The sequence below is a fragment of the Niabella beijingensis genome, from assembly GCF_020034665.1.
Lineage (GTDB): Bacteria > Bacteroidota > Bacteroidia > Chitinophagales > Chitinophagaceae > Niabella > Niabella beijingensis.
In genome coordinates this window covers 743,264-858,606 of sequence record NZ_JAIQDI010000001.1, presented here as the reverse complement: position 1 = coordinate 858,606, position 115,343 = coordinate 743,264, and the positions used below count along the sequence as shown (strand labels likewise).

The following is a 115,343-nucleotide window of genomic DNA, read 5'->3' as shown; positions in this document are numbered from 1 at the left end:
AACTCAATAGTATCAACTGGCTGCTGATCACGCGGGGAATACAGGGCTTTCTGCTGGCGATCATCATGGTGGCAAAACGTTCTTTCTTTATCGATGTGTATGAAGGGGAAAAACAGAAACACTATACCAGTCTGCTTTCCATTGTATGGTCGGCTGCCCCCATACTGGCGCCTTTTTTAGGCGGTTACCTGGAGCATTTTTTCGGATGGCGGTCCAATTTTTATTTCCTGGGGATCTATGCATTGATACTGCTGATCCTGGAAGGGATCTTTAGCGGGGAGACATTGAAGGAACGGCGTCCGTTCCGGCTGAATGCGATCCTCGGTGCCTACAGGCAATTGCTGTCGGCACGGGATTTTAGCTATGGTATCCTGATACTGGGATTGTGTTATTCAATGGTCATCGTATTCAATATGGCGGCTCCATTCATTATCGAAAATGTATTTCATTATACCGCTGTACAAACGGGATACAGTGCGCTGGTATCCGGTCTGGCATTGCTCGCCGGCGGATTGTTTGGCAAATGGCTGATACAAAAACCCTTTTTCCGGAAGCTGAGGAACGGACTGCTGGTGCAGCTGGGGATCGCCGTCATTATGTACCTGGCTGCATCGTATTATCACCACATCCTTTTTATGATGGTATTTGTGGCCTTATTGCATTTTCAGATGGGGTATATCTACAATTGTTATTTTACTTATTGCCTGACACGGTTTCCGGGAATGGCGGGTATGTCTGGTGGGGTTACCAGCGGCGGCAGTTATATTGTTACATCGATCGCCAGTTATGCGATCGTAAGTGTTTTGAATGTTTATGATATCGGCGGGCTGTCGGTTAGTTATGTTACGCTTTCGCTGCTGATCGGCGTGATGTTGCTGCTGCTTTATCCGGTCGTTGCCAATCGTATGAGAGAGTCGCTAACTGTCTGAAGTATACTGGTCAGAGAGCTCCATCATTTCTTTCCAGGTATAACGGAAGACGCCGGTACGCGGTACCCGCACGGCTTCGATCATTGCCCGGGCCACATCGCCGGCATCGATGGCCTTGTATTTCGACCAGGAGCCGGAAAGCAGTGCCGATGCAGGTTTCATAATGCGCTGACTGATGGCTTCCATCCGCCGTTTCTCGTTGCGGTCGCCCAGCAACAAGCTGGGTTGCATAAGGTGCAGGACAGGTATTCCGGTGGCAATAAGATCTTCTTCCGTTTTCCCCTTCAGCTGCAAATAAAAATTGCTGCTGTTGCTGTTGGCCCCGATCGCAGATACCATTGCCATTTCCCGGCAGCCTGCCTCCAGCGCCATTCTGCACACACGCAGCGGAATATCATGATCGATCTGCCAGTACCGTTTCTTATCACCGCCTACTTTTTTCAGTGTGGTGCCGATGGCACAAAATACGACATCCACATCTGTGAGGGCCAGCAGTATGGACTCAGCATCGTTGAAGTCAACCAGCTTTTCCTCCTGCCTGGGATGCGTGGGCGCTGCAGGCCACCGCATTAATGTTCTTATGGTACCATATTCCCTGTCATCCAACAGGTGCCGTAGTAAATGCGATCCGATGAGACCGCCGGAACCAACTATTGCCGCGGTTTTTTTTCCCATAGAAAGAATAATGTTACTTTGCAATACTTTAAAGCTATGGAAATTCTGGATAATTTTTCTTTAAAACCCTATAACAGTTTTGGCATTGAGGCCCGGGCCGGGCATTTTGCCGCTGTTACCTCTGTGGCTGAATTAAAAGAGGCACTGGAGTGGGCAAAAAAAAGGGAATTGCCTTCCCTCGTGATCGGTGGGGGAAGTAACCTGTTACTGACGGAGCACTATAGGGGGCTTGTTATCAAAAATGAATTGCAGGGATACGAGGTATTGGATGCGGACGATGATTTTGTTTTTGTAAAAGTAAGCGCGGGAGAAGTATGGCACCGGTTTGTACTGCATTGCCTCGAGCAGGAATATGCCGGCGTGGAGAACCTTGCGCTGATCCCGGGTTGCGTAGGTGCATCGCCGATGCAGAATATCGGGGCTTACGGGGTAGAGATCAGGGATGTATTCCAGGAGCTTACCGCGGTACATCGTCACGAGGGCTATACCCGTACCTTTACCCATGAAGCCTGTGCATTTGGTTACCGGGAAAGTGTATTTAAGAATCTGTATAAAGACCAGTTTGTAATTACCGATGTGACCTACCGGTTGCGAAAAAAACCGGTATTCCATATCGAATACGGTGCCATTCGCCAGGAGCTGGAGCGCCTGCATGTTTCAACGCTTTCCATACAGGCCATTGCACAGGCGGTGATCAACATCCGTTCTTCAAAACTTCCGGATCCTGCTGTGATCGGTAATGCCGGCAGTTTCTTTAAAAATCCTTCTGTAGATAAAAGTAAATATGTATCGCTGAAAGCGGCCTATCCCGACCTGGTGGCCTATGAAAATGAAGATGGTACTATGAAGCTGGCTGCGGGCTGGCTTATTGAGCATGCAGGATTGAAAGGTTACCGGAAAGGTGATGCCGGGGTTCATGAAAAACAGGCACTGGTGCTTGTGAATTATGGCAAGGCCACAGGCGCTGAGATCCTTGAAGTCTGCGATCTCGTCGTGCGGACCGTATCGGAACGGTACGGCGTGGAACTGCATCCGGAGGTGAATATTCTTTGAGGCCAACGGTATTGCCGGCGCCGGATATGGCGATCGGGCGATTTGCTCCTTTACACCGCAAGGCCTACTTTTGGACAAATTTTAAAAAATGAAGAACGCTTTATTGCTGACGATATGTTGCAGCCTGTTTGGTACGGGGCTGTTTGCACAGGAGGGGATTTACGGCCGGAAGGTAAGACTGGGTTTTAAAGTAGACCCCGTTTTTGTAAACGCGCTTCGCCCGTTGGAAAACGGAATTGAAAAAGACGGTTCCGGATTTGGTGTCAATTACGGGCTGATGGCGGATATACAATTTGCGGACAATCGCGGGGCCTTTGCAACCGGTCTGGAAGTGCAACATGCTGTTTCTTCCTTGCTGTACAATGATGCCGGTAAAGGATTGTACCGGGATGAGGCCGCCGGAGCAGCTCAGCGCTATAAGCTGAAACTGAAATACGTCCAGATCCCATTGAGTATAAAACTGAAAACAAATGAGAACAACGGCTTCCGCTGGTGGGGCCAGTTTGGCACTTATGTGGGCGCATTGATCGGCTCCCGGCTGAATTATTCTTTTGGCAATACCTCCGATAATAATATTAACGTGATGAGCAAGACCAATAAAGTAAATATGGGATTGCTGGTAGGAGCAGGTGGTGAATACCGTCTTGCTGAAAAAACAGACCTGTTTTTCGGACTGGGGCTGGAGAACGGGTTTACCGATATTACGACCAACAAAGACTGGAAGGATGACAAAGTCGTACTGAACCGCTGGGCCTTGCGGCTGGGTGTTTTCTTTTAAAAAATATTTTATGATAGCAGGAGCGTAACGGGGATTACGCCTTTTTTATATAGCAGCCGTGTAAAATAAAAAGGCGACAGATCCTGTCGCCCGGCGCTTTTGGAGGGTTAGCCCAATATTTTCGGTCTGGGTTAATTAAAATGGGTCAAGCTTTGGAAATGCCGGTGCGTCTGCGTTGGTTTTCTGCTCATCAGTATCAACGGGCTTACTGTCCCTCGTGTTCTTCTGCACAGCGATGGCGGCAAAAATGCTGAGTGTAAAAGACATGGCATAAAATCCCTTTTCGCTTTTTGTAAGCGTGGCGTTCCACAATCCGACTGTAAGAAGAACGATGGAGAGGATCGTGGTGAACCAGGCGATCCCATAGTAGAGATTGGTGACCGGAATACCTTCCAGCTGGTCGCGAACGGCCTTCTGCACCGATATGGCGGAGAAGAGACCAAACATTAATACAGTAAAATAGTAGCCCTTTTCATTCAGCTCCATTTCGGCATTCCACAGCCCGATGATGTAAGCAGTAATACCGATCAGCAGTGCCAGCCAGGATGCAGCGATAAAGGCGTTGGATGGTTGTAGTGATTGTCTCATACTTTTTGTTTTATGAGCACAAATCTAGCAGCGGTGCGGAACGATTTTTTTGACAAATGTCAAAAACCGGTTGCGGGTTTGTTAAAGCGGCTCCGGATCCTGCTGAGTGTTTCCGGGCTGATACCCAGGTACGAAGAAATATGACCAAGAGGAACACGCTCGAGGACATGCGGTGCCTCCTGTATCAGGCTTTCGTAACGTTCGGTAGCCGTTCGCAGCTGGGCATTTACATAACGTTCTTCCAGACGGATGTAGTAGTTCTCATAAATGATCCGTACGAGACGCTCTATTTCCGGGAAAGCGTCAAACAACTTTGTAAGCCGTTCACGGGTGATGGCCCACAGGATACAACCCTCCATCAGTTGGATATTTTCAACACTTGGCTGCCTTGTAATAAAGCTGTAAAAGGAAGTGACAAAATGTTCTTCGAATCCGAACCAGTTGGTCATTTCTTTCCCGTCAACATTGATATAACCTCTTAAAGCACCTTGCTGGAGGAAGTACAGTTGGTTACAGACCCTGCCTTCCGTGATCAGGAACTTGTTTTTAGCCAGCACCTGTTCCTCAAAATTTTCTGCAAGGGCTTCCCTGGCCGCGGCACTCAGCGGATAGTACTGGTCGATGTGGTTAAAAAGAAGTTTCATTTACTGCTGCCGGGTAAATATAGTAAAGAATCCGGTGATCCGCGAAAAGCACCGGGACCCTTTCGTATGACGGAGATTGACTACATTTGATCCAAATTTTATTTTATATGCCCGAGATCCGTTCGGTGAACGTCACAAGATATGTAACGCCTCTGAGGGAGGGCGGATCGCTTCCTGCGATTGCAGAAGCGGACGACGGTTTTTTATATGCATTGAAATTCCGGGGGGCGGGACAGGGCGTAAAGGCGCTGGTAGCGGAGCTGATCGGCGGCGAAGTAGCGCGTGCGCTGCAGCTGAAAGTACCCGAACTGGTATTGGCGCATCTGGACGAAGCTTTCGGACGTACGGAAGGGGATGAGGAGATACAGGACCTGCTGAAGGCCAGCCAGGGCTGGAACCTGGCCCTGCATTACCTGAGTGGTTCGGTCACTTTTGATCCTGCAGTAACTGATGTGGATCCCCTGCTGGCTTCAAAGATCGTATGGATGGATGCCTTCCTTACTAATATGGACCGTACGGTACGTAATACCAATATGTTATTATGGAACCGGGAGCTCTGGCTGATCGATCATGGGGCCTGTCTTTATTTTCATCATAACTGGGAAAGCTGGTCCGTGCAGATGAAGAGTGCTTTTCCGTTGATAAAGGATCATGTGCTGCTCAAAAAAGCTTCGGAGCTGGAAGCAGCGGATGTGTTTTGCACCGGCATCCTGAGCGAACAGCGGTTGCATGAGATCGTAAACCTGATCCCTATGGAATGGCTGGTATACGACGAAGCCCTTGGAGACCCCGAAGCTGCACGTGAAGTATACCTGCAATTCCTTACCTGGCGTTTAAAACATTCTTCCACCTTTTTAAAAACGGCACTGGATGCAAGAGCTGCTGGTATATGAGTATGCGGTGATCCGCGTGGTGCCTCGTGTGGAACGTGAGGAGTTTGTCAATGTAGGCGTGATCGTATTCTGCAAAAAAACAAAGTTCCTGGAAGCCATGGTTTCATTGAACAGGGAAAAATTATGCTGCCTGCACCCTGAAACCGATATCGATTGCCTTGAAGACAACCTGCGGGCCTTTTGCGCGATTGCGGCGGGGGATAAGGATGCCGCTTCGGGAATCGCACGACTGGATGTAGCTTCCCGGTTTCGCTGGCTGGCTGCTACAAGGAGCACGGTGATCCAGTGCTCGAAAGTGCATCCCGGTATGGCGGCAACGATGGAAGGAGTAGTACAGTTACTGCTTGAAAAATTGGTCCGGTAATATTTTCTGAACCGGTTAGTACGGCAGGCTATAGTCGTTTTTTTGTTTTACGGTATATTACTTATTTTAGCCGGCGCATGCAAAAGGCGGATCTGCCATATCTTATAAAACTGATCTCCGGAGAAGGGAATGAAAATGCATTCAATGAATTGATGCGTTATTATTATCCGGGCCTATTATCATTCGCAAATTCCATACTCAACGATCGGTTGCTTGGCGAAGAACTCATCCAGGATATCTTTGTTCAGCTCTGGGAAAATAAAAAAACACTTCCGGCGATCAACAATCTGTCCAATTACCTCTACCGGGCGGTTAAATATTCCTGTTTTGCAGAGCTGGGGAGAAAGAAACGCATTCATTGTGATGAGCTGGGAGACTCATTGATTATGGCATACACCGGGTCCGATTCGAAGCTCCTCAGTGAAGAGAATTTAAAACAGATAGCGGAAGCGGTCAATAAACTGCCACCGCGATGCCGGCTGATCTTCCGCCTTATAAAGGATGAGGGATTAAAATACAGCGAAGTGGCAAGTATCCTGGATATTTCTGTAAAAACAGTAGAAGCCCAGATGACTATAGCCTTAAGGACACTTTCCCTGACGCTTAAAAATGCTTTCCCGGAATACCGGAGCAACTTTTTTGAAAAAAAATCGAGATCTTCTTAAAAAAATACCACAATCTTTTAGGGGTTCCCCTGCAAAAAACACACTATATACAGGTGAAGGCTTTTATGGATAATGACCGGTTATTGGAATTGTTGGGTAAAAAGAGTGCGGGGGAACTCACCTTGCAGGAGCAGATTGAGTTGAGCCGGCTTCTCAAAGAAAACCCTGATGACCAGTCTTTTGCTCTGGCTTTAGAGGAGCTTATGACCACTTTAACCACCTATGAGGGAGCAGTTCCTGAAAAAGAGGTGGATGATTTTATCCGGAATGTACAGAACAAAATTGACCGGAAAAAAAGGGGACGCCGGAATGTTCCGGTTGTCCGGTGGGTACTGGGTGCGGCGGCGGCGGTGCTGATCATCGTACTGACTGGAGTCGTATATTACCGGAACGGGAATGCCGGTCAGGTATTGCCCAATGTGGTGGCCACAAAAAAAGGAAACAAAACCAATATCGTACTTCCCGATGGCACGAAGGTTTGGGTGAATGCAGATAGCCGGTTAACATACGATCCGTCTTTTGGAAAGGATATGAGGGAGGTGGAACTGACCGGGGAAGCTTATTTTGAAGTGGTGCATGATCCGAAACGTCCTTTTATCGTACATACCAAGAATATCGATGTACGGGTTTTCGGAACAGTATTTAATGTACGGAGTTACGCAGATGAACCCAGCACACAAACCACATTGATAAGCGGCTCGGTGCAGGTAAGTCTGAAACATGCATCAAATAAGAAGATCATGCTGTCACCAAACGAGAAACTGGTGATCCGGAATACCTATCCGGAGCCGTTATCGAAGGAAGAGACCACAGACCTGCCTCAGCTGGAGTTGCTGGCAGTAAAATCGAACCCTCTGGATTCTTCCGTGTCTGAAACGGAATGGGTCAACAATAAACTGGTTTTTGACAAAGACCGTCTTGAACAGATCATTCCTGTATTGGAGCGCTGGTATGATATAAAAATCGTGTGCAGGAACAGGCCTGTTACCCGGACTTTCAGTGGAACATTTGAAAACGATAAGCTTGAAGACGTGTTGCAGTCATTGCAATTGTCTGCGGGTATAAAATATAAAATCGAAAAAGATATAGTGACCATCTATTAGTATTTCGGAATCGAACGGTTTTGACAGCCGGCCATTAAAGACCATTCCGTTGCTGGTCAGAAACCAGTGTGCAGTTGTATAGCAGACCTGATTATTAAGTCTGTTATAAACGCATTGGTGCCTGCTGATGAAACTATAGGGGAAGTGACTGAAACGCTATATTAAATAATTTTTAAGCAGGCTTCCGGATGATGTGAAGTCGGGTATTCCACATTACCTTCGCCCGCATACCCCGACAAGTCGATCCCGTTCCTGAAAACAGGACCTCCTGATAGGAGGAAGCTTTTTATAAACTAAAATCAACAAAAAATTCTATGAAGCGAAACGCATAAATTTTTAAAAACAAAAATGGGAAATGCTGGAACATTCCCCATAGTAAGACAGTACATAATTGCAACGTGTGCAATCATTTTCTATCTCATTCTAAAAAACAAAAATATGAAAAAAAATGATTGCCCTGGGACTGCTATGCCAGGGCATTTGATTATCAAATATCTATTGTTGATGAAGCTTAGTATCGTTATTCTGTTCGCTACATCGTTTCAGGCATTTTCAATAAACAGCAACTCCCAGAGCAGGATAACCCTGGAGGTGAAAAATACTTCCATTTCCGCTATTTTGAACAAGATACAGTCCCGGTATGAGTACCGGTTCTTTTATACCGATGAACTGGGGCTGAACAACAAAAAGATCGATCTGTTGGCCAAAAATGCAACCATCGATTATGTGATGGAACAACTGTTAAGTGTTACCGGTTATTCCTATAAAAAAATGAGTAACGGACTGGTGGTGATCATTGGTCAGCCAACCGGTATTGCGGCGTTACAGGTAAAGGGAACAGTGGTGGATGAAAACGGCAACCCGCTGGCAGGGGTCAGTGTCATTGAAAAAAGCACCGCCAACGGTACCTCCACTGCTGAAGACGGAAGTTTCTCACTGAATGTCAGCGATGAAAACGCTGTGCTGATCGCATCCACCGTCGGATACCTGCCACAGGAAGTAACCGTAAAAGATCAGAAGGACATCCGGATCGTTCTTAAAAAAGATGACAATAAACTGGACGAGGTGATCGTAGTGGGCTATGGCACACAGAAAAAAGTAAACCTTACCGGGGCTGTAAGCCAGGTAGGGGCAGAAGCGCTGGAGAACCGGCCGGTGGCCAATATCTCGCAGGCCTTACAGGGGGCCATTCCGAATGTCAATATCAATTTTAATACGGGACGACCAGGTGCAGAGGGAAGTTTTAATATAAGAGGGAATACGTCCATCAATGGGGGCGGCGCTCCGCTGATACTGATCGACGGCGTTCCCGGCAACCTCAACAGTATCAACCCCAGGGATGTGGAGAATATCAGCGTGTTAAAAGACGCGGCATCCGCGGCAATTTATGGTGCCCGGGGATCTTTTGGAGTGATCCTCGTTACCACAAAGAAAGCAAAGCGGGGTAAGATGACCGTTAATTATTCCAATAATTTCGGGTGGGCCGGACTAACCACCCGGACCGATTTTATAACGGATGGGTACACATCGGCAAAACTGAATGACGAGGCTTTCCTGCGGGCAACCGGCAATACCTATACCCGTTATACGGAAGAGGATTATGAGGAATTGAAAAAGCGGCAGACCGATAAGTCGCTGCCCAGTGTTGTGATCACCAACCGCAGCGGAAAGGATCAGTACATGTATTATGGAAATACGGACTGGTGGCACACAATGTTCCGCGACTGGCAACCTTCAAGAGAACATTCTCTGAGCATCACCGGAGGGTCGGAGAAGATCGACTTTCTGATTTCCGGAAGGATATACGGCAAGGACGGAATGATGCAGATCAACCAGGATAATTATACCTCTTATAATTTCCGTGCAAAGATCACTGCACGCTTATCCGACAAGCTGGAGCTGTTCACCAATACCTATTTTAATACGGGTAAGTACACCTATCCCGGATGGGGATGGAACAGCAATTTTGTGTCCATTACGGTACATGCATTGCCTTCTTATGTTCCCGTAAACCCGGATGGTACCGCCACTTACAGTTCCGGTCTGAACAGCTATTCGATCGGGGATGGGATCTTTGCCGACCTGCTGCACGGAAAATCCAAGGGGGATGAAAAACGGCTGGAGCTGATCAACCTGGTGGGGGCTACCTTTAAACCCATTAAAGGAATGGAGATCACGGGGAATTATTCTTATACGTTCAATCCGTATTCCACCATGCAGCGCAGAACAAAGGCGCCCTGGTCCATCAACCCCGGAGTGATCAGCTATGTAGGCAATGATTACCTGGCAGAGGAGGTGAACCTGATACAATACCAGGCCGTGAATGTTTTCGGTAGTTATGCAAAAAAGGCAGGACTGCATAATTTTAAGATTATGGCCGGCTATAACCAGGAGCTGCGCACCTTCAAACAGATCAAAGCAAGAAATACGGACCTGCTTTCTGAAGACCTGAATGATTTCAGGCTGGCTACCGGGCAGGCAACGCTGGACGGGCAGGCGGAAGAATGGGCATTGCAGGGGTATTTTTCCAGGCTGAATTACGACTTCAATGGAAAATATTTACTGGAATTCAACGGGCGGTATGACGGATCATCGCGTTTTCCCAAGGGCCAGCGTTTTGGTTTTTTCCCTTCCGTATCGGGAGGCTGGCGGGTGAGCGAGGAACCGTTCTGGAGCTCACTGAAGGGTGCGATCAGCGAATTTAAATTAAGAAGCTCTTACGGATCGCTGGGCAACCAGCAGGAAGCCGCAGTTTATGGCTATATTCCAACGCTGCGCCGTGGAACAATGGATTATATTTTTAACGGAACACGGGGACAATCCCTTGCGGTTCCCGTGCCCATTTTGCAAAGTCTTACCTGGGAACGTTCCAAGTCGGTTGATGTAGGTGTGGATATCGGCATATTAAAAAACCGGTTGAATATTACTTATGACTGGTACGTACGGAATACACTGGATATGCTGATCCCCGGAAAGACCCTGCCGGCTGTTTACGGCGAAGCCTCGCCCAAGACCAATGCCGGCGATATGCAGACAAGAGGCTGGGAACTGCTGTTGGCCTGGAGCGATCATGCATCCGTTGCAGGCAAGCCCTTTAATTATAATGTAAGTGTAGGCGTGGGTGATTATAAAGCAAAGATCACCCGGTTCGACAATCCTCAAAACCTGCTGAGCAATTACTATGTAGGGCAGGAGCTGGGCGAGATCTGGGGGTATAAGATCGGGGGATTCTTTAAAACAGATGAGGAGGCCACCGAATACCAGAAAACCGTAAACCAGGATTTTGTAAACAAACAACGGCTGGGTGCGCCGGGCAACTGGTCGAAACTGATGGCCGGCGATATGAAGTTCATTGATGTGAACGGCGATGGTGTTGTGAACAACGGGAAGAATACATTGGAAGATCATGGGGACCTGGTAAAAATAGGAAATAAGCAGCCCCGCTATACATTCGGGATCAACCTGGGTGCCGACTGGAATGGCTTTGACCTGTCGGTATTCCTGCAGGGGATCGGAAAGCAGCAATGGTATCCGGGAGCGAATGCGGACAAGTTCTGGGGACCGTATTCCCGGCCCTATTATTCATTTCTGCCGGTTGATTTCGAGGAAAAGATCTGGAACGAGGAGAACCCCAATGCTTATTTCCCGAAACTGCGTGGCTATGAAGCACTGAATGCAGGCGGATCACTGAACGCGCCCAATGACCGTTATTTGCAGGACCTTGCTTATATCCGGCTGAAGAACCTGAGCATCGGGTATTCGTTGCCGGAAAGCTGGCTGTCAAAAGTCAAAATTTCCCGTTGCCGGATCTACTTAAGCGGCGACAATATTTTTACAGCTACCAAACTCAAAACAAAATACATCGATCCGGAAATGGCGGCAGCGGAAGCAAACGGGCGGATCTACCCGATCAGCAAAATCTATTCTTTTGGTCTGGATCTTTCTTTTTAAACACAAATGATATGAAGCAATATAAAGTAATCGTTCTGTTCATTTTTTTATCGGGATTCCTGGTTCAGTGTAAAAAGGGATTCCTGGACAGGACCCCGCAAAGCGAAATCATTCCCGAGATCTTTTTTAACACAGAAAAAGACCTGGAACTTTATACCAATTCCTTTTATGGAAACACGGCGGTGATTCCCAACGCAGAAGGCGTTTATAATGAAGATGACGATAACGTAATCAAGAACAGTCTGAATGATTTCTTAACAGGGAAACGGGTGGTGCCGGTTTCCGGTGGAAGCTGGAACTGGTATCACCTGAGGAATATCAACTATTTTTTGATGAACTATACAAAGGCGCAGGTTCCTGCGGCAAGGCATTATGGAGGCGTGGCACATCTTTTCAGAGCGCTTTTTTATTTTGATAAGGTGGCTACATTCGGAGACGTACCCTGGTATGGAGCAGTCATTGATATCCAGGACTCTTCACTGTTGAACCGGCCCAGGGATAGGCGGACCCTGGTAATGGACAGCGTACTGGCGGACCTTGATACTGCGATCAGCTGGATGAATGATAGCAAATCCGTTGAAAAAGTCACCAGATGGGCGGCGCTTGCTTATAAATCAAGGATCTGTCTGTTTGAAGGGACTTTCCGGAAATATCATCCTGAATTCAACCTGCCGGATGCGGATAAATTTTTGACAGCAGCCGCAACCGCTGCAGAAGAACTGATCGACAGCGACACGTATCAGTTGTATACGAGCACACCGGATAAAGCCTATCAGGAATTGTTTTCTTCAAAAGCTGCCATCGATAAAGAAGTGATCCTGACCCGGAGGTACAGCAACGATCTGCAGATATGGCATAACGTAAACTATTATACACTGACGGCTTCTTACGGCCGGCCGGGCCTGGAGAAAAAACTGGTAAACAGCTACCTGATGAAGGATGGAAGCCGGTTTACAGATAAAGCAGGCTATAACACACAGCCGTTTTTTAATGAAGTGCAGGATCGTGATCCGCGCCTGTCGCAAACCATAAGAACGCCCGGGTATACGCGGACCGGAAATACCAAGACACTGCCTCCTGATTTTACCGGAACCGTTACGGGATACCAGCTGATAAAATTTGTAACAACGGAAGCCGAAGATTTTTATAACCGCTCTACAAATGATATGCCGCTGATCCGGTATGCAGAAGTGTTGCTGAACTTTGCAGAGGCCAAGGCGGAGTTGGGAACGCTGACCCAGGCGGACATCGACAAATCGATCAAATTACTGCGCGACCGTGTTGGCATGCCGGATATGAACATGGGGGCTGCCAACGGAAATCCGGACAGCTATCTCGCCGGCCAGTATACACATGTTTCTGGAACGAATAAGGGTGTGATACTTGAGATCCGCCGTGAGCGAAGGATCGAGCTGGTAATGGAGAGCTTCCGCCGCAGGGATCTGTTGCGTTGGAAGGAAGGGCACCTGTTTGCCGAACAGTTCAAGGGAATGTATTTTCCGGGTGTGGGCCCTTATGACCTGGATGGAGATGGTAAGGTGGATGTCTATATCTATACAGGAACCCGGCCTCCGGAAAGCGGTCCGCAATACCTGAAACTGGGGAGCGAGATCATTCTTGAAAACAATACAAATGGAGGCCCCATCCTGGTAAATCCGCAGGTAACAAAAGTATTTGATGAAACAAGGGATTACCTGGAACCGATTCCTGTTCAGGAAATACAGTTAAACCCCAATCTCGTGCAAAACCCTAACTGGAAATAAATGTCGCGAAGGAACAGAACTTAAACAAGGGCGGTACCGGTGCAATACGGACCGGTACCACCTGCTGTTCCGGTAATGATTAATCATAAACAAAAAAAATGACCGCAATGAACAAGCATATTTTTTTAGCCCTCATCTTCCTGCTGGCCGGTATATATGTCAACAGGAGCAACGCTCAGACAGTAAAGGTACTTACCTATAATATCTATCATGGCGAGGAGCATTATAACAACGGGAAAAGCAATCTGGAAAAAATCGCTGCGGTGATCAGAAAGTACCAGCCGGATTTTGTGGCCATGCAGGAGGTAGACAGCATGACGAAAAGAACGGCCACCTTTAACAATGGTGTTAAAAAAGACCTGGTGGCCGAGTTGGCAAAGATGACCGGAATGCATGGTTATTTTGGAAAGGCCATGGATTACAATGAAGGAGGTTATGGTGAGGGCTTATTGTCGAAATACGCCGCCGTTCCCGTGGTGCATCAGCTGCCTGTTCCGGCAGGGGGTGAAGGCAGGGCACTGATCACCATCGAACATCAGTTTGCCAACGGGAAGAAAATGGTATTTGCCGGCACCCACCTATGCCACGAGTTTGAAACGAACCGGGAAGCCCAGGCAAAGGCTGTTGCTGATATCCTGTTACAGATGAAGCTGCCTGTGGCCGTTGGAGGCGATTTTAATATTACACCCGATACAAAGGCCTATGCGATCATTAGCGGGAGAATGGAGGACGCTGCAGTACGGTTTGGCAATCCGCAGCTGACCTTCCCTTATACCAAACCCCGGATCCGCCTGGATTATATTTTTCTGAACAAGGGCGCAGCCTGGAAAGTGAAGAAGGTGGAAGTGATCGATAAAGAGGATGCTTCGGATCATAAGCCCGTATTGGTTACATTAGAACTGATGTAATAAGGAGGCAGCCGGTTCACTGCCAAAGTGATTACGGTATTTTTGACAAAACAAAAAATGTTTATGAAAATTGCACGACTCCGGGAATGGACCTTCCCGGTAAAAACGGGGCTTTGCCTGCTTTTTCTTGCTGTTTCGCTCTGTACGGGGGCACAGGAGAAAATAATGATCACACACGGGCCTTATTTGCAGGCGATGACCGACTCCAGCGTAACCATTGTATGGACAACGAACAAACCTGCTATCGCCTGGGTGGAGCTGGCCCCGGATGACAGCAGCCATTTTTATCAGAAGGAGCGGCCAAAGTATTTCAGCGCCTCTGACGGACTGAAGAATGTAAGCACGGTACACCGGGTCACACTGGGAGGCCTGGGCCCGGATACGCGCTATCGTTACAGAGTATACAGCCAGGAAGTGTTGAAGCACGAATGGGTAAAAGTACAATACGGCGATGTTGCGGCCACTGCAGTCTATCAGAAAAAGCCGCTTGGCTTTCGTACCAATGGAAAGCCCGGCCCCTTTGAGTTTGCCGTGGTCAATGACATCCACGAACGGAACAATGTACTGAAACAATTGCTGGGGCAGATCGATCTTTCATCCGTTGCTTTTGTGGTGTTTAACGGCGATATGGTCAGCAGCTCCCTGAGTGAAGAGCAGGTATTTCGCGGGTTTATGGACACAGCGACACTTTTATTTGCCAGCGAAACGCCGATGTACTATGCCCGTGGCAATCATGAAACCCGCGGACCGTTCGCGGCGCGCTTTCCCGAATACTTCCCCGGTAACAATGGTCATCTTTATTATATGTTTACGCGCGGTGATGCCTGCTTTATTGTACTGGATGGAGGAGAGGATAAGCCGGATTCCGATATTGAATACAGTGGCATTACGGATATGGATGCATACCGTACAGAGCAGGCAAAATGGCTAAGTACAGTCGTACAAACCGACGCTTTCCGAAAAGCAAAATATAAGATTGCCATTTGTCATATACCACCGGCCACCGGCTGGCACGGCAACCAGGAGATCACAAAAAAATGGGTGCCTCTCCTCAATGAGGCGGGCATTCAGGTAATGCTGAGTGCACATGAACACCGCCACCGCATTCAGCAGGCATCGGAAGCTACCCGGTTTCCCATCATTGTGAATTCCAACAACAATATTATTAAAGCAAGTATCACCGGCAGCGAGGCCCGTTTCCGCATTTTTGATCCGGGAGGTAAGCTGGTGGATGAACTGAGTATTGCGCCGTTAAAATAAGAAGCTAATTGCTGCAATAGCAGACAGCTGTAACAGGATAAAAAAGAGTGCATCAAAAGTCCGTAGCCGTCATTTCGTGGAGCGAAGCGACCCATGGGGATCACATGCGCGTCGAGATGATTTTATACGAAAGTAAGTGGTAATTTAGATGGATTCTCTACCGTATAATGATAGCTGTTTAGGCCGATGGAATTGGTCTGTTACGGGTACCCTATCGGTATTGGTACATTAAAAAGCTGCGGCGCAGCATTGATCTTTCAAGTCAATAGAATGACATAGGAATGAAGGTGCAGCGCACCGGCAACAGCGCAAGACTTCTACCGGTCGTCGCAAAAGTTATCGCCGTGCTGCGCCTGCAGCCGTTAACGATTGCCCGTTTTTAGTTGATGAATTTCAACTCCAAATACAGGCGCACGGGTATCTTATCCCAGTGAAGTCCTTTTTATTTTGACGCATCTACGCTGGATCGGAAGGAGAAGCCTCTATATAAGATATTTATACAGTTGAGCGCCCCCAGCAGCTGCCGGGAGCGCTCAATGATAATTTTTGATATACCCTTTTTAATATTATTTGCGGATCCGGTTCTAAATCATCTTTACACTTCTTTCCACAAAGGAGGTGAGATCCGCGCCGGTCAGCATCCCCTGCGCCAGTAATGCAAGATCAACTGCCTGGCGGGCGATAGCCTGTCTGGCATCGGCATTGCTTTCCGCCAGTATTTTTGTGGCCAGCGGGTGGTTGGCATTAATGGCTACTTTGTATTTATCCGGCATCGCTCCGTAAAAGCTCATGCCGCCGCCCATGGCCGCCATATCTTTCATGCGGCGCATGAATTCATCCATGGTCACGGTAACGGGCATCGCTTCCGCCGAAAGGGTTTCCACACTCACTTCCATGCCGGGTTTGGTGATCGCTTTTTCAAAGACCTCTTTGATCTCTTTGGTCTGTTCTTCAGATAAATTGCTGGAAATGGTTTCTCCTTTATCAATCAGCCGTTCTACTACATCTGCGTCTACACGTTTGATCTGCGTCTTTTCCAGGTCGCGTTCCAGGTGACTGATAAAGTGGTTATCCAGCGGACTGTCCATCAGCAGTACATCATACCCCTTTTTATTGGCGGCCTGTATATAGCCATCCTGTTTTTCGGCGTTGGGCGTATACAGGTAAACCAGGTTGTCGTCTTTATCTTTCTGGGCAGGTGCTACTTTATCCCTGTATTCATTCAGTGTATAATATTCTTTCTTCGTATTGACCAGCAGCACAAAATCTTTTGCCCGCTCCCAGAATTTCGGTTCACTGATCGCGCCGTATTTTACAAATACGCCGATGTCATTCCACTTGGCTTCATAGCCGGGGCGGTCATTTTTAAACAACTCTGCCAGCTTATCCGCTACTTTTTTCGTGATATAGGTGTTAATCTTTTTTACATTGGCGTCCGATTGCAGGAAGGAACGCGATACGTTCAGCGGGATATCCGGGGAGTCGATCACCCCATGCAGCAACATCAGGAACTCCGGAACAATGTCCTTTACCTCATCGGTGATAAATACCTGGCGGCTGTACAATTTGATCTTATTGCGCTGTAGCTCGATATCGTTCTTGATCTTGGGAAAATACAGTACACCGGTCAGATGGAACGGGTAGTCCACATTCAGGTGGATCCAGAACAACGGATCTTCACTCATCGGGTACAGCTCCCGGTAAAAGTTCAGGTAGTCCTCATCTTTCAGTTCACTCGGAGGTTTTGTCCAGATAGGCACACCGGTATTAATGATATTGGGTACTTCAACACTTCTGTATTTGGGTTTGCCTTCTTCATCCTCACCATCCGGCTCACTTTCTGTTTTGGTGCCAAACTGAACCGGGACCGGCAGGAATTTGGCATATTTGTTCAGTATGTTCTCGATACGGTAATCATCAAGGAAGTCCTTGTTCTCGTCATTTACATAAAGGATCACATCCGTACCCCGTGTGGTGCGGCTGCCTTCGCTGATCTCGAACTCGGTGCTGCCATCACAGGACCATTTTGCAGGTTCTGCCCCCGGCTGAAAACTCAGGGTCTGGATCTCTACCCGGTCGGCTACCATAAAGGCAGAATAAAATCCAAGTCCGAAACGGCCGATGATCTCAGAAGCATCTTTTGCCTCCTTGAATTTTTCCATGAATTCCTCCGCACCGGAGAAGGCGATCTGGTTGATGTATTTTTTTATCTCGTCAGCGGTCATCCCGATGCCATTGTCAGAAATGGTAATGGTCTTCGCTTCTTTATCCAGCTTCACTTCCACCAGCGGTTCGCCGATCTCACCATTAAACTGACCGAGTGCCGCCAGTCGTTTTGCTTTCTGGATCGCGTCTACTGCGTTGGAAACCAGCTCCCGGAGGAAGATTTCGTGGTCGGAATAGAGGAATTTCTTAATAATGGGGAAAATATTCTCCGTATGAATGGAAATGGAGCCTTTTTCTTGTATCATAGTTTGTAGAAATTTTTTGCTTATACATCAAATGCAATACCACCGGGGCACGCAAGGTCATTTTGTCAGGTGAGGGCAGGCCGGGAAAGGAGATAAGAGACCTGAGATGCTCGACTCTCGACTCTCAATTCTGCCATCGTGTTATCTTTTCTTTACTTATGCAGCTCCCTTGCAGCCCTTGTCGGCAAAAACGGTTATTTTGTAATATGAATCCAGTCTGTCGCGTTGCAGCTATAATCATGCTGGCTGCCACGGTTGTTCCCGGTTTTTCGCAGCCCCGGGTTGAAGATAATAAAATCCTGTTACCTAACGGCTGGTCACTGACCCCGGCCGGAACCCAGGTGCCCCTGGGGGACCTTCCCCTGAACCTGGTTATCAGCAATAGCCGGCGCCTGGCGGCGGTGACCAATAATGGTCAGAGTACACAAACGATCGATCTGATCGACCTGGCTGCAAGGAAAAGAGTGGACAGTATCGTGATCGCCAAATCCTGGTACGGATTGGCCTTCAGCAGCAACGACCGCTACCTGTACGCTTCCGGTGGCCATGATAACGTGGTAAAGCGGTATGAAGTGCAAAACAACCGGATGGCATTAAAAGATTCTTTTGTACTGGGTGAAAAATGGCCGAACCGTATTGGCACCGCAGGACTGGATATAGATGATAAGACGGCTAACCAGCTTTATGTGGTTACAAGGGAAGATAGCAGCCTCTATGTATTTGATCTGGCCACAAAAAAAATAAAAAGCAAAACAGGACTGGGATCGGAAGCATATACCTGCAAGCTCTCGCCCGACCGCAAAAAACTTTATATAAGCATTTGGGGAGGCGGTAAATTGCTGGTATGGGATGTGGCTGCGCAAAAGATCACGGCAGCCATCCCCACCGGTAATCATCCCAATGAGATCTGCATCAGTAAGAGTGGCAAACTGCTGTATGTGGCCAATGCCAATGACAATTCTGTAACGGTTATCAATACGGTTACCAATAAAGTAATTGAAACCCTGAATGCTGCGCTTTACCCGAATGCGCCCGGTGGCTCTACCAGCAACGGTGTGGCGCTTTCAGCAGATGAAAAAACACTGTATGTGGCCAATGCCGATAATAATTGCCTGGCAGTTTTTGATGTGGCGGTTCCCTCAAAATCCGTCTCCAGGGGATTTATCCCGGTAGGCTGGTATCCCACCAATGTAAAAGTAGTCGGGAAACAGGTATTGGTTACCAATGGCAAGGGCATGTCGTCCATAGCCAATCCCTATGGCCCCAATCCCGTGGATAAAAAGGAGGCGGTGCTGCGGCATGCAGGCGACAGCAGCCGCCCGGCGAAAGTGCAGTATATCGCCGGTCTGTTTCATGGTACATTGAGCTTTATCAATACACCAACACCACAGCAGCTGGCAGCATTTTCACATGCGGTATACCAGAATACGCCTTACTCAAAAGATAAAGAGCTGACCGTACAGGGAGAGGAGGGAAACCCGGTCCCGATGAAGGTAGGCGCGCCATCACCCATCAAATATGTTTTTTATGTGATCAAGGAAAACCGCACTTATGACCAGGTGCTGGGAGATGTTGTACAGGGAAACGGCGATACCAGTCTCTGCCTGTTTGGCAAAAAGATAACACCGAATCAGCACAAGATCGTGAATGATTTTGTATTGCTCGATAATTTTTATGTGGATGCAGAAGTGAGTGCCGACGGGCATAACTGGAGCATGGGCGCTTACGCTACCGACTATCTCGAAAAGACCTGGCCTTCAAGTTATGGTGGCCGCGGAGGCACATACGGAGGAGAAGGGGAACGTAAAATTGCTAATAACCGGGACGGTTTTATATGGGATCATGCCGCGCGGAACAACGTCTCTTTCCGTACCTACGGAGAGTTTGTGGACGACGGCAGGGAAAAGCTGGAAGTGCTCAGAGGCCGTTTTGCACCGGGGTATGCCGGCTACGACCTGAGTATTGCGGATACCACCCGTTTCCGGCAATGGAAACAGGATTTTGATTCCCTGCTGGCTGCAAAGGCACTGCCGCAGCTGACAACATTGCGTTTTGGGAATGACCATACCGAGGGGATGCGTGCCGGTCGCAAAACGCCGTTTGCACATGTAGCCGACAACGACCTGGCGGTAGGCATGTTTATCGATTATATCAGCAAGAGCCCGATCTGGAAAGAGTGTGCCATCTTTATCCTGGAGGATGATGCACAAAACGGACCGGATCATGTGGATGCGCACCGGAGTACAGCATATGTGATCAGTCCTTATGTAAAACGGCGCTCGGTGGATCACACCATGTATTCCACTACCGGTATGCTGCGCACGATTGAACTGATCCTGGGAATGCCACCAATGACGCAATACGATGCCGCTGCAACGCCCCTGTGGCGCTGCTTTACAGCTACACCGGATCTTGCAGCATTTGATCACCTGCCTGCGAATGTGGACCTGCTGGAACGCAATCCGTCAAAAGGAAAACTGGCTGCCTGGAGCGAACAGTTCGACTGGTCGAAGGAAGATGCCGTTCCTGACCTGGTATTCAACGATATCCTCTGGATGGGCATCAAAGGAACTCCGGCACCTTCGCCGGTACGAGCAGCCTTTTTAAAGCTCCCGGAAAAGAAAAAGAAAGGAGATGACGATGATGATGACTGACGGCCAGTAAATCTGCTTTATTCCGCAGCGACGCAATGAGACAGCGGCGGCGCAGTGCCTGAAACAATAGCAAGTGATCCAGGATGGGTAGGAAGTGGTGGTGCCTGGCTATACTACTTCTTGGTGCTTTTTTGTGACTTTGGGCCTTTGTGGCGCTATCTCCAACACGCTATACAACCATACGCTCCCTCGCTTTTTTCAGAAACCGGAATGTTAAGAACAACGCCGAGACAGTAAGTCCGACGATCAGCCCCAGCCAGATGCCCACACCACCCATATTAAAATGAAAGGCCAGCAGGCAGCCCACCGGAATACCCAGCGCCCAATAGGCGATGGCAATAAAAATAGTGGGAACATTTACATCTTTAATGCCCCGCAACAACCCGGCACTGATGGCCTGGATGGAATCGGAGATCTGGAACACAGCTGCCAGCAACAGGAAGGTGGCGGCCAGTGAAAGCACTTCGGTATTTTTGTTAAAAAGATGGGGAAGTTGGTTCCGCAGCAAAATAAACAGCAGGCAGCAAAATGACCCGTAGATCAGTGCAAGCACAATGGTGCTTTTGCCGATGACGGAGATCCGTTTCATATCCCTGGCGCCAAAAGCCGTGCTGACGCGGATGGAGCCGGCTTGTGAAAGGCCCATGGATACCATGAATGTAAAGGAGGCGCAGCTGAGAGCGATCTGGTGCGCTGCCTGCGTAGTAGCATGAATGGTGCCCATCAATATACCCGAAACAGCAAATGCACCGGCTTCCATCCCGATCTGAAGACTGCTGGGGATCCCTATTTTCAGCAATTGCCGGAACGTGGCCCTGCTGAGTTTCCACTGGTTTTTCGCTACGGCTATATAAGGACGGAATACGCGGTGATTCAGTACAACCAGCGCCAGTGCAACAAAAATAAGAACACGCGTGATCAGCGTGGCATAGCCCGCACCGATCAACCCGAATTCCGGCACCCCCCAGTGCCCGTAGATAAACACCCAGTTCAGGAAGGCATTCAGCGGTATCGCCGTCAATGACAATACCATGGCGGTTTTGGTGTATTGCAGGCCATCTGCAAATTGCTTCAGCGTCATAAACAGGATCATCGGTATAATGGAGATCCCCATAATCCGCATCAATGGTGCCGCATAGGCAACCACTTCCGGATCCTGGTCGAGGTGATATAATATTTCGGTTCCGGCAACAATGGCGGCCGCTATAATAATGGCTGCAATGGTGCAAAGTATAAACCCGTTGTAAAGATAATGGGAGATCAGCTGGCGATCGAATCTCCCATGCGCCAGGGAAACCATTTGTGCCACAGAGATCGTAACGCCAATGCCCAGTACAAACGGAATATTGATAACGTTCAATACCAACGCAGCAGCAGCCAGCTCCTTATAACCCAGTGCTCCGATCATCGCGGTGTCTACCAGGTGCAAGGAAATCTGCGCAATTTCGCCCAGTATGATGGGAAATGCGAGCAGTAATGTATTTCTGGCCTCCTTCTTGTAATTCATAGACGGGCAAAATTAGCATTCATAAACGAGGATAAGATTTTTAATCGGCATAATTTTTTATACTTTTAGTGACAGGAGTGGTGAGATAGGAGCATTGAGACCGGCGGTCTGCAGACCAGGGAATCGGAAAACGGAGCTTTGTATGTTGCAGGTCATCTCCGGCTTTTCACTCAAATCTCAATTCTTGTATCTCCATCCTCAAAACAGATCAATCGATGAAAATGAGCAATGCAATTAATTCCACGGATGCAATAAAAGCTGCGCAGTTACGGAAACATAAAACACTGGCAACGGGATTGTTTTTACTGATGATGGCCGTGTTTCTGGTTTGCGTATACCTGTTAAAAACGAAGACCGATGTTTGGATCGGTTATGTCAAAGCCTTTGCGGAGGCAGCAATGGTGGGTGCACTGGCCGATTGGTTTGCCGTAACAGCCCTGTTCCATCATCCCCTGGGACTGCCCATTCCGCATACCAATCTTATTGAAAACAGTAAGAAAAGCATTGGCGATAACCTGGGCGATTTTGTTGTTTCCAATTTTTTAACTGCAAAAACATTGCGTCCTTATATCGACCGGCTCGAATTAAGCACTGTTACCGCTGCATGGCTGGCGAAGGCTCAGAACGTGGAGCTGCTGGTAGGCGAAGCCTCCAGGTTGCTCAAGCGGATGGTGGAAACCTCGGATGCTGCGATGATCACCGGTTTTATCGCCCGCAAAGCGGGATCGCTGCTGGAAGAGGTCCGGCTGAATGAAGTGGTGGCAAACGGACTGAACCTGATCATCGACCGGGGCGATCATGAGCGGGTGCTGAATTTTGTGCTGGTAAAAGTGCGGAACTATGTGATCGAAAACGAAGCCTTGGTGAAACAGCGGGTGAAGGAACAGAGTCATTTCCTGATCCCGGGATTTGTAAACAATTATATCGCCGCCAAACTTACCAGTGGCATTGCAACCTATCTGCAGGAAATAGAAAAAGATCCGCAACACAGGATCCGGAAGGATTTTAACAAACAACTGCGGGCATTTACAGAAACGCTGAAGACAAGTCCCGAGTGGCAGCGCGATCTGGACGCTTTAAAACAAGAACTGCTTACCCGGAATAAGCTGGAGCAATATGCCGGGGCGATCTGGAAGCGGCTGCAGGCACAGGTACTTCAGGACCTTTCGGCTGAAGATTCCGCATTGCGTAAGTATTTTAAGAAATCTGTTGAGGAACTGGCTGCCAGCCTGCAGCACGATCCGCAAATGCGTGTAAAGATCGATAGCTGGATCCGCTATAATGCCTATAATTATATCCTGCGCAATACAAAACAGGCCGGCATACTCATCAGCAGCACGGTGGGCAACTGGGAAGGGAAGGAGCTGAGCAATAAGCTGGAGCTGGAAGTAGGAAAGGACCTGCAATTCATCCGGATCAACGGCACCCTGGTCGGCGGTATTGTAGGCCTGCTCATCTATACCCTCAGCCGTTTATTGTAACCCGTCATTCCCGTTTCAGGTGATATGCTTTTGGTTTTGTAAATGCACGGAGTCCTGCATGGGAGAGCGTAGCCCCAAAGCCTGAATGCTGCCGCCCGCTCCAGGGAAGTGCTGCACTCACCCGGTCGCAGCAATTCCAATAGCCCGTTCCGGCATTGACCTGTTGCAGGATCCGCTCCGCCCTCGATTGTTCCGTGCAGTACACGGCTGCGGTAAGCCCGTATTCCGTGTCTTTCATTTGAACAATGGCTTCCTCGTCGTCCTTTACCTTCATGATGCCGATGAGCGGACCGAAAGATTCGTCTTTCATAACGAGCATGCCGGCAGTTACATCCGTAAGTACTGTCGGCTCAAAATAGTAGCCCTTTCCCGCCGCTCTTTTACCTCCCGTAAGCAAGCGTGCTCCTTTCTGAAGGGCATCCTCAATCTGAGCCTCGAGCACTGTGAGCTGTTCTTTACGCGTAAGCGGACCAAAATACACGCCGCTCTCCGTAGGAGCACCTGTTTTCCACGACTGTACTTCTTTTACAAATGCCGCAAGATAGGCCTCGTAGTTTTTTTCATGCACATAGATCCGTTCTACCGAACAGCAGCTTTGTCCATTGTTGTAAAACGCGCCGTCAGCTGTGGCCGCTGCCACTGCGGCAATGTCGGTTACCGCATCAGTTACATACAACGGATCTTTACCTCCCAGCTCGCACTGGCAGGGCACCATTTTTTCCGCCAGCTTTTTATAGATGGCACTGCCTGTTCTGTAACTGCCGGTAAAGAAGTATCCGTCAAAAGACAGGTCCAGGAGAAGCGCACCAACAGCGCCGGTTCCGACGGCTGTTAAAAAAAGATCAGCTTCTAGGCCGGCTTCTTTCCACAGCCGCTCTATTTCAAGCCCGGTAAGGGAAGCATATTCGGAAGGCTTGTATAAAACCGCGTTGCCCGCAAGCAGGGCCGGTACAAATACATTGACCCCTACCAGGTAAGGATAATTCCATGCAGAGATATTGGCAATAACACCTAGGGGCTCGTATACGATACGTTCTTCCATCTGGGGGCCCTGCTGCATGACCTCGTCTTTAAGATAGGTGACAGCGTTTGCGGTAAGCCAGTTGATCCTGCCAATGGCGCCGTTGATCTCGTTTACGGATTGTGCGAGCGGCTTGCCTACTTCGCTGGTGAGTACCTGTGAAAGGGTTGTTTTATTGGCTTCCAGCAATGTACTGAATTGTTTTACAATGGCGATGCGGGCTTCAAGCGAACGGGCCTGCCAGGCAGGCTGGGCGGCTTTCAAGCGTTGCCATTTATCCTGGAGGGTTTGCTGATCGTCTTCTGTAAGTGTTGCGATCGGCTCTTCTGTAGCGGGGTTGATCACGTTCATAGATCAGATGGTTTTTATGGTGTCTAAAAATTTCTTTCGTATTCCCCGGGATGCGGGCGTGTTTTCCAGTCCGAAATGATACATCCGTTCCGGGTGCCACTGTACACAAAGGAGGAACGGAGCCCCGGCCGCTTGTACGCGTTCCATCGCTTCTGCAACGCCATCGGGGGAGCTGGCGGTGATCCGCAAGCTACTACCAATGCGGCCAATGGCCTGGTGGTGCGCGCTGTTCACGGCACAATGAACGCTGCCCAATGCCTCATGGAGGATCGTGCCTGCGGTAATGGTGATACCGTGTACCTTATCAAGACCGTTGGCCACGCGATGCACTTCATTTTTTGCTCCGAGGTCCTGGATGAGGGTGCCCCCGTAAAGACAGTTGATGAGCTGCATGCCACGACAGATGCCCAGTACGGGCAGGCGTAGCTCCTGTGTCATATGAAAAACAGCTGCTTCAAAATCGTCCCGTTGTTTATTGAAGACGTCCGGGGCATTGGCGTATGTGGTATCCCCGGAATAGTATTCCGGAGATACATCCACACCTCCTGAAAGCACAATGCCCTCACAGGAGGTTACTTCCTCCAGGTTGTTGAGTGCAGCCGAAAGCGTGACCACTTCAATGGCATCGGAACCTTCGATCCATTTTGCATAATTGGAATGCTTCGGTTCCGAACCGGTATAGGTTAATCCGATCTTCATTTTTTCTTATAATGCCTCCTGGTACAGTTGTCTGAAAGCCTCTTTAGATACGGGTTTCGGGTTGTTGGGATGTGCGAAATCGGCGATGGCGAGTCCGGAAAGCGGCTCAATATGTGCTTCCGTTACGCCAATGGCACTGAGCCGATGGGGGATGTTGATGGCGGTATTCAATTCAAATAAATAATTGACGACGGCGTTCCCGCTGGTATCGTTCAATTCGAGCGCCTCCGCGATCTTTTTAAATTTCTGTTCCTGCCCTTCGATATTAAAACGCATCCCGTAAGGCAGGTTCACGGCGTTGGCCAGTCCGTGGTGGGTATCCAGCAGGGCCGAAAGCGGATGCGCCAGGGAGTGCACTACACCCAGGCCCTTTTGAAAGGCCACGGCTCCCATCAGGGAAGCGATCAGCATTTTGCTCTTTGATTCCACATCCGGATGGTGAACGGCTTTTTCTATGGAGTTGCGGATGAGTGCTATCGCCTGCAATGCGATGCCGTCGCACATCGGATGCTCGATGTTCACCAGGTAGGCCTCCAGGTTATGCGTGAGCGCGTCCATGCCGGTAGCCGCCGTAATGGCAGGCGGGATATCCATGGTTAATAAAGGATCGGCAAATACGATCCTGGCCAGCAGCTTGGGGGAGAATAATATTTTTTTCTGATGGGTCTCATCATCTGCAATGATCGCACTGCGTCCTACTTCGCTGCCGGTACCGGCAGTAGTGGGGATCGTGATAAAATGAGGCACGTCATTGGTGATATAGATATCGCCTCCCACAAGGTCATCATATTTGAAGAGGTCTTCCCGGTGCTCTGCACGCAGCACGATGGCCCTGGCCACATCCAGCGCAGCGCCTCCGCCGATGCCAACAATGGCATCGCAAAGTGCGGCATCATATACTTCCGTTCCTTTATACACATCGGATTTTACAGGATTTTTATGAATATTGTGAAACACTTCCGCTGTAATACCGGCGGCCTGCAGGTTGGCAACGATCTTTTTGAAAAAATCTAGTTGCGCAACGGTAGGGTCGGTTACGATCAACGGGCGTTTTAATCTGTTCTTTTTTAAATAATCCCCCAGCTCGTTGCTGGAGCCCGCACCAAAACGGATAAGGGTGGGGAAATTATACTGGTAAATTTTATCAAATGCCATGGCGTAAAAGTAATTATAAATCAGGGTGGATGAATGTTACGGTACCGAAGCTGTTATTTTTTTCCGGGGGACGGTTCAGATGATCTCAAAATATCGTTTCAGCTCCCAATCGGTAACGGTCTTCAGGTGCTGCTTCCATTCCCACTCACGCGTGCTTACGAAGTGTCCGGTAAATCGTTCCCCAAAGAGTTCATGCGCTACCGGGGATGCTTTCATGGCAGCTGTTGCCTGTTCCAGGGTACGCGGCAATACGCCATAATCCGTTTCAAGATACCCGTTCCCTACCTGTGCCGGCTGTACCAGTTTTAACTGGTGCCGGATCCCGTAAAGTCCGGAGGCGACAGCGGCGGCCATTGCGAGATAAGGGTTCACATCAGCGCCGATCACTCTTGTTTCCAGCCGGCAGGCTGCGGCACTTTGTTGCAGCACGCGCAGGGCCACCGTGCGGTTGTCGATGCCCCAGGTGAGCGTGGTAGGAGCCCAGGCCCCTTCCACCAGCCGCTTGTAACTGTTGATGGTAGGCGCAAACATCGGAAGTATAAACGGAAGGCAGTACAGCTGGCCGGCAATGTATTGCCGGAAGGTCTGGCTGATCTGCTGTTTGTCCCGGGCGTCATAAAAAACATTCTTCTTACCCGTTTTATCCATCAGGCTCTGGTGCACATGCCCGCCGCAGCCGGGAAGCGTTTCATTGATCTTTGCCATAAAAGTAGCCATGATGCCATGTCGGTAAGCGATCTCTTTTACGGCGGTTTTAAACAACGTGGCGCGGTCGGCGGCGGTGATCAGGTCTGAATACTCGATAGCGGCCTCATAGGTGCCCGGACCGGTTTCCGTATGAATGCCCTCCAGCGGTACATCAAATTTCCGGAGGTCTTCAAACAGGTCCGTGAAAAAGCTGTTCTTCAGTGTACTCCTCAATATGGAATAGCCGAACATGCCTGGTGTGAGCGGCTCGAGGTTGTGAAACCCTTTATCTGCTGCTGTTTGCGGGGTTTCCGAAAAATTGTACCATTCAAATTCCTGGGCGGAAACAGGATGATAACCCATTTGCTGTGCATCGCCCAGTACCTTTTTCAGCAGCTGGCGCGGACAAACCGCGGCCGGATTACCTGCAGCATCAACGAGTGCTCCGAGAAAGAATGGGAGATCGTTCTCCCAGGGAATTTTCCGGAAGGTGGTCAGATCAATTCTCGCCGGCGCATCAGGATACCCCGTTTGCCAGCCGGTATATGCACAGTTATCATAGGCCACATCAACGGCGTCCCAGCCGAAGATCACATCACAGAAAGAAGTGTCTTTTTCTGCGATGTTCAGGAATTTTTTTGCAGAAATGTATTTGCCGCGCAGGACACCGTCGATATCCACGTAGGCGATCTTTACTTTGCCGGAGGCGTGATTTTTTACGTACTGAAGGATTTCTTTTGTTGTCATAAGGATTGCTTGTAAAAGATACGGAAGAGCAGGTATCCTGCCAGCAGGATGCCGGTATAAAAAAGGGCCAGTTTGAAATTATAGATCGTTATTGCGATGAAAGAGATCACGGCAAGAAGGAGCGCCAGCATGGGGAACAACGGGTAAAAAGGCGCTTTGAAGGGACGGTGCAGGTTGGGCTCCTTACAGTGCAGCTTTATCACAGCGATCATGGAAATGATGTACAGGGTAAGGGCGCCAAAAACGGAGAGGATGATGATCTCGCTGGTTTTGCCGGTGAGCAGCGCAATGATACCGATGACCATATTGGCCAGCAGCGCTGTGGAGGGTGTTTGAAACCTGCGGTTGATATGCCCCAGTCCGGCCGGTGCAAAACGCGCCCTTCCGAATTCAAAGGTAGAGCGGCCCGCTGCGAGGATGATACCGTGGAAAGAGGCCACCAGTCCGAATAGGCCAACGGTCACCAGCATGTGGTACAAAAAATTATTTCCGGTTACGATATGTGAAAGTGCAAGGGGCAGGGGGGAATCGGAAGGTGTGCCTTCCCTGGTGTATACCACCGCCTCCCATCCGGCAACGCCCACAGAGCTGACAAAGGTGAGTATGCATAATACTACAAGTGTGAGGATCGCAGAGCCAAATCCTTTTAAAATGGTTTTTTGCGGATCCTTTGTTTCCTCTGCCACGTTGGCCACACCTTCAATGCCCAGGAAGAACCAGATGGCAAAAGGAATACTGGCGAAAGCACCCTGCCATCCGTTGGGCAATGCATTCTTAACAAGATTGCCGGTCTGGAAATGCGGAAGGGTGATGCCGGAGAACAGCAGCAGCTCACCTACCGCCAGGATCGTAATGATGAGTTCAAAAGTAGCCGCAGCTTTTACACCAGATATGTTAAGTGCTGTAAAAATGATATAGGCGGTGATGGCGATAGACAGGATAGAAAGCTGCGGAAAAAAAAGATTAAAATAGGCGCCGATGGCAAAGGCAATGGCCGGAGGAGCAAAAATGAATTCAATGTTCTGGGCCATTCCGGCAAAAAAAGCCCAGTCCTTACCCAGCGTGCGTTCCGCGTAGTCAAAAGCTCCACCGGCCTTTGGTATGGCACAGGCCAGTTCGGTATAGCTGAAGGTAAACGTGATGTACATAAGACTGATGAACAGGGTGGCCAGTCCCATACCCAGGGTGCCGCCCTTTTCAAGGCCGAGGTTCCAGCCAAAGTACATGCCCGAAATAACATAGCCCACACCCAGTCCCCAGAGCATCGTGGCATTCAGTGATCGTTTTAATTGATTGGGCTGCTCAGACATTTTCTTTTTTGCTAATATAATTTAAAAGCGGATACCTTGTAAACCGGCCGGCGGATTATTTTTTGCAGTTATAATGTTTATTTGATGAATCATACGGCATACACGATTAGTTTGTAAATTCACCGCGCGACAGATCATGCAGGAGTAAAAATCTGTCAGATAAAAAGCGTCATGCAATTACATGAGAAATATACAGCCGTTATTTTTAAACAGGTAGACGAAGCGACCGCGGAAAAGATCATTGCCTGTCTTGCAGAACAGGCAGATGGATTTGAGGAAGGAAATGAAGAACTGAAGGCGTTCTTCAGTGGTGCCGGCATTTCAACTGCAGCACTCGACGATGTTGCCCGCCAGCTGCATGTTGCTTATGAAGCAGAAGAGCTGGAGGCAGAGAACTGGAATGCCTTATGGGAGTCCAATTTTGAACCGGTAGTGGTAGACGATTTTGTAGCTGTACGTGCTTCTTTTCACCCGCATTTTGAAAATGTGGCGCATGAGATTCTTATCAACCCCAAGATGAGCTTTGGTACCGGGCACCATGCCACTACCTGGCTCATGATGCAGCAGATGCGCTCCATCGGTTTTGCCGGTGCAAGGGTGTTCGATTTCGGAACCGGAACCGGGATCCTCGCCATACTGGCGGAAAAACTGGGTGCTGCGGAAGTGATCGCCACGGATATTGATGAATGGAGCATTGTAAATGCACAGGAGAACACAGCGCTGAACGGCTGCAGCGGTATCGGGCTCATACAGTCGGGGACAGCCCTGCAGGGAGGCGGATTTAATGTGATACTGGCTAACATCAATAAGAATGTGTTACTGGAAACGATCCCTCAGTTGCGGGAACAACTGGTTGCGGGCGGAGTGCTGCTTTTGAGCGGATTGCTGGAGGAAGATGCGCCGGAAATTGTTGAATGCGCTGTGGATTGCGGGTTGGGATTTGATGGCAAATATCTGAGGAATAACTGGTTGTGTATTAAATTTCACGTGTAAAACTTCGCCTGAATATTAAGGATTTATTACGTAACGGTTGATTTTTTATCATTATTTTTGTATTTCACTGAGCCGGATAAAATGATTTATTGTATACTTTTTTTACTAGCGTATTGTTTAGGCAGTATTCCTACTGCGGTTTGGGTAAGTAAAGGGTTTTTCGGGATTGATATAAGAGATTATGGCAGCGGCAATGCCGGGGCTACCAATACGTTCCGGGTACTGGGTCCCAGGTGGGGCTCCTTTGTAATGATCTGCGATTCACTGAAAGGGTTTCTGGCAGTAAAATTGGCGCTGTTCCTGCCACAATATGCAGATAATGATATTGCTTTTCTGAATATCCAGCTGATATTCGGTATCGCTGCGGTTTTAGGACATATCTTCCCGATATGGGCCAATTTCCGTGGGGGAAAAGGGGTGGCTACGTTATTTGGCCTGGTCATCGGCATCAGTCCCTGGACAGCCCTGGCCTGTTCCGGTATTTTTCTGCTGGTATTGTACCTGACCCGGTTTGTATCCCTGAGCTCCATACTGGCCAGTCTGGCCTTCCCGGTATTTATTCTCATTATATTTAATGTGGACAATCACTTTTACCGTGTGTTTGCTGTAGCCGTGGCATTACTGGTAATCCTGACCCATCAGAAGAATATCGGCCGTATCCTGAAAGGTGCGGAGAATAAAGTTCCTATTTTTAAAAACAGGGACCGTCGCAAGCAACGCAACCGGTAGCCGGGCATTTTCCTGATTATTAACCATTAGCGGATGGATCTTCGCAACCAAAAGCCAGGATCGTGCATCTGAATAAGGATGGCTGGATTTGATGATTCTTAAATCAAAAGCTGTCTTAACTTTGGTATAAAGATTGTTTATTAGCAAATTAAAATCCTTACTATGATTAAGAACTTATTCATCTTCCTTGTTGCGGCAGCAGTGGGGGCAGGTTGCTCCACCAATGCGATTACCGGTCGCAGCCAGATGAAATTGCTGCCTGAATCTGAATTACAGCAGATGGCTGTATCCGAATATCAGACCTTTCTTTCATCCAATAAAGTAGTTACCAGCTCCGGTAACCGGGATGCCGAAATGGTGAACCGTGTCGGTCAGCGGATCATCAATGCGGTCAATACATTCTACCGGCAGAACAATTTAAGCGGTGACCTCAGCGGTTATAAATGGGAAACCAAACTGGTGCAAAGCAACGAAGCGAATGCCTGGTGTATGCCGGGTGGAAAGATCGTGGTCTATACCGGCTTGCTGCCCATTACACAAAACGAAGCCGCACTGGCCAATGTAATGGGACATGAGGTGAGTCATGCCTTATTCGGACATACCAATGAACGTATGAGCCAGACCGTTGCCGCTCAGTATGGTACCAATATCCTGGATGCATTTATGGCAAATAAAAGCTCTTCCGGTATGCGGCAGTTGTTTGGTACTGCCGTAGGCCTTGGCTCACAGGTGGGTATACTGGCCTTTTCGAGAAAGCAGGAACTGGAAGCGGATCATTATGGAATGATCTGGGCAGCAATGGCAGGTTATAATCCCCAGGAAGCAATCGGGCTGTGGCAGCGCATGCAGGCGCAGGCCTCTGGCAGCCGTCCCCCGGAATTTTTAAGCACACACCCCGGACCGGAAAGAAGGATCGAGCAGCTTCAGAAATTTATGCCGGAAGCCATGAAATATTACAAGCCGGCAGGAAAATAAATATATTATATTTATAATATGTGTAAGGCCCTTACTTTTATCAAAGTAGGGGCCTTCTGTTAAAAGCTTGTCCAGGAGCCATTTTTTTTGTACTTTTGCACTTTAATATGAATCTTGTTTGCTAATTGAGTATTTAAGTCAGATTTTTTTAATAAACCCCTTCAAGTTCTTATGACTCAAACAGTGTTCGAAAAATTACAGTACGCCGAAGAAAAAAATCTCTTAATTCAAGGTCTCCCCTCTTCAATCGAAAAACAATTCAGTAAATTATCTTTTGCCAAGAACATGACACCACTCCTGAAATCAAGAAAACTTGATTTTGCGCTGGTATTTGCGGTAAACGAAAATCAGCTGAATGGTATATTGAATGAAGTGATGCCCTGCCTGAAAGAGAACACAAAATTTTGGGTAGCTCACCCGAAATCCAGTTCAAAGATCGTAACTGATCTGAACAGAGAGCGTAGCTGGTGCCGACTTACGGATCAGGGTTATGCGGGAATGGATAGTGTTGAGCTGGATCATGTGTGGACCGCCACCCGTTTTGAAAAACCATGTGAAACAGAGCGGAGCGCTCCTGCGCCGTCCGGCCGGAAAAGAAGGGCAGAATTGGTTTAATTGTTATTCACGCCTGTAAATACAGGCTTTAAAATTTGGAAACCCCGCACGGTATGCACTGTGCGGGGTTTTTCTATGCGGTAACACCGGCAAAAGAACAGTGCCGGAATGCCCGGGAATGATTAATTGGATGCAGCAAGCAGCAGTGTCCAGTATTTGCCGGAACGTGCCGCACCGATTTCCGCTACACTGCGGCTCATGATATTTCTGCAATGCCCCGGACTTTGCAGCCAGCTTTGAATGACTTCTCTTGTATTTTGCTGGCCCATGGCAATATTTTCAGCAACATAGCTCCATTTGTAACCTGCAGCGGCAACTCTTTTTTCAGGCGTGGCTCCGTTGCGTCCGGTATGTGTCAGCCGTCCGGTACGTTGCATATAACTGCTGTGCAGGCCGGCTGCATCGGCAAGCCTGCTGTTCCACTGTACCGGTGCCGCCGCCGGATAGCTCCGCCCCCCGCAATTACAACCCTTTGCCCGGATGGCATTGACCTGTTTTAACAACTCATTGCTGCTGAAACCGGTGCCGGACATACTGCCTTTGTTGCGGGACGCAGTGCAACCTGTCATAAATAAACTGAACAGCAGAAGGGTGCAGAAGAGAAGGCTACGGACGATGGACATAACTGATTACTTACAGCAATAGCAGGGACAAACTCTGTGCCACAGATGAAAATGGCGGGCATACACTGATGCCGGCCTGTCTTCAGGGATTGTTTGCTGACTCAGCGCTCAGTGCCTTGAATTTCTGAAGATCCGTTTTCTTTTTCAATTCCATCAGAAGGACACCATTTGCACCGCGGATCCCGTAGACAGCCGTTGCTTTGGCTCCGTTCAATTGTGTGATGCGTTTAAAGCCGGTTTCGCGGATCAGGGCTGCAATAGCCGCTGCGCCGGCCGCAGGGAGCGGTTCGTAATATTCCTGCTGGAGGGGGTGGCCATTGATCAGCAGGAGCGGCATACGGATGCCGGTGCTTTTGTTGCGGAGCTGTTGCTGCCTTTCCTTCACTAATTGTGCCCGCTGCGCTTCTGATACCGGCCCTACATGGCTGTTGGGTCGGAAAACGACGATCAGCGTGTCTGCAAGAAGGCGGTCGGCGATCATTTTTTTCTGACCGGCTGTCGTTTGTTGTGACAGTTGCTCCATCCACCGGGCATGTTGCTGAACAGTGGTGATAAGATGCGGCGATTGTGCGGCTGAAGTCAGTATAACCCCAGTCAGAAATAGTAATAAACAGCTTTTTTTCATGACATTTATTATAAAGATGCCCGAAACGTGTTTTTACCTAATGAATGGCATTATTTATTTTTTAACAGGCGTAGCTTCCGGGGAATGTACTCCCGGATCTCAGGCTTTGTCGTTCCCGTTCTGCCGGTGAAGGTTCTTGTGAATCAGCCGGTTCCCCTTTGCCAGTAATTTCAGTGTCTGCCGTTTCAGTGATAAATGGATGTGTTTGTTTTCACTGGCATCGCGCGCATGACCGTATGCCGTCATGATGTTCTTATAATTGATGCTGCCGGTAACCGTTTTATTCTTATCCACCACGGGCAGCAGGTCCACATCCAACTGGAGCATGGTTTCTACTGCGGTCTTCAGCGATTCGTTTTCAAGCACCCAGGCCGACTTGCGTTTGATGAGCGTGTCGATATTTGCAGCAGGGTCCTGATGATCGCTCAGCAGACTGGAGGAGCTGACCACACCGCGCAGCACATTGTCGTTGTCTGCAATTATAAAGTAATTTGCCTGGTCATCCTTATGCTGCTGCAGCCATTCTTTTACGGCACCTACATTATTATCACCCGTGATCATCAGTGCGTCTCCGTTCATTACGTCCTGTACCCGGTATTGCTCCAGGATGTCCGGCCGGTAGGCCACCGGGGTATTTACTCCGCGGCGCGCGATCTTTTCCGTCATGATGGTGTGTTCCATGAGGTAAAGGGATACAAAATAAGCAATGGCGCAGGCTGCCAGCAGGGCCAGCAGGGCGTTTACCTGTCCGGTTGTTTCCAGGGCAAACAGGATGGAGGTCAGTAATGCACGTGAAGCGCCGGCGAACATAGCCGACATTCCGATAAGCGCTGCCATGGAAACCGATATGTCCAGGCCGGGGAAAAAATAGTTCAGTGCAAGCCCGGCAAGCGCTCCTGCGGCTCCGCCGATCGTGAGCAGGGGAGCGAGCGTTCCGCCGGAAGTGCCGCTGGATAAGGCGATCGCCCAGGAAAGGAATTTAAAAAAGAAAAGCGCGCCGATGACCTTAAGAGACAGGCTGCCGGAGAGTACATTGGTTATATTATTGTAACCAACGCCCAGTGTATCCGGATAGAAATAGCCGATAATACCTACGGCCAGGCCGCCGATGGCGGGCCACCACATCCAGTGTATGGGCAGGCGTTCAAAGGCGGCCTCCAGCCAGTAAACGATCTTCGTAACAGCCACAGAAAGCAGTCCGATCAATAGTCCTTCCACACTGTATAAGAATAATGCGGTATTGGAAGGTGTGGCCAGCGGCTGCTGAATGGCAAAAACCGGCTCTGTACTGAACAGGAAATGATGCCCGGCGGCCCCGGTAATGCAGGCCAGCGCCACAGGTATAATGGCTGCGGCGGAAAACTCGAACAACAGCAACTCGATGGCCAGGAAGATGGCAGCTATGGGACTGCCGAATATGGCCGACATACCGGCTGTGGCACCTGCGGCCAGCAGCACTTTACGTTCGTGATGCGATATCTTCAGCAGCTGCCCGAAGGTGGAACCCAGCGCACCGCCTGTGGCAATGATCGGACCCTCTGCACCAAAAGGCCCCCCGGTACCAATAGCAATGGCTGAGGAAAGCGGTTTGAGATAGGTAATGGTTGGCTTTATTTTACTGTTATTGGTAAGGATCTGTTCCATGGCCTCCGGAATGCCGTGTCCGCGGATGGCCCGGGAGCCGTACAGCGCCATCAGCCCTACAATGATTCCGCCGATCATCGGAATGATCATTACAAAAATGCCCAGGTGATGCCCCTGCGGAGCGGCGTCTGCAAAAGAAAAATTGCCATAAAAGGCGATGTTGGTAACAAGATGGATCAGCGAAACCAGCAGCCGTGCGATCAGACTTACCAGTGCACCGATGCCAACGGCCAGCAGGGCAATCAGCGCCAGCCGGTTCTTCTGGGTAGAAGGGCGACGCTCCATCCGTTCGGCGGCCAGTGTTGATTGCAGTCCTGTGGATATAGGGATACTCATATATTGTTATTTTAAAAACGGCTGCAAAAGTATGATTTATATCACATATTTGCAAATTAAAAATACCGGAGGCCACTCTGAGGTTTCTTTTTGCAGGGGGAGCTGGTGTTTCCGGCAAGATGTTGACAGGAATACCTATTTTTGATGCAAATGACCAGAAATCCGGATCTTATTTTAACCGACAATATTCTTTACCGGAACTGTATTCCGGAATGGCGGCCCGTGGTGGATGACAACCGTCAGGATATGGTGGTGAAGAAAGGACAGGCCGTCTTTACAGAGAACGGGCCGGTGGAAGGCGTGTTCTTTATTGTAAAAGGGAAAATAAAGATCCATCAGCAATGGGGTAATGGCAAAGAGCTGATCCTCCGGTTTGCCCGGGACGGGGAGATGATCGGATACCGGGGATTGGGGAAGGAGCGGATCTACCCGGTTTCGGCAACCGCACTGGAGGATACAACCCTGATGTACATTAGCCTTTCCTTTTTTGAGAGGACTCTGCAGGTCAATCCCGGTCTTACCTATGCGTTGATGGATTTTTATGCCAATGAACTGGAGGCTACTGAACGGAGGGTGCGGAATATGGCACACATGGAAGTAAAAGGCCGTATCGTTGAGGCATTGCTGCTGCTGAAAGAGCGGTTTGGCGTAAATGCGGAGGGCTTTATTGATATAAAACTCACCAGGCAGGACATTGCTTCCTATGTAGGCACAACCTATGAAACTATTTCGCGGATGACGGGTGAACTGGAAGCAGAAAGGCTGATCCGCACCGGCGGAAAAAATATTGCATTGCTGAAGGAGAGCGGCCTGCAACGGCTGATCCGCTCAAAAAAATAAAAAAAACAGTACCGGCAGCGAAAAAACAGTTTTTTAAAAATGTGATATAAATCATATTTTTGTAAAATGAAACAAGAAACTTCCGGCAGTCATATCTACAGGCCCCTTATGGCGGGTCTGTTTGCAGGCTATATCGCCACCGTTCTGAATCTGATCTATGATGTTCTCTTTCGTGAGAAAACAGCATTCCCGCTGCATGATCTGATCAATGTATCCACCATTATCTTCGCCACGCTTTTTGCATTGCCGCTGGCAGGAGTGGTTTTTGCATTTATCGACCGTTATTTCAGGAATGGCGCCTGGATCTATATTGTACTGTCCGCACTATTTACAGTGCTCTGTGTGTACGGCGTTCTCCAGGTGCACCGTTCTCCCGATCCAGTGGTTACAACGGAATTTCACGAGTTATTACTGGGTATTACCATCATTTCAGGAGTGTTTGCTACCGTTGCCGTTCCCTGGCTGGTGAAACACCAGGACATTTATATGTAGGGTGATCAGCTGTCAGCCATCAGCTTTCAGTGGTGGAAATACTCCGAAGACAGGAAAGCGCAGTTTATGTCGAGGGGGCTTTGAGCGCTTTTTTACAAGATAGCCGGAACCACGAAGGCACCAGGACACAAAGTTGCACAAAGGTTCTTATGTGTTTTGTAGCAGGGATTTGTTGTCACAGATAAATGTATGGTGTGTTAGTGGCGGGCCTTCCGCGTAAATTCGTGAAATCTTTGAGCGCTTTTTCACAGGATTGCCGGAACCACGAAGGCACCAGGACACAAAGCTGCACAAAGGTCTTATGTGTTTTGTAGCAGGGATTTGTTGTCACAGATAAATGTATGGTGTGTTAGTGGCGGGCCTTCCGCGTAAATCCGTGAAATCTTTGAGCGCTTTTTCACAGGGTTGCCGGAACCACGAAGGCACCAGGACACAAAGCTGCACAAAGGTCTTATGTGTTTTGTAGCAGGGATTTGTTGTCACAGATAAATGTATGGTGTGTTAGTGGCGGGCCTTCCGCGTAAATCCGTGAAATCTTTGAGCGCTTTTTCACAGGGTTGCCGGAACCGCGAAGGCACCAGGACACAAAGTTGCACAAAGGTCTTATGTGTTTTGTAGCAGGGATTTGTTGTCACAGATAAATGTATGGTGTGTTAGTGGCGGGCCTTCCGCGTAAATCCGTGAAATCTTTGAGCGCTTTTTCACAGGATTGCCGGAACCACGAAGGCACCAGGACACAAAGTTGCACAAAGGTCTTATGTGTTTTGTAGCAGGGATTTGTTGTCACAGATAAATGTATGGTGTGTTAGTGGCGGGCCTTCTGTGTAAATCCGTGAAATCTGTGAGCAGCCTTTCAAAAGATCTTTAAAGGTCTGCGAATATCCAGGGGAGCGGGGAAAATGCCGTCTTCCCGCCTCAGCTATCCAAAAAAGGCGGATCGCCGGCTGCTTATAAAAAGGCCTTAGTGTTTCTTAGTGCCCTGGTGGCGAAAAATTCAGCGGCGGCCTATGGCCAGGATTGCTGCTTAATAATGCGCGAAATCTGTTTCGTACCGGCCTTTGATGCGCTCCATGGGCGGATTATAGTAACCGTATTTTAAATGAGGAAACTCTTCTCTGATCAGTTCCATCAGTTGTTTCATCCCCATAAACTCACCGGTGTCTGTGACGCCTATTTTCCCCAGGTACCAGTCGGGGTCGATATTGAAATTCCGCCACTGGATCATTTTCAGACCGGTCTCCCGGATCAGCTTTCGCAGGGCCTCGTATTCGGCAATGCTATCGGTCATACCCGGAAAAACAAAATAATTAATGGAGGTCCATCCACCGAAACCGTTCACTACCTTCAGGCTTTCCACAATGTCTTCAAACTGGTAGTTGTTAGGCCGGTAATAGGGCATATAAACTTCGCTCCGGGCACTGTTGGTACTTACGCGGATGGAGTTCAATCCCGCTTCACACAGGCGTTTTACCGCATCGGGTTTTGATCCGTTGGTGTTGATGTTGATACTGCCTTTTTGTGTGTGCTTACGGATCTCGATGATCGCCTTCTCGAGTGTTTCCCACATCAGCAGGGGTTCCCCCTCGCAACCCTGACCGAAACTGATAAGGGGATAGGGGGCAGTTTCAAGATGTGGCACGGTGAATTCGACGATCTCTTCCACCGTTGGTTTAAACTGCAAACGATCCTGTGTGGAAACGATGGTCTCTTCATCCGGCTGCAGGGAAATGCATCCCACACAGTTGGCATTGCATGCGGGGGAGGCCGGTACGGGGCATTCCCAGCGGCCGATAAAATAGTTCCTTGCAGCAGGGCAATGATAGGTCAGCGCACAATTGTTGGCCAGGTGATGTACCAGGCGGTTGTGGGGATAGGCTTTTGTAAGCTGCTCCACACCGTGCGTAACTTTATCCGCATCAAACCCGGCACATTCCTGGCGGATGTCCTGCTCGATGCGTGTAGCGGGCACATAAAATTTATCATTATACCAGGCCACGGCAGTATAACAAAACAGCGGAAGCGTGGGCGCCCCGGGTTTTGTTTCATAGGCGGCTATGTAAAAACCTGTATGGGCGGGAGGAATGAAAGCGGCTACAGCCCATCCTTTTTCGCAGAGCCGCAACTCACCGGTTTTTACATCGATCCCGATACCGGTCCGTTCCGGCAATTCGTAAAGGGAACCTCCGTCAGGCAATTCGATCCAGTCCTCAACGGGTATGGGCAGGGCATCCCAGCCACTGCGGCCTACTGCATAAAGACTGGTATCTTCAAAGATGTTTCCCTGACCGTCGGAATATAAAAGGTATGGAGAGGATTGTAAGCTCATGGATTGTTTTTTTATAGCCCGTTATTAAGAGCCGTGAGCCGTTAACTGCTTTCTGCAAAATTCGTTAAATGCGGCTTCATCCACGTCCGCGGTATCGTCTTTTACAAAATGCTGGTATATTTTATTGTTTTTAAGATCGATGGTAAGAATGTCGTCCTTTAGTAGGAGATTACTGATCTCGCTCCAGCCGATCTTTTTTGCCGGAAAGGAAGGATACCGGACTTCCTGCGAAGAAATGGAGATCACCAGCTGCCGGCGCGCCACCAGGTACAGGAACCAGAGTACCACATTGATCACAAAGCCCCAGCCGATGGAATACTGGTACCACCGAAAACCGAGGATAAGCAGCACGATGCCAAGCGATTGAAGCGTGTTCTTTTTTCTAAGAAGATAGCGATCCCGGAGCAGGAACAGTATAAAAACTGCGGTGCATACGAGGATGCTCACTTTCAGGTTGGGACTGTTCCGCTGGTAATCCATCAGCAGCTGGCCCAGCAGGTTCAAAAAGATAATGCCGTAAGCAAATACCTGGTATACCAGCACCCGGGCGTTCGGAATTACAAAACGGTACTCCGCTCCGGCCTCTGGTGAAGCTGATGCCGGATTGTTATGTAGTTCCTGTTTTACCAATACGAAAGTTTTGTTGCTTTATTTTACCGGATTGCTCCCTGCAAGGATGTTACATAATTTATAAAGGGCTCTTGCGCCCACATTGGCATTCCAGTCGGTTTCGCCGGTACCGACTTCCACAAGGTCGAAGCCGATGAGCTGACGCCCGCTTTCCACTATTTTTTTGAAAAGGAAGAACATACGGTCCAGTTCGAAGCCTCCGGGAACCGGGGTACCGGTATCGGGGCAGAGCTTGGGATCCAGCCCGTCGATATCGAAGCTGATGTGTACCTTGGGGGGCAGTTTGCTGATGATCTCTTCCGCGATATTTTTAAAAGTGTCGCCATCGTACTGACGCTCTTTTATTTCCTGGTCGAAATAAGTGATCACCCGGTAATCGCTGTTTTTGATATACTCCCACTCATCCTGTCCGAGATCGCGGACCCCCACCTGTACAATATTTTTGATCTGGGGAATTTCATTCAGCGCGTTATACATCACACTGGCGTGGGAATATACAAAGCCTTCGTAGGCTTTCCGCAGATCGCAGTGCGCATCTATCTGGAGAATACCAAACTCACCGTGTTTTTCTGCCAGCGCTTTAAAAAGACCAAGAGGCGCACTGTGGTCACCGCCCAGTAAACCTACAAGTTTGTTGTCATCCAGAAGGCTTTTGGCCTGGTCGTATACCCAGTTGTTGAAGTAGACCCCGCCTTCATTTACTTCCTTAATGGTTCGGCACATGAACTGGTTCTTGCCCAGCTCTTCACCTTTGGAGATATAGTCGATATAGAGTTCGGCTTCTTTGCGTAAAAAATCGCTCTTTAATAAAACCGTACGGTCGGTGGGTTTCAGATAATAGCCCCGCTTCCAGGCGTCGGGAAAATCGGGATCATAAAGATCTACCTGCAGACTGGCCTTTAAAATGCTTTCCGGTGCTCTTGCCGTTCCGGCGCCATAGCTTACAGTTACTTCCCAGGGTGCATTGATGATGACCAAATCAGCGTTTTCTTCAGTACTGGGCAACCCGAAAATATTGTTGTTGGGGTTGGCGACACAGTTCTGATCAAAATTTGTTATGTCCAACATTATTGTCTCCTTTTTTTGGAAGGCGCAAATTTACGCCCTTTTTATTGCTTTGTGCAATAATTAACGTTAGTGTCGGTCTGATTATTTTATTCCGCTCCTGATTGCACCGCTTTGCCGTTATTTGTATTGATCCGGATCAATGAAATGAAAGGAAAACCGGCCAGCGGGATGCAAACCGGAATCAGTTTTTTTCGGATTGTTTTTGTGGAAAGGTTATTTTTTTAGTTTGTCTTTGAATACTTTATGAAATTTATCCACTTTTGGACGGATCACCATCGTGCAATAGGGATTTTTGTCTTCATTATTGTTAAAATAAGACTGATGATAATCTTCCGCCGGGTAAAAAACGGTAAATGGTTTTATTTCAGTAACGATCGGATTGTCAAAGGCCCCGCTTTTATCCAGCTCCGTTTTATAATGTTCCGCTTTTTCTTTTTGTGCGGCATTGTGATAATAGATCCCGCTGCGGTATTGCGTGCCCACATCGGCGCCCTGACGGTTAAGTGTGGTAGGATCGTGTGTTTTCCAGAAAATTTCCAGCAATTCATCAAAGGAGATCACTGAAGGATCGTATAGGATCTGTAAGGCTTCCGCGTGACCGGTATTGCCGGTACATACGTCCTTATAGGTAGGGTTTTTTGTCTGACCGTCGGTATATCCGCTTGTAACGGAAGAAACGCCTTTTACATCCTGGAAGATGGCCTCTGTACACCAGAAGCATCCGTTGGCAAATGTTGCCGTATCTGTTTGTTGATTCATGCTGGAAGATTTCGCCGGCGGACCCGTAAAGGCCACGGGGGGCTTTTTTTTCTGCGCACAGGCAGTTGCCGCCAGCATCACCAAAAATAATATGGGAATTAATGTTTTCAATTGCATATGTAAGTTACTGATTGAACGTTAAAAACCCCTCTTTTCACTAAAAATACCTCATAAATAACACGGGAGGTACCGGAAAAGTTCAGGGGCGGGCAGTGTGGTAACGGACGGATAAACTGCTTCCAAAACCAGCAGTCAAATCGTACCTTTGCAAGCCGGCAATGACCGGGATCGAAAATCGCAGAGAAGTTTTATGAAATTATACCCCGAATCGGCATACGTACAACTGGAGTTTGACAAGATCAAAGAGTTGCTGGCCAAACATTGTGAAACGGATTATGCCCAGCGAAAGGCGGAGCAATTGCGCATTCATACCCACAAACGGTTTATTGATGAAGAGCTGAAACAGTCGCATGAATTTAAACAGCTGCTGCAGCATGCGGTTTATTTCCCGAATGATTATCTCCTGAACCTGGCCCGGGAGCTGAAATTATTATCGATCCCCGGTGCGTTGCTTACCGGTGAGCAGTTATTACAGATCCGGAAGCTGGCAGAGAGCATCGAAAAGATTTTCCGATGGTTCGATGCCGAGCGCAAACTGGCATATTCAAGTCTGCACGCGGTTATAAAAGACACCTATTATGAAAAAGCCATCATTACCCTGATTGATGAGGTGATCGATGATATCGGACAGGTAAAGGACAGTGCTTCACCCGCACTGAAAGACATACGGCTCAGTCTTTACCGGAAGCGGATGGAGCTGCGGCGGATCTTTGATAAGATCGTATCCAAACTCAACAAACAGGGTTACCTGGCGGAGATCGAAGAGAGCTTTATGAACGGCCGCCGGGTGATCGCCGTTTTTGCAGAACAGAAACGGGCGGTAAAGGGTATCCTTCACGGAGAGAGCGACAGCCGTAAGACCGCTTTTATTGAACCCGAAGAAACCATGCACCTCAATAATGAGGTGGCGGATCTGGAACATGAGGAGCGTAAGGAGGTAGACCGGATCCTGCGGCAGCTGACCGCAGCTTTATCGGTCCATGCTCCTTTGCTGAATGCCTGGCACACGGTGGTGGGGGAATACGATTTTATTAGGGCCAAGGCAAAATTTGCAAATGATATCAACGGGGAGTTCCCGGTAGTGACGGATAAAGCCCAGGTATGCCTGGTGAATGCCTATCATCCGCTGCTTTATTTATACAATAAACGCTCGCAGAAACCCACCTATCCGGTGTCCATCAACCTCGATCAGGACCAGCGGATACTGGTGGTGAGCGGACCGAACGCGGGAGGAAAGACGGTTACCATGAAAACGGTGGGCCTGTTGCAGATGATGGTGCAAAGCGGTTTGCTGGTACCGGTGCATCCGAACAGTGAGTTCGGTGTGTTCAAGCAACTGATGATCCATATCGGTGATACGCAGAGCCTGGAATTTGAACTGAGCACCTACAGCAGTCACCTCATCCATATGAAATATTTCATGGAGCAAGCCAACGGCAAGACCCTGTTTTTTATTGATGAGCTGGGAAGCGGGAGTGACCCCAACCTGGGAGGAGCGTTTGCAGAAGTGATCCTGCTGGAGCTGCTGAAAAAGCATTCCTATGGTATAGTAACCACGCATTACCTGAACCTCAAAGTGATGGCGGGCAAAACACATGGTATTGTGAACGGCGCCATGGCCTTTGATGAAAAAAATCTTTTGCCGCTGTTCCAGCTGATCGTGGGACGGCCGGGAAGCTCGTATACCTTTTCCATTGCCGAACGCATCGGATTGGAGAAGCGCCTGATCAACCAGGCCCGGCAGATGGTAGATGATGACCAGTACCGGCTGGATAAATTGCTGAACAAGACAGAACAGAACCTGCGCGACCTGACAAAAAAAGACCAGGAGCTGGAGCGGCTGATCAGGGAAAATGAGCGGCTGAAAAAAGAAATGGAACGGGTGATGGATAAGGAGCGGCACCGCCAGCAAATGAATGTGCTGCGCGAGCAGAATAAAATATCAGAAGAACGGATCGCCTATCTGAAAGATACAGAGCGCAAATTGAAACAGATCACCATTGAATGGAAGAAGGAAGAGGACAAGCAGAAGCTGATCAAACAGATTAACAATCTTTTGTTCAACAAGAATGAAAAAAAAGCGACCGGAAAGATCCAGAAAAAGATCGAGTCCAAATATGAAGAGATAGGCGGCTCCATACAGGTCGGCGATAAAGTAAAGATGAAGCGCAACCATCAGGTAGGTGAGGTGCTGGAAATAAAAAGTAAACGGGCGGTGGTAAAGATCGGGCTGTTACCGATGCAGGTAGAGCTGAGCGACCTGGTGGTGGTAAAGGAAAAAGCGCCCGTTGATAAAAGCTGACCGCACCGGTGTTGTGCAGTGTGCCGGATCCATTCAAAAAAAAACAAAAAGATGCATACCAGGGTATTACTCGACACGTTACAGATAAGATTCCCGGTAATACAGGCGCCCATGCTTGGTGTTTCCTCACCAGAGATGGTGGCAGCGGCATCCGATGCGGGCGGACTGGGATCACTTCCTGTTGGCGGACTTTCACCGGATGCGGTGGCCGCATTACTGCACAGGATCAATACGCTTACCTCACGGCCCTATGCCGTTAACCTGTTTGTGCACCACATTCCCGAAGTGGACATCACCACGCTGGAGCCTATGCGCCGGCTGATACAACAGCTGGCAAAGGAGCACGGATATGTATTGACGGACACCGATCTGCAGCTGCCCCGCTTCTATTCTTATAAAGACCAACTGGAGGTGCTTATTAGAGAACGGGTACGCATTATAAGCTTTACATTCGGATGCCCGGATGATAAAAGTATCGCGTTGCTGAAAAAGAACAATATACTGCTGATCGGTACGGCTACCAGCCTGGAAGAAGCGGTGTATCTGCAAAACAAAGGCATTGATATGGTGGTGGCCCAGGGGATTGAGGCCGGCGGGCATCGCGGCAGTTTTCTGAATGAAAATGTACTGCCGCAACAACCGCTGGAAGTATTGCTGAGGCAAGTGAAAGCTGCACTGACCATCCCGCTGATTGCTGCGGGGGGTATACGGAATAGTGGTACAGCAAAGACGTTGTTTGATCAGGGGGCAGCAGCAATACAACTGGGAACACTGTTTATTCCCACGGATGAAAGTCTGGCGATTTCTTCGTATAAAAAAATGCTGACCGGGGAAGACCCCCGTTCAGTGCTGACCACTGCTTTTTCCGGCCGGTGGGCCAGGGGCATTTCCAATGCTTTTATCACCGCGATCGAAACTTCCGGTATCCCGGTGCCGCCCTATCCTTATCAGAATGCGCTGACCGCCCCGCTTCGTAAAATGGCGCAGGCGCAGGACGATCCGGAGTTTACCAGTCTCTGGGCCGGTACGGAACTGCCGCTGACCGCTACCGCGGACTCAGCAGCAGTCATTGTGGAATCATTTGGGAGGGCGTTGCTGGCCGTGTAGGAGACTGTTAGAGATCTGTTGATGCAACTTCAAACAAGCTATACATTTTATGCGACCCGGGCCCGGTTATGGCCGCTGTTGTTTCATTCAAAAATGGATGACCGGAAGCCCTGTTATTTTCTTTTCGGGCTTCCTAAACCCATGGAGTGTCGGTTAGCAGATGGCAGTGGTGGTGTAGGTGCCACCAGCCTGGAATGAAGATTTATTTATTTAATTGCTCGATACAAATAGTTAAGAGTGTTCTGACAATTTCAGAGAATTCCGGTTGAATGTTGAGTTCCCATGTATAAAGCGAAGGTGCAATTTCGTCGGCAGATTCATTCCAGACGTCTTTACCCGCACATTCAACTTTCAATAAATTGTCCCTGAGTTCAACCGATTTTATCTGCTCATACCGGCGTTGTGCAATTAAGGGTTCCTTTATTTGCGCATAAACTCCGTATTTATTCCTGCTGACAATGAGCCATTTTTTATTTTCAATGTTTGTGTCATTGTAAGAAATATCTTCAATTTGAAATTTGAAAAATTGCTTATCTGTTTCGATTTTAATCGAGTCTGAAAAAGTTGTTTTTATTTTCAGCGCCCCTGCATTATACTCCTCAATAAATTCAGCAAGCGCCAAACCTGCTTTATGTTTGGTTAAGTCTATCTGATATCTGGAAAGAGATTTATTGACGGTAACATCTAAAATCAGTGTTTTTTGATTTTCAATCTGAAAGTTGGAAAAAGGAACCAGCGTTGCATCGGTAAGGGGGGTGATGTTTAATTGAAACGCATCCCCCAGGGTGCGAAAATTCTCACCGGCGATAATATCGATCCTTGTCCAGGTAGTGTCTGGATCAAGTGTGAATTGGATAAAGTTGGCTTTTGATTTAGTTATATTCATGATTTAATGTTGATGTCGTTCTAGTGCATCAAAAGACTCATTGGATCGCGCACCATATTTCCTGGTACCTGCATATTTATCCACTACAGCCTTTGTGTCTGCCCTTGCAGCGACAAAATCTGCCCTTTGAATAGTAATGGGGTCACCTCCTTTTCGGGGAATTGTTACACTATTTGCTTCGCCACGAATGAGTGGGTCAAACATGTTGGTACGGCACTCCGCACAAACCTGAACCTCTTTTATAACCCCTTCCGGAAACTGACCTTTAACATCTGATATTACAACATCCTGACCTTTTAGCTTTCCCTGATCTGCAAGTTCGTTTAAGTTTCGCATTTCAGAGTGAACTTTATTTTTTGATGGGAGTGAGCTTGAATGTTTTCCTGCTGTAACTTTGGAAGTTGCTCCTTTCATTCCCCCAGGCATCAACCCATATAAGTCAATCCATGTGTTTGTATCCTGTACAAATCCATATAAGGTAGGGTTAACTCCGATTAATCCAATAGGATCCTGACTTATATACCCGCCACTTTCATGATCATAGTACCTGAACCGGTTATAGGCCAGTCCGGTTTCTTCATCCACATACTGTCCCTGGTAAAGCTGCGGCACCAGACCTTTTTCACCGCTTTCTTTTCTTACCGTTCCATAAATATCCAGTTCCCGCTCCCAAACTTTTTCGCCGGAGCCGCTATAAGCATGGGTGGGGGTACCCAGGTAATCGGTTACAATACTGTATTGTTCATTATCAATGAGCTTGGCGCAAGGTACAAAACTATCGGGCTCAAATATCCATGTACTCAGATTTTCAACCGGCTCTTTTTCTTCTTTAATGCCTTCTTCGTCAACCGATTTTTTTGGGGGATAGGCACCTTCATATTTCCATTCATGCAGCGGCACATTGCCATCCCATACCCAGCGGGTAACAACGCCGTTGCTTTCCTCAAAAAACCGGGCATTTTGATCCAGTACAATCTTGGCAATCCTCCTGCCCAGGGGGTCGTAATAAAATTCAATTTCCCGGCCGCCGGGGTTGATCACTTTTTTAAGCATACCGTTGCCCGCCCATTCATAGAGCCAGCCGGTGCCGCTGCGTTTAAAAGCAATGCCCTGCGCTTTGGCATATTCCGTATGCACAATAGCGGCGGCATTTTCATTGGTTTTAAATTCCTTAAAAATAATATTGCCCTCGCCATCATAATGGTAAGCGTATTTATCGTCCTCCTGCAGGCGCCCGCCCTTGCTGTATTTCCGGTCGCTTCGGTTGCGGGTCTTGAACAGGTTCCCTATTTTATCCGGTACCCGGTAAATGGTTTCAGTGGCGCCGCTTTTGCTTTCATAGGAAGCGCTGATGAGGCTGTCAAAGGCATCGTATTCAAAATTGGCCTGTGCTTTTGTCAGCTCGTCTACCAGTTTATGAAGCTTATTGCCCATGCCCCAGTCGTACCGGGTACGACTTTGTTCTATATTTTTAGCGCCAATGCTGCGGCGGGTTACACGGCCCAGCCGGTCGCGCTCGGTTTTTACTTCCACATTACCGGAAAGCTGGCGGTGCAGTTCCAGCCCCGTATCGTCCCGCTGAAAGAGCGCCTTCCACGCAGTGGATTCCTGTTGGGGGCCGGATGCTTCCGCTGCCGGCGCACGTCCTGTAACCCGGCTGATGACGGCATTGATCTCTTTTATTTTCTGATCGACCTCGGTGGGTTGGGGTTTGGGCCCGGCAGCGGCGTCCGCGCTGCGGGTACCGCTTATTTGTGTAAGCATTCCCCACTCATCGTATTCCATTTCAATTACGGCGCCCAGGCTGCTGCCGGTATAAATGCAGCTACCTTCCTTAGTGTAGCTTTTTATTACCTCGTAACCATCCTGTATTTCCTTTACCACGCGACCGGCTTTGTCCCGTTCGACCCGGATATGCGCGTTTTCATTGATGGCTTCGGTTAGCAGGCTGTCTGCATTGTATTTATAGGCAGCCATGCTGCCATCGCTGTGTGTTTCCTGTACAACATTGCCTGTTCCGTCATAAGCATAAGTGGTCCAGCGCTCATCCGGGCGCAATACTCTTGTTACCTGACCGTTCCCATCGCGGATATAGCGGCGGTGCAGTCCGTCAAAGCCCCATTCATTTACCACATTGCCCATAGGATCCAGTCCAAACTTATACAGTTCGCCGCCCTCATTGGCAATGCTTTTCAATTGCAGTTCCGTGTCGTAGTTAAATTGTACGGAGCGGTTGTTCTGCGTCCGTTTTCTTAAGATACCCAGTGGACCGTACTCAAACTGAACCTGGTGGCCGATGCCTTTTGCCTGCACCAGGTTACCGGCCCTGTCATAGTCAAAATGATGTACATTGCCATCAGGCTCTTTTAGTTCTGTTACCAGGCCTGCATCATTGTATTTAAAATGGGTGCTGTTTCCCCGTACATCCATATGGTACGTTGGATTGCTCAGGTCGTCGTATTCCCAAATCTGCTGCAGCCCGTTAGGGTAGCGGAGCCGGCTAAGGTTGTATTGATTATCGTATTGCAATTCAAACTTCCGCCCTTTATTGTCTTTGATCCATCGCAGCTGTTTATCTTCATACACGTAGTAAACGGTATTACCACCGGCGCCGGTACGGCTTATCAGCCGGTTTTGCTTATCGTATGCCCAGCTCAGGCTCCTGCCTCCCGGACTGCCGGCGTAAACAAGGTTAAGACGGTCATCGTAATTATAGTCGCTGGACTCATCATTCTCATTTGTAATACGTACTATTTTCCCATAGGCATTGTATGCATACCTGACGGAGCCTCCTTCCGGATTTACCACCACTTCCAGGTCCTGCAGCGGATTATAAGCCTGGCGGGTAATACCGCCATTCGCATCAATGATTTTAAAAATAAGCTTACTGTTATCGTAATGGTATTCAGTGGCATGGCCCAGGCTATTGCGGGTAATGGTAGTGCCGCTGCCATCATCATTTTGCTGGTATTCCGTCCAGTACTCCAGTGTGCCGCCATCCCCCCAGGTATGAATACAACGGGCATCGTCGCCCCGGCCTTCATACTCCCAGTAAAAACTGTGATTGCTTTGGTTGGTAAGCTTTACCAGTAAATGATCATCATACTCAAAATGCTTAACGGCGCCCATCACATCTTCAGTACGGGTCATATTTCCCAGGGCATCGTAATGGTATTGTATAAAATTCAGTTGTTTGCCATTGGCAAGGGTATGTATTGCAGTAACATGGCCTTTTTCATCGTGCTCCACTGTTAAACGGCGGCTGCAACTGTCAATTATTTCAATAAGCGCTCCCCTGTAGTCGTAATGAAATAAGATGGCAAAACCCTGCGGATCGGTTATGGATGACAACATGCCGAAGCCCTCCCGGTTCTGTTTACCGTTAAAGCGGTAAACCAGCTTACTGCTGTCCGTTATAAAATATCCGTCTGTATCCCGTTCAAAAAATAAATGTTCGATACGATGATAAAAGATTTCACCGGTTTGCAGGTAAGGCATCGCGGCTTCCCGCCCATCGCGCAGGCGCAGTGTAAAACCGTTACCTACATCGCGCAGGCCCATATTATAACCGTGGTGCCAGTTATAACCCAGCGAGGTCTCTACTTCCGCATCACTGTAATAGGTACGCTCCCACACCAGGGGAATGGGGCCCGGCAGCTCAAAGTCCACGTTATTATGGATCACCCTTCCTGTAGCGGCATCTACCGGCTCTCCAAAATTTTTACATTTAATCGGTTGCAGCGCTGCGGCCAGCTTTGGATTGGTCTTTGCGATATCGTCGATCTTTTTCTGGAACTTATTCCCAAGCGCATCGATCTTTTTGATCTTGACCTTTTTCATCAGCGCCTGTAACCCCATTTTAAAAAATAACTGGAACAGGTCAATGGTGGGTGGCCCGCCTACCACTACCGGTTTGCCGCTGCTTATAATGGCGAGCAGTAAAGAAGTGGGCAACATAAGATCCAAAACCGGGCGTGGTGTTTTATTCATCCGGGGTAAGCTCGGAAAGCCTACCAGGTTGCAGGACAGGGAAGGATGGAACTGGGTGGAAAAGGGGCCGCCGTCTGCCAGCACTGTACTGCTGCCCATCCACATTTCAGAAGAAGAGGTAGGTACTGCCAAAGGAAGCAGATGCAGAAACATTGCCGGAAGGTGCATTACCGGGGTGCCGGCATTGTTAATCCAGCGTCCGTGCACCTGTACAGAAGGTTTCAATGCATTTATAATAGCCGTACAAACACTTAATACGGTTACCGGTGCTTCTTCGCCTTCAGGAGGTTCAGGTGGTGTGGGCAGCGCCGAGGCAATGGCGCTCATGATGGCGCCAAAAATATCAAAGATCAGGCCTACATGGGGTACGGGAAATACCGGACAGGGAGGCATGATGGTCTGTTCAAAATCGATCCCGATTGCCAGGTCAAAATATTTTCCGGCAGACATGCCTGGCATGGAAGGCAGGATACTTGCAAGGCCGGCCTGTAAATCGTCCAGCTTGCCTTTGGCATCGCCAAAGAGTTCTCCGAATCCCTTACTGGGTGCTGATCCTGTTGCTGCCATTGTTAAATAGTTTTCATTTTTTCAATAAGGTTAAGAGTACACTTATTTAAATGGTACCGTGGGTAAAAAACGGGACCTCGGTTTTGCCGTACTTTTTTCAAACTCCGTTCCTGATATCAATTCGGCCCAGTCCGGCCCGATCCATATTGCCAGCTGTTCTTCCAGCGCTTTTAGATCGTCTTTGGGGCGTACTTTTTCACCCAGAAAAACAGCCAGATGTGCTGCATGCAGAAAAGTAGATTGGCGGATGACCTCCTGTGTTAAATTACTCCCAGCCACCAGTGCAAGCAGCGAGTGCTCAAACGCCGGCTCGTGCCGCCCTCTTAAATAATAAAGATGACCGCTGATGCGATGCCCCTCCATTACAAAAAACACATCGCTGTACTTTAACGCCGTTACAGCCATTTTTTCATAAACGGTAATCGCTGTTTCCCATTTTCTCTTTGCTGAAAGCAGGGCACCCTTTAGCATCATGCAGGCTTTCCAGCAATGATACCCGGTGGCATCGCCTTTTTCCATTACTGCTTCCGATCTTCCAATGGCATCGTCTGCATACCGGGCAGCCTGGTCGTGATCTTTAATATTATAATGCACCTGCGATGCTACCAGCAGGGACGAAATATAGGTAGAGGGATTGCCGGTTTCTTTTGCCAGGTCCAGCATCTTTTTCACTTCCCTGTCGCTAAGTGATCTGTCCTTTTTTAAAATTGTATCCATCACTACCCGGATCTGCTTGGTTAAACGGGCTTCCGGGCTGACCATTTCGCTGCTGCCACCGCCTTTATCCATTTCGTTATTGATCGCTCCCATCATGTCCAGCTTTGGTTCCAGCTCTACAATAAGGTTATTTTTTCCTGTATGTATGTTTCTGTCAGCGGCATGGTCAATGGTAACCAGTCTTATAAAGGGTGGAATGTCTTTTTTTAATTTCGCTGCCAGCCAACTGCCCAGCATAAACTGGTGTTGCTTTGCAGTAGGGAAGTATAAGCAGAAAAAGGTTTCTTCAAACCCTTCAAGATGCTCCCGCAACCGCAGCAGTTCTTTCAACAGGCCGCTGAAGCCGCTTTCTGTATTAAACCGGGGTTCAAATATTGGATCCAGAACGCCGTCATTCCTTAAAGCCAGCAGCACATCTTTTTCTGGTACCGGAGGGTTGAACCAGGATTGGTATTCTTTCCACAGGGCTTCTTCAAAACCCTGATGATCTCCTTTGAAGGCTGTTTCAAAACGAAAGAAGATATCGTTTTCAAATACCCCGATTGCCAGGCGTTCTGTTTCTATAAATTTATCAATGATGTCTATATCCTGGTATTGCGCCACCCATACTGCCAGCTTCCAGTGTTTACGTTTGGAGACCTGCTCCCAGGCCTCGCGTATCTTGTAAAACTCCTGCGCTACTGATGTTGAAGAGTTACTCATTGGTGTCTGCTGCATTATGCGTTCAATTTTACAATAGCTCCTGTTACACCAACATTCCCGCTTGATGATAAGTCCATTTTGCCGGCGTTCATCTTCATTTCACTGGCAGCAAGGGCAGCCAGTTTGGGAGCTGATAATGTCAGATCGGCTGTGCCGCCCACCAATGTTTCTGTAGATACAAATGATGCTTTTACAGTTCCGGCAGCGGTCATCTCATTGTTTGCTGCCAGGGTCATATTATTTTCAGCAGAAGAAACAAGATCCACTGTTGCTATATTAATGATGTTTTTACCACTCACGGTAATCGTGCCATCTTCTTTTAACGTTATAGAACTTAGACCACAGGTAAGGGAGATCTCCTTGTCGCTCGTATGCGCCATTTTACCTTTGCCATCCATCATCACGCCGCCGCCGCCGCCGCCAGACCCCAGGAATGCGCTGCTGTCCTGGTCGTTCAAGATCAGTTTACTGCCGCTACGGCTTTGTAAGGCCTTTACATCGTTGCCGGCATTGCCAAAACTGTTCTTGGCCTGGCCATGGTAAACGGCTCCAATTACATAAGGCTTGGTAGCACTGTCCCCTTCAAAACCCACGATCACTTCCTCACCCACCTCCGGTATCAAAAACATCCCTTTGCCACCGCCTGCATGGGGTGTGGTAACGCGGATCCACGGGCTCTTTTCAGCGCCATTCATCCAGTGGAATTTGACCCGCACACGGCCCAGCCCGTTAAAGTCATTATTGTCTGTAACAATGGCGCTCTGCGTTTCACAGTTGGGGTCGACAAATTGCTCGATAGGAGGGACCTTAATAGTGGATGGAACTGCGGAAAAATCGTTTTCATAATTGCCCTGTGCATCCACATAATGGTTCACAGCAGTGATGAGGTAGTCGCCATAACCCTCCGACTGGCTGCTGAACACATTGTTGCCTTTTACCTCAACCGTGCTCCCCACGGTTACCCCCGGGTGGCCGCTTTGCCCGCTAAAGCGTACAATACGGCTGCTTGCCATGGCACTGCGGATATTAAGTACGTCCTCCTGTTGTTTTTTATTGGTGAGGAACTGGTTGTTCCAGAGCTTTGGCTGTGTGGCATAAACTGCCTGCCCGGCTTTATAAACCTGTTCCCCCCATGGGTTCAGTCCGGCCTTCTGTTCGATACCGCTGGGCTGACTGGTGTACACTTCACTGTTCATATAATCCCAGGCCATCATCTGCATCTGTGTGGGGCGGGCCTGCAGGGATATATTAAAGCTGTTGAGATTGCTGCCGTATACGAGATCTGCTGTTTTGTTACCGCCGGGCTGACCCACTACCAGGTTCCTGCCGTCCCAATACAGCCATTCACCAAAAGTGCTGGTCAGGCGCTTTAAAAACTGCCAGGCGGTTTCTTTATATTGAACGGTATAAGCCAGCGTTTCGCCATAGAGCGGCTGTATCTTGGGTTCCAGTAAATTCTGGGGGAAAAATTTAAGCACCTCCTGGGCAATATTCTTTACGGCTTTCTTTTCCCAGCTTTTGCAGTGCGGACCGCTGTCCATAACGATAGTGGGACTGTAGCCGCTGATGATCACATCGCCATGATGCCCGGTAAAACGGGCGGTTTCCACACTGGTTACAATGCCGTTGAACAGCACTGCCCCTTTTGCGCCGATGCTGGCGATGCGGGCGCCGAATGTGGCGCCCACCATGTCTTTTGACGCACTGAAGATACCGCCTTTCCCATCGATGGTTTGCGCAGGACAGGTGAGTGAAAAACGGTGATGGTCAAAGATGGTCTGGTGAAGCGAAAAGGACGTGAATTGAGCAAGGGGTTTCCCGTTGATGCTGAACACGGGCTGGGTGAGCTGAGCCATAAATAAGTTTTTTGTCGGTTATGGAATAAATCGTGAAACCTGTTTAAAGAGCTTAGAATAATAGGCGTATTTATAAATACTGATGCATTCCGGGGCTGATTAAAAAGGGTATTTCTTAATCGCGAAACGCAGGTTTAGGGAAACAAAGTTTGTACCAATATAAGCATTGATTGCGTATAATGTACAGGTTTAAAAATAACTTAACCCGGATTAAGCAATTAATGTTCCACCACCAACAGGTGCAGGTGTACAGTAGTTGCCCGGTGCGGTTTTTCCCGGCGGGTCTGCACACCGGATGCCTGTGGACCAGACCCGGTTTTATCCTTGCCAAACTGATCTATAGCAGGTTGACAGTCACTGTATTGGCTTCCGGAGTTCCGATTAATGTGGGGCCGCAACCTGTTACCGTTTATATAAAATTTCAACCATCAACACGGCAGATGATTACCTTTGACGGATAAATAAAAGAAAAATGCAATACAAAAAGCTTTTGCTAGCCGGAGCTGTAGCTGCCACCGGAGCAGTGGGATGCGGGGTCACTCCCGGCAAGCAGCCGGAAGCGCAAACCACAGAAGGACCAACTGTTTACCTGAGCAGGGCCAATATGGACACCACCATAAAACCGGGAGATGATTTTTTTCTGTATGCCAACGGCACCTGGGTGCGGAACACGGCCATACCGGGCGACAAGACGCGGTGGGGAAGCTTTGACGAATTGCGCGATAAGACCAATAAATCGGTTCATACATTGCTGGATGATGTGGCAAAAGAGGAGGCAGCACCGGGAACTCTACAGTTCAATGTAGCTGCATTCTATAAAAGCGGAATGGATACGGCGGCCATTGATAAGGCGGGTGTTACGGTATTGAAACAACAACTGGACGCGATAAAGGCCATCTCTTCTCCGCAGCAGCTGCTGGACGTGATCATTGAAAATGGTAAGAACGGCCTGCAAACCGTATTGCCCCATTTTATCGGGCCGGATGATAAGAATGTGAATCAGAATATCATACAATTTATGCAGGGAGGACTGGGCCTTCCGTCGAAAGATTATTATACGGATAAGGATGCCAATGCTGAAAAGAACCGGCTTGCCTACAAAAATTACATTGCAAAAATACTGAGTCTGGGAGGACAGGATACCGCCGCTGCCGGTAAGGATGCCGCAGCTATCTTTGAACTGGAGAACCGGTTGGCAGCAGCTTCCCTGTATCCAAAGGAAATGCGCGATCCGCAACGGATGTACAATAAATTCAGTCTGGAAGCATTTACCAAACAAACACCCAATCTTCCGTGGAAGACAGTCTTTGAAAAAATAGGCATCAACGGGCAGGATACCCTGCTGGTGAATGTGCCTCAATATTATAAAGCCGTTTCGGCACAGCTTACCGCAACGCCGCTGGATGTATGGAAGGCCTATCTTACCTATAACCTGCTTTCGGATATGGCTCCGTATCTGGGAAAAGATTTTGAAGAGGCCCGTTTTGATTTTTATAAGAAAACACTGAGCGGTCAGAAGCAGCCTGAGCCCCGCTGGGAGCGCGTGATGCAGGTGATCAATAATGCGATCGGTGAACAGCTGGGTAAGCTTTATGTGGACCGCTATTTTAAACCGGAGGCAAAGGCCAAGATGATGGAACTGGTACAGAACCTGCAGGACGCATTCAGCAGCCGTATCAAGAACCTGGACTGGATGAGCGATGTTACCAAACAAAAGGCAGAAGCCAAGCTGGCCGCCTTTATGAAGAAGATCGGTTATCCCGACAAATGGAAAGATTATTCCGGGCTGGAAATAGCTTCCGGTAATTATGCACAGAATGTGATGAACGCTGCGGCCTTTGAATACAAACGGAATCTTTCAAAACTGGGCAAGCCGGTAGACCGCACCGAATGGGGCATGACGCCGAATACCGTAAACGCCTATTACAACCCGGCATTTAACGAGATCGTTTTCCCTGCGGCGATCCTGCAATTCCCTTTCTTTGATTTTGGAGCGGACGATGCGGTGAACTATGGTGGTATCGGGGCCGTGATCGGTCATGAAATGACGCATGGCTTCGACGACCAGGGCGCACAGTATGCTGCGGATGGCAATCTGAAGAACTGGTGGACACCGGAGGATGCTGTCAAATTCAAGGCAAAGACAAAAATGGTGGAGGCGCAATTTAACGGGTACACCGTGCTGGACTCCATACACGTGAATGGGGCACTTACACTGGGCGAAAATATTGCCGACCTCGGCGGTATCACCATTGCGTATGATGCCTTTAAAAAAACAAAGCAGGGACAGGGCAATGAGCTGATCGACGGGTTTACACCCGATCAGCGTTTTTTCCTGAGCTGGGCGCAGGTATGGAGAGGGAAATCAACTCCCGAAAGGGCCCGGCAACTGATCAAAATCGATCCGCATTCTCCGGCCGAATGGAGGGCCAACGGACCACTGACCAATTTTGAACCCTGGTATAAGGCATTCAATGTACAGCCGGGTAATAAAATGTATAAACCCGAAAATGAACGGGCGAAGATCTGGTGATTTGTTTTTGTTTATTTTGTTAGAGAGGCCTTCCTGATTCGGTCAGGAGGGCTTTTTTTATGAGAAATGAGTATCGGGATTTGAGAATGGAGAATTGAGATGTGAGAAGTAGGGGAATACACCAGCTTATTTTATGGGCCTGCAACCGGCGCGGATCGTTTCTTTGGAAGAAAGATCGTAAATAAGTATCCAAAGAGGTGCATGTAAAAAACTGCCGGATTTTTCAAACAGCACAAGAGCGGCTCTCCCTTGCTTTTTCACTTTTCCCTTACTGCTCTTCACCGATCGTCCGGAATGTGAGGTTGACACGTGGCGCCTGCACTTTTCTGGTAGGTGGCAGCCGGTGCAGCCAAAAGGTTTGAGTGGTGCCTTTCATTACCAGGAGGCTTCCGTGTTCCAGCAGGCATTCTACTTTTGTACCATCGGTCTTGTGTCTAAAAGCAAATTTGCGTTCGGCCCCGAGACTTAACGACGCGATGGCGCCGTTTTTCTTTAATTCACGTTCTGCATCGCTGTGCCAGGCCATACCTTCGTCGCCGGTATGGTAAAGATTCAGCAAACAGGAGTTATAGGTTACTCCCGTCCGGGTCTCACAGATCGCCTTCAGCGCCAGTAGTTCCTGTGTCCAGGGCAATGCCCGCCTGGTTGTATTTGAGTAAGTATAGTCGAATGCTTTATTGCCATACCAGGCCACTTTTCTTTTTGTGATGATCTTTTTTCCAAAAATGACGGCCTCATCATGCTTCCAGGAAATGGTGGTCAGCAACTGATCCAGGTACCGGTCTGCATCCGGTCGTGTGAGCACAGGACCGTAGTATTGAGCAATGCCGTCATACGGCAAAAGATTTGTCATACTGAAGTATTAAATAACAGGTTCCTGTGTTATAACAGCGTTCTGCGCCTGCTCCCAGCCGATGATGGCCATTTTCCGCGTGGTGCCCCACATATATCCGCTTATTTTACCGGTTGACTGGATGACCCGGTGGCAGGGGATCAGATAGGCCACGGGGTTGCTGCCGATAGCCGTACCGACGGCACGCGATGCGGCGGGACGGCCGATCTGCGCTGCGAGGTGGCCATAGGTGGTAAGCTGGCCCATGGGAATCTTCAACAGGCTCTCCCATACCTTGAGCTGGAAATCGGTTCCTTTTAAATGCAGTTTTATCTGTTGCAGGGGCTCTTTACTGTTCTGAAAAATGAATAAGGCATTTTGCTGTAACAAGTCAAGCCGCTGCTGGAACCGTGCATTGGGAAACTTTTGCCGGAGCTCCTGCAGTGCAATCTCTTCGTCCTTGTAGAAGGCCATATAACAAATGCCCTTGGAGGTGGAGGCCACCAGCAGGTTCCCGAAAAGACTCTCCGCAAAACTGTAGTTGATGCTCAGGTTTTTGCCGCCGTTCCTGTATTCCGCGGGAGTCATGCCTTCGATATTGATAAAGAGATCATGCAGCCGGCTGGTTCCGGAGAGGCCGGTATCAAATGCTGCGTCTGCAACAGAGGCATGGTTGGTTTTTAAAACTTCTTTGGCATGCTCGATACTGATGTATTGAAGGAATTTTTTCGGACTGGTGCCGGCCCAATCTGTAAAAATGCGCTGGAAGTGATAAGGGCTGGTATGCGTTGCTTTTGCGATCGCCTCCAAACCGGGTTGCTCCCTGAAGTGGGTGCGGATGTATTCGATGGCCGCTGCCACTTTGTTAAAGTTTATGTTTTCCTGTGTGTTCATAACCGCTTAATATTATAACACAAAGATGATCGCTATTTGTTGAAATGGAAATACGATTCTTGCGCTATTCCGGTGTGCATTTCGGGAAAAAAAAGAGTGTTCAGATGAACACCCCGGCTGTCTTTGATAGGTCGACAATCTTTTATGTCGGAATAATGGTATATTCAATGCCCTTTAAAGCAGTTACTTGGGTGCGATTTCTGAAGCAAAAATCCGTTTTTTTAATCAAAAACTGCTTGACTCAGGTTAATTAATCACCAATTGGTGAAAAGTGGCTTACCTCAGGTGCATCCGTTCGATTTTATCCCCGATGGAGCCTTGTTTCATTTCTTCTTCAAGCAGCTCGAAGTCGGCTTTGAAAACGGTCTTTGTAAAACTGCCGTTTTGTAGCAGAAGGATGGCATCACAGGTATCCTGAAGGGTGGAAAAGATATGGGAGGAGATCAGCACCGTTTTCCCCAGCTGTTTGAGCTGCTGGATGATTGCGGTGATCAGCAGGTTGCTTTGTATGTCTACCCCGTTGAAAGGTTCATCCAAAATATAATAATCGTTTTCCTGCATCAGGATGGCCAGCAGCGCCAGTTTCTTTTTCATCCCGGTAGAATAGGTGGAGGCGTACTGGTTCAGGGGAAGATCAAAAACATTGCGCTGTTCCAGGTGTTCCAATGGCTTGTTCCGCGCATTACAGAGCAGCTGGAGGTATTCTTTCCCCGTGATCTTTGAAAAGAAAAAGGGTTCTGTCTGCAACAGTCCGAGGTAGTTTTTTAACGGCTTTTGTGCCGCTTCGATATGACCCTCAAACGTTTCAATACCTGCAATGCAGTTGAAAAGGGTGGTCTTTCCCGCCCCGTTCTCCCCCACAATACCATATACGCTGCCGGTATTAAAAGTAACCGACAGCTCCTTTAGTACCTGGTGGCTCCCGAAACGCTTGGAAAGTGCTGTTATCTTAATCATGAAGGTACAGGGTTAACCGGTTAACAGATCTGGAATAATAATAAGGGATCAAACCCAGCAACAGCGGTGGAAATAAAATGCTGCCGGCAAACAGGAGCACCTGCACCAGGCTGATCTCATCCGGGTAGGCTACATATTTTACCAGCAGGATCTGAACCACATACAGGTAGCCCAGCAATTGCATACCAATAATTGCCCACCATTTTTCGGGAAAGGCGAGCAGGAAGGCCGTCAGCGGGAGGATAATAAGAATGGTGGTGTGCAGGAGCGCGGTCTTTATTTTATTCCTTAAAAAGCCGGCCGGTGTGCAAGCCATATTCCATACATAAAACAGGGGCTCGGGCCTGGAGTAAAAAGACAGGATGATCAAAAGGTTGGCACCCGCTGCAAACAGGCCGAGGTTGACATTGCCGACAAAGATACCGATGCCCATAAGGATATATGCACCAAGAATAAAAAGCAGTGATTGCCGGAAGCCCGTAAGGAATTCAAAGGGCTGTTTTCCAAAAGGAGTGGGAATGGTCGTGTTCATGCGCAGGGAATGATCCGTAAAGGCCATCAGCAGCGTCACCGGTATCATTCCCAGTGCCACCAGGGCATAGTGCTTCAATAAGAGAAAAAGCAGAAAGGGCAGCATCAGGAGGCCATTCTCTGCCATCCGGATCCGCCGAACGGTTCTGCGGGGAAAAGTAAGACTTAAAAAATTAGTGCGTGTCGTATTGCTGAGCTGAATCAATAATGAAGCTGCAAAAAAGAGATACAGGTAAATGGCAAACCTGGTTCTTGAAAAAAGCAGCCAGGAGCAGGCCGTAAATCCTGCAAGCCCCAGCAGCCATCCCCACAGGGGCGCCATACCAAAATCCTTTATATGACGGTTGAGCAACCGGAGCTGCAGCCGGAAATAGAAGTTCATTTATTGCGCGTTCAGCAAGGGAAAGTACCGGTCCTCAATTATTTTAAAATGATGTGTCTGATGGCCCACGATGGTAAACCCGATAGCGAGCACAGACATTTGTGTATTATAGTTCTGACCTACTGAAAGCAGCTGCGCTTCATCCAGGTTCTTATAAAAAGCCAGTGTACCCTGGCGGACGGCCACCAGCTCTTCCAGTAGGGATTCCAGCGTGCGTTCACTGGCATTGGATTCATCTGCAAATAAATTCTCATCAAATGATTGCAGCTTTGTACCGTCCTTTCTTGCAAAACGCAGGGCGCGGTAGATGAAGATCCGTTCTGTATCTGCTATATGCAGCAATATCTGTTTGATCGTCCATTTTCCCGGCGCATACACCTGGTCGCCCAATGCATCTACTTTGTCCTTATCCAGCTGGTACACATCCAGGATGCTTTTCTGTATGGCCGGAATTAATTCCAGGTCATCCGCAACCTGGTTGATATATCGGTCAAAATAATCCGGCATGGGGTTTATGGCAGATTTGTTCATGTTATACTGGTTTAAACTGAGTATGGTTACAAATATAACACATAGCCGGTTTATCTGCCTCATGTTTAACTGCAATACAGTGAAAGGAGACAAAAGGTGTGGGTGCCGTTCTTTTCGAGGGCTTTAAAATTTGTTAAATAGCAGCTTTTGTTTGCAGCCAGCGAAATGCCTCAAATGCAGTGGTACTACAGGTTTACGGCCGCTGACCCGTGCGGGAATATGCCGGTCCGAAGTACCCGCGCCGCCGGCTGCTGAACAATCATTTACCGGGAACTGTTTAGTAAGCATAAAATAACAGAATATGAATAAAGTAACACTGGGGCATACCGATCTGCAGATCGCGCCTGTTGTTTTCGGAGGAAACGTGTTTGGCTGGACAGCGGATGAGACCACATCGTTTCAATTGCTGGATCATTTTGTTGGCGAAGGATTCAATATGATCGATACGGCCAACCAGTATTCGTACTGGGCGCCGGGAAATGAAGGCGGCGAGTCGGAAACGATCATCGGTAACTGGCTGAAGAAAACGGGGAAGCGGAATGAAGTGCTTATTGCTACAAAAGTAGGTGGCAGCACGACAGACCAGCCGCAGCCGGATACTTCAAAAGCATATATCCTCAGGCAGGTGGAGCTTTCATTAAAACGACTGCAGATCGAAACCATCGATCTGTACCAGACACATTTTGACAACGAGACGGTTCCGGTGGATGAAACACTTGAAGCCTATGAACAGCTTATCAAGGCGGGAAAAGTGCGGTGGATCGGTGCTTCCAATTTATCGCCTTTACGACTGGAAGCTTCTTTCAGTGCTTCAGCGGAGCACGGTTTGCCGGTGTATCAGACACTGCAGCCGGAATACAACCTGTACCACCGCGAATCATACGAAACCCGGTATGAGCCGATCGCTGTGGCGCACGGACTGGGTGTGATCACATACTACTCACTGGCCAGCGGGTTTTTAACCGGGAAATACCGCAATGAAAATGATTTCTCAAAAGGCGCCAGGGGAGCGGGAGTGAAGAAGATGCTGGATGCGCGCGGAAAAAAGATCTTGGCTGCCCTTGATGGTGTGGCCGGTGAATATCATACCACTCCTGCGGCGGTGGCGCTGGCCTGGCTGCTGGCACGCACGTCAGTAGCGGCACCTATTGTAAGTGCCACCAGTGTGGGCCAGATGCAAAGTATGACAGATGCGGTGCGTTTGCAGCTTTCCGCTGATGCTGTTGCAACACTTGATACAGCGAGTGTCTATTAAAGAATTAAGAAGACTGTATCAAAAGGTGTTTCTTATAGCTTGTCGCTACCAAGATGTCGTCCTGATCCGATAGCTATCGGATTTTGTTCGGAATCTATAAGTGGAGCCTGACATTATTCTCATAATTCCGCCTTTTGATACAGTTTAGTTATTGTTACCATGTACGGGTTACCAGTTTTCCCGCTGCAATGCGCAACGCTCTTTTCAGATCCTGGATCAGGTCTTCGGGGTCTTCCAGTCCTACAGAGAGCCGTATGAGACTGTCTGTAACGCCCGCCTGGCGGCGGATCCCGGCGGGGATCGATTTATGGGTCATTTCACTGGGTAAACAGATCAGGCTTTTAACACCCCCCAGGCTTTCTGCCAGCTGAAAATACTGCGTGGCCTTTGTAAGCTGTGTTGCCGGTTCCTGTTCATCCACCTGGAGGTCAAAACTGACGATGCCTCCAAAGTATTTCTGCTGCCGTTTTGCAACAGTGTAATTGTGATGGGTCGTGAGCCCGGGATAATAAACGTTTCTGACAAGCTCCTGTGTTTTCAGAAATTCGGCAACGGCCTGTGCGCTTTTCGAATGTTGTATAATGCGGAGAGAGAGTGTTTCGATGCCGCGGATAGTAAGCCAGCTGTCGAAAGGGCCCAGTATGGCACCGGAAGCGTTCTGTATGAATTTGACCTGGTGGCCCAGTTCAGCGGTTTTTGTAACCACAAGACCTGCAATAACATCGCTGTGGCCGGCGAGGTATTTGGTAGCGCTGTGCACCACGATGTCGGCGCCCAGTTCCAGTGGCTTTTGCGCAGCAGGAGAGGCAAAGGTGTTGTCTACACAAAGCAGGATATTACGGGCTGCCGCAAGTGTGGCAATGGCGGGGATGTCGGAGATCTTTAATGTAGGGTTGGTGGGCGTTTCGATCCAGATCAGTTTTGTTTTGGGTGTAATGGCTTTTGCTACCTGCTCGGTATCGGTGGTGTCGGTATAATTCACCCGGATGCCGAATTTTTGATAGATATGGGTGAACAGCCGGAAGGCACCGCCGTATATATCATCCACTGCGAGTATCTCATCCCCCGCATTCAATAGTTTTACAACAGCGTCAATTGCCGCCAGGCCGCTTGCAAAGGCGAACCCGTTGCTGCCGCCTTCCAGGGTGGCGATCAGTTTTTCCAATGCGGCACGTGTCGGATTATTGGTGCGGGAATAATCGTATCCGCGGTGTACACCGGGCGCTTCCTGTACAAAAGTGGAGGTCTGGTAAATGGGAGTGGAGATGGCTCCGGTCAGTTCATCTACCGGAATGCTGTGCAGGATCTTTGTTTGCTCTTTCATTTTTTGTTTTTTTTAACTGTGAAGAATACACCTGAAAATCCATCCGGAAAAACGAACGACAATGATGCCGGGAGCAAAAAAAATGCGCTCCCGACAAGTCAGAAGCGCATTCAGTTATTTTGTAAATAATGAAAAAGCTTTTTCTAACTTATCTTTCCACAAGTGTGGTTGAAGGTGGCACCTTCCCGCGCAATGCGGAGGTTGCCAAGACGTCATCGGGTCAAGTCCCTCGGTCTTTCTGGATAAGAATATTTTCAAGAACTATGGCAAAAGTATAGACTATTTACCGAGACCGCCAAATTTTACAGAAGATTTTTTTAGCAGTAAAAAAATGAGCTGTAAAAATCAGATCCATTTGCTGGTATGTTCCGGTTTGTTTTCCAGCACGGCGGCCAGCGACTTTAACCGGGCATACAAAAGGAGTTTACGGCCTTCCTGTGTTCTTGTGTAAACAAGTTCACAGCGGCCTACCTGTGTTTGCCATTGTTTTCTGAAATAGCCGGCAGCGTGCTGGTGCCTGCCAAGCAGGCGGGGAACGGCATGATAATCCTCCTGGGTTACAAAGAAGAACAACCTGCTTTTACGGATGATGATGTAACGCGGATTTGTAACCGGGTCCACCAATTCAAAAAGCGCATCCATGAAGACGGAACGCTCCAGCGAGGTAGCGCCCTCCAGGTGACAGAAAACGGCGCCGGCTTTTTCTTTTGTGGCAACTACCCTGAGTTTTTCTTCCGGCGACTTAATGGCTCCTGTGTAAATCAGGGTATTGAGCAGTGCATCTCCGATATGTTTGAGATCCAGGGCAATGTCCCGGTATTTTATATAGATCTTAAACGCTTTAAATGTGGCGCCACCGAAAATGACGATCCCCCCCAGCGAAAAGATAGAAATAAAAAGCGTGAGCCCTGCACCTGAATGGACGGCTTTGAACAGCTTTAGATAGGCGATCAGTGCATCCTGTAAAAAATGCACAAAAGCCAGCGCGATCAGAAAAAATAAATTTCTGATGGTGCGGAACAGGTAAAGTTTTTGCGTTTGCTCGTAGGGTCTTTTTTCTTTGAACGGAATTTTTAATGCGTCTGTGAGCTGACTGCCTTTTGCAATTGCTGCTGTCCATCGTTCTTTCAGTATCCTTCTTTCCTGTGCACGGGCAAAGCTTTTTTGAGTGTGTACATCAAGCAGTGATGCATCTGTCAGGTCTGCAGGTGGGTCCAGCCTTGCGATACCATTCTCGATAATGGGTGGTTCGCCGGAACTAATGCCTGCAAATCCTTTTAGGCGGCGGGCTACGGCCTGGTAATCGCTTCCCCCGTTTTGCAGCGCGGGGTACACGCAGGCAAGATGCCAGATGTTAGCGGTTTTTCCGGGATCGGTGCGAACGGCGCGGATGGCACGTCCCCGCATCTGGTTGGAAAGTACAAAGGAACCGACCGTACTTGCCAGTACCAGTGTGTTGATCTCCGGTGCGTCCCAACCTTCACCCAGCAACGATTTTGTACCTGTCAGTACCTCGATGGCCCCGCGTTGAAAAAGATGGGTAACGAGTGAGACAGCGCTTTGCCTGCTGCCTGCCGTTATGGTAAGTAACAGGTAGCGGGTGTCATAACTCAGTGGTGTGGTTGAAAAGGAACCCGGTGAAGCGATCGCATTCAGCAGGGGAAGTGCTGTTTGCGGGATAATCACAAGGGAACCGGTCAACACCCCCAGTTTTTTATTATTGTTGTTTGATCTCCTGAGTGTTTCAAAAACGGGTACAACTCCCAGCTTATTGATGGGGGTATTATTTTCTTTTTCTGCGGCTAAAAATTCCTTTCGGATATAATCCGATAAGATGACGCAGCGCGTTCCCGGTCCTGCCTGTTTGTATTCGAATGAAACGATCTGTTCAATAGCTTTTAGTTTATTGATACAGGAAGCAAGGAGGGCATTGATACGGCTGTTTTCTGTAAAGCTGATCTCTTTCCTTTCGAGGATCCCTGCCTTTTTCAGGTGCGCCTCCAGTTGACGTCGTTGCTGGTTAAAAGCATTAGAAGCGGGATGCGGATCATAGAGGAAACACTTTACGAGTATGCCCAGCCACCGTTCATCCAGTACCGGTACCGGATAGCCGGGATTGTCTGTAATTTCCTTGTGTGCCTGCGGGATCTCTTTTTGATTGTGTTGCATAAAGACCAGGAAGGCCATATACTGTTCCATGTTTTCATAGATCCATTCCAGACAGGACAGGGGTGCTGTCCAGACAGGATGTTGTTCTATTGCCGCGATCAATCCGCTGTCTGTTTTTAACGACTGCATTATCTTTTCTGCTTCGGCTTTGAACTGGTGCAGTTCCCGGCTTTCTTCCGTGGTCGGAACTGTATAGAAGATATGATCCTGGTGCGGGCAGAGATCACCTTCCTGTATCAGTTCCGGAATGGTGATCTCAGCGTCCACCGGTCCGTTCATTAATGTATACCGCTGCCATTCGGCCCAGGAGACATCATAGGGCGGGGTTGCCGTCAGGCCGATGACAACCGGCTGCAGGCGGTCCTTTACTGCAAAAAGCGTATGCCACCATTCATTTTTCAGATGATGGGCTTCGTCGGCGATTATGGTTTTAATGCCAGCTGAGCGGAGCTTTTTAAGCAGGGATTCAAGACTGGGGTTGTTGACGCTGCCGGATGTTTCAACCGTGTCAGCCCCTGAATCGGGATCTTCGGTTGACGGACCTTTAAAATTGCTGCACGCCGCGTGCAGTCCCTGGTAGGTAACGATCGTCATCAGCGATGGCTTGCGGATATCAAATGAGATCCAGTCCGGGAGTGTTGCCTGTTGCAGAAAAAGTTCACAAAACCGGTCCGCCCACTGGTCCCTGATGGCAAGGGTGGGGGCCAGTATCAGCACCGGTTGCTGAAGCTCCAGGCAAAGCTGCAATCCCAGCACTGTTTTTCCGGACCCCGGAGGTGCTACAATGTGGAGGTGGTTGTCTTTTTTATAAACTTCAAGTTCATTCAATACCCGTTGCTGGTATTTTCTCCAGGGGTATTTAAACCTGATGCCCGGCGGAAATTGCTTCAATACGTTTCTTGTTGTTGGTACAGGACTAAAACTAATCAATTGTTGCGGCAGCCATAAAATTTAATTTCCGGTTTATTGTTCCCGGGCGAAAAGTGCCAGAAGCTTGTTTATGAAATTTTTTAATAAAGATTCTTGTTTATTATATAAATAATAATCTTTTGTCAATTTTATTTTAAAAAATACTGAAAAAAATTTTGTTTGTGTATTTTTTTCGATAACATTTGTCCTGCTATTCGCTATTCTTTAACAAACCCCCGAACCCCACTATGACCCTGAAAAATCAGACTTAATTCCAATCATTCCGAAGTAAAAAAGGAACTACCCGAGAATAAAAGTAATTATCTGAGAATGTAAAGCGTCGCTGTATATACAGCAGAGCGCATTGCCTGTCTATTGCCCTGAATTGCCTTTTTTACTTGCTCATCTGAATCACATTCTTTAAACTTTAAAATTACGAGAGCTTATGCAAACAAGACTCCAGAAGTATCTTTTTGGCTTCCCGGTTCTGCTGTGCTGCCTGTTATTGAAAGTAAGTACAGTACAAGCGGCACTACCCGCTGCCGGCAACCATTATCTGTCACTGGTCCAGGCGCCGCCTGTGGAAGGGAAAGTGACCGATTCCTCCGGTAATCCCCTAGCCGGTGCCACGGTTAAAATAAAAGGAAAATCAGCTGCCACCGCCACAGCGATGGATGGTACCTTTAAAATGAACGTAACAGCGGGTGACGTGCTGGAAATATCGGTCATCGGATACCAGCCGCAGGAAGTGACCGTGGGCAATGAAACCACCCTGCAGATCCGGCTGCTGGCCGCCACTGCAGCGTTGGATGAAGTGGTGGTCGTGGGATATGGCGCACAAAAACGTTCCAACCTTACGGGTGCTGTTACCAGTATCAGTACCAAAAAATTAACGGACATACCTGCGGCTAATATGTCCAATACCCTCGCAGGCCGTGCCCCGGGGGTAACGGTCACCAATACCTCCGGTCTTTCGGGTGCCAGTTCCAGCATCCGTATCCGTGGTGCCAACGGAGAGCCGCTGTATGTGATCGACGGGGTGATCAAAGGCAAGGCGGAATTTGACGCGCTGGACCCGAACGAGATCGATCAGCTGAACGTATTAAAAGATGCGGCTACGGCTTCCATTTATGGTTCCAGGGCGGGCAACGGCGTAGTGGTGGTTACTACAAAAAAGGGAACGCCCCAGAAGCCTACCCTGCATTTTCAGACCTCTTTTTCAAGGTCGACCCCTACAAGAACATTGCTGAGCGATCTTACAACAGCCACCGATGAACTGATCTACCAGAACCGGGTGGTGGAGTTCAATAATGAATACAACAAGAAAAACGATCCGCTGCCCAACGGGGAAACAGAGTTCAATTATTTCAGGGATAAGAATTATAATGTGAACGACTGGGTATGGCGCAACCCCACTGTGCAAAAATACCTCCTGGATATCTCTGGAGGAAGCGAGAAGCTGAATTACTATAACATGATCAGCTATACCGGTGAAAACGGGTCCTATGAAAACCTGGGGTATAAAAAATTCAATCTCCGTTCGAACATTACTGCAAAGATCACCGACGACATCAAGCTGAATATGAACATTGCAGCGGCACAGCAGAACTCCGATAAATTCTACTGGCCGTTCTCCCCGGATGATGACTATGATGTATCCGACTTCTACCGGGTAACTTTTAACTGGCCCAAACTGTACCCCTTTTATATCAATGCCGACGGAAGCCCGGCAGATCATATTACCGACTACCCGGTACAGACGCCCATGGGAAGCTGGCAGGCCTGGAGCGTGATCGACCAGGTGATGGGCGACCGGTATATCAAAACAAGGAAACGGCAACTGAACACGATCGCAACGCTTGATATCAATCTGCATAAGATCACCCAGGGCCTGGCTGCCAAGATCGTGGGCAATTACGAGGCCAATGATTTTTTACGGAAATGGTACATGACCTTCCAGAAAAATTATGTGTTTATACAGGGTGATCCCAATAACCGGTTTGTACCCGGCCCGCCGGATCCGGATAAGATCAATATCTTTAATTTCAGCCAGCAGGCGCCCTTTTTACGGTACCGGCAGGACAATGGCTGGAAATACCAGTTTAATGCCTTCCTGACCTATAACCGCAGTTTTGGTAAACATACCGTTGATGCCCTTGCGGTATTTGAACAGCGTCAGGAACATTATTACCGCTCGATCTCCACGGCCTATAATCCCATTGCCAATATCGATCAGTTCTTCTCTTATTCCGAAGATCCTGCAGACCGCTATGCGGACGGGCTGGAAGGCCTGGGGGCCGCACAATCCTGGATCGGACGACTGAATTACAATTATGCTAATCGTTACATTGTAGAGGCATCGCTGCGCTATGATGGCAACAGTGCCTTTGCCAAAGGCCGCAAATGGGGAGCCTATCCCTCTGTATCGCTGGCTTGGCGGCTTTCACAGGAATCTTTCTTCAAAGACCACGTGGCCTTTTTGAATGACCTGAAGATCAGGGCCTCTTATGGTACAACAGGGAATGACCTGAATTATTCCAATATCGCAGATCCGCAAACCATTCCGGGATTCCTGTATAAGGAAACCTACCAGAACAGCACACCCTATGTTTTTGGCGACCGGTTATATAAGACCATTCAACCCAGTCCCGTTCCGGTGCCTGGTCTGACCTGGGCTACCGTGGAGAACAAGAACATCGGCCTGGACTTTGCCACGCTGAACAGCCGGCTTTCGGGGCGACTGGATTTCTTTACCAACCGGATGAAGGACATCCTGGCGTCACGCGTGGTGGCCATACCGGATGTTTATGGTACTACACCTGCACCGGAGAACTATGCAGTGCGTTCGTTCAAAGGTGCAGAGTTCGATGTGCAATGGAGTGACCGTGCGGGAAAAGAGCTTTCTTATTCCGTATACGCAAATATGGGTTATGCGCGCGACCGCTGGGAGGTGCTGGATGAACCGGTGGCCTACGGACCGGACGGTGTGGAGCATTTCCGCACCCGCATCGGTCAGCCGGAAGACCGCATCTATGGCTTTAAAGCGCTGGGCATTATCCGCACACAGGAACAGCTGGATGAACTGACGGCAAAAGGCTATAATTACTACGGCCGGAAACCCTATTTGGGCGCGATCATCTATGAGGATGTAAGAGGCGATGGTTATACACCCGGTGCAGACGGGCGGATCGATGGCAACGATGTACAGTTGCTGAGCAAGAACGGAAAACCGAGGGTCAATTATGGTTTTGGGTTCAACGTATCGTGGAAAGGACTTTCCCTGGATGCACATTTTCAGGGAGTGACCTCTTATGATGTAATGATCAGTAACCAGGACGGGCCAGGCATCCGCCAGTGGGGCGGCAATTTCCGCGTATATTATCCCATTTGGGCCAGCGATGTGTGGACCCCGGAAAAGCCGGATGCCCAATATCCGCGCGTGGTGGGACAGAACTGGCTGGAATCCGGCAGCGATGGCTCCACCTTCTGGATCAGGAACGGCGCTTATATGCGTTTGAAGAACCTGAACATCGGTTATACCCTTCCTGAGCGATGGATCAGTCGCCTGAAGCTGGTAAATGCCCAGGTATTCCTGAACGGCACCAATCTCTTTGCCATTTCAAAGCTGAAAGAGTTCCAGGATCCGGAGCAGAAGAACTATGATTCTTACCCGGTGATGCGGACTCTTACTGCCGGATTGAACCTCACCTTTTAAATTTAAACCAGTATTCAAATGAAAAAGCTATTTCTATTTTTATGCATCATTATCCTGGGTGTCCGCTGCTCTAAGGTGCTGGATATTGAAGATGTGAATAACTATCAGCCGGAACAGGTCTGGAACGATCTGCAACAGGCCAATGCATTTGTGGCCAATCTTTATAACAAATTCGGGAACTGGAGCGTGGCGGCAGACCGCAACAGTGAACAGCTTTCGGGCATTACCTTTGGTGAGGATGCCATTACGGTAACCGGTGCTACCACCAGCTATTGGGATTATGCCAATGTGCGGCTGGCCAACCTGGCGATACGTGATGTGCAGGCCGGAACGCTGAGCCAGTCGGAAAAAGAAGGCATCCTGGCACAGGCTTATTTTATGCGGGCGTATACCTATTTTTCAATGGTAAAGGAATATGGCGGGGTGCCGATCGTAACGATGCCGCTGGACCGCTACCAGGACGACCTGGATCTGCCGCGTAATTCCACAAAAGAATGTTTTGATTTTATCATCGAAGACCTGGATAAAGCCCTCGCGCTGCTGCCGGCAAAGATCGATGTTACTTCTCCTGACTGGGGACATATCGACGGGAATTTTGCACAGGCCTTCAAGGCAAAAGTACTGTTGTTTAAGGCTTCGCCATTGTTCAATCCCGGTAACCCCTGGGACAATGCTTACTGGGCCGAGGCTTATACCGAGAACAAAAAAGCGTATGAAAGTCTGAAGAGCCAGGGCTATGGATTGATCGAGGATTATGGAAAAATTGCCCTGTCTGAAAAAAATGCGGAGATCGTATTCCCGGTTATCAATAAATTTCCGGGTAAGACGGCCGGCTGGGATTTTGGGGCAAGACCTGGCTCATTAAGCCGGGGCAATGCTTCTGCCTGTCCTACCTGGGAATTTATAAAAGCATTCCCGATGAAGGATGGCAAACGTTATAACGATCCCCAGGGCAGTTACTACCGGTCGGAAGCCGACCTGCTGCAATCTTTTTGGAAGAACCGGGATCCCCGTTTTGAAAAATCCATTCTCTGGAACGCCCGCCTTTTCCCGGTTGCAGGCACCCCGAAAGGTTATAAGCAATATACCAGTGTGGGCATCGCCTCCGCAAATGATAACTTTGGGGTCAATCCCCGTGTAGGCGATAAGTCTACCAACAACAACACGTATACGGGTTTCTTTATCCTGAAGAACTGTAACCTGAACCTGACCCAGCCCAACGTACAGCAATACGATATTGATTTTGTGCTGATGCGTTTTGCGGAAGTGATGCTGAATTATGCAGAAACGGCCAATGAAGCAGGTCATGCAGCAGAGGCCCTGGTATTGCTGCGGGAGATCCGGAAACGTGCCGGCATAGAACCCGGTGCGGGAAATACCTATGGCATTACAGCGGTTTCTCGGGAAGATGTACGACAGGCGATCATGAACGAAAGGAATATCGAGCTTTGTTTTGAAGGGCATCGTTTTAATGACCTGCGCCGCTGGCGGTTGTTCAGCCTGCTGGATCAGAAAACCAAAAATGGTGTGGAGGCCATAGCCATCAATGTAAACGGTTCGGAAATGCCCATACTGGAAGCCCAGCAAAAGGCCAGTACGTTCAGCCTTTCAGAAAATAATTTTAAATATTCCGTGGTACAGGTGCCGCAAACCGGTGTGCAAACGAATATTGTTCCGGATAAGTATTATTTCTATCCGATCGCGCAGAGCATTATCAACAAAACCACTAAGCTGGAACAGAACAAGGACTGGGGCGGATCCTTTGATCCTACCCTGCATTAAACAGCCTGCAGGCATTGGTGCACTGGTATCTGCAGTATCTTTTTCCGGAAGGCGGCCCTGGGCTGCCTTCTTTTTTGTCTGACGGAGCGGAACCGGTGTGCGCGCAGCAGGTAAGCACCTTTCCGTTAACCCTTTGCCCGGAGTTGTTTAAAGTAGGCCGGTGCCTGCAGCATCCTGCTGCCATACCAGCTGAATAATTCGCCATCTACCAGCATTATTGTTGTACCGGGTAAAAGGTGCTGCAGTTCCGCTTTATGTTTTTCTTTAAACGGATAAGGTTCTGAAGAAAGCAGGAGGTATGCGGGCCGGAGTATTTTTAATGTGTCCGGGTTTATTACGGGATATCTGTTACGGGATGCATAAAGGTTTATAAAACCGGCCCTGGCCATCATATCACTAATGAATGTATCTCCGCCAACCGTCATCCAGGGGTCTTTCCAGATAAAATAAACCGCTGTTTTTTGTACTGGGCTATCCAGGTGTTCAAACGCTCTTTCTATTGCGGATATTAATGCTGCGGCCTCGTGGCTGCGTTGTGTTGCAGTACCAATGGTTCGGATCATTTCAAGAGCCTCCTGATAACCGTTTACGTCGGTGACCAGCACCGGAAACAGTTGCTGCAGCACCTCCACCTGCTCTTTTACATTCTCCTCCCTGTTGGCAATAATAAGGTCGGGCTGAAGAGCGATGATCCTTTCAAGGTGTAAATCTTTGGTGCCGCCGATCCTTGTTTTGGTCCGGAACCAATGTTCCGGATGTACACAGAATTTCGTGATACCCACTACCGCCGTTTCCAGGCCCAGGGTGTACAAAAGTTCCGTTATGGAAGGTACCAGTGATACGATTTTCAAATTCCAGGTTTCAAATCTCAGGTGTGCTGACCGCCTACGGCTTCTCAGCGGTATAAATGCAGCAGATACCAAGGGTAAGTGCCCGGTACCGCGCATTTTTAAAACCGGTCTTTTCCAGTATGGCAGTAAACTCCTTACGTTCGGGGAAGGCCCGGGCCGATTTATTCAGGTATTGATAGGCTTCTTTGTTCTGCTTCAGCAGCCCGGCGATGTGGGGCGCCACAACGTTCATATACAGCTGATACAATCCTTTGAACAAGCCGGGCCGGGGCCGGGAAAATTCAATGATCAGTAATTGACCGCCCGGTTTTAATACCCGGCACATTTCGGACAATCCTTTTTCCAGGTGTTCAAAGTTGCGCACACCGAATGCCGCCATTGCGGCGTCAAAGCGGTTGTCCGGGAACCGGAGGTTTTCAGAGTCGCCGGCTTCGAGGGTTATTTTGCTGCCCAGTCCTTCTTTTGCGATTTTTTGCCGGCCTACTTCCAGCATCTGCTCCGAAATATCAACACCGGTTATATGACGGGGCGACAGCATTTTGCAGGCGCGTATGGCCATATCACCCGTGCCCGTAGCGATATCCAGCAGCTCCTGCGGCCGGTACTTTTTTAACAGCCCTATCGCTTTTTTACGCCAGGCCACATCCGAGCGGCCCGAGAGCACCCGGTTGGTAAGATCATAACGGGGCGCAATGCGGTCGAACATTTCAGCCACCTGTTCTTTTTTGGATTTTCCCGATTCTTTATAAGGAATAATAGGGTCGTGCGAAAATTCTGTCATACGCTGCAAAGGTAAAGGGAATTGCCTAGTGATGCATTGAAAAGACCCGGGAACCATTGCGTCCGGCAGGCTGCTATTTTCGGATGGGGAACTTCATTTATTTTTCCTACTTTTATTTGCAAAGTTTGCCTGTTTCAAAATGAGTATTTTTAAATATATTGAGCTGGATGTATTGTCAGCCACGCCCAAATACCAGCAGCTGGCGCAATCCATTATCAACGCCATAGCAGATGGCAGTATCCGCAAGGATGATATCCTGCCTTCCATTAACGAGCTGAGTTATGAATTTGAAATTTCCCGTGATACGGCAGAAAAGGCCTATAAACACCTGAAACGGATGGGGGTGCTGGGCTCTGTTCCGGGTAAAGGGTATTTTGTAAAAGCCGGTGATCTGCAGAACTCATTGAAGATATTCCTGATGTTCAATAAGCTCAGCACGCACAAAAAGATCATCTATGATGCATTTGTAAAGACGCTGGGTCCCACGGCTGTAATCGACTTTTACATTTACAATAATGATTTCAACCTTTTTAAAAAACTGATCTCCAGTATTGAAAAGAAATACACCCATTTTGTGATCATCACCCATTTTATGGAAGGGGGAGAAGGCGCACCGGAGATCATCAATGCCCTGCCCAAGGAAAAGCTGATCCTGCTCGACAAACTGGTACCGGGGGTTACCGGTGATTTCAGCGCGGTGTATGAAAACTTCGAAGAAGACATTTACCGGTCGCTGGAAAAGGCACTGGACCGGCTTAAACATTACGAAACCCTGAAGATTATTGAGCCGGAATACTCCTATTTTCCGGAGGAGATCACCAATGGGTTCCGGAGATTCTGTCAGCAATACGCTTTCAACGGGAAAGTGGTGCACCATATTCAGAAGGAAATCATCTCGGAAAAAGAGGTCTATATCTGTCTCATGGAGGACGACCTGGTTACGCTGGTTGACAAGATCATGGCCGCAGAACTCCGGCTGGGAGCGGATGTGGGCGTGATCAGTTATAACGAAACGCCCCTGAAACGGCTGATCTTACAGGGGATCACCACGTTTTCAACAGATTTTGAGGCAATGGGTGCAGAGGCGGCGCGGCTGGTGCTCAGCGGGGAAAAACAAAAGGTAGCGGTGCCTTTTCATTTAAGATTGCGCCCTTCCCTATAAATTTGCAGCTATGGAGATCCAGTCTGCGGCTTACGTTAAAAGTAGTGCCGAATATACACAATGTCCGAAAGCGGACCGTCCGGAATATGCATTCATCGGCCGTAGCAACGTGGGGAAATCTTCCCTCATCAATATGTTGTGCGATAAAAAAGCACTGGCCAAGACCTCGGCGGCGCCCGGAAAAACACAGCTCATCAATCATTTTGAGATCCTATCGGGGATCCGGGATAAAACCGGGAAACTGATAAAATCTTCCTGGTACCTGGTGGATCTTCCGGGATATGGCTATGCCAAGGTTTCTCAAAAGCAACGGAAAAGCTGGTCTATGATGATCGAGCGGTATATCCTTAAAAGGGAAAACCTCATTTGTTTATTTGTACTGATCGACAGCCGGCATGAACCGCAAAAAATCGATCTTGAATTCATTAACCAGCTCGGTGAATGGCAGATCCCTTTTGTGCTGGTGTTTACCAAAGCGGATAAGAACAAGCCGGGTGCTACCATCCGGAATGTAGCGGCATTTCTCGAAACCCTGAAAGAAAGCTGGGAAACATTGCCATTGCATTTTGTGACTTCTGCGGTTGACAGGGGCGGTCGTGAGGACTTGCTTCAATATATCCAGACACAGAATCAGGCATTGTGATTGCGTTGCGCCACCATCCGGGGGGTGATTTCTTTAAAATATTTTTTGCAACATTGATGCATTTTGTTATTTTGCAGGAATATTGAACAGGGGAGAAGTGAAGTGTTAAGTACCTGGTGACAGGTGGCTGGGGGGCATAGGCCCTCCGGCTTTTTATGAAGTTGTACAGGGGTCAGAGCCGGTCCAGCATTTCCACTACCTTTTCTTTTTTCAGGATAAAGTAACCCAGCCGGTCTTTACTGATCCCTTCTTTTAACTGGTAACTGAAGGAAAGGTTATCACCGTCGATGGTGGTCTCAAAATGTTTAAAAGCAATAGAAGGGGTGGCGGCCAGTTCTTCGCCGATTTCGTATAAATGGGTGGAGAGGACAAACAACGAACTCTTCACCTTCAGCAATCCGCGGATCACTGCCAGCGAACAACGCATGGCATCCTGCACATTGGTTCCCTTGAACAATTCGTCGATCAGTACCAGCCATCGCTGACCGTTACTTACCCGCTCTACGGTATTCCGGATGCGTTGTACCTCATTAAAAAAGTAGCTTTCGCCTTTTACAATATTGTCCACCACATTGATATTGCTGATCAGTCCGTCAAATAAGGTCAGCTTCATCGACCTGGCGGGTACTCCCATTCCAATGTGGGCCAGAAAAACAGCGGCACCCACCGATTTGATCAGCGTGCTTTTTCCTGCCATGTTTGCGCCGGTTAAAAACAGGAAATTATTCTCCTGGTTGATCTCAAGATCGTATGACACCGGTTGCTGAAGCAAAATATGATAGAGGCCTGTTGCCTCTATTGTAGGAGTGGGTTGCTCTGTAAATTCAGGGAACGACAGGTTGTAATGTTTTACTGCCATCGCCATCGAGTACCAGGCATCCAGCCGGGCATAGATGTCCATAAGCTCCTGCACGGCGTGTTTATGTGCTTCGCGCAACTGACCGGCAAAATACAGGTTCTTGCTCATGGAGAAGGGCTGGTCCTTTACCGATTCGGATAATTGAGCAAAGGCTTCGGTTTTCAGCAACTGGCCGATGCGCTCAATATAAATACTAAAGCCGGCCGGCAGTTCCACTTCTTTCAGCAGCGTGGAGATCTGTTTCATGCTTCTGAAAAAATCGGCAAAGTGATTGATGGAAAAACGGACCATGGAATAGTCGGCATGATGCAGTACCCGGTAAATGGCGGCATCTACTACCGTGGGACTGTTGCTTACCCGGTCCAGTGCATAATCCAGGAAGCGGTCCATTACGAGTATCGTACCATTGGTAATATCTTCCGGCCATTCTTCCACATGAAGGATCAGCTTCCGGAGTATCTTTTGGGTGCCGCGTATTTTTTGAATGTCGCTGAAAGGTGTGGAAAAGAAATGACGCAGCCATTCCTTTCCTCCGAAAGTGCGGGTAAAGTTCAGTTTGTGGAAGATGGAATAGTCTTCCTCCGGATGAAAAATAGCGATATCGTTAAAAGAGATGTCGTCGATCTGCATGACTCTTGTTTATGATTCCCGGTTTTTAGCTGTCAGCTATCAGTGTGACTCCTGTCTGACATCTGACGTCTGATATCTGACATCTCAAATCCTACCTGTCAAATAATAATCGTTGTCCCTTTACAGACTCATTCCACTGTCCATTTCCATAAATTAAATTCCCGTTTACAAAAGTATGCGTGACAGCAGCAGGAAAAATGAAGGGATCGCCTGCTCCATTAATGTCTTCAAACGGGCTCCAGCCGCATTTGTATAAAATGTTTTCTTTTGCTACGGCAACGGGGATGTTCATATCTGCTATGACCAGGTCGGCCTGGTATCCTTCACGTATATAGCCCCGGTCTTTTATCTGGAAGCAGTCGGCCACGGCGTGGCTCATTTTTTCTACTACTTTTTCCAGGGTAATTTTTCCCTGTTTTACATAGTAGAGCATTAAAAGCAGGGAGTGCTGCACCAGCGGCACACCGGCATGGGCTTTCAGGTAGGGCTCCTGTTTTTCTTCGATCGTATGTGGCGCATGATCGGTGGCGATCACGTCCAGCCGGTCGTCCAGCAGTGCCTGCCAAAGGGCTTCCCGGTGATGGGGCGCCTTAATGGCCGGGTTGCATTTAATAAGGTTGCCCTGAACGGCATAATCATCTGCAGTAAAGTGCAGGTGATGCACACATACTTCGGCAGTGATGCGTTTCTCTTTAAGCGGAAGCATATTGGTGAACAGCTGCAGCTCCTTTTCAGTACTGATGTGCAGGATATGCAGCCGGGAACCGTGTTTTTTGGCCAGCTGGATGGCGTAGAAAGAAGATTCAAAACAGGCCTCCTCATTGCGGATCACCGGGTGGTCGGCAGTCGTGAGGGTTCTCCCGGAATCGATCGCTTTTTGCAGGTTGGCTTTGATGATACGTTCATCCTCACAGTGGGTCGCAATCAACATTTCACTTCCGCCAAATAGTTTTTCCAGTACCAGGGGGTTGTCCACCAGCAGGTTCCCGGTGCTGGAGCCCATAAAGGCTTTGATGCCGCAGATACGGTCTTTGTATTTATTGGCCATCAGGGCATCTTCCGCATTCTGGTTATTGGTGCCCATAAAAAAGGAATAATTGGCCAGCGAGGAGGTACGGCCGGTTTCGTATTTGTTTTCCAGCAGTTCCAGCGTAAATGCCGGCGGAACCGTATTGGGCATTTCCATAAAACTGGTCACCCCACCGGCCACGGCGGCCTTGCTTTCGGTATAGATCGTAGCCTTATGGGTCAGTCCGGGCTCGCGGAAATGCACCTGGTCATCGATGACCCCGGGGAGCAGGTAACGTCCTTCACCGTTTATTTCTGTTGCCGCCGCTTTGGTATCAATGCTGCCGGCTATCTTTTCGATTTTCTCATCACGGATCAGCACATCTCCGGTGTGGGTCCGGCCTTCATTTACAATGCTTATGTTCTTGATCAGGAATGTTTGCATGATTTTTGTTATTGAGTGCAACAATATTGATAAAATGCGTAAAATCGTTCGAAATTAATCAATTAGCCGGAATCCTGTTCTAATAACTTGTTGATGGCCTTATCTTTGCCGCAGCTGAAACCGGAAAACAATTAATTAAACCGTTATCTTATATGCAAATCAGAAATATCCTAAAACTTGCTTTGATCCTGCTGCCTTTTTATAGCTATGCGCAGACGGACAATATTGAGCTCAGTGATAAGCAGAACCGGCTGATCAACCGGCTGGATATAAAGCTCAGAGGAGATTCTGTGCTGCAGTTTACCACCGTGAAGCCTTATGGACGTAAACGTGCCACGGAACGCGTGGAGCGGATTGATTCACTGGATAAGGCGGGTGCCCTGGAAGGGGTGCTCACCAGTATCGACCGGTATAATATCCGGAGTATGATGATGAATAATTCCGACTGGACGACCCGTTATGCCGATTCTTTTCAGCGCAAGCCTATACTTGGTGCATTTTTTAAGAATCCGGCCCATCTCTATGCCGTTGATAAGCGCGACCAGTACAGCCTGATCATTGACCCTGTAATTAATTTCGAACTGGGAAAGGCTACGGGTACCAAGACCTTTGTGAACACCCGGGGCGTCCGCTTTCGCGGGCAGATCGACCAGCGTGTAGGGTATTACCTGTATTTTTCAGAGAACCAGGAACGCGATCCGCGGTATGTGCAGGACTATAGCAGGGCACATATCAGCGTACCGGGACTGGGGTATTATAAAAGATTTAAAGGCGATGGCTTTGATTACTGGGATGTACGCGGAGGAGTGACCTTTCATGCAGGGAAATACATCGATTTCCAGATCGCACATGATAAATTTTTTATCGGAGACGGGTACCGGACCACTTTTATCAGCGATTTCAGTGCTCCTTATCCCTTCCTGAAATTAGGGGTTCAGGCGGGCAAATTCCAGCTGACCTCTGTAGCGGCACAAACGATTGCTCCATTTGATAATAGTTATTCCGGCAAGGATTCAACCCGTCCGCGTAACTATATGATGTTCCACTATCTTACCTGGCAACCCACCAACTGGCTGAAACTGGGCTTCTTTGAAAGTACCATGTACAACAGCAAAAAGAATGGGGGCCTGCAGGTGGGCTACCTGAATCCGTCGATGTTTAACAGGGCCTATTCATCATATACAGGTAATAGTGCCAAGTCCAGCATCGGGCTTGATTTTAAGGCCAATTTTGCAAAATATTTTCAGGCTTACGGGCAGTGGCTGATCAATGAATTTGTAGTAAATAAGGTGTTGAAGTCCGGCGGCCCCTGGGTGAATAAATTCGGTTATCAGATCGGCGCCAAATATGCAGATGCCTTTACGGTTAAGAACCTGGATCTCCAGGTGGAAGGTAATTTCGTACGACCTTTTACCTACACGGATAAATGGGCACAAAATAATTTCATACATTATAATCAGCCCCTGGCACATCCGCTGGGCGCGAATTTCAGGGAATTTGTGGGGATTGCCAACTACCAGCCTCTGCCGCGCCTCTATCTGAAGGCCATGCTGATCATGTATAATAAAGGGTTGGATACCACCAGTTATTATACGGCCTGGGGTTCACCGAGCTATGGGGGAGATCTTTTCAGAAACTACCGTGATGGTCGTGAAAGTGACGAAGGGTATTATATCGGCAGCGGCATCAGTAATAAGGGGATGATCGGTTCACTTACTGTTTCATATGAGATCATACAGAACCTGTTCTTTGATGTGGCTGGGATGTATCGTAAATACCGGATCGCAACAGTGCCGGATAATACTACCAAGTGGCTCTCTGTCGGGCTACGCTGGAATATGGCGCGGCGTGATTTTTTATTTTAGCAGGATAAAACTGTTGCTGGTGATTGCCGGACTGCTCTTTGCAGTGTCGGTTGCCGGACAATCAACCACCATCCGGTGGTCGCAGGCACGACCATTGCGTATTTCAGATTTCAGGATAGTAAGAGCAGGAAAACCTTCACCCGATAATCTAGGGCGGAATATGGCGGTGACCCGCACCGGATTCATTTATGCGGTGACCCCAATAACCTCTGGTGTAAATAAGGGGAAAGGTCTTATACGCGTTTATGCACAGATGGACCCTGCACATTCCTACATGGTCGAAAAGGTGCTGAAAGGCAGTGCCGCAGACCGTGCCTACCTGCTGAATCACGAGCAGAAACATTTTGATATCTCAGAGATCTACGCCCGCGAGTTATCGCGTTTTTTAAGAACGCAATCATTGGGACGATCTGCAATAGAACGGATCACGACCGAAGTGAACCGCCTGTTTAAGGAGCTCAATGCATTTCAGAAAAAATATGATGCGGAAACGAACAATGGCCGTAACAAACAAAAACAGGAGCAGTGGAATGCACTTATCGCACAGCGGTTAAATGTGCTCTCTCCCTATGCTGCAAAAGATTATATCCTTTCTCTTCCTCATTGATTCATGGCCTGTAACAGTTTCAGAAGCTGGCAGACCGGATCAGAAAATAGAACCGGGCTGACTGGAGCTGGTTAAGGCGAGGTTCAGATCTGTATGGAATTTTTCGAACTTTTCCTTATTGGAGTTTTTATAAAAGTATTTCAGCAGCAACAACACAAGCAGCATCCATAATACGCCACCAATTGTATAACGGCCACCCAGGCTGTATACAATAAATGAACCTACAAAAGCCAGCACAATGCCCAAAACCACCGCCAGGATGATCAGTGCCACAGGCGGCACAAAGTCGGTAACAAGATTGCTCTTCGCCGGCCGTACCACGTGTTTCATGTTGCCGGACGGAAGTATCAGGTTTTTGGGGCCGATACCCAGAAAAGGTTTTCTTATTTTGGCGCCGGGGTAGTGGGGAGCCAATTTATCCAGCAATTCTTCCAATGTTTTTCCGGTTGGATTTGCAACTTTCATAAAAGAGGTTTATAGTGAGGCGCAAAAATAATCTTTTTTGCGCTCTTTCCGGCTATGTGGGATACCGGTTTTCCCGGATTTTAATTTAGATCATCGTAATGGGTATGCCGTACTAACTTCCCAGTGCCTGCAATACATCATACTTGGTGATGATGTGGTAATTGCCGGCCTCATCTTTGCTCATCACCGCACCATTGTCCTTATTCAGAAGGGATTTTAATTTTTCGATCGGCGTATTGAAGTCGACTACCGGGAACGCCGGCTCCAGGACCTGTTCGATCTTTTCCTGCTTTAATTCGGTATTGGAAAACAGTTTCTGGAACAGGCCGCTTTCGCTGATAGACCCGATCATATCCCCGTCCTTAAAGACCGGGATGGATTCGATGTCGTACCGCCTCATCAGTTCAACAGCTTCGCTTACGGTCTGCGCTGCTTCTGCAGTGATAAGACGGTTGCCCGCCGGCCGGCCGCTGATAATATCCTTGAAGGACTTCACATCCAGGAACCCGCGTTCCATCATCCATTGGTCGTTATAAATTTTTGCCACATACCGGCTGCCATGATCATGAAAGATACAAACCACCAGGTCGTCTTTGTTTAATCGGTCCTTTAACTGCATCAGGCCACTGACACAACTTCCGGCACTGTACCCGCAAAAAAGCCCTTCTTCCTTTGCCAGTTTCCGCGCGATGATCGCGCCATCCCGGTCGGTCACCTGGGTAAAGGCATCAATCACCCGCATGTCGTAATTTTTAGGTACAAAGTCTTCACCAAAACCTTCACTGAAATAGGGATATACCTCGTTCATATCCGCCTCTCCCGTGTTGAAGTATTTGGTAAGCAGGGAGCCATAGGCATCCACCGCCCAAACCTGTATTTCCGGATTCTGTTCTTTAAGATATTGTGCAGTACCGGTGATGGTGCCACCGGTTCCGGCGGTACACACGAGGTGGGTGATCTTTCCGTCGGTCTGTCTCCAGATCTCCGGGCCAGTGGTCTCGTAATGAGCCAGCCGGTTTGCCAGGTTATCATATTGGTTCATATGATAGGAATTGGGTGTCTCCTTTGCCAGGCGGGCCGCTACACTGTAGTAGCTTTGCGGATCATCAGGCTCCACATTTGTAGGACATACGATCACTTCCGCACCCATAGCCTTCAGCACATCGGCTTTTTCCTTCGATTGTTTATCGGTGGTAACAAAAATGCATTTGTACCCTTTCACGATCGCTCCCAGGGCAAGCCCCATACCGGTATTGCCGCTGGTGCCTTCAATAATGGTACCGCCGGGTTTTAAATGGCCTTCTGCTTCTGCCACTTCGATCATTTTGAGGGCCATGCGGTCCTTGATGCTGTTGCCGGGATTAAAATAATCTACTTTGGCCAATACGGTACAGGGCAGGTCTTTGGTGATCCTGTTCAAACGGATCAAAGGTGTGTTGCCAATGGTTTCCAGTATATTATTTTTGATCTCCATCTTATTTTGTTTTTAAGAAGTCAACCGCCTTTAATACTACGGAGTCTCTCAAGTTCAGCACCTGGTAATACCCGGAGTCTCTCCATTTGAAGCGCGCCAGGTAGGCTTCCATCCGGTTGGCTACCCTTGCTTTTTCCGCTTCGGGGATATAGGTCAGATTTATTGTATCTTTTTGAGCACGGCTTACAAACTGCTGCCACATTGCTTTTTCGGGGTCAAATCCCTCCGAGAATGAAATGGGCGAGGAGTAGGGATCCATCAGCTGCTGGTTTTCCAGATAGTAATGGAACACAAAGTCGGTAAAAGTACCGTTGAAAAAAAGTTTATTGATCTCCTTGGAAGTACGTGAGGTATCCAATCCTACAAAAATATCCGGCATGATGCCTCCGCCTCCGTAAAGAAAGCGTCCTGCGGGTGTTTTATACTGTTTGCCGTTGTTTACTTTATTGCTGTCTGCAAAATAGGCCTGGCCGTTGGCATAACGTTCCCAGATGTCATCCATATACACTTTCTTTCCTTTGTTGTAAGGCCGCTGTATACTGCGGCCCAGCGGTGTGTAATACCGTGAAACCGTCAGTTTTAATGCAGAACCGTCGCTAAGGGGGAATATTTCCTGTACCAGCCCTTTTCCAAAGGTCCGGCGGCCTACAATGGTTGCCCGGTCCCAGTCCTGCAAAGCCCCGCTCAGGATCTCGCTGGCGCTGGCAGAGAGTTCATCCACCAGTACGGTGAGCTTCCCGGTTTCGAATATGCCCGGGCGTTTGCAGCGGTATTCTTTTTTGGGGCTGTTGGTACCTTCCGTATACACCACCAGTTTATCCCCGTCCAGGAACTCGTCCGCGATATCAATGGCCTGGTCCATATAGCCGCCCCCATTGCTGCGGAGGTCCAGCACGAGCTCGGTAAGTCCCTGTTTCTTCAGGCGTTCCATAGCCTCCATAAATTCACGGTAGGTAGTGCTGCCAAAACGATCGAGTTTGATATACCCCGCCTTGTTATTGATCATATATGATGCCACCAGTGTGGGGGTGGGGATATTGTTACGTGTCACGGGAATCGTCAGCAGTTGCTGATCCCGCCGGATCTGGAGGTTTACCGATGTTCCTTTCTCTCCCCGTATCAGGTTACGCACTGTAGTACTGGTCACTTTTCTGCCGGCAATTGTGGAATCATTGACCTTTATGATCTGGTCGCCTATTTTAAGTCCCGCTTTCTCGCTCGGGCCATCCTTTAATACAAAAGTGATATTTACCGTGTCGCGGATCTGGTTGTACTCCACGCCGATGCCTTCAAATTTTCCGGAAAGCTCCTCATTGGCTTCCTTCAGATCAACAGGGGGGAGGTATACGGAATGCGGGTCCAGTTCATTCATCATTTCCCGGATGGCATTGGCTTCCAGGGTGTCGATCCGTACAGAGTCTACATATTTCTGCCGGATGATCTCCAAGGCTTCTTCCAGTGAGGTGCTGCGGCGGGACGTGGCAAACCCTCCGTTGGGCTGGGCTCCGCGGAGTTTGTATCCGATGAACATACCAACGATCATTACAAGGGAAAATAATAAGGGCAGCCAGACCTCAAATTTCTTTTTCATTCATTCTGTTTATGAGAGGCTGCAAAATAGCCAATCTTTGCTGTTTATTGTAGAAATCAAATCATTTTCTGATTATTTTATAAATAGGTTATTTTTGGCACTTATTACTGCGGAACAGACTCGTTCTGGTAACAGCTCCGTACTAAACTACAGTTTCAATGTCAAGAGTGCAACTTATCGCAGATGCGGGTTCTACAAAGGCCGAGTGGTGTCTTCTAAACAATGGTAAAACAAAAACCGTTCTTACCGGCGGGGTGAGTCCCTATTTTCTGAACGGAGATCAGATCGTGGAGCTGCTGAACAAAGAACTGCTCCCGAAGTTGAAAAATGTGGCAGTGGAGGAGGTATTTTATTATGGTACGGGCTGTCTGAATCCGGACAACCGCAAATTGGTGCAGAAAAGCCTGCGCCGCCTGTTCCCGGATGCGAAAGTACAGGTGTGGCACGACGTGGAGGGCGCGGCCCGCGGGCTTTGCGGCCGGAGCAGGGGCATCGCCTGTATACTGGGCACGGGCTCCAGTACCTGCTATTATGATGGGCGTAAGATCCAGAAGAACAGCCCGGGGCTGGGTTATGTTCTGGGTGATGAAGGCAGCGGCGCCTACCTGGGCAGGAAAGTGATCCAGTATTTTTTATACAATACGTTCGACGAGGATCTGAGGGCCCGTTTTGACGCGGCCTATGTTACCAATGCCACGGAGATCCTGGAACGGGTGTACAAACAACCGCTTCCGAACCGCTATCTTGCGGGGTTTGCAAAATTCCTTGCGGAGAACAGAGGACACTACATGGTGGAGAATATTATCGAAGATGGCCTGAATGATTTCTTTTTTACGCACCTTTGCAAATTCCAGGAAGCCTGGAAACATCCCATCAGTTTTGTAGGGAGTGTTGCATTCGGATTTAAAGATGTATTGAAAGAACTTTGTAACAGCTACAGCTTTGAGTTGGGAAAAGTGCTTCAGAAGCCGATGAAAGGGCTGATTGAGTACCATTCCTGAATTGTTTTAAAAGAAATTTATATCGGATATATATGGCAGGAGAAAAGATTACGGAGCAGGCTAGCAAATATGACCACCTGGAAAAGATGTCGGTGCTGGAATTGCTGACATCCATGAATAAGGAAGATCAGGAAGTGCCACTGGCAGTACAGAAAGTAATTCCCAATATTGAAAAGTTAATTGAAGCCATTGTGGAAAACATGGTGGACGGCGGGCGGCTGTTTTACATCGGCGCCGGCACCAGTGGCCGCCTGGGCATCCTGGATGCCAGTGAAATTCCGCCCACTTACGGGTTACCAATGGGTGTTGTGATCGGTATCATTGCAGGCGGCAGCAGGGCCATTACCACACCGGTTGAAAATGCTGAAGATGATGAAGCCCAGGGCTGGAAGGACCTCGAGGCTTATGAGATCAATGAGAAAGATGTGGTAGTGGGAGTAGCCGCCAGCGGCTCCACTCCTTACGTGATCGGTGCACTGCGGGAATGCCAGCAACGCGGTATCATTACCGGCAGCATCAGCTCCAACCCCAATGCGCCTGTAAGCGCTGTTGCCGATTACCCCATAGAGGTGATCGTGGGACCTGAATTTGTAACAGGAAGCACCCGTATGAAAAGCGGTACGGCCCAGAAGCTGGTGCTCAATATGATCTCCACAACGGTGATGATCCAGCTGGGAAGGGTGGAAGGCAATCGTATGGTGAACATGCAGCTGACCAACGAAAAGCTGGTGGACCGGGGTACAAAAATGGTAATGGAGAAGACCGGGCTGAAGGATTACGAGCAGGCCAAGCAGCTGTTGCTGGAGAATAAGAGTGTGAAGAATGCCGTGGAAGCCTATAACCAGGCACGGTAGAAAAATAGTTAGAACAACAAAAGGAAGAGTGGATGCTCTTCCTTTTTTATTTCCTTAAAACAGGATTATCTTTAATTACGCTGCTACTGCTGCGTTGATTTTTTTAGCCAGCTTGCTTTTTAAATTAGCGGCTTTATTGCGGTGGATAACGCCCCTTTTCGCTAATTTGTCGATCATGCTTTCCACGGAAGGTAATTGTCCCTTCGCGTCACTACCTTCAGCAGCTCTCAGATTTTTAATGGCATTACGGGTAGTTTTACCATAATACTTGTTTCTGTCGCGACGCTTTAAGGCCTGACGTGCATGTTTCTTTGTAGCTTTATGATTCGCCATGGATCTTTTTTTTTGGACGGCAAAGGTAACAGAAATAAATGAAATATCGGAAAATTCTTCCCATTTTCTTTACAATACGGCGGAAGTCCCTTTCGCCATTCACTAAACATAACTTAAAATCAAAAAATAGAACGATGCGATTGCATAAATATTGCGTATCTTGTGGGGCAATTTTTGAAAGCAGGCATCCAGACGATAAAATAAGATAGTATAATATATAAATAGCTGATTTACAATGAAGGATTTTTCGTACATTACAAGCTCTTCTCCCGAATTTATTGAAAACATGTACAAAGAGTTTGTAAATAACCCGGAGAGCGTAGACACCGAATTAAAAAAATTTTTTGAAGGATTTGACTTTGCGGTTGGTAACGGTCTGGCACAAAAGAACGGCGCGCCGGCTGTTGCAGCAGGAAGCGGAACTGCTGCGGCTGACTGGAGAAAGGAAATCGCGGTATACCGGCTTATTTTGGGATACCGGAACAAGGGGCACTTGCTGGCAGATACCAACCCCATAAAAAAACGCATAGACCGCGGCGCCAATCTCGATCTTCCCTTTTTTGGTTTGTCGGAAGCTGACCTGGATACCACCTATGAAGCCGGCAGCCTCATCGGCCTGGGTACGACCACGCTCCGGAATATTTTATCCCATCTGAAGAAATGCTATGCCGGACATGTAGGCATTGAATTTAAATACATCAGTGATCAGAAGAAAGTGGACTGGCTGACCAATGAAATGGAGAAGAAATTCACCAGTCCGCTGCCCCTGGAACAAAAAAAACGCATCCTGGAAAAACTGAACGAAGGGGTGATGTTTGAAAAATTCCTGCATACCAAGTATGTGGGACAGAAACGTTTTTCGCTTGAAGGAGGAGAAACGACCATCGCCGCACTGGATGCCATCATCAACAAGGCCGCTGCCCTGGAGGTAAAGGAAGTAGTGATCGGCATGGCCCACCGTGGAAGACTGAACATACTGGCCAATATACTGGGAAAGACCTATGAGCAGATCTTTAGTGAATTTGAAGGTACAGGTGAGATCAACCAGACTATGGGAAGCGGGGATGTGAAATACCACCTGGGTTTTGGAAGCGTGATCCAGGCTACCAACGGGGAGACGGTGCACCTTAAGCTGATGCCGAACCCATCTCACCTGGAGGCTGTGGATCCTGTGGTGCTCGGCTTTGCGCGCAGCAGTGCCAATATCCTGCACGACGAACGCTACGAAACGGTATTGCCGATCCTGATTCACGGTGACGCTGCACTGGCCGGACAGGGCGTGGTATACGAACTGTTGCAGATGTCCAAGCTTAAAGGCTTTTATACCGGCGGAACCATTCACTTTGTAATCAATAACCAGATCGGTTTTACCACCGATTTTTCCGATGCACGGAGTGCTGATTATTGTACTTCGCTTGCCGCGATGGTACAGTCACCTGTGTTGCACGTGAACGGGGATGATCCCGAGGCCGTGGTGAAATGCGCGGAAATCGCCACCCGTTACCGCAACGAGTTTCATGCGGATGTTTTTATCGATATGGTTTGTTACCGCAGGCACGGGCACAATGAAGGAGACGACCCGAAATTCACCCAGCCGGCCATGTATGCGCTGATCGATAAACACCTCAATCCACGGGAAGTATATGTAAAATACCTGCTGGACAATGGTGAGGAGGATGCAAAAGAACTGGCAAAGGAAATGGAAAAGAAATTCTGGGCGGATCTTCAGGACCGGCTGGATGAGGTAAAACAAAAACCGTTACCCTATACCTATCAGGAACCGGAACTGCAATGGAAAAGCCTGCGCAAGGCTACACCGCTGGATTTTGATGAAAGTCCGGACACCGCTGTAAGCGACGAAGAATTTAAAACGGTGTTTGATGCCCTGATGACGATCCCCGAAGGGTTTACACCTTTGAAAAAAGTGGCAAAACTGCTCCAGGACAAAGTAAAACTGCTGGATACCGAACACAAGGTTGACTGGGCAACCGGTGAGCTGATGGCCTTTGGTACCCTGCTGATGGATGGATATGATGTACGCATGACCGGGCAGGATGTCGGACGTGGTACATTCAGCTCCCGCCATGCGATCCTCAGGGATGAAGTAACAGATGTGGCCTATAACCGCCTGAGCATACTACCGACCGACAAGAAATTCAGGATCTTTAATTCCCTGCTGAGCGAATATGCAGTACTGGGATTTGAATATGGTTTTGCACTGGCCTCGCCTAATGTACTGGTATTATGGGAAGCGCAGTTTGGCGATTTTGTGAACGGAGCGCAAACGATGATCGACCAGTTCATCACCAGCGCCGAGCAGAAATGGAACCGTATGAACGGCCTTGTAATGCTGTTGCCGCACGGATTTGAAGGGCAGGGGCCGGAACACAGCAGTGCACGCATTGAGCGCTTCCTGCAGTCCTGCGCAGAATTGAACATCGTTGTTACCAATATCACCACCTCCTCCAATTACTTCCATGCGCTGCGCCGTCAGCTGCGGTGGCCGTTCCGCAAACCGCTGGTGAATTTTGCCCCCAAGGCCAATCTGCGGCATCCGGGAAGTTATGCTCCTAAAGAAGAATTCACAAACGGGCGGTTCCGTGAAGTGATCGATGACAGTTATGCCGATGACCCGGTAGCAGTAAAAACCGTACTGTTCTGTTCCGGCAAGATCTATTTTGATCTGGCAGAAAAACAACAGAAAGACAACCGGAAGAATGTAGCCGTGGTACGCCTGGAACAATTGTATCCCCTGCCCAAAAAGCAGCTGGATGCGTTGTATGCAAAATATAAGAATGCTGTATGGTACTGGGTGCAGGAAGAGCCGCTGAATATGGGTGCCGCTTCCTTCCTTCAGATGAACCTTAAAGATATCAACTATGGCATCATTGGCCGCAAACCCAGTGCTGCACCGGCATCCGGGTTTATGAAAGTGCATAAGGCCGAACAGGAAGAGATCATTAATACCGCATTTTCAATGTAACAGGAAATAGCAGGCGGAATAGAAATTCCGCCCTTTTTTTATCTATTCAAAACTAAACATGAGCGCTTATAGGAGCTTCTGATTCAGCGCTTTTACAACAGCTTCTGAAACGGAGTTCACCTGTAGTTTTTCATACACATTCTTAATATGTGTATTTACGGTATGGATGCTCAGGTTGCAGGCCGAAGCTACCATCTTACGGGTGTATCCCTTCACCAGCAGGTTCAGGATCTCTTTTTCCCTGCCGGTAAGCTCTACTTCCTCGTTGTTTTCAAAAAAGACGTTTTTCTGGAAAGCAGTTAATACCTTTTTGGCAATAGAGGCGGTCATTGCCGCATCGCCGTTATAAACATCCTCAATGGCCTGGATCAACTGGGCCGGAGGTGATTTTTTCAGAATATAACCCGATGCCCCCGCGCAAATAGACGCAAAGATCTTGTTGTCATCTTCATACACCGTTTGCATCAGCACCTGGATCCGGGGAAAATTTACCTTGATGATCTTTACCCCCTCAATGCCGTTTACATTGGGCATGTCGATGTCCATTAATACCACATCCGGATCGGCTTTGCGGACATCCGTAATGACGTTACTGCAATCGAAAAAAGTTCCGGTGCAGGTCATACGGGGCGACGCATTGATCAGCATACTTAAGCTATCTCTCCGGTAGGCATTATCATCAAAAACAGCCACGTGTATGGTTGTCATATTCATATTATAAAATTAAGGCATTAAAAATAGCCGCCTATCGCCAATTTGTGTGATATTTTGGAGCTATCAGTATGCATCCGTCAGCCGTCAGACCGGCCTGTCATGCCCGGCTGGTTGCTAATGGATGATTGCAGATCGCTTCAGCCCCGATTCTTATATTTCAAATCTCAATACTCCTGTCTCAATTCTCCGGTCAGAACGCAGAAGTTTACAATTTTTTGCCGTACTTTGCCATACCTTTTTAAAAAGCAGTTTTTTTATGGCAATTGATATAAAAGTTCCCACTGTTGGGGAATCGATCAGTGAAGTGACCCTCTTAAAATGGGTAAAAAATACAGGGGAATATGTTGAGCGCGATGAAGTGATCGCCGAACTGGAAAGTGAAAAAGCCACTTTCGAGGTAAATGCGGAGAAAGCAGGAGTGCTCACCACCAATGCCGCTGAGGGGGATACCCTGAACATCGGGGACACCATTGCCTCTATTGATGATACAGCAGCCCGGCCGGAGCCTGAACCCGGGGCGGAACAGGCGCCTGCGGATAAAAAGCCGGCAGAGGCCAAGACCCCGGCCCCGGATCCTGAAAAGCAAAAACCGGCAGCTGTTCCCGGTAACGGAACCACTACCGCCGCATCGGTAAAAGCAACACCGGTTGCTTCCGCTATTATTGCAGACAAGGGGTTGAACCCGAAAGATGTGACACCTTCCGGAATTGCGGGTAAGATCGTAAAAGAGGATGTACTGGCCGCACTGGCAAACCCGGGAAGAAAAGCTTTTGCAGGCGGAGAACTGTATAGCCGGAACGAGCGGGCGCAAAAGATGACCAGCCTCCGCAAAACGATCAGCCGCCGGCTAGTGGAAGCAAAAAATACCACGGCCATGCTCACCACCTTTAACGAAGTGAACATGAAGCCGATCATGGATATACGGTCCAAATACAAGGATAAATTTAAAGAGGCACATGGAGTAGGACTGGGCTTTATGAGCTTTTTTGCAAAGGCCTGTGCCATTGCATTGTCCGAATGGCCTTCTGTAAATGCATACATCGACGGAGATCAGATCCTGTTCCATGATTATGCAGACATCAGCATTGCCGTAAGCACTCCCCGCGGACTGACCGTTCCGGTGATCCGGAACGTGGAAAGTCTGAGCATGGCCGGCGTGGAAAAAGCGGTGCTGGACCTGGCGAAGAAAGCACGCGACAGCAAATTGACCGCGGAGGACCTAACCGGGGGGACTTTTACGATCACCAATGGAGGAGTATTCGGCTCCCTGATCAGTACCCCGATCATCAATTTACCGCAAAGTGCCATCCTGGGTATGCACAATATCGTAGAGCGGCCCATTGCAGAAAACGGGCAGGTGGTGATCCGTCCGATGATGTATATCGCGTTGAGTTATGACCACCGGATCGTCGATGGAAGGGAATCAGTAAGCTTCCTGGTCCGCGTAAAGGAATTGCTGGAAAATCCGGCACTGCTGCTGATTCAGCAGGACCCGATAAAAACCTTACTGGAATTATAATCAAACACAATAGGAGAGCGGCCTGTTTACGATATGTAGACAGGCCGCTCCGGTTTTCAAACAATCCGATTGACCGCTGAACAATCCATATCAGGTAGCCCGGAAAAGGTTCCCGGCCGGTTTTATTCTTATCTGAATAGCGCCGTAAAGATCATCGGCAGTTATAAGGGAGAAATGCCGCTGGCCCATTTTTTAAAAAACTTTTTCTCCGGAGAAAAAAAATTTGGCAGTAAAGACCGGAAGCAGATCGCACAACTGTGTTATGCGTATTACCGGCTGGGGAAGGATTTTACCGATCTTTCTTTTGAACAGCGGATCCTGCTGGGATTACGGACGACCGCAGATGCGGCGGCCGTTGCCTGGGAGCCCCTGTTTGAAGCCTATCAGGTGCCGCAACATTTTTCAGGAACGGTATTCCCCTGGAAAAAACAGCTGAGCCCTTCTGTTGATGCGGCTTTGCTCGAACAGTCATTTCTTACCCAACCCGATCTTTTCCTGCGTATCCGCCCCGGCAACGAAGCGGGGGTAAAACAAAAACTGGAAGCTGCCGGTATCAGCTTTAAACTGGAAGGTGATGCGATCCGGTTAAACAATGCGGTAAAGGCGGATACTGTTCTTGACATCAACAGGGAAGTGGTGGTACAGGACCTGAGCTCGCAGCAAACGGCCGGTCTGCTGCGCTTTTTTAAAACACTCAAGGCTCACCCCGATAGCTATCGGGGCTCAACGCTCCAATCTCCAATCAGTATCTGGGATTGTTGTGCCGCAAGCGGAGGAAAATCTCTGTTGGCATGGGATGTACTGGCCCCGGCTGAACTGACGGTATCAGACCTGCGTTCCAGCATCATCGCCAACCTGAAGCGCCGTTTCCGGGAAGCGGGGATCACTTCATTTAATGCATTGGTAGCAGATGCTACCATGTCTCCGGCACCACATTTCCGCGCCCATTTTGATCTGGTAATTGCCGATGTGCCTTGTTCCGGAAGCGGTACCTGGAGCCGTACACCGGAGCGGCTGCATTATTTTAACACTTCCGAGATAAAGACCTATGCCACGTTGCAGCGAAAAATTCTGACGAACCTGGGGCATGCTGTAAAGCCCGGTGGTTTTTTACTTTATATCACCTGTTCCGTATTCCATGCGGAGAATGAAGACCAGGTGGCCTGGTTACAGCAACGGGGGTGGAAGGTAAAAGAACAACAAGTGATAAAAGGATATACACTTAAAGCGGACACCATGTTCGGGGCCTTGCTGCAAAAAGAACAATAAGACAACGACCATTTTATTTCTGATTAAAAAAATATTGATACCACCGATGTGCCGGCCATTGAAGTTGACGACTTTTTTCCTGGTATACCTGCTGCTGATCAGGCCCGTACAGGGGCAGCGACAGCGCTTTTCAGATATCCGGTTTGACAGCAGTGCGGCAGCACAGGCAAGAGCGGCACTGAACAACCTGCCGGATACCGGTTATCAGAAAAAAGTATATCACAAAGATGGTGTGCAGCTGCCTTACCGTTTGCTGGTCCCGCTGCACCGGCAGCCCTATAAGAAATATCCCCTGGTGATCACCCTGCATAATTCATCACGACTGGGCAGTGATAACGAACGGCAGCTGGAACCACTGGCCCGTATCTGGCTGCGCCGGGATATCCGGAAAAAATATCCGGCATTTGTGGCGGCACCGCAGTTTGCAAAACGTTCTTCCAATTATGCGATGGATTCTTCCAGAGGAGTACTGGAGGCTTTTCCTTCGGCGGACGTGCCCATCGTGCTGGACCTGGTAGCAGCGCTTGTCAAAACCCACCCCGAAATAGATGACCGGCGGATCTATATTGTCGGCTATTCCATGGGGGCTTCAACCGCACAGCACCTCTTAAGCCTGGATCCGGGCCGGTTTGCGGCCCTGGTGACGATCGCCGGCGTACCGGATTTTTCCAATACCGGCGGGATTGCTGACAAACCGGTATGGCTTGTTCACGGCAGAGAAGATGATGAAAATCCTTATCCGGGGAGCGTTGCTTTATTTAACCTCCTGAAAAAAAACCGGCGGCTTTTGTTTACTACATTTAATCACCTGAACCATAATACAATCACGCTTCCTTTTCTGTTGAATGATGCGCTGCCGGCATGGTTGTTCAAACAAAAAAGGTGAACCTTCATCCGGAGATAATGCCAGGGTGCTGTAAGTATCACGTTTTTACCTTAATTTCAAAAATAAAAATACCATGGGATTATTTGACTTTATCAGAAACGAATTCATAGAAGTTATCGAATGGGTAGATGCTTCCAACAATACCATGATCTGGAAATTTCAGGATAAGGGAAACAATATCAAGAACGGGGCAAAACTGACCGTTCGGGAGAGCCAGGAAGTGGTGCTGATGAATGAGGGCGAGTTTGGTGATCTCTACCAACCCGGGCTGCATACCCTTTCCACCAGCAATATGCCCATTACCACCACACTCAAATCCTGGAAATATGGGTTTGAGTCACCGTTCAAGGTGGATATTTATTTCATCAGCACCCGTCAATTTACGGACCTCAAATGGGGCACTTCAGGGCCGGTACTGATCCGGGATGCCGAGCTGGGACAGGTACGGCTTAAAGCTTTTGGCAATTTTGCGATCCGCATCGCTGATCCAAAAAAGTTCATAACAGAATTTGCAGGCACCAATCCTTTTGTGCGTGTGGAAGGAGTGGAAGACGTATTGCAGGGAATTATTTCCAGTCACTTTGCGGAAGTGATTGCCAAGGCAAAGATCTCAGTACTGGAACTGGCGGCCAATTACCAGGCACTCGGTGCACAGTTGAAACCCGAATTTCAGAAAGAATTGGACAGCTACGGACTTTCCCTCGAGAAGTTCTTTATCGAAAATATTTCATTGCCGGAAGAAGTGGAGAAGATTCTTGACAAGAAAACAGAGCTCAATATACTGAAGGGGAACCTGAATGATTTCAACCAGATGCAGGGTGGTATTGCATTGGAGAATCTTTCCAATAACGATGCCGCAGGCAATATGGGTGGTGTGGGCGCCGGGGTGGTATTAACCAACCTGATGGCACAGGCCAACCAGCCGCAGCAATCAGCCTCTGACAATAAGAGCAACCTGATGGACCTGTTGAAACAACTGGGGGAACTTAAGAACCAGGGCATTATTACAGAAGAGGAATTTGCCGAAAAGAAAAAAGAAATTTTAGCCAAGCTGTAAGCTGTTTTTTTATGCAGGCACTTGAAGAGTATCCCTGTCCCAGTTGCGGATCGGAGTTGAATTATGATGCGGTAAAAAAAAGTCTGAAATGTCTTCACTGCGGTACCGTGATCCCCATACAATCCAGTACGGAAGTGCTGGAGGAGAAGCAGATCAGCATTTTTAAAAATGCTGAGAAGATCCCGATCGCTGCGGTACCTGTAGTGGTATATAAATGCAGCAAGTGCGGACAGGAAACACAGGAAGCAGGGGATATTGCTTTTTTTGAATGCCGTAATTGCGGCAACAATGTGGTGAACCCGGAGGCCTATGCTACCCGGAGTATCAGTCCTACAGGTATCATTCCTTTTAAGATCTCCAAACAGGATGCGCTCGACCGTTTTACCAACTGGATCGGTAAAGGATTCTGGAATGATAGTGATCTGAAAAAGCTTTCCCTGGCAGACCAGCTCGAGGGGCATTATGTACCTTTCTGGACCTTCGATTGTCAGACAGAAAATGACTGGAGTGGTTACTCGGGGCGTTATTATTATGAAACGGTACGCCGGCGGAATGCGAACGGGGAAGAAGTTACGGAGCAGGTGCGGCATACGGACTGGACCTGGCGTTCCGGTTCCTTTTCCCAATTTTTTGATGATGTGCTGGTATGCGGCAATAAAACCATTCCGCAGGAGCGGATCAATGCGGTTTATCCCTATCAGTTGCAGGACCTGGTGGTATTTGATGAAGAATACCTGCTGGGCTGGAACGCCCGTGCCTATGATAAGGATCTCTCTGAAACTTATCGGCAAGCACGAAGGCTTATGGACCGTGCCATAGAGACGGAAGCCATTTCCAGGCTGACCGCAGATACCTATCGGGATCTGAATGTGCAAACGACTTATTCCGGTGAAACATTCAAGCAGGTGATTTTTCCTGTTTGGCTGTGCCAGTACCTGTTCAAGGGCAAGACCTATCAGTTCATCATAAACGGCCAGACGGGCGCCATCAGCGGTAACAAGCCGCTTTCCGTATCAAAAATCGCAACAGCAGTTGTGATCGCCATACTGGTGATTGTAGCATTGTATTTCTTTTCAAAATCGGGGTGAAGGCTTATAACAAAGACCTTTTTGAAGAAAAAGAAGCAGGGGTGGAGTCAGAATAATACCTGTTGCAACAGTCCGTTCCGGAACGTATCATAATTCAACTCCCAGAACATGATACCGCCCAGTTGATGTTGCCGGATATAGTCCATTTTATAACGTAATGACTGGGGATCATCCCCGGTGATAAAGAGTTTGCGTCCGGGATGGAACCAGTAAGGCGCTTTTGCCCTGTCGTCCCAGTAACGGGTAAAGCCGTTGGCTGCGGTCAATGAATCCAGGTTGCGCCGGTAGCCCCGCATATAGACGAATTTTCCCGGCCGGAACAGGCCATTATTTCCCGGATCATCTACCTGGAAAGCTCTTATATAAAAAGGCACACCTATGATGACCTTATGAAGAGGGAATTGCCGCTGCTTAAAAAAACGGATACACCGGTCTACCGACTCTTCATCCGGCAGGGAGGAGTAAAGCGGAGACTGGTGGCCGGTCCGTGTGGAGTATCCATGCACCAGGTCATAGGTCATCAGGTTTACAAAGCTGACCGCATCAGCGATCTTTGTCCATTCCACCGATTCATCCAGGTATTTTTGAAAACCTCCCGCTGCAAAGGTTATCAGTTTTTGTTTTCCCAACTGCTGCCGCAGATTGAGGAGAAGACGCGTAAAATTGGGCCGGTCTTCCGTGGCAAAAGGATGACCGGGAACACCCGGTAATGCCGGGTACTCCCAATCCAGGTCAATGCCGTCGAGATGGAACCTGTCTAAAAAATGCACGACGGATGCGGCAAATAAAGCGGTGCTGTCGGAATGACCAAATGTTCCGGAACAGGGCCGGCAGCCGCCCCAGCCGCCAAGAGCGATCAGGGTTTTTAAATGAGGATAGCGGCGCTTTACCGTTTCAAATGCTTTCAGCACGGCCGTGTCCTTTGAACGGGATACGGCCAGCTTCCCGGTACTGTCCAGGTGGGCAAACCCGTAGATCAAGTGTGTAATACCTTTAAAGTTGTATTGCAGCAACGTGGCGCTGTCGCCGGAATAATAAGCCACCACTTTGTAGGAAGGATCCGGCTGAGCCTTCAGGCCGGCAGCCGCCAGCAACCAGATAAACAGGAACAACTGATGTTTCAAAACGGGATCTCTTTGTTGCTGTAAGATAGGAATAATAATGCTTTCCGGATGGTCCGTGCCTGTTTTTAAACTGATTGCGGGATATCCGCAGGGATTAACTGATCTTTTTTCAGGCGTTCGAAAAGCTGCAGGACGCCCGGTACCTGTGCCGGCTGCTTTGCATATTCCGCTTCATTAAAAAAAGCGACCGCTCCAATTTCCCTGCCGGGTGTAATATCAGTGCTCAGTGTGTATAAAAAACATTCCTGTTCCATTATAACCGTACCTTCTTCTCCGTACGCAGGGGCCGTTATATGGCCATAGTAGCGCAGCTCATCTGCAGGGATGTTCAGGTTCAGCTCTTCCTTTATTTCCCGCTGAAGCGACCGGATCGCAGTTTCACCGGTTTCGATTTTCCCTCCCGGCAGATACCAGGCCTTTTTATTATTGCTGTAGGCGAGCAGTAATTTACCGTCTTTTACCACCACTAGGCCTGCTGTGGGTAATTGTTTTATTTGCATATACCTGTATTAATAAAATGATGGTTTCAAAATTAATACATAAGGGAAAGAAAGCCAACAGCCGTTCCGGGATCATTCAATGACCGGCGCCGTTGGTGCCTGCCCGAATTCCTTTTTGAATGCATAGGAAAAATGCGATAAGTCTTCGAAACCAAGATCCAGGTAGATGGAACTGGGCTTTTCTTTTTTTTCATGGATGAGAAAATAAGCTTCCTGTAAGCGTTTCCGCAGGAGCCAGCGTCCGGGTGTTTCCCCGAATGTGACCCGGAAATCCCGTTTAAATGCGGAAAGGCTACGGCCGGTGAGGTATGCAAAGCGCTCCATGCTTACATTGAACCGGTAGTTGCGGTTCATATAGGCCTCCAGGTCGATCTTTTGCGGAATGCCAAAATCGAATAAACTGCCGGAGAGCCCGGGCTTTAGTTTTAAAAGGATCAGCAGCAGTTCTTCTCGTTTCAGGGATGAAAACGGTTCTTCTATTTTTCCGTTATTTGCATAGTACGGACTTAGCGACCGTATAAAACTATGGATCCATTCGTGCCGGGGCAGCGGAACAAATGCATCGTCTGATTTGATGCCGGCTGCCGGCGGGTGATGCCTGTCATAAAAGGAACGCAGGAACGGTTCATCAAATATTATGACGATCTTTTCGAAGCGGTTGTCTTCGCTCTGCTTCCGGTAGCGGGCAAGCCGGTTCTTTTTTATCATGCAGCATTCGCCTGCTTTCAGATACTGTTTTTTGTGACCATCATATCCTTCGGCGGTTCCTTTCTGCAGGTATAAAAAGAAATGCTCCGGGATAAACTGTTCCGGTGAAATGACCGGGCCGATATAACAGGAAGTGATCTCGGTTATCTTCATATACATTTATTGAATCGTTTCCCACCAGGGCTGAAAGGAAACAGGATGATCCAGTACGACCGGCTCCCCGATACGGGGTGTGATCAGCGGAACCGGGTGCGTGCTGTTTAAACGGGTGAGCTCCTTCAGCGGCTCATCCCAGGGGTGCTGCGCGAGCGTGAACTTTGATGAATGTACCGGCAGGATGCGACGGACTTTCAGGTCTTTCGCGGCCTGCAATACTTCGGGTGGCAGCATATGGATCGCCTGCCAGGCCTTATTGTACTGGCCGTTCTCCAGGATGGCCCAATCGATTGAATCAAACCGGTTGCCGATCTCGGCAAAATGTGTGTCATATCCGCTGTCTCCGCCCAGGTAAATGGTCTGCGAAGGGGTTTGCAGGATAAACGACAGCCACAGGGTATTGTTGCGCGTAAATCCCCGCCCGGAAAAATGCCGGGCAGCGGCAGTGTGAAGGGTGATATTACTGTCCAGCGGTACGGTTTCATTCCAGTCCATCTCCGTGATGTTTTTGGTGTCAAACCCCCAGTATTCAAAGTGAGCACCCACACCCAGGCCGCAGATGACCGAACGGATCTTCGGACGCAGGGCCACAATCGTTTCATAATCGAGATGATCATAATGATCGTGGGAGATCAGCAGGTAGTCGATGGGGGGCAGATCCTCTGCGGTATAAATATCACTGCCTTTAAACGAACGCACGGTTCCGGGCAGGGGCGCGGCATTACCGCTGAACACCGGGTCGATGAGAAAACGTTTACCATTGAGCTGCATGAAGTAGGACGAGTGTCCGAACCAGACCAGCAGATTACTGTCGGCGGGTAACTGAAGCAGGTCGGTTTTTACAGATGGGATGGAATCTACAGGTCTTCTTCTGGGAAAGGTCTTAAAGAGCTGGTCCTTTATCACCCCGAACATACTATACCCTTTTGTAAGCGTGGGCGTAAAATGGATGTTCTGAAATTTCCCATCCCGGTAGTTCGGGGATTTTTTGATACGCTCCAGTCGCGCACCGGACGGGGCTTTCCCGAATTTCGGCTGCCGCATGTAAAAAAAAGTGATAACCGTGAGCACTATCAAAACGCTCAGTAAAACAATCATAAAACGTTTTATAAATTTAATGAATGGTCTCATAACTTTAAGAGAAGGCTTATTGTGTTCCGAGAGCATTGATGTCTGCTACTTCCAGTACCGGTTTGTCCGGCGTCTCCAGTACGGTCCGGATCATGGCCCTGCCTACCTGTTGCAGGGTGCTGACACTTTTGGGAAACAGGGTTTTGAGCACCGGGTACAGCCAGCCGAGGTATTTGTAGGCCGACGGAAGGAATTGCTGACCGGGACTGGCTTTCATAAAGGCCGGGCGGAAAAGGTATACGTTTCTGAAAGGCAGCTGCAGCAGCGCATTTTCCGTCTGCCCCTTTACACGTGCCCACATCAGCCGGCCTTTTTCGGTACTGTCCGTACCCCGGCCACTGACATAATTGAATACCATTTGCGGATTCTGCTGCAATACGGCTTTTGCAAAATGAAGTGTGGTATCATAGGTCATGATGCGATAGCGGTCTTCCTTCATTCCCACACTGCTGACCCCCGCACAGAAAAAACAGGCATCATATCCTTTCAGCCGGGGATCATCCGGCTGCAGGTTCAAAAAATCAGGAACCAGGTATTCCTTCAGTTTCGGATGTTTTCGCTGTACCGGTCTGCGGCTGATGCAAAGAACGGTGTCCACAGCCGGATGGGCGAGGCACTCCAGCAATACCCCTTCTCCTACCATCCCGGTAGCGCCGGTTAAGATGATGTTTATTCCCATTGTATTTGTTTAAGAAACGATTGTTATAAAAACTCCCTGCGAATTTACGCATTGGCAAAATGATATTTTAACAGACTGCCGGCTGTGGCCAGGACGGCCTCCTCATTGCTCCGGGGACGCCATCCCAGCAGGCGGCGGGCCTTTTCATTGCTGGCATTCCGGTAAACACCCAGCAGGGGGGCTATTGCCTTTGCCTGCTTATTGAACAGGGCCGCCAGGCGGATCATCCAGTCGGGTGCGATCCGCCCGGAGATACGGGAAGCTGTTTCCGGAAATGTTTTTTTTAACAGCATTGCGATCTGCGGAAGGGAGAGCGTACCACCGGCGAGCGCGAGAAAGCGCTGTCCTTTTGCTGCCGGATCTGTCATGGCGCGGATATGAAGATCCGCAACGTCACGTACATCAACAATACCCAGAACAATCCGGGGAATGGCTTTAATAGTGCCATCCATCAGTTTTTTCAGAAGCTCAAACCCGCTGGAAAGCGCGGGACCAAAAGCCGGACCAAAGATCGCCATCGGATTGATGACGGATAACTCAAGGTTGCCGCCTTCCTTCTTTATAAAATCCCAGGCAGCGTGTTCTGCCAGTACTTTTGATCTGTTGTAGGCCGACAATCCCTTTTGATCCGGTGAGGTCCAGCTTTCTTCTGTGATCAGGGTATTCCTGTCGGTATGGCTATAGCCCACTGCTCCGAAATTAGAGGTCATTACAACCCGCTTCACACCCGCATTGCGGGCGGCACGCAACACCCGCAGCGTACCTTCCACGGCCGGACGTATCATTTCATCCTCCTGTTTTGGCAAACGAAGGAAGATGGGGGAGGCCACATGCAGCACATAGGTACAATCTGTTACAGCGGCCTGCCAGTTTTCATCATCCATAAGATCGGCTTCCACAAAGGTCAACCGGTGCTGATCGGTGATCCCTGCATTGTTCAGCATTTCTGCTGTCTCCTTTTTTCTGGCTGCGTTCCGGATCGTCGTTCTTACAGTGTAGCCCTGCTGCAGCAGCTGCGCAATACAATGAATACCCAAGAACCCGTTCCCCCCGGTCACCAGTACGGGGGCCTTATTGTCTGAAATAACCATGTTTCCGAATTTTATAAGACAAAGTTCCGGCAAAAAAGCTGGCATAACTTTGTTAAAAAGTCCGGAGTTTCTTTGTTGAGAGGTCCAGATTTAAAACAGCCGGAGGGTCAGTGTGCAGATGTTTTTGAAAAAACATTGATGATGATCACGCCGGCGATGATCAGGAGCAGTCCGATGATGGCGGGCAGGTCCGGTACCTGTTTGAAGACAAAAATACCCACCAGGGTAATAAGGACGATGCCAACTGCCGACCAGATAGCGTAGGCAATGCCAACGGGTATCGTTTTTAATGTAAGGCTCAGGAAATAAAATGCCCCCGCATAACAAAGGATCGTGACGATGCTGGGCACCGGCTTTGTGAATTGCTCAGAGGTTTTAAGCATAGAGGTAGCGATGGTTTCGAAGAGGATGGCCAGGAGCAGGAAGATGTAATTTTTCATTGCGTACAATTTGCGTAATCAATCCGGTGTTGTTCCGGAAATCCACCGGCCGCAGGGCTCCGGCTGGTGAGGGTTGTGTGTGATCTAGTTATGATCGATCATCCACATGGTGATACCGAAACCGGAATAGGTACCCTGGGGATTGTCCACATTGGGCGGCTGAAAATCGTAAATCTGATGATCCCGGTATACCATCCCGATATTTCTTGCATATTTTTCCGAAGAAACGGCTTTATACCCGTAACTGGAACCATTGGGGGGCATATTTAATACATTGTCTGCCTGAAGCACCGTACACACATCAGTATACTGCTGGCCTTCGATGGTCTCATTTCCGAAACCGGTATATTTAAATACCCATTTATTCATATCATTATCGGCCTCCGTGTCGTAAAGATCGCTGTAGGGGGAAGCCTGTGACACGCTGTCCGGCGCGATCAGGTACCTGTTGCCTTTCCATTCAAAGCCCGTGTACATCGGGTTGGCGAGCTTTATTACCCGGAGGTTATGTTCGATCACCTCCACACTGTTCTCAAGCGGGGTGATGTAATACCGGCCGTTGCCGGTCCAGTTTCCCGTCCCGTCTGCTTTACGTAAGGTCCGCTCTACAATATAGGTCAGCCGGCCCATATTGTCTGTAGCAGTTCCGGTAATGCTATGCTTTACCTGGTACGAATGCAGCTCGACCTGGCTTCCGCTTCTTACAAAAACCGTGGAGTCAACGCGGTAGGTAATATACTTTCCCACCTGTACCGGAAAGTAATCCTTTGCCAGCGCAACGGAAGTAAAGGAATCCTTCCTGTTTCCACAGGAAAAAAGCAGCAGGGCAGCTATAAATACGGGCAAATAAAACCGTTTTCTCATTGACTGTTTTGATGGTAAAGATACATTAGATGGACGGGAACAGAAGTTTCTTTCCGGAACGGATGATACCGCCTCCGATGACATCGTCCCCTTCATAAAACACGGCGCTTTGCCCCGGCGCAATTCCTTTGGCGTTCTGATAAAAAGATACTTTTATATCATTGCCTTCTGTATAAAGATTGGAAAGGGTACCACTGTCCTTATACCGGATCTTTGTGGTGGCTTCCATTCCCGGGGTGATGGCGTCATATTTTATGTAGTTGATCCGCGTTACCAGCATTTCATCCTTTTCCAGGTCTTCCTCATCTCCCAGTACAACGGTATTGTTCTCAGGGTTGATCTCTGTAACAAATACAGGACGGCCCAGGGCTATGTCCAGCCCTTTCCGCTGCCCGATGGTGTAAAAAGGATAGCCTTTGTGTTTGCCCAGGATCTTTCCGCTCTTATCCACGAAGTCACCTCCGTTCACACGTGCTTCCAGTCCGTCCACACGCCTTTTCAGAAAACCGCGGTAATCATTATCCGGTACAAAACAGATCTCATAGCTTTCGCTTTTTTTGGCCAGCTCAGGATAGCCATAGTCCAGTGCCATCTGACGGATCTCGGTTTTGTGAAATCCGCCAAGGGGCAAAATGGTACGGGCCAGCAGCTCCTGGTCCACCCCCCACAGCACATAGCTCTGATCCTTTGTATGATCCACTGCTTTGCTGATCACAAAACGGCCGTTATCATGCTGCCGCACTTTTGCATAGTGGCCGGTGGCGATGAATTCGCAGCCCAGGGCGTCCGCTCTTTTTAAAAGAGCCCTCCATTTGATATGTGTATTGCAGAGCACGCAGGGATTGGGTGTGCGTCCTGCCAGGTATTCCTCCACAAAATCATTCACCACAAAATCGCCGAACTCTTCCCGGATGTCGAGTATAAAATGTGGAAACCCGTGCTGCACAGCCGCCATACGGGCATCATTAAAACTGTCTACATTACAGCAGCCGGTTTCTTTTTTACCGCCGCCGCTGCCGCTGTAATCCCATGTTTTCATGGTGATACCGATCACCTCATAGCCCTGGTCGTTCAGCATCAGCGCCGCCACTGTGCTGTCGATGCCGCCGCTCATCGCCACTAAAACTTTTCCTTTCTTGCTCATATAATAAACTGCAAAGATAAACTAAGATTTCAGATTTACAGAACGCCTGTCAGGAGCGGTTGTTTACCCGCGCTTTATTTGCGGGTGAACGATGGTAATGTGTTGTAAATCAGCAGGTATTTCGATTATCATGATTCCGTAAAATTTTAGGTGATTCTGGCCGAAAAGATTATCTTGCTATATTATTTTATAAATCAAAATTTGAGCACTATGTTAAAGATGCAGATCATCGGGAACCTGGGTAAGGATTGTGTGGTAAATAATGTAAACGGAAAAAGCGTTATCAATTTTACAGTAGCCCATACAGAACGGTACCGTGACGCCCAGGGCAATAACCAGGAGAAAACAACCTGGGTGGATTGTGCCTGGTGGACCGATCGTACAGCGATATCTCAATACCTTACTAAAGGAAAACAGGTTTATGCGGAGGGCAACCCTGAGGTGCGCAGCTTTACCCGCACCGATGGAACCAATGGCGCTGTTTTATCATTAAGAGTACGCGAGGTACAGCTTCTGGGAGGCCGCGGAGAAGGCGGAGCGCCGGTTGCGAACGGCGGATATAACACCGGCAGCAGCAGTATACCGGCTGCAGGCGGCAATGAAGATGCTGCAGACGATCTTCCATTCTAAGTTAAACTCAATTTAACAAGAGGCTGTATCAAAACTCTTCCTGATGCTGCTGTTCCGACAGACCGGACAGAACGTAAGACATTATAAACCGGCTTTTGATACAGCTTCTTTTACACCAAAATTACCTGCTGCATGCGCTTCTTTTTCGTTCTATTTATTCTGGGGCTGCTGGCCGCCGGATGTGGTACGGGAACCACCACTAACCGTGATGTAAAGCATCTGTCGCCTGAAGCAATCCAAAAAAAATTATTAGGGAACTGGCTGGTATTTAAAGTAGGTACCCGGAACGCTACCGAGGAACAGGCGGCGCTGCTGCAGGACACCCTATCCCGGTTAAAAGATATTTTTGAGCTGAACACATTTATTGTTTCACCAGGGAAAGTGGTGGTGGAAGACAGCCTCGGACGATGGCAGCAACGAACATGGGAACTGCTGCCACCGGATATAATCGGATTCAAGGAGGAGGAAAATGTATTCGAGATCGTAACACTTTCGGACAGCATCCTGACCTTATCATCACGGATCGATTATAAAAAGGCGCATGCAGATATCATGCTGGCCTGCTACCGGATAAAGACGGAGGGCTACGGTGATCAGGGTCTCGCTGCCACGGCGCTGAGCAGGTGGCGGACAAAGCCGGCAAAACCGGAAACACCGGCAGCGATCGCCGGCCGGGTGGTGAGCCTGTTACAATATGACGGGATCTATCTCGAAGCGCTGAACAATTCCGGTGCAGACTATTTCAATACCCGCCGGTTTCAACTACCTTTTTCCTATTACAACGGAGGAGTGATGCTCAAACCTTTTGATTCTTCTTCCCGGTTTGCCGGACTGTTCTTTAATGCCGGCGATGCCAGAACAGCACATGGCCTGTTAAAGGAATATTTTGAAGCTTCGCCTTACCCGGAAGAGGACAATTACATGCTGGCCTATTCGGCGTTTATGAAGAATCTCGCGGCAGCTATTCAGAAGGGCAATCCATAGCCCTGTAATGCGCTTCTGATGCGGCTTACGGTTACCGACGCTATGATCACTGCGTTCCCTGTAAATTATTAATGCAAAAGTTTTAGGCTTTATTGTTATTTTGTGGACATGCAGGATACAACATATGCTTATCAGCAATTACTTGATTTCACCATCCAGGTCTTTAAAAAAATAGGTTGTCCGGATACAGATGCAGTCACTGCTGCCAGCGTGTTGCTTTCCGCAGATCTGCGGGGTGTGGATTCGCATGGTGTGGCACGCCTTTCAGGATACGTGCGGCTCTGGGAAGCAAAACGGGTGAATGCAACACCACAAATAACGGTGATTCATGAAACACCGTCGACGGCAGTAGTGGATGGTGACGGCGGGCTGGGACTGGTGGTAGCGCCCTTTGCCATGCAGCTGGCCATAGAAAAGGCCCGTAATGTGGGTACGGGCTGGGTCAGTGTGCAGCACAGCAATCATTACGGAATTGCTGCTGCCCATGCGATGAAGGCATTGGAACACGATATGATCGGTATCTCCATGACCAATGCCAGTCCGCTGGTGGCGCCTACTTTTTCCATTTCAAAAATGCTGGGCACCAATCCCATTTGTGTAGCGGCACCTGCAGGTGTGCAGCCTCCCTTTGTGGCAGATCTTGCTACAACCACCGCAGCGAACGGAAAACTGGAAATATTACAGCGAAAAGAGGAAGCGGCGCCATTGGGATGGGTACAGGATGCTGAGGGACATGCATCTACGGATGCCAGTATTCTTAAAAAAGGAGGCGCCCTGCTTCCCCTGGGCGGCGACAGGGAACATGGCAGTCATAAAGGCTATGCCCTGGGCGCAGTGGTGGATATCTTTTCTGCCCTGCTCAGTGGTGCCAACTATGCGCCCTGGGTACCGCCTTTTCCGGCTTATGTACCTATGCCCGAACGACAGCCGGGAAAAGGCATCGGTCATTTTTTCGGAGCCATGCGGGTGGATGCCTTTCGTACGGTGGAAGCATATAAGCGCGATATGGACGACTGGATCAGCGGGTTCCGGAATGCAGCGCCCATACAGGGACAGGAACAGGTGCTGATACCCGGAGACCCTGAGCGGATCATGGAAGCAGAACGAAGCCGGGAAGGGATCCCTTTATTGCCGGCTGTAGCTGCTGATCTCAAAGCACTGGGCGATAAGCTGGGTGTGGTATTTTAAAAAAGGGACTGTTTACTGGTATTTTTTCGCGAAATTCGCGGGCGGCGAAAACGGGATAGAGGAAGGAACAGGGTTTTCGGACGATGAAAAGGAATGATTGTGCCGATGACCCTGCAGCCGCAGGCAGGAACCGCGGAGCCTGACAACGACTAAAAAAATAAACAAAAAATAAAAGAACAGATCATGAAGGTAATGAAATTTGGAGGTACCAGTGTTGGTAAACCAGAACGGATGAAACATATTGCGGGGCTTCTGCAAAACGAAGAAGAGCCTGCAGTAGTGGTACTTTCTGCGCTTTCCGGTACCACAAACGCATTGGTGGAGATCGGTAATGCCATTGCACGCGGAGACCGGCATTCGGCCCAGCAACTGATTAACAACCTGCAGGAACATTATAATAAATTCATCCGGGAGTTGTTTTCACAGGATGCAGCCCGTGCAAAGGCCCAGGCCATCGTGGATGAGCATTTTGAATTCTTAAATATTATCCTCAAGATCTCTTTCAGTGAAGCATTGAGCAAAGATATCCTTGCCCAGGGTGAGTTATTGTCTACCAAGATCTTTTCCGCTTATCTCGAAGAGCAGGGTGCTGCTTATGCCCTGTTGCCGGCCCTGGAATTTATGAGCATCGATGAAAATGAAGAACCGCAGATCGGCAGTATCCGCATCAAGCTTACCCAGCTGCTGAGCCAGCACTCGGATAAAAAGATACTGGTAACACAGGGTTATATCTGCCGGAACGCCAGGGGAGAAGTAGATAACCTGAAACGGGGCGGAAGCGATTATTCAGCCTCACTGATCGCTGCGGCCATCAATGCGTCGGTTTGCGAGATATGGACGGATATCGACGGAATGCATAACAACGATCCGCGGGTTGTGGGTACTACAAAACCCGTGGAGCAGCTGAGTTTTGAAGAAGCGGCAGAGCTGGCTTACTTTGGTGCAAAGATCCTTCACCCGGCCTCGATCTGGCCGGCACAGCAATACAAGATACCGGTAAAGCTGCTCAATACCATGGAGCCGCAGGCAAAAGGCACGCTCATTACACAGGAGCCTTCCGGTGCAGGAGTAAAGGCGGTTGCGGCAAAGGATAATATCTATGCCATCCGCATCAAAAGCAGCCGCATGCTGCTGGCCTATGGTTTCCTGCGGAAGGTATTTGAAGTGTTTGAAAAATATAAGACCTCCATCGATATGATCACCACATCAGAGGTGGCCGTATCCCTTACCGTCGACAATGCGGATCATCTGGACCAGATCGTGAAAGAACTGGAAGCACTGGGAACGGTGACCGTAGATAAGGATCAGACGATTGTTTCCGTTGTGGGATACCGCATCAATGAAACAGAAGAGATCATAAAAAAACTGTTTGGTTCCATCCGTAATGTACCGATCCGTATGGTATCCTATGGCGGAAGCCAGCACAATATTTCATTGCTTGTAGGGGCCGATGAAAAAGTACACCTGCTGAAGCAGTTGAACAAAGGAATGTTCGGTCTCGATTAAAAGCAGATCACCTGCCTGTATGAGCGGATGGGTAGCGCAGCTCCGGTGGAGCGGCTCTTGCCCATCCGCTCTTTTTTTTGTATATTGTACTTCAGCAGATGCAAACACTTTACTGTATACCTGGTTTCGGGGTCGATGAACGGATCTATGGCAACCTGATCATTGAAAATGCCCGGCTTCACTTTATTAACTGGCTGGAACCTGAACCCGGCGAGACCTTTAACACGTATGCCCGCCGGATGGCAGCAGCGATAACAGAAGAATACCCGGTGCTTGTGGGCATTTCCTTTGGGGGGATGATCGCACTGGAGATCGCAGGGTTCAGGCCCGTGAGGCAGGTGATCCTGATCTCGAGCATCAAGCAGAGGGCTGAAATGCCGCTGTCGATGCGGCTTGCAGGCCTGCTGCGGCTGAACCGGATTTTTCCCGTAAAGCAGATACAGAAAAGCGAAGCCGCCTATAAGATCGCGAACCGGCGGTTGGGTGCCTACACACCAGATGAGCAGGAGTTTGCTAACACCTACCGTAAAACGGCAAACCTGAACTATGTGAACTGGTCGTTCGAAAAGATCTTAAACTGGCGGAACGGGAACCGGTTTGAACAGGTGATCCATATTCATGGAAGCAAGGACCGGATCTTTCCCATAAAATATATAACGGCGGATTATGTGATAGAAGGCGGAACGCATATGATGGTATGGAACCGCGCTGCGGAAATCAGCAGGATCATCAATAACACACTGGAACAGCTCAATGGCGGACCTGCCGGAGCAAAGCCGGCACATTGATGGCGCATATTTATCACCCTTTCAGCCGCAATACAGGAATATTTGTATTCCAGGCGATCTGTTTACTGACGCTTTTATGAAATAACTGGCCGACCCAGCTGCGCTCGTGATGGATAAATACGAGCAGGGAGATCCCGTTTTCCGCTACAAATGTTTCCAGACCTGTTTCCACATGCTGGGCTTCCAGGAAATGGATCACGGGGTTGAATGCCTGCAGCTGTGCTTTGATGGCGCTTACTTTTTCCTGGTTAACCGGGTCGGAAGGGTTCATGTTCACGTTTACGATAAGCAGGTCGGCTACCGGCAGTCCATTGAAGAATTGCTCCAGCGCTGCGATCGTTCCTTCGCTGAGGAGTTCCAGATCAGACGCCAGCGCTATCTTTACCGGCAGCACATTATCCGCATTTTCCGGCACGATCAGGAGCGGGGCCTGGATGCCTTCAATGGCTTTGATGGCGTTGCTTCCAATCAGTATTTTTTCCAGCCCCGACTTGCCTTTGATGCCCATCAGCACCAGGTCAATGGCTGCTTTTTCTGTGAGGTCATTGGCAACATCACCAAGGAAGCCTTCTGTAACCTGTGCGGTTACAGCTATATCCGGATGACTTGCGGATATGGCCTCTTTCAATGCATTGATCTTTTGTGTACTTGCTTCAGCAAGCGCCTCCGATTGTTCCATCATCAGCGTATAATTGAGGAGGCCCGGTGCGCCTTCAGGAGCTACGCCGCCGGAGGCGTCTGCCTGGAACAGCACCGGAGGCTCATAGGTATGAAGCAGGTACAGGCCTGCCCGCCAGGCAGCTGCCAGGGTAAGCGCATACTGAACTGCATGCTGCGCATTCTCGGAAAAATCGGTAAGTGCCAGGATTTTTTTCATTTCACTGATTTTTATGCTTGATATCGTCTGTTACAGATCTGGTCTAAAGGATCCACTTCTGCTATAAACGGCGGACCGTTTTCGTTAGTTATACTGCCATAAATGTACCAAAAAAAAGAAAACCCGCAGACCGCGGGTTTTCTGTATAACAATTTTTTATTGATTAAAATGATCCGGAATCCTCATCGTCGCCGTTAAGATTGATCTGGTAAGAATACAGGCCGCTGTAGCCCGGATAAATACCTTCCAGTTCAATTTTGCTGCTTCTGCTGCTGCCTAAAACAGCAGCCAGCTCTTTGATGGATTTTACGCGTTGTCCGTTGGCGGCTGTAATGATAAATCCTTTGTCAATACGGCTTTTGCTCAGCAGGCCGTTCGGACGGATGTTCTTGATCTCAACGCCGCCGCCGTGGATGCGCAGTTGCTCTGCCCGTTTTGCTTCCACATCGGCCAGTTCCACACCCAGCTGATCGGCCAGCTGATCGGTGTTGGTGAGTTTACTTTCACTCGGCTTGCCGGAAAGTGTTACATCAACTGTGGCTTCTTTTCCTCCGCGCACGTAAGTCAGTTTTACCTTGTCGCCCGGTTGCGCGCTGGCAATGATCCCCGACATCTGTAAACCGCTGGCCACGGGTGTACCATTGATCTTGGTGATAATATCACCGCGTTTGATGCCTGCTTTTGCAGCACCTCCGTCGTTCGGAGCTTCCAGTACATAAACACCGTCGCCGCTCTGAAGACCGCTTTGTTTAAGACGGCGCTCATTTTCGCCGGGTGTTTTTTGCTCATCAAAATAACTGATGCCCAGGTAACCCCGTTTCACATCCCCGTATTTAACAATATCGTTTACTACTTTCTTTACAATGTTTACCGGGATGGCGAATGAATATCCGGCATAAGTACCGCTGGGTGCCAAGATGGCCGAGTTGATACCGATGAGCTGACCGGTTGTGTTGATCAGCGCGCCGCCGCTGTTACCCTGGTTTACCGCCGCATCTGTTTGTATAAAGGATTCAACCGGCGACACGCTCTGCTGACCGTTGATGCCGATGCTCCGGCCCTTGGCGCTGATGATACCGGCAGTAACCGTGGCCTCCAGGTTGAACGGATAGCCCACTGCGAGCACCCACTGGCCCAGTTTTACATCGTCGGAATTCCCGTAGATCATATAGGGGAGGTTATTGGCTTCCACCTTTAAAACCGCAATATCCGTACTGGGATCACGGCCCACTACTTTTGCGTTATAGGTTTTACGTCCTTCATTCAGGGTTATCTTTATTTCAGAGGCCACACCAGTACCGCCATCGGATACCACGTGGTTATTGGTTACAATGTAGCCATCCTGGCTGATGATCACACCACTGCCGGAAGCGCGCTGCTCCGGACGCATCTGCGGTCCGAGGCCGAACATGTCCCCGAAAAAGTCTTCAAAAGGATCACCCGTTCTGCCTCTGGGCAGGTCATTGGTTATTTTTTGCGCAGGTATTTTTGTTTTGATATGTACCACGGCCGGGATGGCAGACTCGGATGCTTTGGTAAAATCGGTGGGCTCTGCTGCATTGCCCTTATTGTCAAAAAAGCTGGCGTAGTTGGCCGGTAATTTACCATCCACCGGAACTCCTACAGTATTGGCACCACTGCGCGCAAATTTCCCATAAAGGAAAATGCCTGCAAATGCAGACAGCACGCTGATCACAACCACTAAGAGAATTTGTTTCAATTTCATGTTACGACTCATTTAAAATTTTCATTTTCAAAAATTATGCCTTGCTTATACAAAGTAACAAACTGTACGGGATAATCGGAAGTTCTGACAGTCAGTTTAACAAAGTTTTACTAAAGTCTTCGTACTTTGAAAACCCGCTCCCGGAAGTGTCAGAATGAACTGGTTATCCGCCGTTCAGCGCCAGCAGGAAAGACAACGTGTCCTCACCATCTGCATACTGATCGATACCGGGGCTCTGGGCCTTGCCAAAAGGAACACAATCGTGTGCCACGATGCATTGAACAGACGGATTGTTGACCAGCTCTCCGGTGAGATTGGATCTGTTGCCATAAAATTCGTAGTTCAGCTGGCTTACGGGTGAAAACAGCGACGGGTCTTCAACCAGCAACAGGGCGGCCGTGCTCATGTAGAACCGGTTGTTGAGCAGGTGCAGGGCCAGGTTGTAGTCGTAGTTGTTTTTATACTTGTGTACATCCGACAGGTAATCATATTTTTTAAAGGCGGCCAGCAGCGGTTCAAAATCATATGCTTCCGGCACGTAGATCTTTGTGACATTCCGGCATCCCATACCAAAGTAAAGAAAAACGTCATCTGCCAGTGCCTCCAGCTCTGCTGCGGACTCCCTGCCTGTGAGCACTGCAGCAGAGCTGCGGTTGCGGCGGATCAGGTGCGGGTATTTTGCAAAATAATAATCAAAATAACCGGCTGTATTATCACTGCCGGTTGCGATATAGGCATCACAACCTTTAAGCAGTGTGGAGAAGCCAATCAGTGCTGTGGTTTCAGGCTCCCATTCATTCAGTTTGGAAACAAGATGTTTGATCAGCGTCTCGTCCTTGGAAGAAGCCTTTATCATACACGGGTTACCGGTGATGAATACACAAAGCAGGTCGTGAAAGCCCACCAGCGGAATATTGCCCGCCATCACCAGTCCCACACGTTTTGGATGTGCATTGGTTTCGCTGAGGAGCGGATAGGAGGCCGTCCATTTTTTCAGTACCGGCTCCTGTAAAAAAGAACGGACAATATTTTGCACGGCCAGGTCTATAAATGCCGGCAGGAACCAGCCATTATTGCGGTAAGCCTGTTCTTTTGCTGCGATCCACTCCGGAGTATCACGCTCCATATAAGCACCCAATTTGATCAATAAGCGGATGCGTTGCGATAATGTCATCTTCAATGATTAATTTTGTACAAAATAAACAGATTACAAATACTTTCAACCAAATAATAAAGGTATGGCTATTAAAATAACAGAAGAGTGTATAAATTGTGGGGCCTGTGAGCCCGAATGTCCGAACAACGCTATTTATGAAGGTGGGGTGGAGTGGACCATCTCCGACGGCAATACGGTAGCAGGGGAGTTTAAGCTGTTTAACGGTAATGTGGTGGATGCTCATTTTAAAAATGCACCGATAAGTGATGATACCTATTATATCGTTCCGGATAAATGTACCGAATGCCAGGGTTTTCATGAAGAACCGCAATGTGCTTCTGTTTGTCCGGTAGACTGTTGTGTGCCGGATGAAATGTACCAGGAAACAGTGGAAGAACTGCTGGCTAAAAAAGAAAAACTGCATTTATAATTTTTTAATACGATTTACTGACAGGCATACTATTTTAAACAAACAGTGGTGCCTGTTTTTTTACCGGGTAATATGAAGAAAACGATCGCGTTAGTTACAGGCGGACTTTCCGGAGAATCTGTGATCTCCTATAAAAGCGCTGCCACCATCGAAAAAAATCTGGACAGGAGCAAGTATAATGTTTATGTTGTGGATATTAACCCCGGGGGTTGGTTTTATACCGACAGCGGCGGCAACAAAACGGCTGTGTCAAAGGATGATTTCTCCATCGTTGAAAACGGACAGAAGATCACTTTTGACGCTGTACTGATCGGGATGCACGGAACCCCGGGCGAGGATGGAAAACTGCAGGGTTATTTTGATATGCTGGGCATTCCTTATACCGGCTGTGATGCCGCCAGCTCCGCCATTACCTTCAACAAAAGATACGCAGTTGCAGTTGCAAAAATGGCCGGCATCGGTGTGGCCAATTCGCTGCACCTGTTCGCCCATACCCCGGTGCCGGCCGCAACAATACTGGAACAGTTAAAACTGCCGGTATTTGTAAAGCCCAACAACGGAGGGTCCAGCATCGGGATGAGTAAAGTACAGGAGGCTTCAGAACTGGAAGCCGCTATAGAAAAGGCATTCAGGGAAGACAGCCAGGTACTGGTGGAGGAGATGATCGTAGGAAGGGAATTTACGATCGGGGTCTATAAATCCAACGGCAGTATAGAAGTATTGCCGTTTACGGAAGTAAAGGCGCACGACAGCAAGGCGTTCTTTGATTTTGAAGCCAAATACGAAGGGAAATCAACCGAGGTAACACCCGCTGAAGTAGAGGAAGCGATTGCCGGCAAGATACGTGCGGCAGCCCGCAAGGTATACGAAGTATTTAATTGCCGGGGTGTGATCCGGATCGATTTCATTTACAATGAAGCAGCAGGGCGTCCGTTTATGCTGGAAGTAAATACGATACCTGGTCAGAGCGCTGCCAGTATTGTACCTCAGCAGGTTGCGGCCGCAGGAAAGCAGCTGACCGACTTTTATACATTGCTGGTAGAGGAGTGTTTTGTTTAAACGGAATACGGGCGGGTGATATACCGGCTGATTTGCCCCCTTTTTTGGTTTGCACAAAACAAGTTTATCCTATATTTACCGAATAATCAACACATGTTTCGTTTTATAACAAGAAGACCACTCTGGGTGAACATACTGGCCGGGATCGTCCTGGCTCTGGCCGTTTTTTCGATGGTGATCCTCTCGTTGGGCTGGCTGACCCACCACAATGATGCAAAAACGGTTCCCCCCTTACTGGGAAAAACTTTTTCGCAGGCGGAAAAGATCCTTACGGATGCCGGCTTTGAAGTGGTGGTGCAGGACAGTATCTACAACGATACGCTGAAGCCGTTGCAGGTGGTACGCCAGGTGCCGGATGAATATGAGGTGGTAAAATCGAGCCGGACCGTATACCTGACCATTAACCGCGCCGCACCGCCACTGATTGAAATGCCGAATATTGTTGGGTACAGCCTGCGCAGTGCGGAATTTACACTGAATAATATGGGGCTGAAGCTGGGGGATACCACCTTCAGACCTGATTTTGCTAAAAATACGGTACTGGAGCAATTGTATAATGGTGTGGCCATACAGCCGGGAGCAAAAATAAGACAGGGGGCAAAGATCGATCTGGTGATCGGAAGTGGCCTGGGTACTTCATTCCTGGTTCCCAATCTTGTAGGACTTACCTATTCAGAAGCGGCGGCAACGCTGGGTGGCAAGGG

At 48.8% G+C, this 115,343-nt stretch carries 95 protein-coding genes and 1 riboswitch (2 of these 96 running past the window's edge); of the genes, 46 read left to right on the top strand and 49 right to left on the bottom strand.

Annotation, left to right across the window (positions count from 1 at the left end):
* Nucleotides 1-929, top strand: the 3' portion of a protein-coding gene (locus K7B07_RS03720) for an MFS transporter (protein ID WP_223707584.1). Its footprint begins 283 nt before the window's first position; 929 of the gene's 1,212 nt are visible here — the last part of the coding sequence; its start codon lies beyond the left edge, outside the window; its stop codon occupies nt 927-929.
* On the opposite strand, the gene K7B07_RS03715 is transcribed toward K7B07_RS03720, so the two are convergent.
* Nucleotides 918-1,604 (bottom strand): NAD(P)H-binding protein, encoded by a 687-nt coding sequence (locus K7B07_RS03715; RefSeq protein WP_223707582.1) that lies wholly within the window; start codon nt 1,602-1,604, stop codon nt 918-920. The genes K7B07_RS03720 and K7B07_RS03715 overlap by 12 nt on opposite strands.
* Here K7B07_RS03715 and murB point away from each other — a divergent pair.
* A complete protein-coding gene (murB, locus tag K7B07_RS03710) occupies nt 1,551-2,657 on the top strand; it encodes a UDP-N-acetylmuramate dehydrogenase (RefSeq protein WP_223707580.1) in 1,107 nt (368 codons plus the stop codon). The genes K7B07_RS03715 and murB overlap by 54 nt on opposite strands.
* Nucleotides 2,658-2,745: 88 nt before the next feature.
* Nucleotides 2,746-3,435 carry a porin family protein gene (locus tag K7B07_RS03705; protein WP_223707578.1) on the top strand — a complete coding sequence of 230 codons (690 nt, stop codon included), beginning with the start codon at nt 2,746-2,748 and terminating at the stop codon, nt 3,433-3,435.
* 135 nt (nt 3,436-3,570) lie between these two features.
* On the opposite strand, the gene yiaA is transcribed toward K7B07_RS03705, so the two are convergent.
* Together yiaA and K7B07_RS03695 are read right to left on the bottom strand one after the other, a co-directional pair.
* Complete coding sequence (gene yiaA, locus K7B07_RS03700; protein WP_223707576.1) at nt 3,571-4,023, bottom strand: inner membrane protein YiaA; 453 nt, start codon at nt 4,021-4,023, stop codon at nt 3,571-3,573.
* Between the two features lie 59 nt (nt 4,024-4,082).
* Nucleotides 4,083-4,667 carry a Crp/Fnr family transcriptional regulator gene (locus tag K7B07_RS03695; protein ID WP_223707574.1) on the bottom strand — a complete coding sequence of 195 codons (585 nt, stop codon included), beginning with the start codon at nt 4,665-4,667 and terminating at the stop codon, nt 4,083-4,085.
* Between the two features lie 107 nt (nt 4,668-4,774).
* Here K7B07_RS03695 and K7B07_RS03690 point away from each other — a divergent pair, with 107 nt between their 5' ends.
* The 8 genes from K7B07_RS03690 to K7B07_RS03655 all read left to right on the top strand — a co-directional run bounded on the left by K7B07_RS03690 (nt 4,775) and on the right by K7B07_RS03655 (nt 15,574).
* Nucleotides 4,775-5,560 carry a HipA family kinase gene (locus tag K7B07_RS03690; protein WP_223707572.1) on the top strand — a complete coding sequence of 262 codons (786 nt, stop codon included), beginning with the start codon at nt 4,775-4,777 and terminating at the stop codon, nt 5,558-5,560.
* The gene (locus tag K7B07_RS03685) at nt 5,538-5,924 is read left to right on the top strand and encodes a DUF3037 domain-containing protein (RefSeq protein ID WP_223707570.1); all 387 of its coding nucleotides are present in this window, start codon (nt 5,538-5,540) and stop codon (nt 5,922-5,924) included. The genes K7B07_RS03690 and K7B07_RS03685 overlap by 23 nt, the downstream gene beginning before the upstream one ends.
* Nucleotides 5,925-6,001: 77 nt before the next feature.
* The gene (locus K7B07_RS03680; RefSeq protein ID WP_223707568.1) at nt 6,002-6,589 is read left to right on the top strand and encodes an RNA polymerase sigma-70 factor; all 588 of its coding nucleotides are present in this window, start codon (nt 6,002-6,004) and stop codon (nt 6,587-6,589) included.
* Nucleotides 6,590-6,642: 53 nt separating this feature from the next.
* On the top strand, nt 6,643-7,692 hold the full coding sequence (locus K7B07_RS03675; RefSeq protein ID WP_223707566.1) for a FecR domain-containing protein: 1,050 nt from the start codon (nt 6,643-6,645) through the stop codon (nt 7,690-7,692).
* Nucleotides 7,693-8,196: 504 nt separating this feature from the next.
* Complete coding sequence (locus tag K7B07_RS03670) at nt 8,197-11,643, top strand: SusC/RagA family TonB-linked outer membrane protein (RefSeq protein ID WP_223707564.1); 3,447 nt, start codon at nt 8,197-8,199, stop codon at nt 11,641-11,643.
* Between the two features lie 11 nt (nt 11,644-11,654).
* A complete protein-coding gene (locus K7B07_RS03665; protein WP_223707562.1) occupies nt 11,655-13,406 on the top strand; it encodes a RagB/SusD family nutrient uptake outer membrane protein in 1,752 nt (583 codons plus the stop codon).
* A 107-nt stretch (nt 13,407-13,513) separates the two neighbouring features.
* A complete protein-coding gene (locus K7B07_RS03660) occupies nt 13,514-14,314 on the top strand; it encodes an endonuclease/exonuclease/phosphatase family protein (protein ID WP_223707561.1) in 801 nt (266 codons plus the stop codon).
* A gap of 63 nt (nt 14,315-14,377) precedes the next feature.
* On the top strand, nt 14,378-15,574 hold the full coding sequence (locus K7B07_RS03655) for a purple acid phosphatase family protein (RefSeq protein WP_223707559.1): 1,197 nt from the start codon (nt 14,378-14,380) through the stop codon (nt 15,572-15,574).
* A 584-nt stretch (nt 15,575-16,158) separates the two neighbouring features.
* Here the strand turns inward: K7B07_RS03655 and htpG are convergent.
* The gene (htpG, locus tag K7B07_RS03650; protein WP_223707557.1) at nt 16,159-18,045 is read right to left on the bottom strand and encodes a molecular chaperone HtpG; all 1,887 of its coding nucleotides are present in this window, start codon (nt 18,043-18,045) and stop codon (nt 16,159-16,161) included.
* Nucleotides 18,046-18,251: 206 nt separating this feature from the next.
* On the opposite strand from htpG, the gene K7B07_RS03645 reads away from it, so the two are divergent.
* Nucleotides 18,252-20,699 (top strand): bifunctional YncE family protein/alkaline phosphatase family protein, encoded by a 2,448-nt coding sequence (locus K7B07_RS03645; RefSeq protein WP_223707555.1) that lies wholly within the window; start codon nt 18,252-18,254, stop codon nt 20,697-20,699.
* Between the two features lie 169 nt (nt 20,700-20,868).
* Here K7B07_RS03645 and K7B07_RS03640 read toward each other — a convergent pair whose 3' ends face one another.
* The gene (locus K7B07_RS03640; RefSeq protein WP_223707553.1) at nt 20,869-22,206 is read right to left on the bottom strand and encodes an MATE family efflux transporter; all 1,338 of its coding nucleotides are present in this window, start codon (nt 22,204-22,206) and stop codon (nt 20,869-20,871) included.
* A 221-nt stretch (nt 22,207-22,427) separates the two neighbouring features.
* On the opposite strand from K7B07_RS03640, the gene K7B07_RS03635 reads away from it, so the two are divergent.
* Nucleotides 22,428-23,687 carry a DUF445 domain-containing protein gene (locus K7B07_RS03635; RefSeq protein ID WP_223707552.1) on the top strand — a complete coding sequence of 420 codons (1,260 nt, stop codon included), beginning with the start codon at nt 22,428-22,430 and terminating at the stop codon, nt 23,685-23,687.
* 4 nt (nt 23,688-23,691) lie between these two features.
* On the opposite strand, the gene K7B07_RS03630 is transcribed toward K7B07_RS03635, so the two are convergent.
* From K7B07_RS03630 to eat, 5 genes are all read right to left on the bottom strand, one after another.
* Nucleotides 23,692-25,059: an aldehyde dehydrogenase family protein gene (locus tag K7B07_RS03630; protein WP_223707550.1), complete on the bottom strand. Its 1,368-nt coding sequence runs from the start codon at nt 25,057-25,059 to the stop codon at nt 23,692-23,694.
* A 3-nt stretch (nt 25,060-25,062) separates the two neighbouring features.
* Complete coding sequence (locus tag K7B07_RS03625) at nt 25,063-25,758, bottom strand: gamma-glutamyl-gamma-aminobutyrate hydrolase family protein (protein WP_223707548.1); 696 nt, start codon at nt 25,756-25,758, stop codon at nt 25,063-25,065.
* 6 nt (nt 25,759-25,764) lie between these two features.
* Nucleotides 25,765-26,913, bottom strand: coding sequence for an iron-containing alcohol dehydrogenase (locus K7B07_RS03620; RefSeq protein ID WP_223707546.1), 1,149 nt, complete (start codon nt 26,911-26,913; stop codon nt 25,765-25,767).
* Between the two features lie 75 nt (nt 26,914-26,988).
* Nucleotides 26,989-28,347, bottom strand: coding sequence for a glutamine synthetase family protein (locus tag K7B07_RS03615; protein ID WP_223707544.1), 1,359 nt, complete (start codon nt 28,345-28,347; stop codon nt 26,989-26,991).
* On the bottom strand, nt 28,344-29,657 hold the full coding sequence (gene eat, locus K7B07_RS03610) for an ethanolamine permease (protein WP_223707542.1): 1,314 nt from the start codon (nt 29,655-29,657) through the stop codon (nt 28,344-28,346). Before eat ends, K7B07_RS03615 begins: the two co-directional genes overlap by 4 nt.
* A 171-nt stretch (nt 29,658-29,828) precedes the next feature.
* Between eat and prmA the strand changes: the two genes are divergently transcribed.
* From prmA to K7B07_RS03590, 4 genes are all read left to right on the top strand, one after another.
* Nucleotides 29,829-30,650 carry a 50S ribosomal protein L11 methyltransferase gene (prmA, locus tag K7B07_RS03605; protein ID WP_223707540.1) on the top strand — a complete coding sequence of 274 codons (822 nt, stop codon included), beginning with the start codon at nt 29,829-29,831 and terminating at the stop codon, nt 30,648-30,650.
* Between the two features lie 81 nt (nt 30,651-30,731).
* Entirely contained in the window at nt 30,732-31,379 is a 648-nt protein-coding gene (gene plsY, locus K7B07_RS03600; protein ID WP_223707537.1) for a glycerol-3-phosphate 1-O-acyltransferase PlsY, read from the top strand.
* Nucleotides 31,380-31,541: 162 nt separating this feature from the next.
* Nucleotides 31,542-32,354 carry a M48 family metallopeptidase gene (locus K7B07_RS03595; protein WP_223707535.1) on the top strand — a complete coding sequence of 271 codons (813 nt, stop codon included), beginning with the start codon at nt 31,542-31,544 and terminating at the stop codon, nt 32,352-32,354.
* Nucleotides 32,355-32,525: 171 nt separating this feature from the next.
* Entirely contained in the window at nt 32,526-32,969 is a 444-nt protein-coding gene (locus K7B07_RS03590) for a hypothetical protein (RefSeq protein ID WP_223707533.1), read from the top strand.
* 122 nt (nt 32,970-33,091) lie between these two features.
* Here K7B07_RS03590 and K7B07_RS03585 read toward each other — a convergent pair whose 3' ends face one another.
* The 3 genes from K7B07_RS03585 to K7B07_RS03575 form a co-directional block, all read right to left on the bottom strand.
* A complete protein-coding gene (locus tag K7B07_RS03585; protein WP_223707531.1) occupies nt 33,092-33,538 on the bottom strand; it encodes a CAP domain-containing protein in 447 nt (148 codons plus the stop codon).
* Between the two features lie 136 nt (nt 33,539-33,674).
* The gene (locus K7B07_RS03580) at nt 33,675-34,217 is read right to left on the bottom strand and encodes a hypothetical protein (RefSeq protein ID WP_223707529.1); all 543 of its coding nucleotides are present in this window, start codon (nt 34,215-34,217) and stop codon (nt 33,675-33,677) included.
* Between the two features lie 99 nt (nt 34,218-34,316).
* Entirely contained in the window at nt 34,317-36,197 is a 1,881-nt protein-coding gene (locus K7B07_RS03575; RefSeq protein ID WP_223707527.1) for a chloride channel protein, read from the bottom strand.
* Nucleotides 36,198-36,347: 150 nt separating this feature from the next.
* On the opposite strand from K7B07_RS03575, the gene K7B07_RS03570 reads away from it, so the two are divergent.
* A complete protein-coding gene (locus tag K7B07_RS03570; RefSeq protein ID WP_223707525.1) occupies nt 36,348-37,037 on the top strand; it encodes a Crp/Fnr family transcriptional regulator in 690 nt (229 codons plus the stop codon).
* Nucleotides 37,038-37,103: 66 nt separating this feature from the next.
* Nucleotides 37,104-37,529: a hypothetical protein gene (locus K7B07_RS03565; RefSeq protein WP_223707523.1), complete on the top strand. Its 426-nt coding sequence runs from the start codon at nt 37,104-37,106 to the stop codon at nt 37,527-37,529.
* Nucleotides 37,530-38,553: 1,024 nt separating this feature from the next.
* On the opposite strand, the gene K7B07_RS03560 is transcribed toward K7B07_RS03565, so the two are convergent.
* The 4 genes from K7B07_RS03560 to msrA form a co-directional block, all read right to left on the bottom strand.
* Nucleotides 38,554-39,855 carry a radical SAM family protein gene (locus K7B07_RS03560; RefSeq protein ID WP_223707520.1) on the bottom strand — a complete coding sequence of 434 codons (1,302 nt, stop codon included), beginning with the start codon at nt 39,853-39,855 and terminating at the stop codon, nt 38,554-38,556.
* 24 nt (nt 39,856-39,879) lie between these two features.
* Nucleotides 39,880-40,485: a hypothetical protein gene (locus K7B07_RS03555; protein ID WP_223707518.1), complete on the bottom strand. Its 606-nt coding sequence runs from the start codon at nt 40,483-40,485 to the stop codon at nt 39,880-39,882.
* Between the two features lie 18 nt (nt 40,486-40,503).
* The gene (locus tag K7B07_RS03550; RefSeq protein ID WP_223707516.1) at nt 40,504-41,553 is read right to left on the bottom strand and encodes an agmatinase family protein; all 1,050 of its coding nucleotides are present in this window, start codon (nt 41,551-41,553) and stop codon (nt 40,504-40,506) included.
* Nucleotides 41,554-41,766: 213 nt separating this feature from the next.
* Nucleotides 41,767-42,312, bottom strand: a complete 546-nt coding sequence (gene msrA / locus K7B07_RS03545) for a peptide-methionine (S)-S-oxide reductase MsrA (protein WP_223707515.1) — start codon at nt 42,310-42,312, stop codon at nt 41,767-41,769.
* 310 nt (nt 42,313-42,622) lie between these two features.
* Between msrA and K7B07_RS03540 the strand changes: the two genes are divergently transcribed.
* The 3 genes from K7B07_RS03540 to K7B07_RS03530 are packed head-to-tail and all read left to right on the top strand — an operon-like array spanning nt 42,623 to nt 46,039.
* Nucleotides 42,623-44,734 carry an endonuclease MutS2 gene (locus K7B07_RS03540; RefSeq protein ID WP_223707513.1) on the top strand — a complete coding sequence of 704 codons (2,112 nt, stop codon included), beginning with the start codon at nt 42,623-42,625 and terminating at the stop codon, nt 44,732-44,734.
* Nucleotides 44,735-44,785: 51 nt separating this feature from the next.
* Nucleotides 44,786-45,841 (top strand): NAD(P)H-dependent flavin oxidoreductase, encoded by a 1,056-nt coding sequence (locus tag K7B07_RS03535; protein ID WP_223707510.1) that lies wholly within the window; start codon nt 44,786-44,788, stop codon nt 45,839-45,841.
* A gap of 21 nt (nt 45,842-45,862) precedes the next feature.
* Nucleotides 45,863-46,039, top strand: coding sequence for a hypothetical protein (locus tag K7B07_RS03530; protein ID WP_223707508.1), 177 nt, complete (start codon nt 45,863-45,865; stop codon nt 46,037-46,039).
* Nucleotides 46,040-46,043: 4 nt separating this feature from the next.
* On the opposite strand, the gene K7B07_RS03525 is transcribed toward K7B07_RS03530, so the two are convergent.
* Genes K7B07_RS03525 through K7B07_RS03510 form a run of 4 tightly spaced genes read right to left on the bottom strand, consistent with a single transcriptional unit; the run spans nt 46,044 to nt 54,559 of the window.
* Nucleotides 46,044-46,727, bottom strand: a complete 684-nt coding sequence (locus K7B07_RS03525) for a DUF8184 family protein (protein WP_223707506.1) — start codon at nt 46,725-46,727, stop codon at nt 46,044-46,046.
* Between the two features lie 3 nt (nt 46,728-46,730).
* Complete coding sequence (locus K7B07_RS03520) at nt 46,731-51,284, bottom strand: DUF6531 domain-containing protein (protein ID WP_223707504.1); 4,554 nt, start codon at nt 51,282-51,284, stop codon at nt 46,731-46,733.
* Between the two features lie 42 nt (nt 51,285-51,326).
* On the bottom strand, nt 51,327-52,718 hold the full coding sequence (locus K7B07_RS03515) for a hypothetical protein (RefSeq protein ID WP_223707502.1): 1,392 nt from the start codon (nt 52,716-52,718) through the stop codon (nt 51,327-51,329).
* Nucleotides 52,718-54,559 carry a type VI secretion system Vgr family protein gene (locus tag K7B07_RS03510; RefSeq protein WP_223707500.1) on the bottom strand — a complete coding sequence of 614 codons (1,842 nt, stop codon included), beginning with the start codon at nt 54,557-54,559 and terminating at the stop codon, nt 52,718-52,720. The genes K7B07_RS03515 and K7B07_RS03510 overlap by 1 nt, the downstream gene beginning before the upstream one ends.
* Nucleotides 54,560-55,031: 472 nt before the next feature.
* On the opposite strand from K7B07_RS03510, the gene K7B07_RS03505 reads away from it, so the two are divergent.
* The gene (locus K7B07_RS03505) at nt 55,032-57,092 is read left to right on the top strand and encodes a M13 family metallopeptidase (RefSeq protein WP_223707498.1); all 2,061 of its coding nucleotides are present in this window, start codon (nt 55,032-55,034) and stop codon (nt 57,090-57,092) included.
* A 268-nt stretch (nt 57,093-57,360) separates the two neighbouring features.
* Here the strand turns inward: K7B07_RS03505 and K7B07_RS03500 are convergent, their stop codons facing one another.
* The 5 genes from K7B07_RS03500 to K7B07_RS03480 form a co-directional block, all read right to left on the bottom strand.
* A complete protein-coding gene (locus tag K7B07_RS03500; protein ID WP_223707496.1) occupies nt 57,361-57,945 on the bottom strand; it encodes an alpha-ketoglutarate-dependent dioxygenase AlkB family protein in 585 nt (194 codons plus the stop codon).
* Nucleotides 57,946-57,954: 9 nt separating this feature from the next.
* Entirely contained in the window at nt 57,955-58,818 is an 864-nt protein-coding gene (locus K7B07_RS03495; RefSeq protein WP_223707493.1) for a bifunctional transcriptional activator/DNA repair enzyme AdaA, read from the bottom strand.
* 276 nt (nt 58,819-59,094) lie between these two features.
* Nucleotides 59,095-59,775, bottom strand: coding sequence for an ABC transporter ATP-binding protein (locus K7B07_RS03490; protein ID WP_223707491.1), 681 nt, complete (start codon nt 59,773-59,775; stop codon nt 59,095-59,097).
* The gene (locus K7B07_RS03485; protein WP_223707489.1) at nt 59,768-60,688 is read right to left on the bottom strand and encodes a hypothetical protein; all 921 of its coding nucleotides are present in this window, start codon (nt 60,686-60,688) and stop codon (nt 59,768-59,770) included. The genes K7B07_RS03490 and K7B07_RS03485 overlap by 8 nt, the downstream gene beginning before the upstream one ends.
* The gene (locus tag K7B07_RS03480) at nt 60,689-61,219 is read right to left on the bottom strand and encodes a DinB family protein (RefSeq protein ID WP_223707487.1); all 531 of its coding nucleotides are present in this window, start codon (nt 61,217-61,219) and stop codon (nt 60,689-60,691) included.
* Nucleotides 61,220-61,520: 301 nt separating this feature from the next.
* Here K7B07_RS03480 and K7B07_RS03475 point away from each other — a divergent pair, with 301 nt between their 5' ends.
* Nucleotides 61,521-62,474: an aldo/keto reductase gene (locus K7B07_RS03475; protein WP_223707485.1), complete on the top strand. Its 954-nt coding sequence runs from the start codon at nt 61,521-61,523 to the stop codon at nt 62,472-62,474.
* A 154-nt stretch (nt 62,475-62,628) separates the two neighbouring features.
* Here K7B07_RS03475 and K7B07_RS03470 read toward each other — a convergent pair whose 3' ends face one another.
* Entirely contained in the window at nt 62,629-63,798 is a 1,170-nt protein-coding gene (locus tag K7B07_RS03470; protein WP_223707483.1) for a trans-sulfuration enzyme family protein, read from the bottom strand.
* Between the two features lie 145 nt (nt 63,799-63,943).
* Nucleotides 63,944-64,047: riboswitch (SAM riboswitch) on the bottom strand.
* Nucleotides 64,048-64,143: 96 nt separating this feature from the next.
* On the bottom strand, nt 64,144-66,858 hold the full coding sequence (locus K7B07_RS03465; protein ID WP_223707481.1) for a DEAD/DEAH box helicase family protein: 2,715 nt from the start codon (nt 66,856-66,858) through the stop codon (nt 64,144-64,146).
* Nucleotides 66,859-67,321: 463 nt separating this feature from the next.
* On the opposite strand from K7B07_RS03465, the gene K7B07_RS03460 reads away from it, so the two are divergent.
* Nucleotides 67,322-70,591 carry a SusC/RagA family TonB-linked outer membrane protein gene (locus K7B07_RS03460; RefSeq protein WP_223707480.1) on the top strand — a complete coding sequence of 1,090 codons (3,270 nt, stop codon included), beginning with the start codon at nt 67,322-67,324 and terminating at the stop codon, nt 70,589-70,591.
* A gap of 18 nt (nt 70,592-70,609) precedes the next feature.
* Nucleotides 70,610-72,373: a RagB/SusD family nutrient uptake outer membrane protein gene (locus tag K7B07_RS03455; protein ID WP_223707478.1), complete on the top strand. Its 1,764-nt coding sequence runs from the start codon at nt 70,610-70,612 to the stop codon at nt 72,371-72,373.
* Nucleotides 72,374-72,498: 125 nt separating this feature from the next.
* Here the strand turns inward: K7B07_RS03455 and K7B07_RS03450 are convergent, their stop codons facing one another.
* On the bottom strand, nt 72,499-73,224 hold the full coding sequence (locus K7B07_RS03450; protein ID WP_223707476.1) for an ABC transporter substrate-binding protein: 726 nt from the start codon (nt 73,222-73,224) through the stop codon (nt 72,499-72,501).
* Between the two features lie 34 nt (nt 73,225-73,258).
* On the bottom strand, nt 73,259-74,005 hold the full coding sequence (gene ubiE / locus K7B07_RS03445; RefSeq protein ID WP_223707474.1) for a bifunctional demethylmenaquinone methyltransferase/2-methoxy-6-polyprenyl-1,4-benzoquinol methylase UbiE: 747 nt from the start codon (nt 74,003-74,005) through the stop codon (nt 73,259-73,261).
* Nucleotides 74,006-74,144: 139 nt separating this feature from the next.
* Between ubiE and K7B07_RS03440 the strand changes: the two genes are divergently transcribed.
* Both K7B07_RS03440 and yihA read left to right on the top strand, forming a co-directional pair.
* The gene (locus tag K7B07_RS03440) at nt 74,145-75,167 is read left to right on the top strand and encodes a GntR family transcriptional regulator (RefSeq protein ID WP_223707472.1); all 1,023 of its coding nucleotides are present in this window, start codon (nt 74,145-74,147) and stop codon (nt 75,165-75,167) included.
* 10 nt (nt 75,168-75,177) lie between these two features.
* On the top strand, nt 75,178-75,810 hold the full coding sequence (yihA, locus tag K7B07_RS03435) for a ribosome biogenesis GTP-binding protein YihA/YsxC (RefSeq protein WP_223707470.1): 633 nt from the start codon (nt 75,178-75,180) through the stop codon (nt 75,808-75,810).
* A gap of 172 nt (nt 75,811-75,982) precedes the next feature.
* Here the strand turns inward: yihA and K7B07_RS03430 are convergent, their stop codons facing one another.
* Both K7B07_RS03430 and K7B07_RS03425 read right to left on the bottom strand, forming a co-directional pair.
* Complete coding sequence (locus K7B07_RS03430) at nt 75,983-77,299, bottom strand: MutS-related protein (protein WP_223707468.1); 1,317 nt, start codon at nt 77,297-77,299, stop codon at nt 75,983-75,985.
* A gap of 91 nt (nt 77,300-77,390) precedes the next feature.
* Nucleotides 77,391-78,752, bottom strand: a complete 1,362-nt coding sequence (locus tag K7B07_RS03425; RefSeq protein WP_223707467.1) for a dihydroorotase — start codon at nt 78,750-78,752, stop codon at nt 77,391-77,393.
* 152 nt (nt 78,753-78,904) lie between these two features.
* Between K7B07_RS03425 and K7B07_RS03420 the strand changes: the two genes are divergently transcribed.
* Both K7B07_RS03420 and K7B07_RS27775 read left to right on the top strand, forming a co-directional pair.
* Nucleotides 78,905-80,617, top strand: a complete 1,713-nt coding sequence (locus K7B07_RS03420) for a hypothetical protein (RefSeq protein WP_223707465.1) — start codon at nt 78,905-78,907, stop codon at nt 80,615-80,617.
* Nucleotides 80,618-80,636: 19 nt separating this feature from the next.
* Entirely contained in the window at nt 80,637-81,224 is a 588-nt protein-coding gene (locus tag K7B07_RS27775) for a DUF922 domain-containing protein (protein WP_223707463.1), read from the top strand.
* A gap of 39 nt (nt 81,225-81,263) precedes the next feature.
* Here the strand turns inward: K7B07_RS27775 and K7B07_RS03410 are convergent, their stop codons facing one another.
* The 3 genes from K7B07_RS03410 to K7B07_RS03400 all read right to left on the bottom strand — a co-directional run bounded on the left by K7B07_RS03410 (nt 81,264) and on the right by K7B07_RS03400 (nt 84,754).
* Nucleotides 81,264-81,689, bottom strand: a complete 426-nt coding sequence (locus K7B07_RS03410; RefSeq protein ID WP_223707461.1) for a hypothetical protein — start codon at nt 81,687-81,689, stop codon at nt 81,264-81,266.
* Nucleotides 81,690-81,801: 112 nt separating this feature from the next.
* The gene (locus tag K7B07_RS03405) at nt 81,802-83,163 is read right to left on the bottom strand and encodes a pyridoxal-phosphate dependent enzyme (protein ID WP_223707459.1); all 1,362 of its coding nucleotides are present in this window, start codon (nt 83,161-83,163) and stop codon (nt 81,802-81,804) included.
* Nucleotide 83,164: 1 nt separating this feature from the next.
* Nucleotides 83,165-84,754: a S41 family peptidase gene (locus tag K7B07_RS03400; RefSeq protein ID WP_223707457.1), complete on the bottom strand. Its 1,590-nt coding sequence runs from the start codon at nt 84,752-84,754 to the stop codon at nt 83,165-83,167.
* 158 nt (nt 84,755-84,912) lie between these two features.
* Between K7B07_RS03400 and K7B07_RS03395 the strand changes: the two genes are divergently transcribed.
* Both K7B07_RS03395 and murQ read left to right on the top strand, forming a co-directional pair.
* The gene (locus K7B07_RS03395; protein ID WP_223707456.1) at nt 84,913-85,755 is read left to right on the top strand and encodes an N-acetylglucosamine kinase; all 843 of its coding nucleotides are present in this window, start codon (nt 84,913-84,915) and stop codon (nt 85,753-85,755) included.
* 32 nt (nt 85,756-85,787) lie between these two features.
* Nucleotides 85,788-86,609: an N-acetylmuramic acid 6-phosphate etherase gene (gene murQ / locus K7B07_RS03390; RefSeq protein ID WP_223707454.1), complete on the top strand. Its 822-nt coding sequence runs from the start codon at nt 85,788-85,790 to the stop codon at nt 86,607-86,609.
* A gap of 75 nt (nt 86,610-86,684) precedes the next feature.
* Here murQ and rpsT read toward each other — a convergent pair whose 3' ends face one another.
* Nucleotides 86,685-86,942 (bottom strand): 30S ribosomal protein S20, encoded by a 258-nt coding sequence (rpsT, locus tag K7B07_RS03385; RefSeq protein WP_223707452.1) that lies wholly within the window; start codon nt 86,940-86,942, stop codon nt 86,685-86,687.
* Between the two features lie 235 nt (nt 86,943-87,177).
* On the opposite strand from rpsT, the gene K7B07_RS03380 reads away from it, so the two are divergent.
* A complete protein-coding gene (locus K7B07_RS03380; protein WP_223707450.1) occupies nt 87,178-89,925 on the top strand; it encodes a 2-oxoglutarate dehydrogenase E1 component in 2,748 nt (915 codons plus the stop codon).
* 66 nt (nt 89,926-89,991) lie between these two features.
* Here the strand turns inward: K7B07_RS03380 and K7B07_RS03375 are convergent, their stop codons facing one another.
* Complete coding sequence (locus K7B07_RS03375; protein ID WP_223707448.1) at nt 89,992-90,639, bottom strand: response regulator transcription factor; 648 nt, start codon at nt 90,637-90,639, stop codon at nt 89,992-89,994.
* A gap of 256 nt (nt 90,640-90,895) precedes the next feature.
* Between K7B07_RS03375 and odhB the strand changes: the two genes are divergently transcribed.
* From odhB to K7B07_RS03350, 5 genes are all read left to right on the top strand, one after another.
* Entirely contained in the window at nt 90,896-92,158 is a 1,263-nt protein-coding gene (gene odhB, locus K7B07_RS03370) for a 2-oxoglutarate dehydrogenase complex dihydrolipoyllysine-residue succinyltransferase (RefSeq protein ID WP_223707445.1), read from the top strand.
* A gap of 69 nt (nt 92,159-92,227) precedes the next feature.
* Entirely contained in the window at nt 92,228-93,427 is a 1,200-nt protein-coding gene (locus K7B07_RS03365; protein WP_223707443.1) for an RsmB/NOP family class I SAM-dependent RNA methyltransferase, read from the top strand.
* A 46-nt stretch (nt 93,428-93,473) separates the two neighbouring features.
* A complete protein-coding gene (locus K7B07_RS03360) occupies nt 93,474-94,313 on the top strand; it encodes a carboxylesterase family protein (protein ID WP_223707441.1) in 840 nt (279 codons plus the stop codon).
* 73 nt (nt 94,314-94,386) lie between these two features.
* Nucleotides 94,387-95,370, top strand: coding sequence for an SPFH domain-containing protein (locus K7B07_RS03355; protein WP_223707439.1), 984 nt, complete (start codon nt 94,387-94,389; stop codon nt 95,368-95,370).
* Nucleotides 95,371-95,381: 11 nt separating this feature from the next.
* Complete coding sequence (locus K7B07_RS03350; protein WP_223707437.1) at nt 95,382-96,458, top strand: hypothetical protein; 1,077 nt, start codon at nt 95,382-95,384, stop codon at nt 96,456-96,458.
* A gap of 47 nt (nt 96,459-96,505) precedes the next feature.
* On the opposite strand, the gene K7B07_RS03345 is transcribed toward K7B07_RS03350, so the two are convergent.
* The 9 genes from K7B07_RS03345 to mnmA form a co-directional block, all read right to left on the bottom strand.
* Nucleotides 96,506-97,582, bottom strand: coding sequence for a glycoside hydrolase family 18 protein (locus K7B07_RS03345; protein WP_223707435.1), 1,077 nt, complete (start codon nt 97,580-97,582; stop codon nt 96,506-96,508).
* Between the two features lie 65 nt (nt 97,583-97,647).
* Nucleotides 97,648-98,082 carry an NUDIX hydrolase gene (locus K7B07_RS03340; RefSeq protein ID WP_223707434.1) on the bottom strand — a complete coding sequence of 145 codons (435 nt, stop codon included), beginning with the start codon at nt 98,080-98,082 and terminating at the stop codon, nt 97,648-97,650.
* A 72-nt stretch (nt 98,083-98,154) separates the two neighbouring features.
* Nucleotides 98,155-98,943, bottom strand: a complete 789-nt coding sequence (locus K7B07_RS03335; protein ID WP_223707432.1) for a helix-turn-helix domain-containing protein — start codon at nt 98,941-98,943, stop codon at nt 98,155-98,157.
* 6 nt (nt 98,944-98,949) lie between these two features.
* Complete coding sequence (locus K7B07_RS03330; protein WP_223707431.1) at nt 98,950-100,044, bottom strand: MBL fold metallo-hydrolase; 1,095 nt, start codon at nt 100,042-100,044, stop codon at nt 98,950-98,952.
* A gap of 49 nt (nt 100,045-100,093) precedes the next feature.
* On the bottom strand, nt 100,094-100,756 hold the full coding sequence (locus K7B07_RS03325; RefSeq protein ID WP_223707429.1) for a Rossmann-fold NAD(P)-binding domain-containing protein: 663 nt from the start codon (nt 100,754-100,756) through the stop codon (nt 100,094-100,096).
* Nucleotides 100,757-100,800: 44 nt separating this feature from the next.
* Nucleotides 100,801-101,847, bottom strand: coding sequence for an SDR family oxidoreductase (locus K7B07_RS03320; protein WP_223707428.1), 1,047 nt, complete (start codon nt 101,845-101,847; stop codon nt 100,801-100,803).
* Nucleotides 101,848-101,954: 107 nt separating this feature from the next.
* Nucleotides 101,955-102,287, bottom strand: coding sequence for a DMT family transporter (locus K7B07_RS03315; protein WP_223707426.1), 333 nt, complete (start codon nt 102,285-102,287; stop codon nt 101,955-101,957).
* Between the two features lie 84 nt (nt 102,288-102,371).
* The gene (locus K7B07_RS03310; RefSeq protein ID WP_223707424.1) at nt 102,372-103,151 is read right to left on the bottom strand and encodes a hypothetical protein; all 780 of its coding nucleotides are present in this window, start codon (nt 103,149-103,151) and stop codon (nt 102,372-102,374) included.
* Nucleotides 103,152-103,176: 25 nt separating this feature from the next.
* A complete protein-coding gene (mnmA, locus tag K7B07_RS03305) occupies nt 103,177-104,295 on the bottom strand; it encodes a tRNA 2-thiouridine(34) synthase MnmA (RefSeq protein WP_223707422.1) in 1,119 nt (372 codons plus the stop codon).
* A 210-nt stretch (nt 104,296-104,505) separates the two neighbouring features.
* On the opposite strand from mnmA, the gene K7B07_RS03300 reads away from it, so the two are divergent.
* From K7B07_RS03300 to K7B07_RS03280, 5 genes are all read left to right on the top strand, one after another.
* Nucleotides 104,506-104,925, top strand: coding sequence for a single-stranded DNA-binding protein (locus K7B07_RS03300; protein ID WP_223707420.1), 420 nt, complete (start codon nt 104,506-104,508; stop codon nt 104,923-104,925).
* 132 nt (nt 104,926-105,057) lie between these two features.
* Nucleotides 105,058-105,909 (top strand): hypothetical protein, encoded by an 852-nt coding sequence (locus K7B07_RS03295; protein ID WP_223707419.1) that lies wholly within the window; start codon nt 105,058-105,060, stop codon nt 105,907-105,909.
* Nucleotides 105,910-106,017: 108 nt separating this feature from the next.
* Nucleotides 106,018-107,097 carry an Ldh family oxidoreductase gene (locus K7B07_RS03290; protein WP_223707417.1) on the top strand — a complete coding sequence of 360 codons (1,080 nt, stop codon included), beginning with the start codon at nt 106,018-106,020 and terminating at the stop codon, nt 107,095-107,097.
* A gap of 183 nt (nt 107,098-107,280) precedes the next feature.
* Nucleotides 107,281-108,603, top strand: coding sequence for an aspartate kinase (locus K7B07_RS03285; RefSeq protein ID WP_223707415.1), 1,323 nt, complete (start codon nt 107,281-107,283; stop codon nt 108,601-108,603).
* Between the two features lie 98 nt (nt 108,604-108,701).
* On the top strand, nt 108,702-109,391 hold the full coding sequence (locus tag K7B07_RS03280; protein ID WP_223707412.1) for an alpha/beta fold hydrolase: 690 nt from the start codon (nt 108,702-108,704) through the stop codon (nt 109,389-109,391).
* A 13-nt stretch (nt 109,392-109,404) separates the two neighbouring features.
* Here K7B07_RS03280 and K7B07_RS03275 read toward each other — a convergent pair whose 3' ends face one another.
* The 3 genes from K7B07_RS03275 to K7B07_RS03265 all read right to left on the bottom strand — a co-directional run bounded on the left by K7B07_RS03275 (nt 109,405) and on the right by K7B07_RS03265 (nt 113,168).
* Complete coding sequence (locus K7B07_RS03275) at nt 109,405-110,268, bottom strand: universal stress protein (RefSeq protein WP_223707409.1); 864 nt, start codon at nt 110,266-110,268, stop codon at nt 109,405-109,407.
* Nucleotides 110,269-110,431: 163 nt separating this feature from the next.
* A complete protein-coding gene (locus tag K7B07_RS03270) occupies nt 110,432-111,994 on the bottom strand; it encodes a trypsin-like peptidase domain-containing protein (RefSeq protein WP_223707407.1) in 1,563 nt (520 codons plus the stop codon).
* 163 nt (nt 111,995-112,157) lie between these two features.
* Nucleotides 112,158-113,168 carry an acyl-CoA reductase gene (locus K7B07_RS03265; RefSeq protein WP_223707405.1) on the bottom strand — a complete coding sequence of 337 codons (1,011 nt, stop codon included), beginning with the start codon at nt 113,166-113,168 and terminating at the stop codon, nt 112,158-112,160.
* A 64-nt stretch (nt 113,169-113,232) separates the two neighbouring features.
* Here K7B07_RS03265 and K7B07_RS03260 point away from each other — a divergent pair, with 64 nt between their 5' ends.
* The 3 genes from K7B07_RS03260 to K7B07_RS03250 form a co-directional block, all read left to right on the top strand.
* Nucleotides 113,233-113,580, top strand: a complete 348-nt coding sequence (locus K7B07_RS03260) for a 4Fe-4S dicluster domain-containing protein (protein WP_018630022.1) — start codon at nt 113,233-113,235, stop codon at nt 113,578-113,580.
* Between the two features lie 72 nt (nt 113,581-113,652).
* The gene (locus K7B07_RS03255) at nt 113,653-114,639 is read left to right on the top strand and encodes a D-alanine--D-alanine ligase (RefSeq protein ID WP_223707403.1); all 987 of its coding nucleotides are present in this window, start codon (nt 113,653-113,655) and stop codon (nt 114,637-114,639) included.
* Between the two features lie 93 nt (nt 114,640-114,732).
* Nucleotides 114,733-115,343, top strand: the 5' portion of a protein-coding gene (locus tag K7B07_RS03250) for a PASTA domain-containing protein (protein ID WP_223707401.1). The gene runs 226 nt beyond the window's last position; only the first 611 of its 837 coding nucleotides appear in the window; it begins with the start codon at nt 114,733-114,735; the stop codon falls past the right edge of the window.

Bases quoted from the DNA above. Each gene is read 5' to 3' on its own strand.
- K7B07_RS03565 (WP_223707523.1), top strand. From the start codon at position 37,104: ATGAAACAAGAAACTTCCGGCAGTCATATCTACAGGCCCCTTATGGCG.
- K7B07_RS03495 (WP_223707493.1), bottom strand. From the start codon at position 58,818: ATGAACACACAGGAAAACATAAACTTTAACAAAGTGGCAGCGGCCATC.
- K7B07_RS03300 (WP_223707420.1), top strand. From the start codon at position 104,506: ATGTTAAAGATGCAGATCATCGGGAACCTGGGTAAGGATTGTGTGGTA.
- K7B07_RS03360 (WP_223707441.1), top strand. From the start codon at position 93,474: ATGTGCCGGCCATTGAAGTTGACGACTTTTTTCCTGGTATACCTGCTG.
- murQ (WP_223707454.1), top strand. From the start codon at position 85,788: ATGGCAGGAGAAAAGATTACGGAGCAGGCTAGCAAATATGACCACCTG.
- K7B07_RS03355 (WP_223707439.1), top strand. From the start codon at position 94,387: ATGGGATTATTTGACTTTATCAGAAACGAATTCATAGAAGTTATCGAA.
- K7B07_RS03525 (WP_223707506.1), bottom strand. From the start codon at position 46,727: ATGAATATAACTAAATCAAAAGCCAACTTTATCCAATTCACACTTGAT.
- K7B07_RS03310 (WP_223707424.1), bottom strand. From the start codon at position 103,151: ATGAGAAAACGGTTTTATTTGCCCGTATTTATAGCTGCCCTGCTGCTT.
- K7B07_RS03640 (WP_223707553.1), bottom strand. From the start codon at position 22,206: ATGAATTACAAGAAGGAGGCCAGAAATACATTACTGCTCGCATTTCCC.
- K7B07_RS03620 (WP_223707546.1), bottom strand. From the start codon at position 26,913: ATGGCATTTGATAAAATTTACCAGTATAATTTCCCCACCCTTATCCGT.
- murB (WP_223707580.1), top strand. From the start codon at position 1,551: ATGCGATCCGATGAGACCGCCGGAACCAACTATTGCCGCGGTTTTTTT.
- K7B07_RS03395 (WP_223707456.1), top strand. From the start codon at position 84,913: ATGTCAAGAGTGCAACTTATCGCAGATGCGGGTTCTACAAAGGCCGAG.
- rpsT (WP_223707452.1), bottom strand. From the start codon at position 86,942: ATGGCGAATCATAAAGCTACAAAGAAACATGCACGTCAGGCCTTAAAG.
- K7B07_RS03275 (WP_223707409.1), bottom strand. From the start codon at position 110,268: ATGAAAAAAATCCTGGCACTTACCGATTTTTCCGAGAATGCGCAGCAT.
- K7B07_RS03460 (WP_223707480.1), top strand. From the start codon at position 67,322: ATGCAAACAAGACTCCAGAAGTATCTTTTTGGCTTCCCGGTTCTGCTG.
- K7B07_RS03335 (WP_223707432.1), bottom strand. From the start codon at position 98,943: ATGAAGATAACCGAGATCACTTCCTGTTATATCGGCCCGGTCATTTCA.
- K7B07_RS03520 (WP_223707504.1), bottom strand. From the start codon at position 51,284: ATGGCAGCAACAGGATCAGCACCCAGTAAGGGATTCGGAGAACTCTTT.
- K7B07_RS03635 (WP_223707552.1), top strand. From the start codon at position 22,428: ATGAGCAATGCAATTAATTCCACGGATGCAATAAAAGCTGCGCAGTTA.
- K7B07_RS03645 (WP_223707555.1), top strand. From the start codon at position 18,252: ATGAATCCAGTCTGTCGCGTTGCAGCTATAATCATGCTGGCTGCCACG.
- K7B07_RS03535 (WP_223707510.1), top strand. From the start codon at position 44,786: ATGCATACCAGGGTATTACTCGACACGTTACAGATAAGATTCCCGGTA.
- K7B07_RS03270 (WP_223707407.1), bottom strand. From the start codon at position 111,994: ATGAAATTGAAACAAATTCTCTTAGTGGTTGTGATCAGCGTGCTGTCT.
- K7B07_RS03350 (WP_223707437.1), top strand. From the start codon at position 95,382: ATGCAGGCACTTGAAGAGTATCCCTGTCCCAGTTGCGGATCGGAGTTG.
- K7B07_RS03475 (WP_223707485.1), top strand. From the start codon at position 61,521: ATGAATAAAGTAACACTGGGGCATACCGATCTGCAGATCGCGCCTGTT.
- K7B07_RS03670 (WP_223707564.1), top strand. From the start codon at position 8,197: ATGAAGCTTAGTATCGTTATTCTGTTCGCTACATCGTTTCAGGCATTT.
- eat (WP_223707542.1), bottom strand. From the start codon at position 29,657: ATGTCTGAGCAGCCCAATCAATTAAAACGATCACTGAATGCCACGATG.
- K7B07_RS03405 (WP_223707459.1), bottom strand. From the start codon at position 83,163: ATGGAGATCAAAAATAATATACTGGAAACCATTGGCAACACACCTTTG.
- K7B07_RS03515 (WP_223707502.1), bottom strand. From the start codon at position 52,718: ATGCAGCAGACACCAATGAGTAACTCTTCAACATCAGTAGCGCAGGAG.
- K7B07_RS03530 (WP_223707508.1), top strand. From the start codon at position 45,863: ATGCAACTTCAAACAAGCTATACATTTTATGCGACCCGGGCCCGGTTA.
- K7B07_RS03285 (WP_223707415.1), top strand. From the start codon at position 107,281: ATGAAGGTAATGAAATTTGGAGGTACCAGTGTTGGTAAACCAGAACGG.
- ubiE (WP_223707474.1), bottom strand. From the start codon at position 74,005: ATGACAGAATTTTCGCACGACCCTATTATTCCTTATAAAGAATCGGGA.
- K7B07_RS03340 (WP_223707434.1), bottom strand. From the start codon at position 98,082: ATGCAAATAAAACAATTACCCACAGCAGGCCTAGTGGTGGTAAAAGAC.
- K7B07_RS03715 (WP_223707582.1), bottom strand. From the start codon at position 1,604: ATGGGAAAAAAAACCGCGGCAATAGTTGGTTCCGGCGGTCTCATCGGA.
- K7B07_RS03705 (WP_223707578.1), top strand. From the start codon at position 2,746: ATGAAGAACGCTTTATTGCTGACGATATGTTGCAGCCTGTTTGGTACG.
- K7B07_RS03375 (WP_223707448.1), bottom strand. From the start codon at position 90,639: ATGAATATGACAACCATACACGTGGCTGTTTTTGATGATAATGCCTAC.
- K7B07_RS03330 (WP_223707431.1), bottom strand. From the start codon at position 100,044: ATGATTGTTTTACTGAGCGTTTTGATAGTGCTCACGGTTATCACTTTT.
- K7B07_RS03510 (WP_223707500.1), bottom strand. From the start codon at position 54,559: ATGGCTCAGCTCACCCAGCCCGTGTTCAGCATCAACGGGAAACCCCTT.
- plsY (WP_223707537.1), top strand. From the start codon at position 30,732: ATGATTTATTGTATACTTTTTTTACTAGCGTATTGTTTAGGCAGTATT.
- K7B07_RS03490 (WP_223707491.1), bottom strand. From the start codon at position 59,775: ATGATTAAGATAACAGCACTTTCCAAGCGTTTCGGGAGCCACCAGGTA.
- K7B07_RS03320 (WP_223707428.1), bottom strand. From the start codon at position 101,847: ATGGTTATTTCAGACAATAAGGCCCCCGTACTGGTGACCGGGGGGAAC.
- K7B07_RS03380 (WP_223707450.1), top strand. From the start codon at position 87,178: ATGAAGGATTTTTCGTACATTACAAGCTCTTCTCCCGAATTTATTGAA.
- K7B07_RS03470 (WP_223707483.1), bottom strand. From the start codon at position 63,798: ATGAAAGAGCAAACAAAGATCCTGCACAGCATTCCGGTAGATGAACTG.
- K7B07_RS03540 (WP_223707513.1), top strand. From the start codon at position 42,623: ATGAAATTATACCCCGAATCGGCATACGTACAACTGGAGTTTGACAAG.
- K7B07_RS03615 (WP_223707544.1), bottom strand. From the start codon at position 28,347: ATGACAACAAAAGAAATCCTTCAGTACGTAAAAAATCACGCCTCCGGC.
- K7B07_RS03485 (WP_223707489.1), bottom strand. From the start codon at position 60,688: ATGAACTTCTATTTCCGGCTGCAGCTCCGGTTGCTCAACCGTCATATA.
- K7B07_RS03630 (WP_223707550.1), bottom strand. From the start codon at position 25,059: ATGAACGTGATCAACCCCGCTACAGAAGAGCCGATCGCAACACTTACA.
- K7B07_RS03550 (WP_223707516.1), bottom strand. From the start codon at position 41,553: ATGTTGGACATAACAAATTTTGATCAGAACTGTGTCGCCAACCCCAAC.
- K7B07_RS03255 (WP_223707403.1), top strand. From the start codon at position 113,653: ATGAAGAAAACGATCGCGTTAGTTACAGGCGGACTTTCCGGAGAATCT.
- K7B07_RS03430 (WP_223707468.1), bottom strand. From the start codon at position 77,299: ATGCAGATCGACGACATCTCTTTTAACGATATCGCTATTTTTCATCCG.
- K7B07_RS03425 (WP_223707467.1), bottom strand. From the start codon at position 78,752: ATGCAAACATTCCTGATCAAGAACATAAGCATTGTAAATGAAGGCCGG.
- K7B07_RS03690 (WP_223707572.1), top strand. From the start codon at position 4,775: ATGCCCGAGATCCGTTCGGTGAACGTCACAAGATATGTAACGCCTCTG.
- K7B07_RS03325 (WP_223707429.1), bottom strand. From the start codon at position 100,756: ATGGGAATAAACATCATCTTAACCGGCGCTACCGGGATGGTAGGAGAA.
- K7B07_RS03265 (WP_223707405.1), bottom strand. From the start codon at position 113,168: ATGACATTATCGCAACGCATCCGCTTATTGATCAAATTGGGTGCTTAT.
- K7B07_RS03295 (WP_223707419.1), top strand. From the start codon at position 105,058: ATGCGCTTCTTTTTCGTTCTATTTATTCTGGGGCTGCTGGCCGCCGGA.
- odhB (WP_223707445.1), top strand. From the start codon at position 90,896: ATGGCAATTGATATAAAAGTTCCCACTGTTGGGGAATCGATCAGTGAA.
- K7B07_RS03560 (WP_223707520.1), bottom strand. From the start codon at position 39,855: ATGAGCTTACAATCCTCTCCATACCTTTTATATTCCGACGGTCAGGGA.
- K7B07_RS03625 (WP_223707548.1), bottom strand. From the start codon at position 25,758: ATGAAGATCGGATTAACCTATACCGGTTCGGAACCGAAGCATTCCAAT.
- K7B07_RS03590 (WP_223707533.1), top strand. From the start codon at position 32,526: ATGACTCAAACAGTGTTCGAAAAATTACAGTACGCCGAAGAAAAAAAT.
- K7B07_RS03260 (WP_018630022.1), top strand. From the start codon at position 113,233: ATGGCTATTAAAATAACAGAAGAGTGTATAAATTGTGGGGCCTGTGAG.
- K7B07_RS03440 (WP_223707472.1), top strand. From the start codon at position 74,145: ATGAGTATTTTTAAATATATTGAGCTGGATGTATTGTCAGCCACGCCC.
- K7B07_RS03505 (WP_223707498.1), top strand. From the start codon at position 55,032: ATGCAATACAAAAAGCTTTTGCTAGCCGGAGCTGTAGCTGCCACCGGA.
- K7B07_RS03665 (WP_223707562.1), top strand. From the start codon at position 11,655: ATGAAGCAATATAAAGTAATCGTTCTGTTCATTTTTTTATCGGGATTC.
- mnmA (WP_223707422.1), bottom strand. From the start codon at position 104,295: ATGAGCAAGAAAGGAAAAGTTTTAGTGGCGATGAGCGGCGGCATCGAC.
- K7B07_RS03570 (WP_223707525.1), top strand. From the start codon at position 36,348: ATGACCAGAAATCCGGATCTTATTTTAACCGACAATATTCTTTACCGG.
- K7B07_RS03410 (WP_223707461.1), bottom strand. From the start codon at position 81,689: ATGAAAGTTGCAAATCCAACCGGAAAAACATTGGAAGAATTGCTGGAT.
- K7B07_RS03500 (WP_223707496.1), bottom strand. From the start codon at position 57,945: ATGACAAATCTTTTGCCGTATGACGGCATTGCTCAATACTACGGTCCT.
- prmA (WP_223707540.1), top strand. From the start codon at position 29,829: ATGCAATTACATGAGAAATATACAGCCGTTATTTTTAAACAGGTAGAC.
- K7B07_RS03685 (WP_223707570.1), top strand. From the start codon at position 5,538: ATGCAAGAGCTGCTGGTATATGAGTATGCGGTGATCCGCGTGGTGCCT.
- msrA (WP_223707515.1), bottom strand. From the start codon at position 42,312: ATGAATCAACAAACAGATACGGCAACATTTGCCAACGGATGCTTCTGG.
- K7B07_RS03280 (WP_223707412.1), top strand. From the start codon at position 108,702: ATGCAAACACTTTACTGTATACCTGGTTTCGGGGTCGATGAACGGATC.
- K7B07_RS03580 (WP_223707529.1), bottom strand. From the start codon at position 34,217: ATGAAAAAAAGCTGTTTATTACTATTTCTGACTGGGGTTATACTGACT.
- K7B07_RS03455 (WP_223707478.1), top strand. From the start codon at position 70,610: ATGAAAAAGCTATTTCTATTTTTATGCATCATTATCCTGGGTGTCCGC.
- yihA (WP_223707470.1), top strand. From the start codon at position 75,178: ATGGAGATCCAGTCTGCGGCTTACGTTAAAAGTAGTGCCGAATATACA.
- K7B07_RS03315 (WP_223707426.1), bottom strand. From the start codon at position 102,287: ATGAAAAATTACATCTTCCTGCTCCTGGCCATCCTCTTCGAAACCATC.
- K7B07_RS03575 (WP_223707527.1), bottom strand. From the start codon at position 36,197: ATGAGTATCCCTATATCCACAGGACTGCAATCAACACTGGCCGCCGAA.
- K7B07_RS03400 (WP_223707457.1), bottom strand. From the start codon at position 84,754: ATGAAAAAGAAATTTGAGGTCTGGCTGCCCTTATTATTTTCCCTTGTA.
- K7B07_RS03480 (WP_223707487.1), bottom strand. From the start codon at position 61,219: ATGAACAAATCTGCCATAAACCCCATGCCGGATTATTTTGACCGATAT.
- K7B07_RS03655 (WP_223707559.1), top strand. From the start codon at position 14,378: ATGAAAATTGCACGACTCCGGGAATGGACCTTCCCGGTAAAAACGGGG.
- K7B07_RS03695 (WP_223707574.1), bottom strand. From the start codon at position 4,667: ATGAAACTTCTTTTTAACCACATCGACCAGTACTATCCGCTGAGTGCC.
- K7B07_RS03680 (WP_223707568.1), top strand. From the start codon at position 6,002: ATGCAAAAGGCGGATCTGCCATATCTTATAAAACTGATCTCCGGAGAA.
- K7B07_RS03290 (WP_223707417.1), top strand. From the start codon at position 106,018: ATGCAGGATACAACATATGCTTATCAGCAATTACTTGATTTCACCATC.
- K7B07_RS03660 (WP_223707561.1), top strand. From the start codon at position 13,514: ATGAACAAGCATATTTTTTTAGCCCTCATCTTCCTGCTGGCCGGTATA.
- yiaA (WP_223707576.1), bottom strand. From the start codon at position 4,023: ATGAGACAATCACTACAACCATCCAACGCCTTTATCGCTGCATCCTGG.
- K7B07_RS03420 (WP_223707465.1), top strand. From the start codon at position 78,905: ATGCAAATCAGAAATATCCTAAAACTTGCTTTGATCCTGCTGCCTTTT.
- K7B07_RS03585 (WP_223707531.1), bottom strand. From the start codon at position 33,538: ATGACAGGTTGCACTGCGTCCCGCAACAAAGGCAGTATGTCCGGCACC.
- htpG (WP_223707557.1), bottom strand. From the start codon at position 18,045: ATGATACAAGAAAAAGGCTCCATTTCCATTCATACGGAGAATATTTTC.
- K7B07_RS03595 (WP_223707535.1), top strand. From the start codon at position 31,542: ATGATTAAGAACTTATTCATCTTCCTTGTTGCGGCAGCAGTGGGGGCA.